General features: G+C 65.3%; 109 protein-coding genes, 1 tRNA gene, 1 other RNA gene and 4 pseudogenes (2 of these 115 only partly in view). 47 read left to right on the forward strand and 68 right to left on the reverse strand.

Translation table 11 applies throughout. From position 1 onward, the window contains the following. Both ACVIGA_RS14620 and ACVIGA_RS14625 read left to right on the forward strand, forming a co-directional pair. Positions 1–602, forward strand: partial view of a putative bifunctional diguanylate cyclase/phosphodiesterase gene (locus ACVIGA_RS14620; RefSeq protein ID WP_456666931.1) — the final stretch only. Its footprint begins 973 nt before the window's first position; the window shows 602 of its 1,575 coding nt (coding positions 974–1,575); the start codon falls outside the window, past its left edge; its stop codon occupies positions 600–602. Beyond that, on the forward strand, positions 599–1,435 hold the full coding sequence (locus ACVIGA_RS14625) for a hypothetical protein (protein ID WP_456666932.1): 837 nt from the start codon (positions 599–601) through the stop codon (positions 1,433–1,435). The genes ACVIGA_RS14620 and ACVIGA_RS14625 overlap by 4 nt, the downstream gene beginning before the upstream one ends. 161 nt (positions 1,436–1,596) lie before the next feature. On the opposite strand, the pseudogene ACVIGA_RS14630 reads toward ACVIGA_RS14625, so the two are convergent. The 3 genes and pseudogenes from ACVIGA_RS14630 to cpdR all read right to left on the reverse strand — a co-directional run. Next, positions 1,597–2,586: pseudogene (locus ACVIGA_RS14630) on the reverse strand (IS30 family transposase); the annotation flags it as partial. Between the two features lie 432 nt (positions 2,587–3,018). Next, positions 3,019–3,093, reverse strand: a tRNA-Val gene (locus ACVIGA_RS14635). A 79-nt stretch (positions 3,094–3,172) separates the two neighbouring features. Beyond that, complete coding sequence (gene cpdR / locus ACVIGA_RS14640; protein WP_092123795.1) at positions 3,173–3,532, reverse strand: cell cycle two-component system response regulator CpdR; 360 nt, start codon at positions 3,530–3,532, stop codon at positions 3,173–3,175. Positions 3,533–3,837: 305 nt separating this feature from the next. On the opposite strand from cpdR, the gene ACVIGA_RS14645 reads away from it, so the two are divergent. The 3 genes from ACVIGA_RS14645 (at position 3,838) to ACVIGA_RS14655 (ending at position 7,126) form a co-directional block, all read left to right on the forward strand. Further along, positions 3,838–4,725 carry an N-formylglutamate amidohydrolase gene (locus ACVIGA_RS14645; protein WP_223966898.1) on the forward strand — a complete coding sequence of 296 codons (888 nt, stop codon included), beginning with the start codon at positions 3,838–3,840 and terminating at the stop codon, positions 4,723–4,725. 565 nt (positions 4,726–5,290) lie between these two features. Further along, a complete protein-coding gene (hisN, locus tag ACVIGA_RS14650) occupies positions 5,291–6,070 on the forward strand; it encodes a histidinol-phosphatase (protein ID WP_097671783.1) in 780 nt (259 codons plus the stop codon). Between the two features lie 87 nt (positions 6,071–6,157). After that, positions 6,158–7,126, forward strand: coding sequence for a tripartite tricarboxylate transporter substrate binding protein (locus tag ACVIGA_RS14655; protein ID WP_456666933.1), 969 nt, complete (start codon positions 6,158–6,160; stop codon positions 7,124–7,126). Positions 7,127–7,228: 102 nt separating this feature from the next. On the opposite strand, the gene ACVIGA_RS14660 is transcribed toward ACVIGA_RS14655, so the two are convergent. After that, complete coding sequence (locus ACVIGA_RS14660; protein WP_456666934.1) at positions 7,229–7,876, reverse strand: glutathione S-transferase family protein; 648 nt, start codon at positions 7,874–7,876, stop codon at positions 7,229–7,231. 19 nt (positions 7,877–7,895) lie between these two features. Then, positions 7,896–8,789, reverse strand: coding sequence for a LysR family transcriptional regulator (locus tag ACVIGA_RS14665; RefSeq protein WP_456666935.1), 894 nt, complete (start codon positions 8,787–8,789; stop codon positions 7,896–7,898). 91 nt (positions 8,790–8,880) lie between these two features. Between ACVIGA_RS14665 and ACVIGA_RS14670 the strand changes: the two genes are divergently transcribed. Further along, positions 8,881–9,633, forward strand: coding sequence for a sulfite exporter TauE/SafE family protein (locus ACVIGA_RS14670; protein ID WP_456666936.1), 753 nt, complete (start codon positions 8,881–8,883; stop codon positions 9,631–9,633). A 69-nt stretch (positions 9,634–9,702) separates the two neighbouring features. Here ACVIGA_RS14670 and ACVIGA_RS14675 read toward each other — a convergent pair whose 3' ends face one another. Next, a complete protein-coding gene (locus ACVIGA_RS14675) occupies positions 9,703–10,338 on the reverse strand; it encodes a LysE family translocator (RefSeq protein WP_456666937.1) in 636 nt (211 codons plus the stop codon). Between the two features lie 240 nt (positions 10,339–10,578). Between ACVIGA_RS14675 and ACVIGA_RS14680 the strand changes: the two genes are divergently transcribed. Together ACVIGA_RS14680 and ACVIGA_RS14685 are read left to right on the forward strand one after the other, a co-directional pair. Continuing rightward, entirely contained in the window at positions 10,579–12,378 is a 1,800-nt protein-coding gene (locus tag ACVIGA_RS14680) for an adenylate/guanylate cyclase domain-containing protein (RefSeq protein ID WP_456666938.1), read from the forward strand. 60 nt (positions 12,379–12,438) lie between these two features. Further along, positions 12,439–13,098, forward strand: coding sequence for a hypothetical protein (locus tag ACVIGA_RS14685; RefSeq protein ID WP_456666939.1), 660 nt, complete (start codon positions 12,439–12,441; stop codon positions 13,096–13,098). Between the two features lie 27 nt (positions 13,099–13,125). Here the strand turns inward: ACVIGA_RS14685 and ACVIGA_RS14690 are convergent, their stop codons facing one another. Continuing rightward, complete coding sequence (locus ACVIGA_RS14690) at positions 13,126–14,073, reverse strand: alpha/beta fold hydrolase (RefSeq protein WP_223966886.1); 948 nt, start codon at positions 14,071–14,073, stop codon at positions 13,126–13,128. Between the two features lie 220 nt (positions 14,074–14,293). On the opposite strand from ACVIGA_RS14690, the gene ACVIGA_RS14695 reads away from it, so the two are divergent. Then, positions 14,294–14,770: an Hsp20 family protein gene (locus tag ACVIGA_RS14695; RefSeq protein WP_456666940.1), complete on the forward strand. Its 477-nt coding sequence runs from the start codon at positions 14,294–14,296 to the stop codon at positions 14,768–14,770. Positions 14,771–14,869: 99 nt separating this feature from the next. On the opposite strand, the gene ACVIGA_RS14700 is transcribed toward ACVIGA_RS14695, so the two are convergent. Further along, positions 14,870–15,631 (reverse strand): hypothetical protein, encoded by a 762-nt coding sequence (locus tag ACVIGA_RS14700; RefSeq protein ID WP_456666941.1) that lies wholly within the window; start codon positions 15,629–15,631, stop codon positions 14,870–14,872. 471 nt (positions 15,632–16,102) lie between these two features. On the opposite strand from ACVIGA_RS14700, the gene gltB reads away from it, so the two are divergent. Beyond that, entirely contained in the window at positions 16,103–20,866 is a 4,764-nt protein-coding gene (gltB, locus tag ACVIGA_RS14705) for a glutamate synthase large subunit (protein WP_456666942.1), read from the forward strand. Between the two features lie 137 nt (positions 20,867–21,003). Then, on the forward strand, positions 21,004–22,461 hold the full coding sequence (locus ACVIGA_RS14710; RefSeq protein ID WP_456666943.1) for a glutamate synthase subunit beta: 1,458 nt from the start codon (positions 21,004–21,006) through the stop codon (positions 22,459–22,461). 161 nt (positions 22,462–22,622) lie between these two features. On the opposite strand, the pseudogene ACVIGA_RS14715 reads toward ACVIGA_RS14710, so the two are convergent. Next, a pseudogene (locus ACVIGA_RS14715) lies at positions 22,623–22,943 on the reverse strand (DUF2147 domain-containing protein); the annotation flags it as partial. Between the two features lie 103 nt (positions 22,944–23,046). After that, positions 23,047–24,741, reverse strand: a complete 1,695-nt coding sequence (locus tag ACVIGA_RS14720; protein ID WP_456666944.1) for an outer membrane beta-barrel protein — start codon at positions 24,739–24,741, stop codon at positions 23,047–23,049. Between the two features lie 240 nt (positions 24,742–24,981). Here ACVIGA_RS14720 and ACVIGA_RS14725 point away from each other — a divergent pair, with 240 nt between their 5' ends. Continuing rightward, positions 24,982–25,992, forward strand: coding sequence for a KpsF/GutQ family sugar-phosphate isomerase (locus tag ACVIGA_RS14725; RefSeq protein ID WP_456666945.1), 1,011 nt, complete (start codon positions 24,982–24,984; stop codon positions 25,990–25,992). 118 nt (positions 25,993–26,110) lie between these two features. Here ACVIGA_RS14725 and ACVIGA_RS14730 read toward each other — a convergent pair whose 3' ends face one another. Continuing rightward, on the reverse strand, positions 26,111–26,650 hold the full coding sequence (locus ACVIGA_RS14730; protein WP_456666946.1) for a carboxymuconolactone decarboxylase family protein: 540 nt from the start codon (positions 26,648–26,650) through the stop codon (positions 26,111–26,113). Between the two features lie 104 nt (positions 26,651–26,754). On the opposite strand from ACVIGA_RS14730, the gene ACVIGA_RS14735 reads away from it, so the two are divergent. After that, positions 26,755–27,090 carry a winged helix-turn-helix transcriptional regulator gene (locus ACVIGA_RS14735; RefSeq protein ID WP_456666947.1) on the forward strand — a complete coding sequence of 112 codons (336 nt, stop codon included), beginning with the start codon at positions 26,755–26,757 and terminating at the stop codon, positions 27,088–27,090. Here ACVIGA_RS14735 and ACVIGA_RS14740 read toward each other — a convergent pair. The 3 genes from ACVIGA_RS14740 to hemH form a co-directional block, all read right to left on the reverse strand. Continuing rightward, positions 27,087–27,533: an NfeD family protein gene (locus ACVIGA_RS14740; protein WP_456666948.1), complete on the reverse strand. Its 447-nt coding sequence runs from the start codon at positions 27,531–27,533 to the stop codon at positions 27,087–27,089. The genes ACVIGA_RS14735 and ACVIGA_RS14740 overlap by 4 nt on opposite strands. Before the next feature lie 41 nt (positions 27,534–27,574). After that, complete coding sequence (locus ACVIGA_RS14745; RefSeq protein WP_420968769.1) at positions 27,575–28,576, reverse strand: SPFH domain-containing protein; 1,002 nt, start codon at positions 28,574–28,576, stop codon at positions 27,575–27,577. 239 nt (positions 28,577–28,815) lie between these two features. Further along, a complete protein-coding gene (gene hemH / locus ACVIGA_RS14750; RefSeq protein ID WP_456666949.1) occupies positions 28,816–29,853 on the reverse strand; it encodes a ferrochelatase in 1,038 nt (345 codons plus the stop codon). Between the two features lie 116 nt (positions 29,854–29,969). Between hemH and ACVIGA_RS14755 the strand changes: the two genes are divergently transcribed. Next, a complete protein-coding gene (locus ACVIGA_RS14755; protein WP_456666950.1) occupies positions 29,970–30,368 on the forward strand; it encodes an MAPEG family protein in 399 nt (132 codons plus the stop codon). 152 nt (positions 30,369–30,520) lie between these two features. Here the strand turns inward: ACVIGA_RS14755 and ACVIGA_RS14760 are convergent, their stop codons facing one another. From ACVIGA_RS14760 to ACVIGA_RS14770, 3 genes are read right to left on the reverse strand one after another with little or no spacing between them, the layout of a single operon-like run. Then, positions 30,521–31,642 carry a nickel/cobalt transporter gene (locus ACVIGA_RS14760; protein ID WP_456666951.1) on the reverse strand — a complete coding sequence of 374 codons (1,122 nt, stop codon included), beginning with the start codon at positions 31,640–31,642 and terminating at the stop codon, positions 30,521–30,523. Then, positions 31,639–32,286 carry a DUF1007 family protein gene (locus tag ACVIGA_RS14765; protein ID WP_375777103.1) on the reverse strand — a complete coding sequence of 216 codons (648 nt, stop codon included), beginning with the start codon at positions 32,284–32,286 and terminating at the stop codon, positions 31,639–31,641. The genes ACVIGA_RS14760 and ACVIGA_RS14765 overlap by 4 nt, the downstream gene beginning before the upstream one ends. A gap of 2 nt (positions 32,287–32,288) precedes the next feature. Beyond that, positions 32,289–34,376 carry a M3 family metallopeptidase gene (locus tag ACVIGA_RS14770; RefSeq protein WP_456666952.1) on the reverse strand — a complete coding sequence of 696 codons (2,088 nt, stop codon included), beginning with the start codon at positions 34,374–34,376 and terminating at the stop codon, positions 32,289–32,291. Positions 34,377–34,505: 129 nt separating this feature from the next. On the opposite strand from ACVIGA_RS14770, the gene ACVIGA_RS14775 reads away from it, so the two are divergent. Then, positions 34,506–34,766: a hypothetical protein gene (locus ACVIGA_RS14775; RefSeq protein ID WP_223966862.1), complete on the forward strand. Its 261-nt coding sequence runs from the start codon at positions 34,506–34,508 to the stop codon at positions 34,764–34,766. Positions 34,767–35,162: 396 nt separating this feature from the next. Here ACVIGA_RS14775 and ACVIGA_RS14780 read toward each other — a convergent pair whose 3' ends face one another. Further along, positions 35,163–35,429: a hypothetical protein gene (locus ACVIGA_RS14780; protein ID WP_456666953.1), complete on the reverse strand. Its 267-nt coding sequence runs from the start codon at positions 35,427–35,429 to the stop codon at positions 35,163–35,165. Between ACVIGA_RS14780 and ACVIGA_RS14785 the strand changes: the two genes are divergently transcribed. The 5 genes from ACVIGA_RS14785 to ACVIGA_RS14805 all read left to right on the forward strand — a co-directional run bounded on the left by ACVIGA_RS14785 (position 35,428) and on the right by ACVIGA_RS14805 (position 39,454). Beyond that, positions 35,428–36,570 carry a type III PLP-dependent enzyme gene (locus ACVIGA_RS14785; RefSeq protein WP_223966860.1) on the forward strand — a complete coding sequence of 381 codons (1,143 nt, stop codon included), beginning with the start codon at positions 35,428–35,430 and terminating at the stop codon, positions 36,568–36,570. The genes ACVIGA_RS14780 and ACVIGA_RS14785 overlap by 2 nt on opposite strands. Positions 36,571–36,699: 129 nt before the next feature. Next, positions 36,700–37,311 carry a GNAT family N-acetyltransferase gene (locus ACVIGA_RS14790; protein ID WP_456666954.1) on the forward strand — a complete coding sequence of 204 codons (612 nt, stop codon included), beginning with the start codon at positions 36,700–36,702 and terminating at the stop codon, positions 37,309–37,311. A 10-nt stretch (positions 37,312–37,321) separates the two neighbouring features. Further along, the gene (locus tag ACVIGA_RS14795) at positions 37,322–37,489 is read left to right on the forward strand and encodes a hypothetical protein (protein WP_229170912.1); all 168 of its coding nucleotides are present in this window, start codon (positions 37,322–37,324) and stop codon (positions 37,487–37,489) included. Between the two features lie 92 nt (positions 37,490–37,581). Further along, positions 37,582–37,971, forward strand: coding sequence for a RidA family protein (locus ACVIGA_RS14800; protein WP_298380148.1), 390 nt, complete (start codon positions 37,582–37,584; stop codon positions 37,969–37,971). A gap of 40 nt (positions 37,972–38,011) precedes the next feature. After that, positions 38,012–39,454, forward strand: coding sequence for a homospermidine synthase (locus ACVIGA_RS14805; RefSeq protein ID WP_212313912.1), 1,443 nt, complete (start codon positions 38,012–38,014; stop codon positions 39,452–39,454). Between the two features lie 131 nt (positions 39,455–39,585). Here ACVIGA_RS14805 and ACVIGA_RS14810 read toward each other — a convergent pair whose 3' ends face one another. The 9 genes from ACVIGA_RS14810 to ACVIGA_RS14850 all read right to left on the reverse strand — a co-directional run bounded on the left by ACVIGA_RS14810 (position 39,586) and on the right by ACVIGA_RS14850 (position 46,433). Continuing rightward, the gene (locus ACVIGA_RS14810) at positions 39,586–40,326 is read right to left on the reverse strand and encodes an acetoacetate decarboxylase (RefSeq protein ID WP_171948001.1); all 741 of its coding nucleotides are present in this window, start codon (positions 40,324–40,326) and stop codon (positions 39,586–39,588) included. A 119-nt stretch (positions 40,327–40,445) separates the two neighbouring features. Beyond that, positions 40,446–40,751 (reverse strand): hypothetical protein, encoded by a 306-nt coding sequence (locus ACVIGA_RS14815; protein ID WP_223966855.1) that lies wholly within the window; start codon positions 40,749–40,751, stop codon positions 40,446–40,448. Between the two features lie 81 nt (positions 40,752–40,832). Continuing rightward, positions 40,833–41,549: an MgtC/SapB family protein gene (locus ACVIGA_RS14820; RefSeq protein ID WP_223966853.1), complete on the reverse strand. Its 717-nt coding sequence runs from the start codon at positions 41,547–41,549 to the stop codon at positions 40,833–40,835. 44 nt (positions 41,550–41,593) lie between these two features. Then, a complete protein-coding gene (locus ACVIGA_RS14825; RefSeq protein ID WP_456666955.1) occupies positions 41,594–42,613 on the reverse strand; it encodes a WD40 repeat domain-containing protein in 1,020 nt (339 codons plus the stop codon). Beyond that, positions 42,613–43,665 (reverse strand): CobW family GTP-binding protein, encoded by a 1,053-nt coding sequence (locus tag ACVIGA_RS14830; protein WP_456666956.1) that lies wholly within the window; start codon positions 43,663–43,665, stop codon positions 42,613–42,615. The genes ACVIGA_RS14825 and ACVIGA_RS14830 overlap by 1 nt, the downstream gene beginning before the upstream one ends. 55 nt (positions 43,666–43,720) lie before the next feature. After that, complete coding sequence (locus ACVIGA_RS14835) at positions 43,721–44,593, reverse strand: metal ABC transporter solute-binding protein, Zn/Mn family (RefSeq protein ID WP_456666957.1); 873 nt, start codon at positions 44,591–44,593, stop codon at positions 43,721–43,723. Positions 44,594–44,598: 5 nt separating this feature from the next. Next, a complete protein-coding gene (locus ACVIGA_RS14840; protein WP_456670811.1) occupies positions 44,599–45,468 on the reverse strand; it encodes a metal ABC transporter permease in 870 nt (289 codons plus the stop codon). Between the two features lie 5 nt (positions 45,469–45,473). Beyond that, positions 45,474–46,232, reverse strand: a complete 759-nt coding sequence (locus tag ACVIGA_RS14845; RefSeq protein ID WP_456666958.1) for a metal ABC transporter ATP-binding protein — start codon at positions 46,230–46,232, stop codon at positions 45,474–45,476. Between the two features lie 3 nt (positions 46,233–46,235). After that, complete coding sequence (locus ACVIGA_RS14850) at positions 46,236–46,433, reverse strand: hypothetical protein (protein WP_212313921.1); 198 nt, start codon at positions 46,431–46,433, stop codon at positions 46,236–46,238. Positions 46,434–46,483: 50 nt separating this feature from the next. Here ACVIGA_RS14850 and ACVIGA_RS14855 point away from each other — a divergent pair, with 50 nt between their 5' ends. After that, on the forward strand, positions 46,484–46,786 hold the full coding sequence (locus tag ACVIGA_RS14855) for a hypothetical protein (protein WP_456666959.1): 303 nt from the start codon (positions 46,484–46,486) through the stop codon (positions 46,784–46,786). A 196-nt stretch (positions 46,787–46,982) separates the two neighbouring features. Here ACVIGA_RS14855 and ACVIGA_RS14860 read toward each other — a convergent pair whose 3' ends face one another. Then, positions 46,983–47,291 (reverse strand): hypothetical protein, encoded by a 309-nt coding sequence (locus tag ACVIGA_RS14860; protein ID WP_223966842.1) that lies wholly within the window; start codon positions 47,289–47,291, stop codon positions 46,983–46,985. Positions 47,292–47,529: 238 nt separating this feature from the next. Here ACVIGA_RS14860 and ACVIGA_RS14865 point away from each other — a divergent pair, with 238 nt between their 5' ends. Then, entirely contained in the window at positions 47,530–48,933 is a 1,404-nt protein-coding gene (locus ACVIGA_RS14865) for an MFS transporter (RefSeq protein WP_456666960.1), read from the forward strand. A 132-nt stretch (positions 48,934–49,065) separates the two neighbouring features. Here ACVIGA_RS14865 and ACVIGA_RS14870 read toward each other — a convergent pair whose 3' ends face one another. Next, entirely contained in the window at positions 49,066–49,983 is a 918-nt protein-coding gene (locus ACVIGA_RS14870; RefSeq protein WP_456666961.1) for a LysR family transcriptional regulator, read from the reverse strand. Between the two features lie 239 nt (positions 49,984–50,222). On the opposite strand from ACVIGA_RS14870, the gene ACVIGA_RS14875 reads away from it, so the two are divergent. From ACVIGA_RS14875 to ACVIGA_RS14885, 3 genes are all read left to right on the forward strand, one after another. Continuing rightward, positions 50,223–51,536 carry an MFS transporter gene (locus ACVIGA_RS14875; protein WP_456666962.1) on the forward strand — a complete coding sequence of 438 codons (1,314 nt, stop codon included), beginning with the start codon at positions 50,223–50,225 and terminating at the stop codon, positions 51,534–51,536. A 20-nt stretch (positions 51,537–51,556) separates the two neighbouring features. Then, a complete protein-coding gene (locus tag ACVIGA_RS14880) occupies positions 51,557–52,630 on the forward strand; it encodes a tartrate dehydrogenase (RefSeq protein ID WP_456666963.1) in 1,074 nt (357 codons plus the stop codon). Between the two features lie 340 nt (positions 52,631–52,970). Then, entirely contained in the window at positions 52,971–53,729 is a 759-nt protein-coding gene (locus ACVIGA_RS14885; protein WP_456666964.1) for a haloacid dehalogenase type II, read from the forward strand. Positions 53,730–53,745: 16 nt separating this feature from the next. Here ACVIGA_RS14885 and ACVIGA_RS14890 read toward each other — a convergent pair whose 3' ends face one another. From ACVIGA_RS14890 to ACVIGA_RS14935, 10 genes are all read right to left on the reverse strand, one after another. Continuing rightward, entirely contained in the window at positions 53,746–54,513 is a 768-nt protein-coding gene (locus tag ACVIGA_RS14890; RefSeq protein ID WP_456666965.1) for a serine O-acetyltransferase, read from the reverse strand. Between the two features lie 150 nt (positions 54,514–54,663). Then, positions 54,664–55,158, reverse strand: a complete 495-nt coding sequence (locus ACVIGA_RS14895) for a DUF2852 domain-containing protein (RefSeq protein ID WP_456670812.1) — start codon at positions 55,156–55,158, stop codon at positions 54,664–54,666. 131 nt (positions 55,159–55,289) lie between these two features. Further along, complete coding sequence (locus ACVIGA_RS14900) at positions 55,290–55,991, reverse strand: TetR/AcrR family transcriptional regulator (protein WP_375777119.1); 702 nt, start codon at positions 55,989–55,991, stop codon at positions 55,290–55,292. A gap of 131 nt (positions 55,992–56,122) precedes the next feature. Beyond that, positions 56,123–56,653, reverse strand: a complete 531-nt coding sequence (locus ACVIGA_RS14905; RefSeq protein ID WP_456666966.1) for a dihydrofolate reductase family protein — start codon at positions 56,651–56,653, stop codon at positions 56,123–56,125. A 184-nt stretch (positions 56,654–56,837) separates the two neighbouring features. Next, the gene (locus tag ACVIGA_RS14910; RefSeq protein ID WP_223966830.1) at positions 56,838–57,203 is read right to left on the reverse strand and encodes a YciI family protein; all 366 of its coding nucleotides are present in this window, start codon (positions 57,201–57,203) and stop codon (positions 56,838–56,840) included. Positions 57,204–57,284: 81 nt separating this feature from the next. Further along, positions 57,285–57,710, reverse strand: coding sequence for a YciI family protein (locus ACVIGA_RS14915; protein WP_456666967.1), 426 nt, complete (start codon positions 57,708–57,710; stop codon positions 57,285–57,287). 84 nt (positions 57,711–57,794) lie between these two features. Continuing rightward, complete coding sequence (locus ACVIGA_RS14920) at positions 57,795–58,211, reverse strand: YciI family protein (protein ID WP_456666968.1); 417 nt, start codon at positions 58,209–58,211, stop codon at positions 57,795–57,797. A 123-nt stretch (positions 58,212–58,334) separates the two neighbouring features. Continuing rightward, entirely contained in the window at positions 58,335–59,540 is a 1,206-nt protein-coding gene (locus ACVIGA_RS14925) for a serine hydrolase domain-containing protein (protein ID WP_456666969.1), read from the reverse strand. Positions 59,541–59,610: 70 nt separating this feature from the next. Continuing rightward, a complete protein-coding gene (locus ACVIGA_RS14930) occupies positions 59,611–59,982 on the reverse strand; it encodes a nuclear transport factor 2 family protein (protein ID WP_375777123.1) in 372 nt (123 codons plus the stop codon). Between the two features lie 154 nt (positions 59,983–60,136). Continuing rightward, on the reverse strand, positions 60,137–60,790 hold the full coding sequence (locus tag ACVIGA_RS14935) for a glutathione S-transferase family protein (RefSeq protein ID WP_456666970.1): 654 nt from the start codon (positions 60,788–60,790) through the stop codon (positions 60,137–60,139). A gap of 485 nt (positions 60,791–61,275) precedes the next feature. Here ACVIGA_RS14935 and ACVIGA_RS14940 point away from each other — a divergent pair, with 485 nt between their 5' ends. Continuing rightward, positions 61,276–62,946, forward strand: a complete 1,671-nt coding sequence (locus tag ACVIGA_RS14940; protein WP_456666971.1) for a methyl-accepting chemotaxis protein — start codon at positions 61,276–61,278, stop codon at positions 62,944–62,946. 156 nt (positions 62,947–63,102) lie between these two features. Further along, positions 63,103–63,891, forward strand: a complete 789-nt coding sequence (locus ACVIGA_RS14945; protein ID WP_456666972.1) for an SDR family NAD(P)-dependent oxidoreductase — start codon at positions 63,103–63,105, stop codon at positions 63,889–63,891. A 221-nt stretch (positions 63,892–64,112) separates the two neighbouring features. Here ACVIGA_RS14945 and ACVIGA_RS14950 read toward each other — a convergent pair whose 3' ends face one another. Both ACVIGA_RS14950 and cobS read right to left on the reverse strand, forming a co-directional pair. Then, the gene (locus tag ACVIGA_RS14950; protein WP_456666973.1) at positions 64,113–64,703 is read right to left on the reverse strand and encodes a histidine phosphatase family protein; all 591 of its coding nucleotides are present in this window, start codon (positions 64,701–64,703) and stop codon (positions 64,113–64,115) included. Between the two features lie 7 nt (positions 64,704–64,710). After that, positions 64,711–65,463 carry an adenosylcobinamide-GDP ribazoletransferase gene (cobS, locus tag ACVIGA_RS14955; protein ID WP_456666974.1) on the reverse strand — a complete coding sequence of 251 codons (753 nt, stop codon included), beginning with the start codon at positions 65,461–65,463 and terminating at the stop codon, positions 64,711–64,713. 178 nt (positions 65,464–65,641) lie between these two features. Between cobS and cobT the strand changes: the two genes are divergently transcribed. The 3 genes from cobT (at position 65,642) to ACVIGA_RS14970 (ending at position 67,658) form a co-directional block, all read left to right on the forward strand. After that, entirely contained in the window at positions 65,642–66,655 is a 1,014-nt protein-coding gene (gene cobT / locus ACVIGA_RS14960; protein WP_456666975.1) for a nicotinate-nucleotide--dimethylbenzimidazole phosphoribosyltransferase, read from the forward strand. A gap of 174 nt (positions 66,656–66,829) precedes the next feature. Continuing rightward, positions 66,830–67,120, forward strand: coding sequence for a hypothetical protein (locus ACVIGA_RS14965; protein ID WP_021080156.1), 291 nt, complete (start codon positions 66,830–66,832; stop codon positions 67,118–67,120). A gap of 115 nt (positions 67,121–67,235) precedes the next feature. Further along, on the forward strand, positions 67,236–67,658 hold the full coding sequence (locus ACVIGA_RS14970; protein WP_223966812.1) for a hypothetical protein: 423 nt from the start codon (positions 67,236–67,238) through the stop codon (positions 67,656–67,658). Between the two features lie 194 nt (positions 67,659–67,852). Here the strand turns inward: ACVIGA_RS14970 and ACVIGA_RS14975 are convergent, their stop codons facing one another. The 6 genes and pseudogenes from ACVIGA_RS14975 to ACVIGA_RS15000 all read right to left on the reverse strand — a co-directional run bounded on the left by ACVIGA_RS14975 (position 67,853) and on the right by ACVIGA_RS15000 (position 71,776). Next, complete coding sequence (locus ACVIGA_RS14975) at positions 67,853–68,263, reverse strand: VOC family protein (RefSeq protein ID WP_375777130.1); 411 nt, start codon at positions 68,261–68,263, stop codon at positions 67,853–67,855. 79 nt (positions 68,264–68,342) lie between these two features. Beyond that, positions 68,343–68,879 (reverse strand): SRPBCC family protein, encoded by a 537-nt coding sequence (locus ACVIGA_RS14980; protein ID WP_456666976.1) that lies wholly within the window; start codon positions 68,877–68,879, stop codon positions 68,343–68,345. A 34-nt stretch (positions 68,880–68,913) separates the two neighbouring features. Next, positions 68,914–69,317 (reverse strand): annotated as a pseudogene (locus ACVIGA_RS14985) (DoxX family protein). A 341-nt stretch (positions 69,318–69,658) separates the two neighbouring features. Then, positions 69,659–70,936 (reverse strand): RNA polymerase sigma factor, encoded by a 1,278-nt coding sequence (locus tag ACVIGA_RS14990; RefSeq protein WP_375777131.1) that lies wholly within the window; start codon positions 70,934–70,936, stop codon positions 69,659–69,661. Then, a complete protein-coding gene (locus ACVIGA_RS14995) occupies positions 70,933–71,301 on the reverse strand; it encodes a YciI family protein (RefSeq protein WP_157347862.1) in 369 nt (122 codons plus the stop codon). Before ACVIGA_RS14995 ends, ACVIGA_RS14990 begins: the two co-directional genes overlap by 4 nt. 166 nt (positions 71,302–71,467) lie before the next feature. Then, positions 71,468–71,776 carry a hypothetical protein gene (locus ACVIGA_RS15000; RefSeq protein ID WP_456666977.1) on the reverse strand — a complete coding sequence of 103 codons (309 nt, stop codon included), beginning with the start codon at positions 71,774–71,776 and terminating at the stop codon, positions 71,468–71,470. Between the two features lie 89 nt (positions 71,777–71,865). On the opposite strand from ACVIGA_RS15000, the gene ACVIGA_RS15005 reads away from it, so the two are divergent. After that, positions 71,866–72,831: a 2-hydroxyacid dehydrogenase gene (locus ACVIGA_RS15005; protein ID WP_456666978.1), complete on the forward strand. Its 966-nt coding sequence runs from the start codon at positions 71,866–71,868 to the stop codon at positions 72,829–72,831. A 163-nt stretch (positions 72,832–72,994) separates the two neighbouring features. Here ACVIGA_RS15005 and ACVIGA_RS15010 read toward each other — a convergent pair whose 3' ends face one another. From ACVIGA_RS15010 to ACVIGA_RS15025, 4 genes are all read right to left on the reverse strand, one after another. Then, a complete protein-coding gene (locus ACVIGA_RS15010; RefSeq protein ID WP_456666979.1) occupies positions 72,995–73,486 on the reverse strand; it encodes an SRPBCC domain-containing protein in 492 nt (163 codons plus the stop codon). Beyond that, on the reverse strand, positions 73,467–73,871 hold the full coding sequence (locus ACVIGA_RS15015; protein WP_456666980.1) for an ArsR/SmtB family transcription factor: 405 nt from the start codon (positions 73,869–73,871) through the stop codon (positions 73,467–73,469). The genes ACVIGA_RS15010 and ACVIGA_RS15015 overlap by 20 nt, the downstream gene beginning before the upstream one ends. A gap of 98 nt (positions 73,872–73,969) precedes the next feature. Continuing rightward, entirely contained in the window at positions 73,970–74,620 is a 651-nt protein-coding gene (locus ACVIGA_RS15020) for a dihydrofolate reductase family protein (protein ID WP_456666981.1), read from the reverse strand. A gap of 91 nt (positions 74,621–74,711) precedes the next feature. Beyond that, positions 74,712–75,371 (reverse strand): TetR/AcrR family transcriptional regulator, encoded by a 660-nt coding sequence (locus ACVIGA_RS15025; RefSeq protein ID WP_223966798.1) that lies wholly within the window; start codon positions 75,369–75,371, stop codon positions 74,712–74,714. A gap of 99 nt (positions 75,372–75,470) precedes the next feature. On the opposite strand from ACVIGA_RS15025, the gene ACVIGA_RS15030 reads away from it, so the two are divergent. Further along, positions 75,471–76,115, forward strand: coding sequence for a glutathione binding-like protein (locus ACVIGA_RS15030; protein ID WP_456666982.1), 645 nt, complete (start codon positions 75,471–75,473; stop codon positions 76,113–76,115). A gap of 178 nt (positions 76,116–76,293) precedes the next feature. Here ACVIGA_RS15030 and ACVIGA_RS15035 read toward each other — a convergent pair whose 3' ends face one another. The 7 genes from ACVIGA_RS15035 to ACVIGA_RS15065 form a co-directional block, all read right to left on the reverse strand. Continuing rightward, positions 76,294–76,761 (reverse strand): nuclear transport factor 2 family protein, encoded by a 468-nt coding sequence (locus ACVIGA_RS15035; protein ID WP_456666983.1) that lies wholly within the window; start codon positions 76,759–76,761, stop codon positions 76,294–76,296. Between the two features lie 86 nt (positions 76,762–76,847). Then, positions 76,848–77,297 (reverse strand): tol-pal system-associated acyl-CoA thioesterase, encoded by a 450-nt coding sequence (ybgC, locus tag ACVIGA_RS15040; protein ID WP_021076499.1) that lies wholly within the window; start codon positions 77,295–77,297, stop codon positions 76,848–76,850. A gap of 68 nt (positions 77,298–77,365) precedes the next feature. Continuing rightward, entirely contained in the window at positions 77,366–78,283 is a 918-nt protein-coding gene (locus tag ACVIGA_RS15045; RefSeq protein WP_456666984.1) for a metallophosphoesterase, read from the reverse strand. A gap of 172 nt (positions 78,284–78,455) precedes the next feature. Next, the gene (ruvB, locus tag ACVIGA_RS15050) at positions 78,456–79,505 is read right to left on the reverse strand and encodes a Holliday junction branch migration DNA helicase RuvB (RefSeq protein WP_456666985.1); all 1,050 of its coding nucleotides are present in this window, start codon (positions 79,503–79,505) and stop codon (positions 78,456–78,458) included. A 448-nt stretch (positions 79,506–79,953) separates the two neighbouring features. Continuing rightward, the gene (ruvA, locus tag ACVIGA_RS15055; protein WP_456666986.1) at positions 79,954–80,571 is read right to left on the reverse strand and encodes a Holliday junction branch migration protein RuvA; all 618 of its coding nucleotides are present in this window, start codon (positions 80,569–80,571) and stop codon (positions 79,954–79,956) included. Beyond that, complete coding sequence (ruvC, locus tag ACVIGA_RS15060; RefSeq protein ID WP_375777144.1) at positions 80,568–81,095, reverse strand: crossover junction endodeoxyribonuclease RuvC; 528 nt, start codon at positions 81,093–81,095, stop codon at positions 80,568–80,570. Before ruvC ends, ruvA begins: the two co-directional genes overlap by 4 nt. 229 nt (positions 81,096–81,324) lie before the next feature. Beyond that, on the reverse strand, positions 81,325–82,071 hold the full coding sequence (locus tag ACVIGA_RS15065) for a YebC/PmpR family DNA-binding transcriptional regulator (protein ID WP_223966791.1): 747 nt from the start codon (positions 82,069–82,071) through the stop codon (positions 81,325–81,327). A 203-nt stretch (positions 82,072–82,274) separates the two neighbouring features. On the opposite strand from ACVIGA_RS15065, the gene ACVIGA_RS15070 reads away from it, so the two are divergent. Next, positions 82,275–84,029, forward strand: a complete 1,755-nt coding sequence (locus ACVIGA_RS15070; protein ID WP_456666987.1) for a methyl-accepting chemotaxis protein — start codon at positions 82,275–82,277, stop codon at positions 84,027–84,029. A gap of 196 nt (positions 84,030–84,225) precedes the next feature. Then, positions 84,226–85,672: pseudogene (locus ACVIGA_RS15075) on the forward strand (methyl-accepting chemotaxis protein). A 296-nt stretch (positions 85,673–85,968) separates the two neighbouring features. On the opposite strand, the gene ACVIGA_RS15080 reads toward ACVIGA_RS15075, so the two are convergent. From ACVIGA_RS15080 to ACVIGA_RS15095, 4 genes are all read right to left on the reverse strand, one after another. Beyond that, a complete protein-coding gene (locus ACVIGA_RS15080; RefSeq protein ID WP_456666988.1) occupies positions 85,969–86,796 on the reverse strand; it encodes a TIGR00282 family metallophosphoesterase in 828 nt (275 codons plus the stop codon). Between the two features lie 2 nt (positions 86,797–86,798). Further along, positions 86,799–87,377 (reverse strand): 5-formyltetrahydrofolate cyclo-ligase, encoded by a 579-nt coding sequence (locus ACVIGA_RS15085; RefSeq protein WP_456666989.1) that lies wholly within the window; start codon positions 87,375–87,377, stop codon positions 86,799–86,801. Between the two features lie 201 nt (positions 87,378–87,578). After that, positions 87,579–87,739: non-coding RNA, 6S RNA (ssrS, locus tag ACVIGA_RS15090), on the reverse strand. Between the two features lie 186 nt (positions 87,740–87,925). Beyond that, positions 87,926–88,555, reverse strand: coding sequence for a TetR/AcrR family transcriptional regulator (locus ACVIGA_RS15095; RefSeq protein WP_456666990.1), 630 nt, complete (start codon positions 88,553–88,555; stop codon positions 87,926–87,928). A 135-nt stretch (positions 88,556–88,690) separates the two neighbouring features. On the opposite strand from ACVIGA_RS15095, the gene ACVIGA_RS15100 reads away from it, so the two are divergent. Further along, the gene (locus ACVIGA_RS15100) at positions 88,691–89,167 is read left to right on the forward strand and encodes a PaaI family thioesterase (RefSeq protein WP_456666991.1); all 477 of its coding nucleotides are present in this window, start codon (positions 88,691–88,693) and stop codon (positions 89,165–89,167) included. A gap of 113 nt (positions 89,168–89,280) precedes the next feature. Here ACVIGA_RS15100 and ACVIGA_RS15105 read toward each other — a convergent pair whose 3' ends face one another. Next, complete coding sequence (locus ACVIGA_RS15105; RefSeq protein ID WP_092123645.1) at positions 89,281–89,664, reverse strand: cell division protein ZapA; 384 nt, start codon at positions 89,662–89,664, stop codon at positions 89,281–89,283. Then, positions 89,661–89,981 (reverse strand): DUF4164 domain-containing protein, encoded by a 321-nt coding sequence (locus ACVIGA_RS15110; RefSeq protein ID WP_223966784.1) that lies wholly within the window; start codon positions 89,979–89,981, stop codon positions 89,661–89,663. Before ACVIGA_RS15110 ends, ACVIGA_RS15105 begins: the two co-directional genes overlap by 4 nt. Before the next feature lie 337 nt (positions 89,982–90,318). Between ACVIGA_RS15110 and tkt the strand changes: the two genes are divergently transcribed. From tkt to ACVIGA_RS15150, 8 genes are all read left to right on the forward strand, one after another. After that, positions 90,319–92,301, forward strand: coding sequence for a transketolase (gene tkt, locus ACVIGA_RS15115; protein WP_420968699.1), 1,983 nt, complete (start codon positions 90,319–90,321; stop codon positions 92,299–92,301). 163 nt (positions 92,302–92,464) lie between these two features. After that, positions 92,465–93,472, forward strand: coding sequence for a type I glyceraldehyde-3-phosphate dehydrogenase (gap, locus tag ACVIGA_RS15120; protein WP_173638784.1), 1,008 nt, complete (start codon positions 92,465–92,467; stop codon positions 93,470–93,472). A gap of 144 nt (positions 93,473–93,616) precedes the next feature. Continuing rightward, the gene (locus ACVIGA_RS15125) at positions 93,617–94,813 is read left to right on the forward strand and encodes a phosphoglycerate kinase (protein ID WP_456666992.1); all 1,197 of its coding nucleotides are present in this window, start codon (positions 93,617–93,619) and stop codon (positions 94,811–94,813) included. 42 nt (positions 94,814–94,855) lie between these two features. Further along, entirely contained in the window at positions 94,856–95,923 is a 1,068-nt protein-coding gene (fba, locus tag ACVIGA_RS15130; RefSeq protein WP_456666993.1) for a class II fructose-bisphosphate aldolase, read from the forward strand. Positions 95,924–96,112: 189 nt separating this feature from the next. Further along, on the forward strand, positions 96,113–97,138 hold the full coding sequence (locus tag ACVIGA_RS15135; RefSeq protein WP_097673656.1) for a class I fructose-bisphosphate aldolase: 1,026 nt from the start codon (positions 96,113–96,115) through the stop codon (positions 97,136–97,138). Continuing rightward, positions 97,139–97,816: a thiamine phosphate synthase gene (locus tag ACVIGA_RS15140; protein ID WP_456666994.1), complete on the forward strand. Its 678-nt coding sequence runs from the start codon at positions 97,139–97,141 to the stop codon at positions 97,814–97,816. Between the two features lie 7 nt (positions 97,817–97,823). Continuing rightward, positions 97,824–98,897: a tetratricopeptide repeat protein gene (locus ACVIGA_RS15145; RefSeq protein WP_456666995.1), complete on the forward strand. Its 1,074-nt coding sequence runs from the start codon at positions 97,824–97,826 to the stop codon at positions 98,895–98,897. Between the two features lie 219 nt (positions 98,898–99,116). Then, a complete protein-coding gene (locus ACVIGA_RS15150) occupies positions 99,117–99,911 on the forward strand; it encodes an inositol monophosphatase family protein (RefSeq protein WP_223966777.1) in 795 nt (264 codons plus the stop codon). A 14-nt stretch (positions 99,912–99,925) separates the two neighbouring features. On the opposite strand, the gene ACVIGA_RS15155 is transcribed toward ACVIGA_RS15150, so the two are convergent. From ACVIGA_RS15155 to ACVIGA_RS15165, 3 genes are all read right to left on the reverse strand, one after another. After that, positions 99,926–101,059 (reverse strand): AAA family ATPase, encoded by a 1,134-nt coding sequence (locus ACVIGA_RS15155; RefSeq protein WP_456666996.1) that lies wholly within the window; start codon positions 101,057–101,059, stop codon positions 99,926–99,928. A gap of 104 nt (positions 101,060–101,163) precedes the next feature. Beyond that, positions 101,164–104,322 (reverse strand): multidrug efflux RND transporter permease subunit, encoded by a 3,159-nt coding sequence (locus ACVIGA_RS15160; RefSeq protein WP_456666997.1) that lies wholly within the window; start codon positions 104,320–104,322, stop codon positions 101,164–101,166. A gap of 6 nt (positions 104,323–104,328) precedes the next feature. Further along, positions 104,329–105,531, reverse strand: a complete 1,203-nt coding sequence (locus ACVIGA_RS15165) for an efflux RND transporter periplasmic adaptor subunit (RefSeq protein ID WP_456666998.1) — start codon at positions 105,529–105,531, stop codon at positions 104,329–104,331. 542 nt (positions 105,532–106,073) lie between these two features. On the opposite strand from ACVIGA_RS15165, the gene ACVIGA_RS15170 reads away from it, so the two are divergent. From ACVIGA_RS15170 to ACVIGA_RS15180, 3 genes are read left to right on the forward strand one after another with little or no spacing between them, the layout of a single operon-like run. After that, positions 106,074–107,078 carry a flagellar motor protein MotA gene (locus tag ACVIGA_RS15170; protein WP_456666999.1) on the forward strand — a complete coding sequence of 335 codons (1,005 nt, stop codon included), beginning with the start codon at positions 106,074–106,076 and terminating at the stop codon, positions 107,076–107,078. Positions 107,079–107,093: 15 nt separating this feature from the next. Next, a complete protein-coding gene (locus ACVIGA_RS15175; RefSeq protein WP_456667000.1) occupies positions 107,094–107,465 on the forward strand; it encodes a VOC family protein in 372 nt (123 codons plus the stop codon). Between the two features lie 24 nt (positions 107,466–107,489). Further along, positions 107,490–108,518, forward strand: a complete 1,029-nt coding sequence (locus tag ACVIGA_RS15180) for a peptidoglycan -binding protein (protein WP_223966767.1) — start codon at positions 107,490–107,492, stop codon at positions 108,516–108,518. A 205-nt stretch (positions 108,519–108,723) separates the two neighbouring features. On the opposite strand, the gene ACVIGA_RS15185 is transcribed toward ACVIGA_RS15180, so the two are convergent. Then, complete coding sequence (locus ACVIGA_RS15185) at positions 108,724–109,716, reverse strand: aldo/keto reductase (RefSeq protein ID WP_456667001.1); 993 nt, start codon at positions 109,714–109,716, stop codon at positions 108,724–108,726. Between the two features lie 109 nt (positions 109,717–109,825). On the opposite strand from ACVIGA_RS15185, the gene ACVIGA_RS15190 reads away from it, so the two are divergent. Further along, positions 109,826–110,409, forward strand: partial view of a LysR family transcriptional regulator gene (locus ACVIGA_RS15190; RefSeq protein WP_456667002.1) — the 5' portion only. Its footprint extends 310 nt past the window's final position; the window shows 584 of its 894 coding nt (coding positions 1–584); its start codon is at positions 109,826–109,828; the stop codon falls past the right edge of the window.

Genomic DNA, 110,409 nt, shown 5'->3' on the forward strand with positions numbered 1-110,409 from the left:
CGGAGCCCAACTTCATTCAGGAGCTCCGCCAGGTTCTCGCCAGCACCAATGTCGATCCGACCGCTCTGTGTCTCGAAATCACCGAAAGCGTCATGATGAGCGCCCCGGATGAGGTCGTCCAAATCCTCGATCAGATCCGCCAGCTCGGCGTGTTCGTCGCGATCGACGATTTCGGCACCGAGCACTCATCGCTGTCGCGCCTGCGCGACATGCCGGCCGAAGTCTTGAAGATCGACCGCAGCTTCATTGACGGTCTCAGCAGCGAGCCCGGCGATACGGCGATCGTATCGTCGATCCTCAGCCTCGCCTACGCGATGGGCAAGCACACCATCGCCGAGGGCGTGGAACGGAGTGAGCAGGCCGCAATGCTGCTCCGCATGGGTTGCGACGTTGCCCAAGGCTATTTCTTTTCGCGGCCGGTTGCCGCCGAACAGATCGCGCCGATGCTGACCAGGGCGCTCTGGCATCCGAGTTCGGGACGCGCGCTGCACGCCGCGCAGCCGGTGGAGGGACCAGTGCGGCGCGGTCATCATTATTTCATCGACGAATTCCTTGATCACATCGGGGCTCCCATGGGCACCAAGGCGACGGTCTCGCGATGATCTATCTCGTCATCGGTCTCAGCAATCTGGCGATCGGACTGGCTTACGCCGGCCTTGGGGTCTTGTCGGCCTGGGAAACGGTCAGCCTGCATCGTTACCGCGGCTGGTCCCGCTTCGGCATCGGATTTTCGATGATGGCGGCAAGCTGCGGCCCGCATCATCTGGTGCACGGCTTCCAGGTGCTGCAGGGCGAAAGCGTGTCCTGGTCGATGCTCGCCGTCACCCTGCTCGGGCTGCCGGCAGGTCTGACATTTGTGTACCTGCGGTTCGAGACGATATTGGGTGGCCAGGGCGAGCGATTGATCGCTCTCTCGCCGCATCGCGCGATGTTGCTGGTCGGCGGCTTCGCCATCACGGCAGGCTGGCTGGCGGCCTGGGCGATGGCCCAGCCCGGCGCAAACATCCCGTTCCTGTGCACGTCAGCCGAACTTGCCGCCCGCGTGGCGATGCCGAGCACCTGGATCGACGTCGCCTCGGCCACGTTCTATGCCAACGTGTTCGTCACCGTGACCTACGGCCTGGTCGGTTGGTACCTGGCTGACCATCAGGTGCGCCGCTATCTGGCGACCGGTGTGTGGTCGCTGTCGGGGGCCGCATTGGCGGGCGTCTTCTTCTCCTGCGCGCTGATCCATCTCATTGACGCCACGACGCACGGCAGCGGATCGATGCTCGTCTTCGACCTGATCGGCATTCCCGCCTCGGTTTATTTCCTCTGGGTCGTCGAGCAGCTGCACAGCGACTCCGTGCTGGACTGGAATCGGCGTCCGTTGGTCGGCGCCGCGGCCGCACCGGCGCGGCCCTCACCCTGGAGCGGCAGGAACCTGCAGCACTGACCGGTCTTGTGGGTGCGATCGGCGCCCGGCTTTCGCTGCGCCCTCAACTAATGGAGAGGCGGAACGAGATCCAAAGCTCGTACAAAGAGTGTCGCGAGAGCGCGGATCTGTGACGCGCAGATCGTGCAACACTCTCGGTGTCGTCCTGGCGAAAGCCAGGAGGTGGATTCACACTCGAAGTGCAACACTTGATCGGCAAAGGACTCCGCAGGCGTGCGGTAGTCAAGGCATTTGCGTGGGGTGTTGTTGTAGGTGGCGATGAACTGGCGGAATCTGGCGGTCGAGAGGGTTACGAGATCCGTTTTGCGAGGGATGAAGCGGCGCATCCTGCCGATGGCGTTCTCGATACCACCCTTCTGCCAGGGCGCGTGGGGATCGCAGAAGAAGGTCTCGATCGAGAGGCGATGTAGCGCCAGGTGACCGGCAAACTCGGTGCCGTTGTCGAAGGTGACGGTCTGGCGCAGCTCTTGTGGAAGGGCAGCGAAGAAGCGGACGAGATGGCGTGCGACACCGCGCGCAACCTTGCTGGCAAGGCGGATGCCGAGCAGCAGGCGAGAGGTGCGCTCATGCACGGTCAGCACGGCCTGACCGTACTTCGAGAACATCATCAAATCGGCCTCCCAATGCCCGGCGACGCTACGGTCGGCAACCTCAAGGGGCCGATTTGCCAGGGAAACACGGCCTTCGATGAAGCTTGCGGGGCTGCCGCCTCGCTTGCCGCGGAGGCCGCGCTTGCTCTTGGCGCGCGGCAGGTAGCGTCGCCAGCTGAAGTCCGAGGTGCGCCTGAGTTGGCCATAGATGAAGCGGTAGATGGTCTCGTGGGAGATCACCTTGTGCCCGCACTCGCGGGCCAGCCGGCCGGCGATCTGCTCCGGCGACCAACCTCGGCGAAGGCGTTGCAACACCGCGCGGCGCAGGACGGGCTCCCGTTCGAGGCGTCCGCCCGTCCAGCGCCGCGCTCGCATCTGTTGCTGGGCATAATTTGGCTTGTAGCCAGCCTGAACGCTCCGATTACGGCTCAGTTCCCGAGAGATTGTTGATGGCGAGCGATCCAGAGCTGCCGCGATTTGCCGGACCGAGCTGCCATTGGCCGATAGACAGGCAATCTCGCATCGGTCGTCCAGAGAGAGCTGCTTGTAAGTCCGCCCCATGGCAACACCTCCTCAAGGAAGTGTTGCACTTCGTTTGTGAACTCAGGGGACCCATTACCCCAAATCTCAATTGTTGCGCGAAGCCGGGGCCACGATCTGGTTCATCACTGAATGCGGTGGTTATGGGTCCTGGCTTTCGCCAGGACGACGACGTGGGGGCCAGCGTGTTGTCGAACAAGCTGTCTGGCAGATTGAATCAGAAGCCCGCCGTCATGGCGAAGCGTGGCATGCCGAGCCGTAGCTCGCGGCCAAGGGCTCGCCTTCGCCCTTTGGGCTTCGGCGTGGCATCCTTCTCTCGCTTCGCGACGATAGGATAAGCTTGCTTGCGGAGGTAGTCCGTCTTCGCTTTCGCAAGCTCAAGCTACGCCGGACACGCTTCGACCTGATGGTCTCCGCGTGGCTGCGCCACGCGAAGCCCGTCAGGGCGAAGCGTGGTGGGTGCGACAGGGATCGAACCTGTGACCCCTACCATGTCAAGGTAGTGCTCTCCCGCTGAGCTACGCACCCAAAGCCATGTTTGGATCGGGTCCCTATAACGGACCCGGACGGGGCAGGCAAGGATACAAAGTGAAGGTTTTTTGGCGAATCAGGCCGCCAGCAACTTATTCACTTCGCTAACCAATTCCCGGAGGTGCACGGGCTTGGACAGCACCTTGGCGTTTTTCGGCGCCTCCGAATCGGAATTGAGGGCCACCGCGGCAAAGCCGGTGATGAACATGATCTTGATATCGGGATCGAGTTCCGAGGCACGGCGCGCCAGCTCGATACCGTCCATCTCGGGCATCACGATGTCGGTGAGCAGCATTTCGAACGGCTCCTCACGCAGCCGCTGATAGGCCGACATGCCGTTGTCGTGCGGCGAGACCTTGAAACCCGCATTTTCCAGTGCCTTGACCAGAAAGCGGCGCATATCGGTGTCGTCTTCGGCGAGAAGAATTTTCGGCATGGCAGGGATCGTCGAATCCGGCTTGAGGAGCAGTCCGAACAGTAAGCCCGACAGACGGTAAATTTCGGGTGAAATTTGCGTCAAGCCAGCGGCAAATGCGCGCCGATCAGTTGTGGACCGAACCACGCATCGAATCAACCTTGTGCGGCATTTCCCGCCTTTAAGACGCGTTCCAGGCGGCGCCACACTCTTTTCACTTGGCAGAATGATCGCGATTACCGACAATGCCCGCCCATAAATCTCCGCTTTTCCGGCAGAATCAGTTCTTGCGGGACGAGGCGGACGCAAGGGACGGCGCCAAGGGAATGACCGAATTTGCTGGCGAGTTGTCGCCCCCGTTCGAGATCGTTGAGCCGCAGGCCTGGCGCGCGCCGATCATCTTCAATTCCCCGCATTCGGGCTCGGTGTACCCGGCCGAGTTCCTTGAGGCGTCGCGAATCGACGTGGCCTCGCTGCGCCGCTCCGAAGATAGCTTCATGGACGAGTTGATCGCGGGCGTGAGCGATCGCGGCTTTCCGATCATCCGGGTCAACTTCCCGCGCTCCTATGTCGACGTGAACCGCGAGCCCTATGAGCTCGACCCGCGGATGTTCACCGGACGGCTGCCGAGCTTTGCCAACACGCGCTCGATGCGGGTGGCTGGCGGTCTCGGCACCATCCCGCGCGTGGTCGGCGACGGCCAGGAGATCTACCGCGAGCGGCTCGACGTCGACGAGGCGCTGCGGCGGATCGAGGTGCTCTACAAGCCCTATCACCGCGCGCTACGCCGGCTGATCAACAAGGCGCACCAGGCGTTCGGTGCCGTGATTTTGGTCGATTGCCATTCGATGCCGTCAGTCGGCGTATCGCGCGACGAGCCGCGCCGGCCCGACGTCGTGATCGGCGACCGCTACGGCACGAGCTGCGCGCCGCTGCTGCCCGACCTGGTCGAGGAGATCATGGGCTCGCTCGGCTATTCGGTCGGCCGCAACAAGCCCTATGCCGGCGGCTTCATCACCGAGCATTACGGCAACCCGGCGAGCGGCCTGCACACGGTGCAGATCGAACTCAACCGCGCGGTCTATATGGATGAGCGCCAACGCGAGCGTTCACCGCGCTTCGCCCAGGTGGCGGCCGACTTTGCGACCTTGGCGGATGCGCTCGCGAAAATTCCGTTCGGGGATCTCGGCCCGTTCCAGGCGGCAGCGGAGTAAATCCTTCGTCGGCATCGTGATGCCGATGAAGACATGAACCAAGAATTCAAACTGGCGATGCCAAAGCGCCGAACTGGATTCTCAGTTCACTCGCAGAAATGACGGCCCAAGAAAAAAGGGCCGCTTGAATGAACAAGCGGCCCAAGTCTAGGGAGGAAACGCCCAAGGAGGGCAGCGATAGCGCGAGGCGCTACCGCACCGCAACAATATGCGACCGCGCTGCACAAAACGCAAGAACTTTCGAAACATTTCTTGGGTAATGTTGGTAAGTCTGGCGAAACTGCAACACGGCCGGCGCTCCAAATTAAGATGTTGAATATCAATATCTTACGCGAGAAAATCGAGATCGGACAGCGTTCAGCGCATAGCTTGTATACCAGAACTCGCAACTTCGTGATCCGCCCCGAAGCCAAGGAGACTTTCGAATCGAAGCCAAATCGAAAGTCCGGAACCGCGTCATCAGGCTGGGATAACGCTTCGTTAATCGTGCGCGCCGTCTGCGATTGAGCTAGGCAAGAACGCATCCGGTTTCTATCGCGTCGTTTGCGCATTTCAGGGACATGCCGTGACGGTCATTGACTTTACCGCCTTCATCGGCCGCCTCGCGACCGCATCCGGCGAAACCATCCTGCCCTTCTTCCGCACCTCGCTCTCGGTCGACAACAAGAGCTCGAGCGACTTCGATCCGGTCACCGAGGCCGATCGGGCCGCGGAAGCCGTGATGCGGCGGCTGATCAAGGCGAACTTCCCCCAGCACGGCATCGTCGGCGAGGAGTTCGGCAACGAGCGGGAGGACGCCGACTATGTCTGGGTGCTCGACCCGATCGACGGCACGAAGTCGTTCATCGCCGGCTTTCCGATCTGGGGCACGCTGATCGCGCTGCTGCACAAAGGTACGCCGGTATTCGGCATGATGCACCAGCCCTATATCGGCGAGCGCTTCTCCGGTGATAACGGCTCGGCGAATTACGCCGGGCCGTCGGGCGAGCGGCGGCTCTCGGTGCGACGCTGCGCCTCGCTGAAGGAGGCGACCGTCTTCACCACGAGCCCGCTGCTGATGAATCCGGATGACCGCGCCCGCTTCGGCCGCGTCGAGCATGCGGCGCGCCTGTCGCGCTACGGCGGCGACTGCTACTCCTATTGCATGCTCGCGGCCGGCCATCTCGACCTCGTGGTCGAGACCGAGCTGAAGCCCTACGACATTGCCGGGCTGATCCCGATCGTCACCGGCGCCGGCGGCGTCGTCACCACCTGGGACGGCAAGCCGGCGCAAGGCGGCGGCCGCATCATCGCAGCCGGCGATCCGCGCGTGCACGAAGCCGCGATGAAGCTGCTCAACGCCTGATCCTTGCTCCGCCTGATTTCTTGAGTTGCCGGGCGATTGATCTGCGCCCATCCTGACGGCAACGAGAAAAGTCAGGGATCGGCGCACATGACGATTTGCGGCAGGCTGCTGGCGGCCATTCTCCTGCTTCTCGCGCCCGTCACCGCCAGCGCCCAGCAGTTCCCGACCAAGCCGATCCGGCTGATCGTGCCGTTCCCGCCCGGCGGACCGAACGACATCATCGCGCGGGTGATCGGGCAGAAGATCTCGGAACTGGTGAAGCAGCCGGTCATCGTCGACAACCGCGCCGGCCAGGGTGGTGTGCTCGGCACCGATGCGGTCGCGAAGGCCGCACCCGACGGCTACACGGTTGCGATCGCCAGCGCCGGAGCGCTGGCGATCAGCCCGAGCATGGAGAAGGTCGCCTACGACACGCTGAAGGATCTTGCGCCGGTGACGCTGGTCGCGACCGTGCCTGAGATGCTGGTTGTCGCCACCGACGTGCCGGCAAAGAACATGAGCGAACTGGTCGCGCTCGCCAAGGCGCAGCCGGGCAAGCTCAACTTCGCCTCCTCCGGCCCCGGCAGCCTGCCGCATCTGGCCTGTGAATTGTTCAAGCTGACGGCGAAGATCGATATCGTGCATGTGCCCTATCGCGGCGCGGCGCCGGCGGTGAACGATCTCCTGGGGCAGCAGGTGCAGATGACCTTCCTCGACCTGCCGGTGATCCTGCCGCAGATCAAGGCGGGCACGCTGCGACCGATCGCGCTCGGCGGCCGCGAGCGTGCGCCGACCGCGCCCGACGTGCCGACCACGGCGGAAGCCGGCATGCCCGACCTGATCATCGAGAACTGGTACGGCATGGTTGCGCCCGCCGGAACGCCGCCGGCGATCGTCACCAGGCTGAACAAGATCACGACCGACGCGATGGCCGATCCGACCGTCAAGGCAAAACTCGCCGAGCAAGGCCTGACTCTGGCCGGCGACACGCCGGAGCATTTCCGCGACTTCATCGCCGCCGACATCAAGAGATGGGCGAACGTGATCCAGGATGCCGGCGTGGTGACGGCGAAGTAAGAGCGAGAGCTTCGGTTCTGATTGAATCAGAACCAAAGCCCTCGATTCTTGTTTGACGCGTTTTCTTCACGCGGACCGGTATCCACTTCGCTCGAAAACGCTCTAGTAATCGAGCCGGCCGCGCAGCTCCACGAACGGAATCATGACGTGCTGACGAAACGGCGGGCGCTGCTGCAGCCGCTGATACCAGCGCTCGACCGCCGGCAGCGGCGGGCGCGCGATCTCGAGCCCGAAATAGCGATAGAGCGAAGTTCCCGCGGTGATGTCCGCGAGCGACAACGTCTCGCCGAGCAGGAACGGCCTGGCTTCGAGGAGCTGTTCGAGTTTCGCAAAGTGCTGCTCGCAACGCGCGAGCGCCTTGTGAATCGCCGGCCGGTCGCGCTGGTTCTCGGGCGTGCGGAAAAATCCCCAGAACACGCCACCGAGAAAATCCGGCTGCAGCGCGGTTTGCGACCAATCCATCCAGCCATCGACCCGCGCCCGGATGACGGGATCATCGGACCAGAAGCGGCCGTTGCCGTAGCGCGCGGCGAGGTAGCGCAGGATGGCGTGGGATTCCCAGACGGTGGCGTCGTCATCCCGGACGACAGGCACGCGGCCGTGCGGGTTCATCGCGAGGAATGCCGGCGCATCGAGCCCGCCGAACGCGCCGCCGGCATCGATGTGCTCGTGCGCCAGATCGAGCTCGCCGATCAGCCACATCACCTTCTGCACGTTGAACGAACTGCGCCTTCCCCAGACCTTGAGCATCGCACTCTCCTCGGCTTCGTCAGCGTTGCGCTTCGGCCCGCAGATATTCCACCAGCTGCTTGGCTGCGCGCGGCAATGCCTTGAAGCTGCGCGCGCAGATCGTCAGCCGGCGGTTGGCCCAGGCGTCGCGGATCCTGATCGTCGTGATCGGCATCGCCGCCGCGCAGCGCCGTGCCGCAGTTTCCGGGATCACCGCGATGCCGACATCGGCGGCGACCATCTGGCAGATGGCGTCGAAGCCGCGCAGGCGGGCGCGGAAGCGCAACCGCGCACCAAGTTTTGCCGCGTGCCGCGAAATATGGACCTGCAGCGCCGACGTCGCCGTGAGGCCGACGAAATCGCGGCCGACCACCTCCTGGAAGTCGATCTGGCGGCGGCCGCCGAGATCGCTGCGCCGCGACGCCGCCAGCATCAGCCGGTCCTCGCTGAACAGGAAGCGTTCGACGCTGTCGGGCAGCGCGTGTTCGGCGGCGAAGCCGAGATCGGCGGCGCCGCTGGCGATCGCGGTCGCGATATCGGTGCTCTCGCGCTCCTCGACGTCGACGCTGATATCGGGATGTTCGTGCAGGAACGCCGCCAGCGCCCGCGGCAGATGCTCCGACAGGCCCGAGGTGTTGGCGAGCAGCAGCACGTTGGCGCGGACACCGCTGGCATAGGCGGCGAGGTCGCTCTGCAAGGCCTCGACATTATGCATCACGATCCGCGCGTGACCGAGCAGGCTCTCGCCCGCCGCTGTCAATTCGACGCCGCGGCGGCCGCGCTTGAGCAGCGCGACGCCGAGCGCCTCTTCAAGGCCCTTGATCCGCTCGCTGGCCGAGGCTAGCGCAAGGTTTGCGCGCGCCGCGCCCTGGGTGATGCTGCGCGCATCCGAAACCGCGATGAACAATTGCAAGTCGATCAGGTCGAACCGCATGACGTTTCCCGCCCCGCCCTTCGGGTGATCCGAAGGCTAACTCCGTAACCTCCAGATTGTGCCGATCGGCGCGATCGGTCAATGTGCAGCCATGGTCGACCATCTCCTGATCTTCATCGCTTTCGCCTTCCTGCTCGCCGGCTTCGTCAAGGGGACACTCGGCCTCGGTCTGCCGACGGTCGCGATGGGACTGCTGGCAACCACGATGGCGCCGGGTCAGGCGATTGCGATCGTGATCGTACCGGCGATCGTCACCAATATCTGGCAGACCTTCGTCGGCCCCTATCTGCGCGACATTCTCAAGCGGCTGTGGCCGCTGATGCTCGGCACCGTGGTCGGAATCTGGATCAATGCCGGGCTGTTGACCGGGCCTTACGCAGCCTACGGCACCGTGGTGCTCGGCGCGCTGCTGGTGATCTACGCGATCGTCGGCCTGAGCAGATTCAACTTCAAGGTCGCGCGGCGCCACGAGAAATGGGTCGGCGGCATCGTCGGCGTCATCACCGGGCTGATCTCGGCGGCAACCGGCGTCCAGGTCATTCCCTCGATGCCGTTCATGCAGGCGATCGGCATGGACAAGGACGAACTGGTGCAGGCGCTCGGCGTCTTCTTCACCACCGCGACCGTGGCGCTCGCCTTCAACCTCACCGCCTCGGGGCTGCTGACCGCGGCCACCGCGCTGCCGGGCGCAGTGGCGATGGTGGCGTCGTTCATCGGCATGTTCATCGGCCAGGCGGTCCGCACCCGGATGCAGCCGGACGTGTTCCGCCGCTGGTTCCTGATCTCGATGATCCTGCTCGGCATCTATCTGGCCGGCAGCGCGCTGCTCAAGATCCACGGCTAGAGATTCTTGTTTGACGCGTTTTCTTCACGCGAACCGGTAGCCACTTCGCTCGAAAACGCTCTAGCGACGCTAGCGCACCTCCAGCATCGCGACGCGGACGCCGAGATAGATGAAGAGCGCGCCGAGCGAGCGGTTGATCCAGGCGATCACGCCGGTCGATTGCCGGATGCGGCCGGCAGCCCGCGCCGCAAAGGCGGCGAGGCCAAGGCACCACAGCGTGCCGCCGGTGATGAAGATCAGCCCGAGCACCAGGAAGGCGAGCGTCTTGTGCGCTGAGTCCGCCGCCACGAATTGCGGCAGGAATGCCAGGAAGAACAGCGCCACCTTCGGGTTGAGGATGTTGGTCAGCGCCCCCTGCCAGAACACACGCGAGATCGAGGCCTCGCCGCCCTGCCCGGCGATGTCAGCGATCGGCTTGGCGCGCGACAGCAGCATCTGCAGCCCGGTCAGCACCAGATAGGCCGCGCCGATCAGCTTGACGGCCAGGAACGCCGTCGACGACGCCATCAGCAGCGCCGACAGCCCGATCGCCGCGCCCAGTACGTGGACCAGGCAGCCGCAGCTGATACCGATCGCCGCAGCGGCTCCGCCACGCCACCCGTGCTGAATCGTGCGCCCTATGATATAAGCGGTATCCGGCCCCGGCGTAACGTTGAGCAGCAACCCGGACAGGACGAACAGCCAAAGCTCGTGAATTCCCAGCATCTCGGCCACATTAACCTATGTAAGTAACGACCCCGAAAGGACGGTCAGCCAACCTGCGCCATCGCAGCGACACACGAATTCAGTAGAGAAACGGACTGTACGATCCGTTGGTCGCATGCCAATTCCTGCTACTATGCATTATAGGTGCCCGTAAACCGCGCTTCCGCCGGACCCGGCCTGTCTTGTAAGTATCGGATTCGGTCACCTCGGCTAAGTGGCCAATTCCAGGGCACAGGAGACATGGAAAGAAGGCTCGCTGCCATTCTTTGCGCTGATATCGCCGGCTATTCCCGCATGATGGGTGTCGACGAGGCGGGGACGCATGCCTCGTTCAAGGCGCACCGCAGCGCGATCTACCCGATCATCCTCAACCATGGCGGCCGAATCGTCAAAAACACCGGCGACGGCTTCCTGCTGGAATTTCCGAGCATCATCGGCGCGATCGAGGCTGCCGTCGCGATGCAGACCCTTATGGCAGAGCGCAACGAACATCTGCCGGCCGAACGCGCCATGCACTTCCGGATGGGCGTCCACATGGGCGACGTCATGGCCGACGAGGACGAGGTGTTCGGTGACGACGTCAACATCGCCGTCCGCCTCGAGACCGTCGCCGTGCCGGGCGGCATCGCGGTGTCGGACAAGGCCCGCACCGAGTCAGGCCGGCGACTTGCCGTCAGCCTGGTCGATGCCGGCCCGCACCGCTTCAAGAACATCACCGAGCCGATCCATGTCTGGACCTGGGCGCCGGCCGGCACCGACAAGCAGGAGCAGGTTCCCGACGACGGCCCGCATCTGCCGGGGCAATACCGGACCGCGATCGTCGGCGTGCTGCCGTTCGACAATCTGAGCGGCGGCGCCGACGAATATTTCTCCGACGGCCTGACCGAGGATCTGATCCACGCGCTGTCGCTGCAATCCTTCTACCGCGTGCTGAGCCGCAACTCGACCTTCGCCTACAAGGGCAAGAACGTCTCGACCCGCCTGATCGCGCGCGAGATCGACGCGACCTATCTGATCCAGGGCTCGGTGCGCCGCGCCGGCAACAAGATCCGCGTCTCCGCCGAACTGATCGCGCCCGAGAAGGGCGAGCAGCTGTGGACCGGCCGCTACGACCGCGACATGGGCGACCTGTTCGCGATGCAGGACGAGATCACCGCCAACCTCTCCGCCGCGGTGGCCCAGGAGATCTACCGCGCCGAGGCCTCGGCGCCGGCGCGTTCGCCGAACGCCGAGCTGACCGCGTGGGACCGCTTCCTGAAGGGTCTGTCGCACTACTATCATCAGACCAAGGACGATTGCGAAACCGCGATCGCGCTGTTCAAGGAGGCGATCGAGCTCGACCCCGCGCTGTCGATCGCGCGCGCCTATCTCGCACTGATCCAGATCCAGAGCGTGCAGTTCGGCTGGATTCCGAGCACGCGCGAATTGTGGGCCTCGTCGGTCAGCCTGGCCGAGAGCAGCGTCCGGCTCGACCCGCGCTCCTCGTTTGCATTTTCGCTGCTGGCCTATCTGCATGCGATGCAGGGCCACTACGAAGCCGCGATGGACGCCATCAAGCGGGCGATCGAGCTCAACCCCTACGACATGGGCGCGCGCGGCGTGCTTGGCATCTGCCACATGGTAATCGGCGATCATCGCAAGGCGGTCGATCTGTTCTCGACCGCGGTCCAGCGCGGCAACAGCGACCCGCGCTACCAATGGGGCGCCTTGAACGCGTTCAGCCATTACCTGCTCGGACAATACGACGCATCGCTGTCATGGTCGCGCGAAACGCTCTATCTCAACCCGAATCACCTGCAGGGTCTTGCGGTGCGCGCCGCGGCACTCGCCCAGCTCGGCCGCGCCGACGAAGCCGCGCAGGCGGCCGAAGCGCTGCTCGCCAACCATCCCGACCTCACGGTCGAGCGTCATTTGCGCAATTTCCACTGGAAGAACCCGGCCGATATCGCGCTCTATCGCGATGGCCTCTTGAAAGCCGGCCTCCCCTTCGGCAAACTCGCTCTGGTTGCATCCAACTCGAAATTCGCCGCTGATTCCTGAGCGAATTCATCCACCGGTAACGGATGCTTTTTAAGCTGAAGCTTTTCAGGATGTGGTTTGATGTCCGATACGGCTGCAAGCGCGGCACCCGCCCCGCAGGTTTCCCCTGACAATCCGTGCCCGTTCCTGCGTGCGCTGGTTGCCGGCGACTATGTCGGCGGCCATATCGTGCCGCTGCCGAAGCTGACCGAAACCATCGACCGCACCACCGGGAAGACCGGTCTTCCGGCGCTCAGCGCCGGCGCCAAGATCTTCATGGTCGCGCAGATGGCCAACGGCATCGGCCCCTTCAGCCAGGTGCGCAGCCTGTTGCAGGGCGCCATCCTCGACGAATTGCGCAACGGCCCGCTCGACAAGCACGGCGCCGGCTCGCGCATCCTCGATCAGCATGCCGTCGTGCATGAGGACGAGATCGCGCGGCTCGCGACCTTCGGCACGGACCACAAGGCGCCCGACGGCAGCGTCGAGCGCGGGCTGTCGGCCTCCGAGATCAAGAATTTCATGGCGGCGAACTTCCAGCGCGCCAAGGACGAGCATCCTCCGTCCTACGCGATCCTGCACTGCTACTATCCGCTTCTGATGCTTGGCGAGTGGCCGGTGCTGCTCGACATCATGGGCAAGGGCGAAGGCCAGGACCGCTATCTCAGCGTCGCCGAGGTCAGGACCTTGTTCGTGGAAAAGCGCTTTCCCGACCGGATCGTCGCGCTGCTCAACGGCTGAGCCGCGAGCCCCACACCAATAGATGGTTCACTTGAACAGCGGCGTGCCCGGCACGAAGGCGTCGAACGCCGCCCAGAATTGCCCGCGGTAGCGATCCTGCTCCTGCAGGATCTCGTGCTTGGAGCCGGCGATCACGAGATGCGAGCCGGCGCGCAGATGGTAGGCGAATTCCTCGATCGCCGCCGTCGACACCACCTCGTCATTGCTCGCCGCCAGCATCAAGATCGGCTGGCGGATTTCGGTCGGATACGACATGCCGCGGAAGGTGCGCATCGCGGTGAACGCGGTGTCGGCCCAGGCGACCGTCGGCGCCGCGATGCCGAGCGTCGGGTCTTCTTCCAGGATCGCCGCATTGCGGGCGTGGCGCACCGGGTCGCTGGTGACGGGATTGCCGATGAAGGGCGCAAGGCCGACCAGCTCATCGTTACCGCCCGGAACGTAGTTGCCGCCCTGCCCGGTCAGCCGCATGATCCTGAGCAGCGCGCTCGGAAAGAACGAGACGCGGCGGCGCGGCAGGTCGATCATCGGCGCCGACAGCACCATGCGGTCGAACCAGCGCTTGCCGGCATGCGCGATCCGCAGCAGGACAGCGCCGCCCATCGAATGCGCCAACGCGAAATAGGGCGGTGGGCAATCCGGCAGCACCACCTGCTGCACGAAAGCCTCGACATCGACCTCATAGTCGGCGAAGTCGCGCACATAGCCCTTGCGCGGATCGCGCAGCCGCCGCGACGAGTGGCCCTGCCCGCGCCAGTCGATCATCGCCACCGCAAAGCCGCGGTCGCGCAGGTCGCGCACCGTCTCGAAGTATTTCTCGATCATCTCGCCGCGCCCGCCGAACACGCAGACCGTGCCCTTGCGGCCGGGCGGCGGCGCCCAGCGCGCGAAGCGCAGCTCGGCTCCGTCAGGTGTCTTGATGGTGCCACTGACAACGTCGTCCGGAACCGGGTTGGCGGGGATCGAGACGAGCGTCATGCAGGAGACCGAAGTGGTGGGACAGGGTGGAGATCAAGCACGCGGGCGCCGAAAAAAGCTGCGCGGTTTCCGCCTCTTGAACGCGACGTGACCCCTCCCATATCACCTCGGTGCAGGCCGCTACCAGTGTTTCGGAACCGGAACATGAGGCTGCACACATCTAAGCCCGGCCCGATGGCGGGCGGGTAACTGAAACAGTCGCTCATTGGAGGACTACCCTATGCGTAGCTACGACCTCACTCCGTTCTATCGTTCCACTGTCGGCTTCGACCGCCTCTTCAGCCTGCTCGATCAGGTGACTTCGGACGGCAGCCCCGGCTATCCCCCCTACAACATCGAGCGCACCGGCGAGAATGCTTACCGGATCAGCGTTGCGGTCTCCGGCTTCTCGCAGGCCGAGCTTTCGATCGTCGCGAAGGAGAACACGCTGACGATCAAGGGCGAGAAAACCGCCAACGAGAACTCCGGCAGCGCGGCCGAAGTGCTCTATCGCGGCATCGCCTCCCGCGCCTTCGAGCGCGTTTTCCAGCTTGCCGACTTCGTGCAGGTGAAGAACGCTTCGCTCGAGAACGGCCTGCTCCACGTCGATCTCGTTCGCGAGATTCCCGAGGCCAAGAAGCCCCGCAGCATTCCGATCGGCAGCGGCGACAAGGCCCCGCAGGTGGTTGACGGCTCGGCCAGCAAGGTCGCAGCCTAAGCGACAGATCCCGCGTCGGCAGATATTGGCTGAACGCGAAAACGCCCCGGGAAACCGGGGCGTTTTTTGTTGGCGGCTTCGTAGCCCGGATGGAGCCAATTACTCCAGCCCCTGCACCTTCGGCATTTGCTGGGTCGGCAGGATCGCGGGCGCCGGCGGCGGCGAAGCGGCCTGACCGACGGTCGGGACCTCGGCTTGCCTAACGGCCTGCGGCGCCGCCGCAGCCTGCTCGGCCGGCGCGGGTGCGGCTGCCTGGGCGGGTGCAGGCTGTGGCGCAGCGGTCGGCGGGACGGCCGCCTGGGCCGCAGATGCGGGAGCCGGAGTGGCGGGAACCTGGGCCTTGGCCGCAAGCGGGCTCCGCTTCGGCACCGGCACGCGGCTGGCGACATGCGGGATCGGGAGTGGCGGCCGCGGCACCCGGGCCTGGATCGCCCGGGGCATCGGGCCGACCGGGCCGTAGGTCGCGCTCATCTCCTCTTCGAAATTGTCGCCGAGCCGGTAGGCCGGGGTGAAGCGGACGATGTGCCCGTCGCGGGCGTCGATCGCCAGCCGGCCGTCGTCGCCGCCCTGGTCGATCACCGAGATGGTGTAGACGAAGCCGCGCTGCTGGGGCGCACCGAGCGGCAGATAGCCGTTCTCGCGCAGCACGGTATAGACCTCGACCGGCGGCAACAGGCTCGGGACGCGGCCGAAGCGCGGCGGCGGTGGAACCTCGGGCATGGCGGCGTAGGGCCCGTCCATGTCGGATACCCTGACCAGCGCCGGGCTGCCGATCCGGGCTGATGTCGCCAGCTGCGCCTGGGCCGAGGCTGCGCTGAGCGCGAGGGCGGCGGCTGTGACCGAACCTGTGAACAACTTCATCGCCGTTACTCCTGTCTGGCCCGCCTTGAGGAGCTTCCCGCTCTCTTGCCGGCTTGCCGGGCGAAATTTCGGTTTGAATTCCGGCGGTCCTTGGTCCCTCCTTGGGCCAGATCACGGCGTGTTTGCTTCGAATCAGCGGCGCCCGGGCACCCGCCGAGCTGTCCGATCCAAGCATGCGGGCGAGGACTTCCTCGCGCTTGTGTGATAGACAAAAATTTGGCAAGGTCGAGGTTAGGACAGCAAAGCTGTCTCAATTTCGAGGCCATTCCGGCATAGGGATTGCAACGAAAACTCGGCGCCCCGGGCTCCGAGAATGCTGCAGGCAGGGCCGTCCCTCAGGGGACGTTGAAACGCCCGTCGCCTGAATTTAGGAAAATGCGGCTCGCGGCGGACGAGCGGTGGCCCGGTGGGTGCCGCAACGTCCAAGGTGCGCCAAATACGGTGAGGCCCCTTACGAAAGGGAGAGGACACATGAGCGGGTCGGAATTCGAGCGCGAAACCATCGTGACAGGCATGCTGTCGGCGACCGCGGACTCGAAAGCCGCCGATGCCGCGCATGATGCGTCCTATGGACCGCACACCCCCGAGCTTCACACCTGGCGCCCGCAGGCCGAAGGCCTGTACGACCTGAGCCTGGAAAAGGACTCCTGCGGCGTCGGCTTCATCGCCAACATCAAGGGCCAGAAGTCGCATCAGATCGTCTCCGATGCGCTGAGCATCCTGTGCAACCTCGAGCATCGCGGCGCCGTCGGCGCCGACCCGCGCGCCGGTGACGGCGCCGGCATCCTGGTGCAGATCCCGCACGCCTTCTTCGCGCGCAAGACCGCCGAGCTCGGCTTCAAGCTGCCGAAGCCCGGCGAATACGCCATCGGCGCGCTGTTCATGCCGCGTGATGCGGCGTGGCGGAACGTGATCAAGAGCATCATCGCCGACGAGATCAAGAACGAGGGCTTCAAGCTGCTCGGCTGGCGCGACGTGCCCAGTGACAATTCCTCGCTCGGCGTCACGGTGAAGCCGACCGAGCCCTATCACATGCAGGTCTTCATCGGCCGCAACAATGCGGTCAAGACCGAGGACGATTTCGAGCGCCGGCTCTACATCCTGCGCAAGTCGATCTCGCAGGCGATCTATCAGCGCCGCGACCGCGGCATGGCGGGCTATTATCCGTGCTCGCTGTCGTGCCGCACCGTGATCTACAAGGGCATGTTCCTCGCCGACCAGCTCGGCAAGTACTATCCCGACCTGCATGAAGCGGATTTCGACAGCGCGCTGGCGCTGGTGCATCAACGCTTCTCGACCAACACCTTCCCGACCTGGTCGCTGGCGCATCCCTACCGGATGATCGCCCATAACGGCGAAATCAACACGCTGCGCGGCAACGTCAACTGGATGGCGGCGCGGCAGGCCTCCGTGCATTCGGAGCTCTACGGCAAGGACATCAGCCGCCTGTGGCCGATCTCCTATGAAGGCCAGAGCGACACCGCCTGCTTCGACAACGCGCTCGAATTCCTGGTGCAGGGCGGCTACTCGCTGCCACACGCCGTGATGATGATGATTCCGGAAGCGTGGGCCGGCAATCCCCTGATGGATGAGCAGCGCCGCGCCTTCTACGAATATCACGCCGCGCTGATGGAGCCGTGGGACGGCCCGGCCGCGATCGCCTTCACCGACGGCCGCAAGATCGGCGCGACGCTCGACCGCAACGGCCTGCGCCCGGCGCGCTATCTCGTCACCAAGGACGACCGCATCGTGATGGCGTCCGAAATGGGCGTGCTGAAGATTCCGGAGGACCAGATCGTCACCAAGTGGCGGCTGCAGCCCGGCAAGATGCTGCTCGTCGACCTCGAGCAGGGCCGCCTGATTCCCGACGACGAGATCAAGGCCGACCTCGCCAAGAGCCATCCCTACAATGACTGGCTGCACCGCACCCAGATCCAGCTCGAGGAGCTGCCGGATGCGTCGGCCAAGGGCGTGCGCTCCAACCTGCCGCTGCTCGATCGCCAGCAGGCGTTCGGCTACAGCCAGGAAGACATCACGATCCTGATGACGCCGATGGCGGCCACCGGCGAGGAAGCAGCCGGCTCGATGGGCAACGACACGCCGATCTCGGCGCTGTCGGACAAGCCGAAGCAGCTGTTCACCTACTTCAAGCAGAACTTCGCGCAGGTGACGAACCCGCCGATCGATCCGATCCGCGAAGAGATCGTGATGAGCCTCGTCTCGATCATCGGGCCGCGGCCGAACCTGTTCGACCTGCAGGGCGTCGCCTCGACCCAGCGCCTCGAAGTGCGGCAGCCGATCCTGACCGATGCCGACCTCGAGAAGATCCGCTCGATCTCCGACGTTCCCGAGACCCACTTCAAGTCGCGCACGCTCGACACCACCTTCCACGCCGGCTTCGGCGCGGCGGGCATGGAGCAGGTGCTCGACGAGCTCTGCGCGCGCGCCGAGGGCGCGGTGCGCGAGGGCATCAACATCATCATCCTGTCGGACCGCATGACTGGCACCGACCGGATCCCGATCCCGTCGCTGCTCGCCTGCGCCGCCGTGCATCATCATCTGATCCGCACCGGCCTGCGTACTTCAGTGGGCCTCGTCGTGGAATCCGGTGAGCCGCGCGAAGTGCATCACTTCGCCTGCCTCGCCGGCTACGGCGCCGAAGCGATCAACCCCTATCTCGCGTTCGAGACCATCCTCGCGATGAAGGACCGGCTGCCCGGAGCGCTCGACGACTATGAAATCGTCAAGCGCTACATCAAGTCGATCGGCAAGGGCCTGCTCAAGGTGATGTCCAAGATGGGCATCTCGACCTATCAGTCCTATTGCGGCGCGCAGATCTTCGACGCCGTCGGCCTCAAGGCTGACTTCGTCGCCAAGTATTTCGCCGGCACCCACACCAGGATCGAGGGCGTCGGCCTCGGCGAGATCGCCGAGGAGACGGTGCGGCGCCACACCGATGCGTTCGGTGACGGCCAGATCTACAAGAGCGCGCTCGATGTCGGCGGCGAATATGCCTACCGCACCCGAGGTGAGGACCATGCCTGGACCGCGGAATCGGTCTCGACGTTGCAGCATGCCGTGCGCGGCAACTCGCTGGAGCGCTACCGGGCGTTCGCCAAGATCCTCAACGAGCAGTCGGAGCGTCTGTTGACGCTGCGCGGCCTGTTCCGGATCAAGAGCGCCGAGGACGACAAGCGCAAGCCGGTCAAGCTCGAGGACGTCGAGCCGGCCAAGGACATCGTCAAGCGCTTCTCGACCGGCGCGATGTCATTCGGCTCGATCTCGCGCGAGGCGCACACCACGCTCGCGATCGCGATGAACCGGATCGGCGGCAAGTCGAACACCGGCGAGGGCGGCGAGGAATCCGACCGCTTCAAGCCGCTGCCCAACGGCGACTCGATGCGCTCGGCGATCAAGCAGGTCGCCTCGGGCCGGTTCGGCGTGACGACGGAATACCTCGTCAACTCCGACATGATGCAGATCAAGATGGCGCAGGGCGCCAAGCCCGGCGAAGGCGGCCAGTTGCCCGGCCACAAGGTCGACGCGACGATCGCGCGCGTCCGGCATTCGACGCCGGGCGTCGGCCTGATCTCGCCGCCGCCGCATCACGACATCTACTCGATCGAAGACCTCGCCCAACTGATCTACGACCTCAAGAACGTCAATCCGGACGGCCAGGTCTCGGTCAAGCTGGTGTCCGAGGTCGGCGTCGGCACGGTTGCCGCCGGTGTCGCCAAGGCACGCGCCGACCATGTCACCATCGCGGGCTTCGAGGGCGGCACCGGTGCCTCGCCCCTGACCTCGATCAAGCATGCCGGCTCGCCGTGGGAGATCGGTCTTGCCGAAACCCATCAGACGCTGGTGCGCCAGCGGCTGCGCAGCCGCATCGCGGTCCAGGTCGACGGCGGCTTCCGCACCGGCCGTGACGTCGTGATCGGCGCGCTGCTCGGGGCCGACGAGTTCGGCTTCGCCACCGCGCCACTGATCGCGGCGGGCTGCATCATGATGCGCAAGTGCCACCTCAACACCTGCCCGGTCGGCGTCGCGACCCAGGATCCGGTGCTGCGCAAGCGCTTCACCGGCCAGCCCGAGCACGTCATCAACTACTTCTTCTTCGTCGCCGAGGAAGTGCGCGAGATCATGGCGCAGCTCGGCTACAAGTCGTTCGACGAGATGGTCGGGCAGGTCCAGATGCTGGACCAGACCGCGCTGGTCTCGCACTGGAAGGCCAAGGGCCTCGACTTCTCCAAGCTGTTCGTGCGGCAGAAGGAGGAGAAGGGCCAGACGATCTATCACTCGGAAGGCCAGAACCATCATCTGGAGGCCGTGCTCGACCGCCGGCTGATCGAGAAGGCGCAGGCCGCGATCGATCGCGGTGCGCCGGTCAAGATCGAGGAAGAGATCAACAACACCGACCGTTCCGCCGGCGCGATGCTGTCGGGCGCGGTGGCCAAGATCTACGGCCATGCCGGCCTGCCGCTCGACACCATCCATGTCGGCCTGAAGGGCACGGCGGGACAGGCGTTCGGCGCCTGGCTCGCCAACGGCGTCACCTTCGAACTCGAGGGTGAAGGCAACGACTATGTCGGCAAGGGCCTCTCGGGCGGCTGCATCATCGTCAAGCCGCCGAAGAACTCCGGCATCGTGCCGGAGGAATCGATCATCGTCGGCAACACCGTGATGTACGGCGCGATCGCGGGCGAGTGCTACTTCCGCGGCATCGCCGGCGAGCGCTTCGCGGTGCGCAACTCCGGCGCGGTCGCGGTCGTCGAAGGCGCCGGCGATCATTGCTGCGAATACATGACCGGCGGCATCGTGGTGGTGCTCGGCAAGACCGGACGCAACTTCGCGGCCGGCATGTCGGGCGGCATCGCCTATGTGCTGGACGAGAGCGGCGACTTCAGCAAGCTCTGCAACCTTTCGATGGTCGAGCTGGAGCCGGTGCTGTCGGAGGAGATGATCAACGCCGACACCTACCACCACTCCGGCGATCTCGAGGCGCATGGCCGGGTCGACGTGTTCCAGAACCTGCTCGACTCCGACGTGGAGCGGCTGCACGTCCTGATCACGCGTCACGCCAAGCTGACCGGTTCAAAGAAGGCGGCCGAGATCCTCGCCGACTGGAAGAGCTGGCTGCCGAAATTCCGCAAGGTGATGCCGGTCGAGTACCGCCGCGCGCTGAAGGAAATGAAAGCCAACGCCGACGCCGAGCCGAAGATCGCGATCGGCGCGTAGTATCACCGGGCGTCATTCCGGGGCGCGCATCAGCGCGTGCCCGGAATCTCGTCGAACCACTTCGAGACCTCCGGGTCTGCGTCTCGCGGCGCAGCCCGGAATGACGGACAACTGAGATGCAGGGGCATCGGGTTTCAATGGGTAAGATCACAGGTTTTCTCGAGATCGAGCGGCATGACCGCAAGTACGAGCCGGTCGCCGATCGGCTCAAGAACTTCAACGAGTTCGTGATTCCGCTGAGCGAGAAGGACACGCGCGACCAGGCCGCGCGCTGCATGAATTGCGGTATCCCCTATTGCCACGGCACCGGCTCGACCGCGCCGGGCACGCCGGGCTGCCCGGTCAACAACCAGATCCCCGATTTCAACGACCTCGTCTATCAGGGCAACTGGGAAGAGGCCTCGCGCAACCTGCACTCGACCAACAATTTCCCCGAATTCACCGGCCGGATCTGCCCCGCGCCGTGCGAGGCGTCGTGCACGCTCAACATCGACGACAACCCGGTCACCATCAAGACCATCGAATGCGCGATCGTCGACCGCGCCTGGGACAATGGCTGGCTGAAGCCGGAGATCGCTGCGCAGAAGACCGGCAAGAAGGTTGCCGTGATCGGCTCCGGCCCCGCCGGCATGGCCGCCGCCCAGCAGCTCGCGCGCGCCGGCCACGAGGTGCATGTCTACGAGAAGTTCGCCAAAGCCGGCGGCCTGCTGCGCTACGGCATTCCCGACTTCAAGATGGAGAAGGACGTCATCGACCGCCGCGTGGCGCAGATGGAGGCCGAAGGCGTCACCTTCCACTACGGCAAGGCGGTGGGTGGCTCGACGCCAGGTGCGATCGACCCGCAGGAGCTCGCCAAGCAGTATGACGCGGTCGCGCTGACCGGCGGCGCGGAAGCCCCGCGCGACCTGCCGATCCCCGGCCGCGACCTCGCCGGCATCCACTTCGCGATGGATTTCCTGCCGCAGCAGAACCGCCGCGTTTCCGGCGAGCCGCTGAACGGCACAGCCGATATCCTGGCCGGCGGCAAGCATGTCGTCGTGATCGGCGGCGGCGACACCGGTTCGGACTGCATCGGCACCTCGTTCCGGCAGGGCGCGAAGTCCGTGACCCAGCTCGAGATCATGCCGGCGCCGCCCGAGCACGAGAACAAGGGCGTGACCTGGCCGAACTGGCCGCTGAAGATGCGCACCTCGTCGAGCCAGGCTGAAGGCGCGGTGCGCGAATACGCGGTGCTGACGACGAAGTTCGAAGGCGTCGACGGCAAGGTGACAAAACTGCATTGCGTCAAGGTCGACGACAAGTTCAAGCCGCTGCCCGGCACCGAGTTCACGCTCGACGCCGAGCTCGTGCTGCTGGCGATGGGCTTCGTCCATCCGGTGCACGAGGGCCTGCTCAAGACGCTCGGCGTCGAGCTCGACCAGCGCGGCAACGTCCGCGCCTCCCTGCAGGACTACCAGACCTCGCGCGCGAAGATCTTCTCCGCCGGCGACATGCGCCGCGGCCAGTCGCTCGTGGTCTGGGCAATCCGCGAAGGCCGCCAGTGCGCACGCTCGATCGACAGCTTCCTGATGGGGAAGACCGACCTGCCGGGGTAGTCGCTCGGCAGACACGTCGAACTGCATCTCAGCAATTCAGCTGTCATCGCCCGCGAAAGCGGGCGATCCAGTATTCCAGAGGCGTCAAGGCTGGAGGCGGACGAGCCGCGGCACCGGCGGCTCACGGACCCATTACGGCAATGGGAAGGCTCGTCCCATTTCTTCTTCCAGGTCTGCGTCCGGCAGAACACACTCATCGCGCAACCGGTCAGTTCCAGCGAGGAGCCGGCAAGCTTGGCCGTGCCTGAATAGGTCTTGTCGTCCTGCGGATCTGTGATCGTGCCGGCATACTTCCCGTCACCTGCGGGTTTCATCGAACCGATGGTCTTGCCGGCAAACTTGCCGGTCTTCAGCGTGATCGTGCCGCCGGAGATCACGGCCGTATCGCCGCGCGCGGTAATCCAGGCGCCGTCGATCGAATCCGCATGAGCGGCGCCTGCGGCGATGACCAGTGCTGCGGCAGCCAGGGAAAGTTTGCGCATAGTCGTCGTTCCTCCCGATGGATTGAAGGCGTCATTCTCGTCCGTCCATTCTGGACGAACTCCGCCAAAGTGCCACAGGGCGCACGTGAAGCAGCGAGGCCCTCTAGTTCTGCACCCGCACGCCCAGCATCACCACCGTCGACGACGAGCTCTGTCCCGCCAAATTCGAATCCAGCCAGTCGCGGCGCACCGTGCCCTTGATCCAGAGGCTGCGGGTCATCTTGTAGATCAGGTCGGCGGACACCGAGTAGATGGTGTCGTTGCGGTTGTCGCCCTGGTAGTCGAGCGTGCCGTAGGTGAACTTGCCGATCGCGGTCAGCCAGCGCCGGAAGTCGTGGTCGACCTCGACGGTGTAAGTGCGCGACAGCACGCCGGAGGTGCCGGGCAGCGTGGTCTCGCCGAGCTGGGTGTCGGAGTAGAATTTGGCCGTGGTCAGCGGCGTCGCATTCCAGGTCAGCGAGGCGGTGGTCAGCAGGCCCTCAAGCGGGCTAAGCCGCGGGTCGACATAGTCGCGCCTAGCATAGCCGATCGAGATTTCGCCGAACAGAATCCGCGTGAATTCGAACGACGTGCCGACCTTGGCGTAACCGCCCGACGAATTGCGCGCGTAACCGGCGCGGTCGAGATAGAGATCATGGAAGCGGCTGTCGCCCTCCACTTCCACGAACGGCTTCACGGCCGGATTGAGCTCATAGCTGACGCGGCCGACACCGCCATATTGGGTGAAGTTGCGGTCGTCGTTCGACGACGAGGTGCCGTCGGTCAGCTTCGACCATTGGTAATCGGTGCGGTCGACGGTGCCGCCAAGCGAGACCTGCATGCGGTTGAAATTCTGGTCGATGCCGAAGGTGCCGCCGACCGTGGTGTAGATCGGATATTTGGCGAGGCCGGCCTGCACGTTCGGGCTGCCGGGATTGTCGGTCGAGACCAGCATGCGGGCCTGTCCCGTCAGATGCGTGTCCCTCGACACATCGAGGCGGCCGTCGATATGCCCGGTGAAGTTCGGACGGTCGACATCGAGCGGCGCCGACAGCGGCGTGCCGTCGATCGGCGTGAGCTGGGAGCCGTAGCCGGTGAAGGAGCCGCGCAGATCGGCGACGACGGCGTGGCGCTCCCAGTCCGACATCGCGACGAATTCCGGCGCGACCATGTAGAACGCCTTGCCCTGCGGCGAATTCAACCGGCCCGGATTGGTGTCGTAGCCCGCCATCACCTCGACCGCGGTCTTGACCATGAATGAGCCGGCGTAATCGCCGACCGCGCCGAACGGATCGTCGTCGAGCTTGAGCCGCCTGCGCGGCGGCTGGCCGACGATGGTGCCGGCCATCGCCGGCGGCAGCGGCGGCTTGCTGGCGGTCTCCGACGGCGGGATCGACAGCCGCAGTTGCCCGGCCGCGGTCAACGGCTGTGGCGTCGGCGCCGGCGAGCCGGGTCCCGGCGGCGGCTTCGGCTTGGCCTGGCCCGGATAATATTTCGGCTTCAGGCGCTTCCGGTTGAGCGAGTCATAGCCCGATGTCGCGGCGCCGTTGGCGGCAGGAAGACCGTAGGTCGGGACCTGTCCGACACGGTCCGTGGTTGATGTCGACGACGAAGCACGCCGGCCGGGATCGGCGTCAGGCAGCCGCAAGCCGCTGAGCGGATCCGTGGCATCGGCCGTGGTCCGGCGCAGCGGCGAATCCTGGGTGATCACCTGGCTCTGCCGGTTCGGGCTGAACAGATCCGGCGTCACGGTCTGGGCGATGGCGAGCCCGGTCGTCGCGGTCAGCGAAAAAGTCAGCAGAAGGCATGGCAAAACCACGCGAACGAAGTGTCCACGCCGATTTGGGCCGCTTGCTGGCCGCCGCCACACGATGGAAATACTCCAACGAATTCATGCACTTGACGTACGCATTTCGCCGGGCGGCGAAAAACGTCGTTAATGGAGTTAAAACAATTATGGTTAATGAGCCGTTGAGGATCCGGCGCCGCGCGTCGCATCGCGGAATCGAACGTGCTAAGGGAGACGCCCGGGTGCAAAACCCCTCCCCTGGAATACGAAATGGCCAAACCGAAACCGCTGATGACCAAATCATCCGGCCCCGATGACGGCGCCATTCAGTCGGCGCTCCGCACCCTCGATGCCGAAGCAAGCGGCGTCGCTGCGCTCTCTGCGGCACTCAAATCCGACCTCGGCGCGGCGTTCACGGCGGCGGCCGAGCTGATCCGCAAGGCCAAGGGGCGGCTGATCGTCACCGGGCTCGGCAAGTCGGGCCATATCGGCCGCAAGATCGCCGCGACCTTCGCCTCCACCGGCACGCCGGCGTTCTTCGTGCACACTGCCGAAGCCAGCCACGGCGATCTCGGCATGATCACGGCCGACGACGCGATCCTGGCGCTGTCATGGTCCGGCGAGCAGCCGGAGATGCGCAATCTGATCGCCTATGCCGCGCGCTTCGGCATCCCGCTGATCGCGATGACCGCCGACAAGGACTCGACGCTGAGCAAGGCGGCCGACGTGCAGCTCACCATGCCCAAGGCCCGCGAGGCCTGCCCGCACAATCTGGCGCCGACCACCTCCTCGCTGATGATGCTGGCGCTCGGCGATGCGCTGGCGATCGCGCTGCTCGAAGGCCGCGGCTTCACCTCGACCGATTTCAGCGTGCTGCATCCGGGCGGCAAGCTCGGCGCGCTCTTGAAATATGCCCGCGACCTGATGCATAGCGGCGACGCGCTGCCGCTGAAGCCGCTCGGCACCAGGATGTCGGACGCGCTGGTCGAGATGACCTCGAAGGGCTTTGGCTGCGTCGGCATCGTCGACCGCTACGGCCATCTCGCCGGCATCGTCACCGACGGCGATCTGCGCCGGCAGCTGACGCGCCCCGACCTTTTGACGCTGTCGGTCGACGAGGTCATGACCAGGACCCCGAAGACGATCAGCCGCGACACGCTGGCCGGCGAGGCGCTGGAGCTGCTCAACGCCTCGAAGATCACGACGCTGATCGTGACCGATGCGAAGAAGCCGGTCGGCATCATCCATCTGCACGATCTGCTGCGCGCCGGCGTGGCGTAGGGCCACCAAAGTTCGTCATTCCGGGGCGCGCCTCTTGGCGCGAGCCCGGAATCCATACTCACGATGGTGGTTATGGATTCCGGGCTCGTCGCTTCGCGTCGCCCCGGAATGACGATGATTATGTCGGAAATCTTGCCGCGGTCGCCTCCAGCGGCAGGGCCAGCGCGTTGGCGAGGTAGGAGACCGTGCGGTAGAAGCCGCACAGCAGGATGATCTCCAGCACCTGATCGTCATCATAATGCGCCGACAGTGCCGCGTACTCCGCGTCGTCCAGCGTCGCGCGCGCATGCAGCGCATCGACGGCGGCGATCAGCGCCTGTTCGGCCGGCGACCAGCAGTCGGCATCGGCCGCACCGCGCACGGTGGCGTGGATCTGCTGCTCCGACAGCCCGGCCGCGGCGCCGAACGCGGTGACATGCACGCCCCATTCATATTCGCAGGCATTGAGCGCGCAGGTGCGGTCGATCACAATCTCGCGCTCCCGTAACGGCAACGGCCCGCGGTCGAGCAGGCTGCCACCGCGAAACTTCTCCCAGGCGCGCGGGTGCCCCGCCATCATGCGGAACAGCACCAGCGGCGGCTTGCCGCGCATGATGCGGTCGAAATGCTGTTGGACATCCGCTGCATAGGGCGGATCGAGCGGTGCGATGCGTGACATAGGCCGATCTCGTTGCTACATTTACTGTAGCGATACGCTACAATATCTGTAGCGACCGACGCAAGAAAGATTTGCGCAAGCGAGATTCAAGAGGGATTCGCGACATGGCGAAGCAGGTTCCAGCCACGAAATCCGGCGTCCGCGGCTCACGGACCGGCCGCCCGATCATGGCGCTGCTCGATCTGTTGGGCCGGCGCTGGACCTTGCGCATCGTCTGGGAGCTGCGCGAGGGTGCACTGACCTCGCGCGCGCTGCGCACCGCCTGCGACGAGGCCTCACCGACGATCCTGCAGACGCGATTGACCGAGTTGCGCGAGGCCGGGTTCGTCGAGCTGACGGATGATGGTTATGGCCTCACCGCGCTCGGAAGAGAGCTATTTGCGACCTTCACGCCGCTCCAGCGGTTCGCCGAGCGCTGGAGCAAGCACGGTGGCAGCTAGACCGCGGCCACCGTCAGGCTCGCGCCGTCGGCGCGGACCACCTTTACCCGGCTGCCGGCCGGCGCATCGGGACCCGCGACGCGCCAGACCGTGTCGTCAATCCGCACCGTGCCTGCGCCATCGATGATCGGCTTCTCCAGCGTGAACTCGCGGCCGACCAGGGCTTCGTTGCGGCGGTTGAGGAACGGATTGGTCTTGCTCGCCTCGGTCGCGCCTTTGGCAAAATGCCGCCACGCCGGCACCGCGAGCGCTGCGAACACCGCGAACATCAGCAGCTGCGTCTGCCAGGACGGCGTGAAGATGAACGACAGCAGCCCGACCAGCAGCGCCGCGAGCCCGAGCCAGAACAGGAATACGCCTGGCGCTGCAAGCTCCAGCGCCATCAGGATGAAGCCGAAGATCAGCCAGTTCCAGGTACCCAGTGTCGAAAACATCTCGGCCATGACGTGACCTCTCACATTGCAGGCGTGACGCCGTCACGCCCTTACCGCTGCGGCGGCACCGGCGGTGGCGGCGTCGGACCTGCCGGCGGCACCGAGCCGCGCCGTGCTGCGGCCGCGGCGGATGCGGCACTCTCGCCGAACGTTGCCTTGGCGATCTCGCCGATGCCGGCGAGCGAGCCGAGGATGCTGGTCGCCTCGATCGGCAGCATCAGCACTTTCTGGTTCGGCGAATCGGCCAATTGCCCGAACGCCTTGATGTACTTGTCGGCGATGAAATAGTTCAGCGCGGCGACGTCGCCCTTGGCGATGGCATCGCTGACCATCTGGGTGGCTCTCGCCTCGGCTTCGGCGGAGCGCTCGCGCGCCTCGGCGTCGCGGAATGCAGCCTCCTTGCGGCCTTCGGCCTGCAGGATCTGGCCCTGCTTGGCGCCCTCGGCGCGCAGGATCTCGGATTGCCGCTGGCCTTCCGCCTGCAGGATGTCGGCGCGCTTGACGCGCTCGGCCTTCATCTGCCGGCCCATCGCCTCGACGAGGTCGGCCGGCGGCACGATGTCCTTGATCTCGATGCGGTTGACCTTGAGGCCCCAGGGCGACACCGCCGCGTCGACCACGCGCAGCAACCGCTCGTTGATCTCGTCGCGGTGCGACAGCACCTGGTCGAGATCCATCGAGCCCATCACCGAGCGGATGTTGGTCATGGTCAGCACGATGATCGCCTGGTTGAGATTGGCGACCTCGTAGCTCGCCTTCGCGGCATCGAACACCTGGAAGAACGCGACGCCGTCCACCGTCACGGTGGCGTTGTCCTTGGTGATCACCTCCTGCTCGGGGATGTTGATCACCTGCTCCATCATGTTCATCTTGCGCCCGATGCGATCGAAATACGGCACGATCAGATTGAGGCCGGGCGACAGCGTGCGGGTGTATTTGCCGAACCGCTCGATGGTCCAGTCATAACCCTGCGGGACGGTCTTGATGCCGGCGAACAGCGTGACGATGACGAGAAGAACAAGCGCGATCGCGAAAATGTCGAAGCCAGTCATGAAGTCCTCCAAGGCACCGCGAGACCCGCGAGACCGTCGCCAGGCACGGTCGTGCATTGGTCGGCAGGACCGCTCCGCCGGTTCAGCCGGCTGTTGTTCTCTCTAGCACATAGGAAGCGGTTGTCGGACTGCCAGATGCACGCAAGCTGAACACGAGATGCAGCAAGGCTGAACGAACCGCGGTGTCCGGTGTCACGGATCGTTAACAATCAGATCCAGCCAGTTTGGATCAAGCCCTGCTAGATCCAGCCCTGAAGCTCGCGCAGCACGAGCTGGCGGATTACGTCCATGCCGCCGTCGCTGTCGTTGAGGCAGGGGATCGCGGCGAATTGCTCGCCGCCATTGTGGCGGAAGATCTCGGCATTCTCCTGCGCGATCTCCTCCAGCGTCTCCAGGCAATCGGCGGAGAAGCCGGGCGTGACCACGGCAATTCGCCGCACGCCGTCCTTGGCCAGCTTCTCGACCGTCTTGTCGGTATAGGGCTGCAGCCACTCGGCATTGCCGAAGCGCGACTGGAAGGTGAGGATCAGGCGAGAGGGTTCAAGCCCGAGCCGCTTGCGCAGCGCGTTGGTCGTGGCGATGCACTGCGCCTGATAGGGATCGCCCTTGTCGACATATGCCTTCGGCATGCCGTGGAACGAGGCGAGGATGATCTCGGGCTGGAACGGCAACGTCGCGAGATGGTCGTTGATCGAGACCGCGAGCGCCTCGATGTACTCTGGGTCGTCGTAATAGGGCGGCGTCACCCGCAGGATCGGTTGCGCGCGCATGCGGGCCAGCACGCGAAACGCCTCGTCGCAGACGGTCGCCGACGTCGCCGCCGAATATTGCGGATAGAGCGGCACCACCAGCAGCCGGCCACAGCCCTGCGCCGCCAGCGCCTCGATGCGCTCCTTGATCGACGGATTGCCGTAGCGCATCGCCCAGTCGACCACGACGTGATCGTGATCGGCGATCGTCTCGGCGAGCTTGTCGGCCTGCGAACGCGTGATGGTCTTCAGCGGCGACTCGTTCTTCTCGGTGTTCCAGATCTTCAGATAGTCGCGCGCCTTGCGGGCCGGGCGAACGCGCAGGATGATGCCGTTGAGGATCAGCTTCCAGAGCAGGCCCTGGTTCTCGATCACCCGCGGATCGGACAGGAATTCCCTCAGATAGACCCGAACGCCGGCGGCATCGGCCGTATCCGGCGTGCCGAGATTGACCAGCAGCACGCCGACGCGCTCCGGCTTCGGCACCGCGGCGGGCTTCGCGCTCTCGAATGGGATCACCGTGCTCATGATGGCGTTGCGCCTAACGTCCTTCGCTTGGGAGGCCTTGGGCTTCGCGCGTTGCTCCAACCTTGTCAAGCCGAGTGCGGGTTGGCTACGTTCCCCTCGGGGAATGGGGAGGAACCATGACGATCGCCGAATGTTGCGTCTTCGGGACGCTGCTGCTCTCGCTGCTGACGATCGTATCGGTGAAATGGGCCGGCATCCGCGGTTTTGACAATTCGAAACCTCGCGATCCCGATTTCTACGACGACCCGATCCGCTCGCGGGCGCTCGGCGCCCACCAGAACGGCATCGAGGCCTTCCCGTTCTTCGCCTTCGCCGTGCTGCTCGCCGAATTCCGCGTCGGGCCGCTGCGGCTGATCGACGAGCTCGCGGTGCTGTTCCTGATCGTGCGGATCGCCTACGTCTTCACCTATATCGGCAACCGCCCGACACTGCGCTCGATCCTCTGGAGCATCGGCTTTGCGATCAATATCGCGGTCTTCTTGCTGCCCGCGATCAGGGGGTACCTGACGAGTTGAGCGAGGCAGCCCTGTTATCCGTCATCCTGAGGAGCCCGCGCTTGCGGGCGTCTCGAAGGATGCACGGCCCCGCTGGTGGCCGTCGACCCTTCGAGACGCGCTACGCGCTCCTCAGGGTGACGGATCAAGAGACAGCGCGGGACTAAAGGACCCTACAAACACGTCGCCCGCTCGGCCGCGACATAGCCCAACAGCAGCCCGAGCCCGAACAGCAGCACGAGGCCCGCGGCGGCGAATTCCAGGCCGCGCATGATCACCGTGCCGCCGCCGTCGCGCGCGCCACTCAGCCGCTCCGCCACGCCGCGCGCCGACACCGCGACCAGCGCGATCGCGGCCACCGTGATCGCGGTGCCGAGCCCCATCACGAAGGTCGCGGCAATGCCGGCCCAGAACAGGCCCTGCGCCAGCGCGAACACCAGCACCAGGATCGCGCCCGAGCACGGCCGGATCCCGACCGTGAGGATCGCACCTAGGCCGCGCCGCCAGCCGCCGGGACCGGCGAGCTCGGCCGGCGTCGGCCCGTGCGAATGGCCGCAATGCTCGTCATGGACGTGCTGCGCGTCATGCCCCTGATCGTGGCCGTGGTCATGATGATGGCCATGATCGTCATGCGCGTGACGATGATGATGCTCATGGCCATGGTCGTGGTGATCGTGTTCATGGTGGCCGTGATCGTGCCGATGCGCGCCGGCCATCGCCAGCGCCGGCCGCGGCAGCCGGAGCGCGCGGAGGAAGCCGCCACCCTTGACCCAGACCAGCCGGGCGCCGAACGCCGCGATCAGCGCGTAGCTCGCGATCTCGATCGCCTTCTCCGCCCCGCACATGGTCTTCGCGGTCGCGTTGAGCAGCCAGGCGCAGATCCCGACGATGGCGACCGCGACCAGCGACTGCATCAGCGCCGAGGCGAACGACAGCACGATGCCGCGCCGCGCGGTCTCGCGATTGGCGACCATGTAGGACGAGATCACCGCCTTGCCATGGCCGGGGCCGGCGGCATGGAAGATGCCGTAGGCAAACGAGATCGCAAGCAGTGTCCAGACCGCCGAGCCGTCGGATTTCGCGGCACGGATGGTCTGCGACATCTCGCGATAAAACTCCGACTGCTTTGCCAATAACCAGCCGACGATCCCGCCCTGCGGCTCCGCCGTCCGCGGTGCGCCGAACGGATTTTGCGCCAGCAACGCATGAACCGCGCCATCCAGCACCGCGAATGCCGCCAGTACGGCAGCGGACACGGCCAAGCCACGCATCACGCGGGAGGCGATCGGCGTCATGGGCAATCCACCGTGATCTTGTTGGCGAACATCATCGCGAAATTGCCGGCACTGCCGTCGAGGAAGTTCTGCTCGCCGAGCTTCTGCGCGGCGGCGGTGCCGTCGTTCGGTCGTTCGAACGCCATCTTGCAGTCGGCCGCGGCGCCGACCAGCTTGACCGGCTCCTTCTCGGCGAACTGGAAGTCGATGAAGTAGGTCGGGTCGAACACTTCGAGCGAGAGCTGCCGGGCCTTGAACGGCGTCTTCACCGGCAGGGTGAAGTGCAGCGTCAGCGCCGAATCCTTGTATTCGAGGAAATAGTCGACCGGCTCGGTGAACTTCTGCTTCTTGCCGTCGCCCTTGGCGAAGGTGAAGTAGGCGTATTCCTTCAGCGACTCGACATTGGTCTGCGCCAGCGGCGCCAGCTCCTCGCGGCTGTAGGCGCCCTTCACCTTGGTCTCGATGCCCTGTAGCGCATAGGTCGAGAACATGTCGTCGAAGGTCCAGGCGTGGCGGACCCCGGTGATGGTGCCGTCGGGCGCGTAGATCAGCTCGCTCTTCGCCACGATCCAGACATGCGGATGGGCCGCGGCGGCCACCGTGCCGAGCACGACGGACGCCGTAAGCGCGAGCCCGGCAATCAGGCACTTCAGGGACTGCCGCACCTTCAGGCCGCCTCGGGCGTCTCGAGCAGGCCGCGACGGCGCAGCAGCGCGTCCGGCTCGGGCTCGCGGCCGCGGAAGGCGACATAGGCCTCCCCAGGATCGCGCGAGCCGCCCGACGAATAGATGTCGTCATGCAGCCGCTTGGCGGTCGCCGGATCGAAGATGTCGCCGGCCTCCTCGAAGGCGCCGAACGCGTCGGCGTCCATCACCTCCGACCACATGTAGCTGTAATAGCCGGAGGCATAGTGATCGCCGGAGAAGATGTGGCCGAACTGGGTCGGCCGGTGCCGCAGCGAGATTTCGGCGGGCATGCCGATCTTCTCCAGCTCCTTCTGCTCGAAGGCGCGGACGTCGCGGCTCGCCGCCGCCGGCTGGGTGTGGAATTCGAGGTCGACCAGCGCCGAGGAGACGAACTCCACGGTGGCAAAGCCCTGGTTGAACTTGCGCGCCGCAAGGAAGCGCTTGAGCAGGTCGTCCGGCAGCGCCTCCCCGGTCTGGTAGTGGCGGGCGAAGCGCTGCAGCACCTCGGGCCGCTCCTGCCAGTGCTCGTAGAGCTGCGAGGGCAGCTCGACGAAGTCGGTGAAAACCGATGTCCCCGACAGCGACGGATAGGTCACGTCGGAGAGCATGCCGTGCAGGCCGTGGCCGAACTCGTGGAACAGGGTCCGCGCGTCGTCGGGCGACAGCAGCGACGGCGCGCCGTCGGCGCCCTTGGCGAAGTTGCAGACATTGATGACCAGCGGCGCGACGGCGCCGTCGAGCTTCTGCTGGTCGCGCAGCGAGGTCATCCAGGCGCCGGAGCGCTTGGAAGGCCGCGCGAAGTAGTCGCCATAGAACAGCGCCTTGTGCTGGCCGTCGCGGCCCTTGACCTCCCAGACCCGCACATCCGGGTGCCAGGCCGGGACGTCCTTGCGCTCCGCGAAGGTGACGCCGAACAGGCGGGTGGCACAGTCGAATGCGGCCTCGATCATGTGGTCGAGCACGAGATACGGCTTGATCGCGGAATCGTCGAAATTGGCGCGGCGCTGGCGCAGCTTCTCGGCGTAGTAGCGCCAGTCCCAGGACGCCAGGGTGAAATTGCCGCCCTCTTCAGCGATCAGCGCCTGCAGCGCATCGCGGTCGGCGAGCGCCCGCGCCCGTGCCGGCTTCCAGACCCGCTCCAGCAGGCCGCGCACCGCCTCCGGCGTCTTGGCCATGGAATCCTCGAGGCGGTAGGCGGCGTAGGTCGGGAAGCCCAGGATCTTCGCCGTCTCCTCGCGGAGCGAGAGGATCTCCACGATGGTCGCGTTGTTGTCGTTGGCGTTGCCATTGTCGCCGCGGGCCGTGAACGCCTTGTAGACCTTCTCGCGCAGATCGCGCCGCGACGAGCTCTGCAGGAACGGCTCGACCGAGGAGCGCGACAGCGTCACGATCGCCTTGCCACCCATGCCGCGCTCTTCCGCCGCAGCCTTGGCGGCCGCCACAAATGTGTCGGACAGGCCGGCGCGGTCACCCTCACCGAGCTCCATGGACCACTCCTGCTCGTCACCGAGCAGATGGTGGCTGAACGAAGTGCCGAGCTGGGCGAGGCGCTCGTTGATCGCGGCCATGCGGGCCTTGGCCGCATCATCGAGCCCGGCGCCGGAGCGGTGGAAGCGGGTATAGGTGCGCTCCAGGAGCCGCATCTGCTCGCCGGTCAGGCCGAGCGAGCCGCGCTTCTCGTGCAGCATGGCGATGCGGCCAAACAGCACAGCGTTCATCATGATCGGATTCCAGTGCCGCGCCATCCGGGGCGACACTTCCTTGTCGATCTCGAGGATCGCAGGGCTCGAATGGGCCGAGACCAGGTCGTAGAACACCGCCGAAACCTTCGACAGCAGCTTGCCGGAGCGCTCCAGCGCCGTGATCGTGTTGTCGAAGTCGGGCATCGCCGGATCATGGGTAATCGCAGCCACTTCGGCCGAATGGTCGGCGAAGGCCTGCTCGAAGGCGGGGAGGAAATGCTCCGGCTTGATCTCGGCGAAGGGCGGGGTCTCGAGCGGCGTCTGCCACGCCTTCAGGAGGGGGTTGGCCAAAGTCTGGACGTCGGCCTCTGCGCTGGTTTCTGACATCGAATGTCCCGTTTTTCGCCTTGAAAATGCGGCCTAATCTATATCACGCGATACGGCATTTTTGGGCCTTTTGCGCTTGATAGATGGGCACTTTTCGGAGAGATTGCGCCCCTGAACAGGACCTATTCCATGACCATGCAGCCCTCCACCGCAGGCAAGAGCCAGATCCTCTGGCCGAGCGTCATCACCGTGATCTCGGCGGCGATCCTGATCGGCGCGGAAGTGTTCGGCGCGGCCTTCGCCGGCGGCTGGGCGCTCGCGATCCTGTTCGGGCTCGACGACGTCGGCGCGCACATCCTGCAGGCCGTGCTGTTCGGCATCGGCGTGCTGATCATGATCGCCTTCATCCGCGCCGCGCAGCGCGTCGAGCCGTTCACGCGTCGCGCGTGAGTTCGAGCGATTCAAGAAGGCGCTGCGGCACAGGGCTTAAACGCACACGCTTCGTTAGTCATTCTTAACAGCCGTTCATCTTCAACGACTGCTCGGCGTGCCATCGCAAGCACGCGTTAGGGAAATTTGTCGCTATCGCAAAAAAATTCTTGCGAAGCGAATTCAAAAGACTTATTTGCTGCCTTGCCCAATTTCGCACGTGCCTGTGGTCGTGTGTCAGTCGGTAGGTATCCGGACAAGAGGCCGGACAGCCGCCAAGGGGTGGAAGAACCGAGGGTCGCTTACGTCCATCAGGACACGAGGCGGCCAGCCTCCCTCTCCAGGGATGCCGTTGAAGGTCTCACCACTCTTTGCAACCGTGACTGGCAGCCGGAGGCGAACCGGCGCACCCCGCTCTCAACGGGGGACGCGACTTAAAGCAACGACGGATCGGGCTTTTTTGGTCTCTACCGGCAGTCCAACGCCGGCGCGGGCTACTGAAAAGGCTTGTCCTTCATTGCCAGGTGTGCGGGCGGGAAACTCTCCCAACCAATCCACGGCAGCACAGTCTGGTTTGAGTCTTTTGCCTTTCGTTGCGCCTCCATCGCGCAATGCGGCCAGAGCACTCTTATCCGACGTCACGTTGATGCGGATCCCGTCGCTGGGGCCGTTGGAGAGTGCCATGACCGAACGTATCCAGGAATTCCTGCGTCACCGCCGCAGCGAAGGTCTCGACACCGAGCCGTGCCTCGTCGTCGACCTCGATGTCGTGCGCGACAACTACCAGACCTTCGCGAAGGTGCTGCCGGACAGCCGCGTGTTCTACGCGGTGAAGGCCAACCCGGCGCCCGAAGTGCTGGCGCTGCTGGCCTCGCTCGGCTCCTGCTTCGACACCGCGACGGTTGCGGAAATCGAGATGGCGCTGGCCGCCGGTGCGACGCCGGACCGCATCTCCTATGGCAACACGATCAAGAAGGAGCGCGACATCGCGCGTGCCTTCGCGCTCGGCATTCGCCTGTTCGCAGTCGACTGCGCCGCCGAGGTCGAGAAGATCTCCCGCGCCGCTCCCGGCGCCAAGGTGTTCTGCCGCATCCTCTATGATTGCGCCGGCGCCGAGTGGCCGCTGTCGCGCAAGTTCGGCTGCGATCCGGAGATGGCGGTCGACGTGCTCGACCTCGCCAAGCGCCTTGGTCTGGAGCCGTGCGGCATCTCGTTCCATGTCGGCTCGCAGCAGCGCAAGGTGAAGGCGTGGGACCGCGCGCTCGCGATGGCCTCGACCGTGTTCCGTGACTGCGCCGAGCGCGGGATCAACCTCACCATGGTCAACATGGGCGGTGGCTTCCCGACCAAGTATCTCAAGGACGTTCCGCCGGTCCTGCAGTATGGCCGGTCGATCTTCCGCGCGCTGCGCAAGCATTTCGGCAACCAGATCCCGGAGACCATCATCGAGCCGGGCCGCGGCATGGTCGGCAATGCGGGCATCATCGAGACCGAAGTCGTTCTGATCTCGAAGAAGAGCGACGAGGACGAGGTGCGCTGGGTCTATCTCGACATCGGCAAGTTCGGCGGTCTCGCCGAGACGATGGACGAGTCGATCCGCTACGCCATCCGCACCCCGCATGACGGGGCGGACATGACGCCGTGCGTGCTCGCGGGCCCGACCTGCGATAGCGCGGACGTGCTGTACGAGAAGCTGCCGTATCCGCTCCCGGTGACGCTCGAGATCGGCGACAAGCTGCTGATCGAAGGCACCGGCGCCTATACGTCGACCTACTCGTCGGTGGCGTTCAACGGCATTCCGCCGCTGAAGACCTACCACATCTAAGCCGCCTCCTTTTCGAGGCCAGATAAACCGGGAGCCGGCCCCGCCGGCTCCTTCCCGATCATTTTTGATTTTTCTGAACGACGCTTGCGCGGCGTGCGACATGCCGTTGCAAGCGGGGACTGACGTGCCATGACTGCAAAACGGAACACCCCCGTTGCCCTCATCCGAAATGCCGCCCCGTTCGCGATCCGTGCGGAGCGGGCTTCGGACGTCGTCGCGCGCGAAGCGCTGCTTGATGCCTGCTTTGGCGAGAACCGCCATGCCCGCATTTGCCAGCGCCTGCGCGACGGACGCGCGCCCGCCCAAGGCCTGAGCCTTGCGGCCGTGCGCCAGGACGGCCGGCTGGTTGGAACCGTGCGGCTGTGGCACGTCAGCGCGGGGGGCCGCAGCGCGCTGATGCTGGGGCCGCTGGCGGTCGGTGACGACTGCCTCGGCGTCGGCGCCGCGCTGATGCAGCGCGCGCTGGCCGTGGCGAAGGCCCGCGGCCACGGCGCGGTGATCCTGCTTGGCGATGCGCCCTACTACGCCCGCTATGGCTTCACCACCGCCAGGACCGGCGAATTGTCGCTGCCCGGCGCATTCGCGCGCGAGCGGCTGCTCGGCCTCGAGCTGGTCGAGGGCGCGCTGGACGGCGCCTGGGGCATGATCACGCCGACCGGCGCACCGCTGCCCAAGACCAAGGCAACGAGCAAGGCAACCCGCAACCGGAAGGCACCGCTCGCCGTGCCGCACGCGGCGTAAGGCGGGCGCCATGGCAGAGAACCTTCCTGCAATCGATGGCGCGCGCCCGCGTTGGCGCGGCCTCGTCACCACGGTCATGCTGGTCCTGATCGCGGTCATGATCGTCAGGGACATCCTGATCCGGCGCTGGACCGGCACGCCGCCGTCGCCACCGGACACCACGCAGCAGTCCCACTAGCGCCGGCCGCAAGGCCCAGAATAGAAGGGGTTGCGCGGGCGCCAAAAATGCCCGTAAACCCCGCGCAAAGCCATTTTCAGCCGAGGTCCGAGATGTCCCGCCGCCTGATTTCCACCGGCTCGCCGTTCGAGAAAACCGCGGGCTACAGCCGTGCCGTGATCGACGGTGACTTCGCCTTTGTCGCGGGAACCACCGGCTACGACTACACCACGATGACCATGCCTGATGATGTCACGAGCCAGTCACGGAACTGCTTCAAGACCATCGAGGCTGCCCTCAAGGAGGGCGGCTTCGCGATGGCCGACATCGTCCGCGCGACCTACTACCTCACTGACGTCAGTGACGCGGATGCCCATTTCGCGGTCTGCGGCGAGGTGCTCGGCGAGATTCGACCTGCCGCGACGCTGCTGATCGTCGCGGGGCTCTACAAGCCCGAGATGAAGGTCGAGATCGAAGTCACCGCAAAGCGACGCAACCCCTGATCCACTCTACCCGCCGCTCGGCGCTCTCCTGGAGAAAATGATGAGCCCCTCCTCGCAGATCTACGCGAAAATCACCGGCCCCATTGTCATGATCGGCTTCGGCTCGATCGGCAAAGGCACGCTGCCGATGATCGAGCGGCATCTCGATTACGACAAGTCGCGCATCACCGTGATCGATCCCAAGGATGAGGGCCGCAAGGCCCATTGCGAGAAGCAGAATGTCAAATTCATCCAGCAGGCCGTGACCAAGGACAATTATCGCGACCTGCTGACCCCGCTGCTCACCGAGGGCGGCGGCCAGGGCTTCTGCGTCAATCTTTCGGTCGATACCGGCTCGACCGACATCATGGAGCTCTGCAACGAACTGGGCGCTCTCTACATCGACACCGTCAACGAGCCCTGGCTCGGCTTCTATTTCGATGCTTCGAAGGGCCCGGAAGCGCGCTCCAACTACGCGCTTCGTGAAGTGACGCTGGCCGCCAAGAAGGCGCGTCCGGCGGGCTCGACGACGGCGGTCTCCTGCTGTGGCGCCAATCCCGGCATGGTCTCGTTTTTCGTCAAGCAGGCGCTGCTCAACGTCGCCGCCGATCTGAAGCTCAATGCCCCCAAGCCGAAGACCAAGGCCGAATGGGCGGACTTGATGCGGCAGGCCGGCATCAAGGGCATCCATATCGCCGAACGCGACACCCAGCGCTCCAAGTCGCCGAAGGAGCCGGATGTCTTCGTCAACACCTGGTCGGTGGAAGGTTTCCTGTCGGAAGGCGTGCAGCCGTCCGAACTCGGTTGGGGCACCCATGAAAAATGGATGCCCGAGAATGCGCATACCCACGAAGCCGGCTGCGGCGCGGCCATCTATCTGATGCAGCCGGGCGCCAATACGCGCGTGCGCACCTGGTGCCCGACCCGCGGCGCGCAGTACGGCTTCCTCGTCACCCACAACGAGTCGATCTCGATCGCCGATTACTTCACGGTGCATGACGCATCGGGCAAGGCGATCTATCGGCCGACCTGCCACTATGCCTATCATCCGGCTGACGATGCCGTGCTGTCGCTGCACGAAATGTTCGGCCGCGCAGCCAAGATGCAGGAGAAGCACCACATCCTCGACGAGAACGAAATCGTCGACGGCATCGACGAACTCGGCGTGCTGCTGTTCGGCCACGACAACAATGCCTACTGGTACGGCTCGCAGCTCTCGATCGAAGAGACCCGCAAGCTCGCGCCCTACCAGAACGCGACCGGCCTGCAGGTGACCTCGGCCGTGCTCGGCGGCATGGTGTGGGCGCTGGAGAACCCGAACGAGGGCATCGTCGAAGCCGACGAGATGGATTTCGATCGTCTGCTGGAAATCCAGCTACCGTATCTCGGCCCGGTGAAGGGTTTCTACACCGACTGGACCCCGCTGACGGATCGTCCGGGACTGTTCCCGGAAGATATCGACACCAGCGATCCCTGGCAGTTCAAGAACGTCCTGGTGCGCTGAGGGGCCTTCCGGCCAAATCTCGAAAACAACCCCATGCACAGTAGCCGGCGCGATGGCTCTCGTCATTCCGGGCTGGCCCGAAAGGGCCAGGCCCTCAGGTGCGCAATTGCGCACCGGGGAATGACAGCGGCTCACTTCGCCATGTAGTCGAACGCCACCGAGCCCAGGCCCAGCGTCAAATCCGCCTTGTAGTGCAGCGCCGAGACCACCTCGCGCACCGGCAGGCGGGCGACGTCGCACAGCGCGTGCGGGAACAGACCGAGCGCGGAGGGCCCTGTCCAGGCCTCCTTCAAGGTGATGTCGTCGAGATGGAAACGCACCAGTTCGCAGATCCGCGGCGTGCCGTCGACATGCGGAATGATCTTCAGGATGAAGTTCGGCGCCTTCATCGCGTTCAAGACCGTGTCGTGATCGACCTTGTGGTACTTGTAGCCCATCGTGGCGGAGGCGCAGAGCACCGAGCCGTAATGCAACGAGCCGACCAGCACGTCGCTCTCGACCGCGATCTTGGGCCGCGCCAGCTTCTTCGGAAATCCCCACAGCTCGCGGCCGCCCGCGATCGGGGCCTCGTCGTCGAGATACATCGCGTGGGTATAGGCCCCGAGCTCGCCCTTGAAGCGGACCGGGATCACCTGCCCGGTCTCGGTGTAGTCGCCGAAGCCGGTCGAGTCGGGCATGCGGATGAATTCATACTTCACGACAGGCTCGGCAACCTCGAGCGGCTCCGGCACCACGGCCGCGAGTGCTTCCGGGTCGGTCTTGTAGGTGATGATGAAATATTCGCGGTCAAAGAACCGGTACGGTCCCGGCGGAAACGACGGGTTGGTGAGCGGCATCGAATAGGCGGTGCGCCGGACGTCCTCGATCTTCATGAAAGGTCCCATCTGTCGTTGCAAGACGACAGATTATGGCGGGCGCGGGCGGCGGAGGCGAGACCGTATAATCGGCAGCATCAGTCAAATGCGCGTCACAATGCGTCGGCCGAACGCGGCTATTTCTTCTCGATCGGCGGGGCGATCTTCTCGGCGGGCGCCGGCGGCAGCGCCGGCTTGGCGCCGGCCTTCTGGGCCTCAGCGTCGGGACGCGCCGGCTCCGGCGCCGGCGTGGTCGGCCGCTCGCCACCGGGTTTTGACTCGGCCGGCGGCGTTGTCTGCGGCGGCTGGGTCGCCTGCGCCATTTCCTGCGGCGGGGCAGCGTTGATCGCGTGCAGCGAAACTACCGCGATCGCGACGCCTGCCACTACCAGCGTTGAGGCGATCAGCACGTCGTTCCGCAGCCTGGTCCGATCCGCAACCATCTCGTTCACCCGCGTATTGTCAGCGAGGTCAACGATCCGGCTGCCGCATGGTTCCTGAGCAGAGCTTGCGGGAACCCGGCCTCAATCCGTGGTGCTGATTTCCCAGGTCACGTGCCGCACGCCCGGCTGATGCTGCAGGTCGACCACCACGGCATTCAGCTCGTTGGGGTCGACCGCGGTCGAGACCAGCTCCGCCACGATCTCCAGGAAGTCGTCGCCGGCCTCGACCACGTTGACATCGGCGACCGGATAATTCGCGGCCTCGAGCTTCTCCACCAGGCGGTCGCGCATGTCGGGCAGCACCTCGGGGGTGACCGCGAGCTTGAAGTAGTAGGTCGCCTCAAGCGCCTTCTCGTTCAGCGGGATGCGGTTGATGGCGTTGACCAGCGGGCGCAGCAGCGTGTTGCCGGCGATCACGAACACGGTCAGCACCGCCGCCTGCGCCACCAGGTCGGCGCCGGCGCAGGAGCCGACCGCGGCCGAGGCCCACAGCGTCGCCGCGGTGTTCAGCCCGCGCACGTCCATGCCCTGCTTCATGATGACGCCGGCGCCCAGGAAGCCGATCCCCGACACCACATAGGCGATCACCCGCACCGCGCCGTCGGCGCCGGCCAGATGCATCGCGAGGTCGACGAAAGCCGCCGCGCCGACCGCGACCAGCACATTGGTGCGCAGCCCCGCGGTGCGCTGGCGGTACTGCCGCTCGGCCCCGATCAGCGTGCCCAGCACAAAAGCTGACGTCAGGCTGACCAGGGTGTCGATGAAGTCGGCGAGCTGGAATGTGGTGAGAAATCGCATGGCGCTGCCGATTCTTCCTCGCCCGAGAACGATGCAGCGATCTCTTACATTTCCACGATGCCCGCGTCACCATCTTCCGTGCCGAAGGCGAGCAGCGTGCCCTTGGCATTCCACCCGAGCGCGGAGACCGCGGCACCGGTGTTCCGGCGCACCAGGATCTCGGCGCCGTCCTCGAGCCGGACCATCAGCACGGTACCGTCGGCATAGCCGACCGCCATGATGTCGTTCTTCGGATGGCAGGCGACCACCGCGACCCGCGCCGGCATCGGCGCCAGCATCGCCGGCTCCTTGCCCATCGGCCCGTCCTTGCTGGTGAACGGCCAGACGATCACGGTGTCGGCGCCCGAGGTCGCGAGCCCCTTGCCGCCGACGCTCCACGACATCGAGCGCACGCGGCCGGGATAGCCGCTCATCCGCATGTGCCTGTTGTCGGCGAGCCGCCAGCCATGCATCGCGGCCTCGTGCATCGCCGTGACCAGGAATTTGTTGTCCGGGCTGAAAGAGACCGCGAGATGCGAGCCGGCCCATTCCAGGAATTCCGGATTGGCCGCCATGTTGGGAAACCACAAGGTCACGCCGTTGTAATGCGCGATCGCAAGCCGCAGGCCCTTCGGCGCGAACGCCAGCCCGCCGACGGTCGAGGGCACTTCGAAGGTTTTCTCTTCGCCCTTGGGATTGCGCACGAACGCGGTCTTGCCCGCCGACCACGCCACGGTGCCGTCGCTATGCAGGGCGACATTGTCGATCCAGCGCCGCTTGGCGTCGGTCGCAATGACAGAGGTCTCGCCCTTGGCGTCGATCGCGATCAGCTTGCCGTCGTCACCGCCGGTGACGAGCCGCTTGCCGTCTGAGACCGCGCACAGGATGGCGCCGAAATGCGTCTCGGTGCGCGTGATCTCGCCGTCGGCGGCCGCGATCGCGACACTCTCCTCGGCGCCGACGAAGAACGCGCGGTCGCCGAGGAAATGCACCGAACCGACCGCCGCGCCGAGCGGAAGCGGCTTGACGCGGTCGGTGATCGAAACGATGGAAGAAGGGGCCTCGCCCGGATCGAACTCTTTCATCACGTGGTGATGCACTGCTCGAAGCCGTCGCGGATCGCCTGCTCCGGCAATTCGCGACCGATGAACACGACACGGCTTTCGCGCTTCTCGCCGTCCTTCCATTTCCGCTGATGGTCACCCTCCAGCATCATGTGGACGCCCTGGAACACGTAGCGGTCGTCATCGCCGGTGAAGGCGAGGATGCCCTTCGAGCGCAGGATCTTCTGGCCCTCGGTGGCGACAAGGTTCTGCAGCCAGGGCATGAACTTGGTCGGATCGAGCGGCTTGTCCGAGCGCAGCGACAGCGATTGCATGTCCTCGTCGTGATAGTGCTTGAGCCCGTGACCGTGATCATGATGATGGTGGTCATGACCATGGTCGTGATGGTGATGATCGTGGTCATGGTCGTGACCGTCGCCGGCCTCGAGGAAATCAGGCTCGATTTCGAGAATACGGTCGAGGTCGAACGCGCCGCGCTCCAGCACGTCTGATATCCCGACCTGGCAACGCTCGGTGCGATGCAGTTTTGCATAGGGATTGATGCCGCGGATACGGGCCTCGACTTCGGCGAGCTCAGCCTTCGAGACCAGGTCGGTCTTGTTCAGCACGATGACGTCGGCGAACGCGATCTGGTTCTTGGCTTCCGGCGCGTCCTTGAGGCGGTCGCTCAGCCATTTGGCGTCGGCGACGGTCACCACCGCATCGAGCCGGGCATTCTTCTGCACATCCTCATCGACGAAGAAGGTCTGCGCGACCGGCGCCGGATCGGCAAGGCCGGTGGTCTCGACGATGATGGCGTCGAATTTGCCCTTGCGCTTCATCAACCCGTCCATGATGCGGACGAGGTCGCCACGTACCGTGCAGCAGACGCAGCCATTGTTCATCTCGAACACTTCCTCATCGGCGCCGATGATGAGGTCGTTGTCGATGCCGATCTCGCCGAATTCGTTGACGATGACGGCGTACTTCTTGCCGTGGTTTTCCGACAGGATGCGGTTCACCAGCGTGGTCTTGCCGGCGCCGAGATAGCCCGTCAGCACGGTCACTGGAATTTTTTGCGAAGCTTCAGCCATAACAACTCCGAGGAACTTGGGGCCGCGCTCAATCCCGGCAGGGAGGCCCCTGCCCCTAGTTGGCGAGCGCGCTGGTCAGGGCCTTTATATTGTGCCTGACCATATCAATGTAAGTGGGTGCTTGGCCCTTTTCGGCCGTCAAACTGTCCGAATACAGGGTCCCGCCGACCTTGGCCCCGGTCTCGGCCGCGATCCGCTCGACCAGGCGGGGATCGCTGATATTTTCGAGAAAAACTGCCGGAATTTTCGCGACCCTGATCTGGGCGATGATGGCGGCGATATCGCGTGCGCTGGGCTCGGAATCGGTCGAGACGCTGAGCGGCGAGAAAAACGTAATTCCGTAGGCGTCGGCGAAATAGCCGAAGGCGTCGTGGGTCGAAATCACCTTGCGCCGCGCGTCCGGTATTTTCGCCACCGCCTCGTGCACCTCGCGGTCGAGCGCCTCGAGCCTCGCCAGATAGGCGTCGGCATTGGCCTTGAAGGCGGCTGCCTGGTCAGGCGCCGCGGCGATCAGCCCGCTGCGAATATTGACGACGTAGATCTTCGCATTGGCCACCGATTGCCAGGCATGCGGATCGTCATGGCCGCCCATCTTGCGCGGCATGATCCCCTTGGTCGCCACCGCGACCGGCGCCTTGCTGCCGGAAGCCTGCAGCAGCCGTGGCAGCCAGCCCTCGAAGCCGAGGCCGTTAATGACCAGCAGCTTCGCGTCGGCGACCTTCTTGGCATCCGCCGGCGTCGGCGCATAGACATGTGCGTCGCCGTCGGGCCCGACCAGCGCCACCACGTCGACGCTGTTGCCGCCGACATTGCGCACCATGTCGGCGAGGATCGAGAAGCTCGCGACGACCTTGATGCGCTCCTCGGCGTGCGCCGCGCCGCTCGCCAGCAGCAACACCAGACCGATCAATCCAACCAACCGCCGCATTGTCCTCACGCCTCGAGATGGCGGCCGGGAAACAGCTGCCGGACCAGGCCGCTGACATTGCCGAACAGCAGCGACACGATATAGAGCCCCGCCGCGACCAGGATGATCGCAGGACCGGAGGGAATCCGGGTCTGGTACGACAGCACCAGCCCGGCATAGCCCGACACAATCGCGCTCGCGACCGCGATGCAGATCATGGTGGTGATGTCGCGCGACCAGAACCGTGCGATGCCCGCGGGCAGGATCATCAGCCCGACGCCGAGCAGCGTGCCGAGCGCATGGAAGCCGTTGACGAGATTGACGACGACCAGCGCGAGGAAGGCGAGATGGGCCGGCGCGCCGGCCCGGCTCACGGTGCGCAGGAACACCGGATCGACGCATTCGATCACCAGCGGACGATAGATCACCGCGAGCACCAAGAGCGTGATGCTGGCGTTGAACGCGATCACCAGCAGGGTCTGGTCGTCCATCGCCAGGATATTTCCGAACAGCACGTGCAGCAGGTCGATATTGGTGCCTTTGATGGACACGATGGTGACGCCGAGCGCGAGCGAGACCAGATAGAAGGTCGCAAGCGAAGCGTCCTCCTTCAGCTCCGTGGTGCGGGCGACGAGGCCGGCGAGCAGCGCCACCGCAAAGCCGGCAATCAGGCCGCCGGTCGTCATCGCGAACAGGTTGAGCCCGGACAGCAGGAAGCCGATCGCAGCGCCCGGCAGGATCGCATGCGCCATGGCATCGCCGACCAGGCTCATCCGCCGCAGCATCAGGAACACGCCGATCGGCGCACCGCCGAGCGACAGCGCGATGACAGCCGCGAGCGCGCGGCGCATGAACTCGAATTCGGTGAAGGGCGTGATCAGCGCGTCGGTCAGCATCGGCGTCAGGCGGCCCGTGAGCGCGGATCGGCGGCGCAGGCCGCGGCGCTGTCGTCGAACGCCTCGCACATCCGCATCGCGACCGTCAGATTGTCCGGCGTCAGCGTCTCCGCGGTCGGGCCCCATTCCACCGGGCCGCGCGCCAACAGCAGCGTTTCCGGGAAATTGTTGCGCACCATGTCGAGGTCGTGCAGCGCCGCCAGCACCGTGCGCCCCTCGCCGTTCCAGCGCTTCACCAGCGTCAGGAGATCGGCGGTGGTCTTGGCATCGATGGCATTGAACGGCTCGTCGAGCACGATCAGGCGGGCGTCCTGCAACAGCACACGCGCGAACAGCATGCGCTGCATCTGGCCGCCGGACAGCGTGCCGATCGGGCGGTTCTCGAAGCCGTTGAGGCCGACGGCGGCGAGCGCCGCCAAAATCTTGTCGCGCGCGGCCTTGCCGATGCCACCGAAGAAGCCGGTCGAGCGCCACAGCCCGGTGCCGACGAAATCGAACACCGAGATCGGAAACGTACGGTCGATGTCGGCGGATTGCGGCAGGTAGGCGATGTCACGGTGGTCGAGGCCGTCGAGATCGATCACGCCCGACAGCGGCTTCAGCACGCCGGCGATGCCGCGCAGCAGCGTCGACTTGCCGGCGCCGTTCGGGCCGATCACGGCCAGCAGCGTGCCCGCCTCGACCGCACCGTTGAGGTGATGCACCGCCGGGTGCCGGTCATAGCCGAGCGTGACGTCGCGGAAGGTGACAAGCGGAGACCCCATCATTCACCTCATCGCCAGCCAGACGACGGCCCACAGGCAGGCCGAGACCGCGAGCGCCGCGCCCAGCCGGGCCGGCACCGGCATGCGCAGGATCGACCAGGGCGCGGCCTGGGCCGGATGCGCCGAGGGGCCATGGCTGTGCCCGTGGGGATGGCTGTGGCCGTGATGGTGGTGGTCGTCGTGGGAGTGCGTATGCGCCATGAGAAAACTGTTATATTATAACATAACGCGAGTCTACCAACGAGGAACTCATGGCCGCTCCGCAAAACCGGGAGAGATTTGAGCTGCGCCGGCAGAGTGACGACCTGGTTTACAGCTTTGTCCGGAAAGCCCGCCCCGACGGAACCGTCGGCTACCAGCGTCAGGATCAGGATCTCTGGATCGAGCACCGGCCGGGCTGGGGCTGGGTGGCCTGGGATCCGGCGAGCCAATCCTGCAGCGGCCGTCCCTGGAACGTGTTGCCGGCCGACCAGGGCGATCACCCACCGGAAGGCGACTGGGTGAGCCGGAAGGGGGCGAAGTCGTATGTCTATAGCCTGGTGTATGTGGGTTAGGCGGACGCGGGCCCGCGCGCAGTTCTCTCCAGCGTCGTCCTGGCGAAAGCCAGGACCCATAACCACCGCATTCAGTGATGAACGGGCTGGCGGCCCCAGCGTCGCGCAACAATTGACAGTTGGGGTAATGGGTCCTGGCTTTCGCCAGGACAACGATGAGGAGGGTTCTCGATTCAAGGGAGCGACGGGAGCCAGTCTACTGGCACACCGGCGCGGTCAGTTTCGGGTCGGCTGGTCTTGCTGACCAATATCCCCGCTGACCGAGCTCCGCATCGTTTGTCGCGGGAGCACATACGTAGCTCGTCTTGCCAACGCACATGGGCGAGCCAATCGAGAAGATGAGGTTTTCGTAGATGCAGTAACTGCCGATCCCGGACGGCAGATCGGTCGGCGGCGAAGTGGATCCGCCCAAATAGGGCTGTGAAGAAACGCCCGGCGCCCTGTCTTGCGCCGCGGCCGCTTGAAGGGAAATCAAAAGCGTCAGACACGTGACGATGCGGAGCATGGTCCCCTCCGGTCAAGGAATGCCGGCGAAGCGTCAAGCCACTTCCGCGCAGGAGCGCACGGGCAGGCCGCAACTGAAGCGCTAGCAGGCCAATATGACACTTGCTTTGCAAGTTGGTCCGCCCCGATCGCAAACAGGTTCAGGCAGCCGGCCCTGCTGACACCACGCTGTCAGCACGACGGGCGTAGGCAAACCTCGTGCGGGTACAACCCCGGGCGGGATTGGGAGGCAGCGTGGCATGCACGATCGCTCATCTGACGTCGCCCAAGAGCGATCGACCCTGATCACGCTCGTTCTTGGCCTTGGCGCGTTCCTGATCCTTTTCGATGTGACCGCGGTCGTGGTCGCCATGCCGGGCATAGCCGGGGATCTCGGGTTCGCCGTTGCCGGTTCCGCCTGGGTGATCGACGCCTACAGCCTTGCCCTCACCGGCGCGCTATTGGCATCAGGCGCGCTTGCGGACCGGTTCGGGCGGCGGCGCGCGATGCTGGTCGGCAACGTGGTGTTTCTGCTGGCGTCGATTGCCTGCGGCGCGGCGACGAGCGGTCCGTTGCTGCTCGCCGCACGCATGCTGCAAGGCATCGGAGCGGCCTTCCTGAGCACAGGCGCCATCGCGCTGGTCGCCGGGGCATTCCCGCATCAGCCTCAGCGGGCGCAGGCCTTCGGCACCATCGGGATGATCTCGGGCGTCGCCATGGCGCTAGGCCCAACGCTCGGTGGCCTGCTTGCCGCCTGGTTCGGCTGGCGCTGGATCTTCTATGCCAACATCCCCTTTTGCCTGACGCTGGCCCTTGCCGTGCCGCGGGTCGTTGCCGAGACGCATCAGCCGGGCGGGCGCCCGCTCGATCCGGTGGGTATCGTCCTGCTGACGCTCTCGCTGGGTCTCGCCATCGATGCGCTGTTGAGGCATGACGCCTCGCCGATCGTGAGAGCGGCCGAGCTGATCGCAAGCGTGGCGACCGCCGTCGGGTTCGTCCGGCAGCAGTGGCGCAGCCGCAACCCGGTGCTCGACCCGCGCGTGTTCGCGGCTCCGCCGATGATCGGGGTCGCGGCCTCGTTGACCGCGATCCAGTTCGGCTACTGGGCGGTGCTGGTCTATCTGCCGCTGTTCCTGAGCACCGCCCTGCATGTCAGCATGGAAGTGGCAGGCGTGGCGTTGCTTGCGACGACTTTGCCGATGCTGCTGGTCCCGCTGCTCGGTGGCCGCTTCGTCACCCAATGGGGCTGGCGGCGCTTCTTCATGATCGCCTCCGGCATCATCGCTGCTGGAGATGTGCTACTCGTGATCGCTGCGCTATCCGCCGACGCCGGGCTGCGCAGCATCGCAACGGCGACCGGCATGCTGACGATCGGCATCGGCGCGGCGCTGGCGAACCCGCAATTGGGAAGCGTCGCACTGGCGCTGGCGCCGCCCGCGCAGGCCGGCATGGCGTCCGCCATGACCATGATCGTCCGCCAGGCCGGTTTTGCCATCAGTATCGCGGCGCTGGGGGCGACGCTCGGGACAACGAAATCGACTTCGGCATTCGCGGCCCCGTTCGTCCTCGCAGCGTTCGGGGCGATTGCCGGCGTGGTTGCCGCCGCCATGCTGTTTCCTGCGGTGAAGACCGGAGCGTCGGAAAGCGCGGCGGAGCAGCGGTAGGGTGCCCCCTTCGTCATTCCGGGGCGCGCCCCTTGGCGCGAGCCCGGAATCCATTACGCCGCAGCGCGCGCAGTGAAATAGATTCCGGGTCCTCGCTTCGCGAGCCCCGGAATGACGAGGTGAAGTATGCGCTCACGCCTCCCTTGCGTAACTCTTCAACCTCGCCTCGAGCACCGCGATCACCTGGTCGCGGACCGGATCGCGGGAGCCTTTCAGCCAGGCGGCGGCGAGCGGCAGGCGGCCGGTGCTGCTACCGCGTTTTAGGCGCAGCGGCACAAAACGCACGCCCGGGATCGCCATGCGCGCGGTCCAGCGCGGCACGATGGCGACGCCGAGCCTTGCTGCGACCATATTGACGATGGTCTGCTTCTCGTCGGCGATCTCCTGGATGCGCGGCGTCAGCCCGGCCTCGTCGAACAGCTTGGTCGTGAGATCGTGGCTGTGCGGCCGCGAGCGGCGCTCCGGCACGATCAAGGGCTGATCGGCGATATCGGGCAGCACGATCTGCTTGCGCCGCGCCAGCGCATGCTTGTGCGACAGCGCCACCACGGCGGTCTCCTGCAGCAGCGGAAAGAACTCGATGCGCCGGTCGGGCCGCTCCGGCGGGCGCACGAAGGCGAGATCGAGCGCGCCCGACAACAGCTTCGGCAGCAGCCGGATGGTCTTCTCCTCGAGCAGCTGCACGGCAACGTCGGGATGCGCGGCACGGAGGTCACGCAGCAGCGGCGGCAGCAGGCCGGCCGCGGCGCTGTCGATCGCGCCGATCCGGAAGCGCCGGGCCTGCGGCTTGCGCAGCCGCCGGCGAAAGCCGTTCTCGATCGCCTCGGCGCGGCCGAGCAGCGCGCGTCCCTCGCGCAGCAGCACCGCGCCGTCCTCGGTCAGCGACACTGCACGCGTGGTGCGCGCGAACAGCCGCACCCCGAGATCCTCCTCCAGCAGCTTGATGTGGCGGCCGAGCGCCGAGGGCATCATCTGCAGGCGCTGCGCCGCGCGGCCGAAATGCAGTTCCTCGGCGGCCGCCACGAAGCAGCGAAGCTGATGCAGTTCCAAGGCGTACTCCAATGCTAGCCGGCGTCATTGCGAGCGCAAGCGAAGCAATCCATTGGGACCGCATATGCGGAACGATGGATTGCTTCGTCGCTTCGCTCCTCGCAATGACGAGAGGGCGATTATATCATTTTTTTGTATAAACCGGCGCGGATTGAATCGGAAGGGCGCAAGCCTCTAGCTTCCCGATGGCGCGGCGACATGCGCCGTCCCAACAAACAAGACGAACCCTGAGGAAGCCCATGGAAAGCGAGCTTGGCACGCGCGTGTTGCGCAAGATCTCACTGCGCATCGTGCCGTTCATCATGCTGCTGTACTTCGTGGCCTTCATCGACCGCGTCAATATCGGCTTCGCCTCGCTGACCATGAACAAGGACATCGGCCTGTCGCCGACGGTCTACGGCTTCGGCGCCGGTATCTTCTTCTGGGGCTACTTCCTGTTCGAGGTGCCCTCCAACATCATCCTGCACAAGATCGGCGCGCGGATCTGGATCGCGCGGGTGATGATCACCTGGGGTATCGTTTCGGCGGCGATGGCGCTGGTGCAGGGCGCGACCAGCTTCTATGTGCTGCGCTTCCTGCTCGGCGCCGCCGAGGCCGGCTTCTTCCCCGGCATCATCCTCTACCTCTCCTACTGGTTCCCGGCGCGGCAGCGCGCCGCCGTCACCGCGCTGTTCATGGCCGCAGCGCCGCTCTCGACCGTGCTCGGCTCGCCGGTGTCGGGCGCACTCTTGGAGATGGACGGCCTGTTCGGCTTCAAGGGCTGGCAATGGCTGTTCGTGCTGGAGGCCGTGCCGGCTGTGCTGCTCGGTTTCGTCGTGCTCGGCTTCCTGACCGACCGGCCGGAGCAGGCCAAATGGCTCGCCGAGGACGAGCGCGCCTGGCTGGTCAAGACCATGAAGGCCGAGAACGACGGCAAGGCCGCGACCGCGAGCCACAGCATCTGGCGCGGCCTGGCCGACCCGCGCGTGCTGGCGCTGGCGCTGGTCTATTTCGGCACCTCGGCCGGGCTCTACACACTTGGCGTGTGGGCGCCGCAGATCATCAAGGCGTTCGGCCTGTCGTCGCTGCAAGTCGGCTTCCTCAACGCGGTGCCGGCAACCATCGCCGTGATCGCGATGATCCTGTGGGCGCGGCATTCCGACCGCACCGGCGAACGCACCTGGCACGTCGTGATCGCCTGCCTGATCGCGGCCGCAGGACTTGCGCTTGCCGGATTGTGGACCAGCCTCGCCGCCGTGATCGCGGCATTGACGCTGGTCAATATCGGCATCTCCTCGTCGAAGCCACCGCTATGGAGCATGCCGACCATGTTCCTGTCCGGCTCGGCCGCCGCGGCCGGGATCGCCACCATCAACTCGATCGGCAATCTCGGCGGCTTCGTCGGACCTGCGATGATCGGCTGGATCAAGGAACGCACCGGCAGTTTCGAGGGCGGCCTCTATTTCGTCGCCGGCCTGCTGGTGCTGTCGGCCGTGCTCACGCTGCTGCTGTCGCGCGCGCAAGCCGCACCCGTACCAGCCGAACCGCAACCCAATCCTGTGCGAACCCGCTAACCACATATCGGAGAGAACCCATGCGTACCCATTCCATCGCCGCCATCCCCGCCGACGGTATCGGCCCCGAAGTGATCTCCGCGGGTGTTCGCGTGCTCCAGGCGCTGGCGAAGCGCTCAGGCGACATCAGCTTCAACGTCAAGACCTTCGACTGGGGCTCGGACTATTACAAGAAGCACGGCGTGATGATGCCGGCCGACGGGCTCGCCGACCTGAAGACCTTCGACGCGATCTATTTCGGCGCGGTCGGCGCGCCCGACGTGCCCGATCACATCACGCTGTGGGGCCTGCGGCTGCCGATCTGCCAGGGTTTTGACCAATACGCCAATGTGCGGCCGACAAAAATCCTGCCCGGTGTCGCCTCGCCGCTGCGCAATGTCGGCGTCGGCGATCTCGACTGGGTGATCGTGCGCGAGAACTCCGAGGGCGAATATGCCGGGATGGGCGGACGTGCACACCGCGGCCTGCCGGAAGAGGTCGGCACCGAGGTCGCGGTGTTCACGCGGGTCGGCGTGACGCGGATCATGCGCTATGCGTTCCAGCTCGCGCAGTCGCGGCCGCGCAAATTCCTCACCGTGGTGACCAAGTCGAACGCGCAGCGCCACGGCATGGTGATGTGGGACGAGATCGCCGCCGAGGTGGCGAAGGAATTTCCCGACGTCACCTGGGACAAGATGCTGGTCGACGCCATGACGGTGCGGATGACGCTGCATCCGAAGAGCCTCGACACCATCGTGGCGACCAACCTGCACGCCGACATCCTCTCGGATCTCGCAGGCGCCCTGGCCGGCAGCCTCGGCGTCGCGCCGACCGGCAATATCGACCCGCAGCGCCGCTTCCCCTCGATGTTCGAGCCGATCCACGGCTCGGCGTTCGACATCACCGGCAAGGGCATCGCCAATCCGGTCGCGACCTTCTGGACCGGTGCGCAGATGCTGGAGCATCTCGGCGAAAAGGACGCCGCCGCGCGCCTGATGGCCGCGGTCGAGAAGGTGTGCGCGGCCGGCGTGCTGACGCCCGACGTCGGCGGCACGGCAACGACCAAGGAAGTGACCGACGCCGTGATCGATGCGATCCATGGGTCGAATGTTTAGCTGGGGTCGCTCTCTCATCATGCAGTGAGGCGAGCACGCTGGTCGGGCTCCCTCCCCCCCTTGTGGGGGAGGGTTGGGGAGAGGGGTGCCGCTTGCTCCGCTGACCAAGAGGATTAGCGACGCCCGCCCCGCACGCTGACCAACGATCGCCTATCGCTCGCATCGCGCCCGGGGCCACCCCTCACCCCACCCTCTCCCACAAGGGGAGAGGGAGCCTGACCGGGGTGCTCACCTGACGAGGGATTCGGTGAGGATACTTCCAATACCAGCAACCGGGGAACAAACCGTGCTACCCGATCTGACCAGACGACACTTCATGACTGCTGGAGGACTATCGATCATGGCCGCGATGACGGGGATACAGCCGGCAGGCGCCGCGACGTGGCGCGATGAGATCCGCGCCATCGCGTTCGACGTCCAGGGGACGTGCGTCGATTTCTATCAGCCGATCCTGCGCGCGGGACAAGCCGTCAACGCCGCGAAGGGGCTCACGCTCGATTGGGCCAAGCTCTCGAGTGAGTGGCGCGATCTTTATCGTGCCGCGCTCGACGACGTGATCGCCGGCAAGCGCGCGTGGATTCGGGTCGACCGCATCTATCGCGAGGCGCTCGATGTGCTGCTCGATCGCCACGGCCTCTCGGAGGCGTTCTCAAGCGACGAGCGCGACGAACTGAACACGGTGTGGAGCAGGCTCGACGCATGGCCCGACAGCGTCGATGGCCTTGCGCGCCTGCGCAGCCGGTTCGTGACCTCGACCTTGTCGAATGCCGGCATGGCCGCGGTGGTGGCGGTGGTCAAGCACGCGAAACTGCCGTTCGACGCCGTGCTGACCGCGGAGCTTGCGCACAGCTACAAGCCGTCACCCGCGGTGTATCAGCTCGCCGTCGACTACCTCGGCTATCCCGCCGACAGGATCCTGATGGTCGCCTGCCACAAATACGACCTGAAAGCGGCCCGCGCCTTCGGCATGCGCACCGCGTTCGTCGCCCGTCCGCTGGAATTCGGGCCGGCGGCGAAGGTCGACGTCGCGCCGGAATCCTGGATCGACCTGCACGCGGACAGCTTTGCGCAACTCGCCGACATGCTCGTGCCGGCGTAACGACACTTTTCCGGGATCATGCTCCCGGCGCACCCGCCTCCGCGCAATTGGTCAGCCGCGCCGGGACGCCGACGGCGGTGCAGCCGGCCGGCACATCCGACGTCACTAGCGCACCGGCGCCGACCTTGGCGAAATCGCCGACGGTGAGATCTCCGATCAGCGTTGCGCCGGCGCTGAGCAGCACGCCGCGGCCGATCGTCGGGGCATGGCGCGGGTCATCCTGATGCCGCGCGATGGTGACGTTCTGCAGGATCGTGACCTCGTCGCCAATCGAAGCCAACGCGCCGATGATGATGCCGGTGCCGTGATCGAGGAACACCGCCGTTCCGATCCGGGCCGACGGGTGAATGCTGATCTGCAACTGGTCCGCCGCCGCACTGTGCATCAACAGCGCGAGGTCGGGGCGATCGTGGCGCCAGAGCCAGTTCGACACCCGCCAGGCTTGCAGCGCGACGTAGCCCTTGAAGTTGAGGAGCGGCTGCAGCAAGCCCGTGATCGCCGGGTCGCGGCCCACGATGGCTGTGAGATCGATGGCCGCGGCTTCGACCAGCGCGGGTTCGGCCGCGAACGCTTCGCGGGCGGTGCGCACGAACTGCGCGCGATCGGTTTCCGCGCGACTGATGCCCCGGCCGATCAGGAAGGCGAGCACGCCGCCGAGGTCGCCCTGATCGAGGATGAAGGCAGCCGACGCCTCGAGAAATGGATCGGCGACAACGGCAGCTTCCGCCTCGCGCCGGATCGCAAGCCAGAGATCGTCAGGACTCGCCGTCGCAAATGCCGCCATGATCACCTCATCGCCCGGATTCCGACGATAGAGCGGGCATGGCAGCCGCACAATGCAAACCGCCCGCTTGCTTGTCGCAAACGGGCGGCTCGGGGCCATCAGGTGTTATGGGGGCACATCGCCTGAAGGCTCAGTGCTTGCCTCGCGGGATCAGCTCTGCGGCGGCGGCTGATCGTTCGGCGGGGTCGGACGGGTCTTGTGCTGCGCCATGAAGGCGTCGAACTCTTCTTTGTCCTTGGCGTGGCGCAGGCGATCGAGGAAGTTCTTGAACTCGACCTGCTCTTCCTCGAGCCGGCGCAGCGTGTCCTGGCGGTACTCGTCGAAGGCGCGGTTGCCACTGGTGGGCGGGCCGAAGCCGCCGAACGGGAAGCCGCGGCGCTCCATGCGGCTCTTCATCCGCTCCATCTTGTCCTGCATGCGCTCCATCTTGTTCGCCCAACGATCCTGATCGTAGTGACTCCAACAGGCCATTTTTCTGCTCCCGAGTGTGAAAAAGAGAAGGGCGAGGCCGATCGGCCACCAGATCATGAAGCCGAGGATGATCCCGGCGATCTTCAGGGGATGCCACGGCGTCGCGTAGAAGTGCGGTCGGTAGGGCTCTTCGACGGGGCCGCGCCAGCGATTGACATCAGCGGTGTAGGCCATTTCCTTCTCCATGACGGCAATCACGCCGTTGTGAATGTAAATAACATTTACATAGATAGCCGAGCCCTCGGGAAAGTCAAGCAGAGCAGATGACGCACCCCTCGGATTATTTTTAGGCCAGCCGTTGAACCTTATTTCGGCTTGCCCCACGGGCCGGCAGGCTTTTCGTCGGCTGCCGCGGTTCCCGGCTTGCGATCCGTGAGGAAGCCAAGGCCGCGCAGATAGATCAGCACTTCGGCCTCGAGCAGATCCTCCGGCGACATCGGCAGCTTGCGCCGCGCGGCATCGCCGCGGCCGAACAGCGAGGCGACGCCGTGCGACATCGACCAGATATGCAGCGCCATCATCATCGCCGGCGGGCGCGGTGTGCCCGGCGGCGCCAGTGCCGCGAGCCGCTCGGCGGCGGCGCGGATGATCGCGAACGCGCGTTCGCTTGCCGCCATCAAGGTCGGATTGGAATCGACCGGCAAGCCGGATTCGAACATCGCAGAGTAGAACGCGGGCTCCTCGCGCGCGAAGGCGAGATAGGCCTTGCCGACCCGCTCGAACGCCGAGACGGTGTCAGGACGGCCGTCGTCCCAGGCCTGCGTCAGCAGCGACTCGAACTGCTCGAAGCCGCGCTGCGCGATGCTGGCGATCAGCTCGTCACGGTCGCGGAAGTGGCGGTAGGGCGCGGCGGGGCTGACGCCGGCCATCCGCGCGGCATCGGCGAAGGTGAAGCCGGCCGGCCCCTTCTTCGAGATCAGGTCGAGGGCTGCCTGTAGCAACGCCTCTTTGAGATTGCCGTGATGATAGCCGCGCTCGGCGCGGCCTTGGTCCTTGCGCCAGCTCATGTGAACGGCTTTTACATGAGCCGGCGGTAAAGGTCACTAGCGGCCAGGCCGACGGTTCATCAAGATTAACGGATCAGCGAGCTGAACGCCGCCGAGGCCTGCCTCGCCAGGCCGTCGCACGCGTTGCGGGACTAGGCGGGGACGTAGGTCAACCTGATGGTGTTCTCGCCCAGCCGATCGCTCGCTATGAGGCGGAGCGGCGCGCGGGGGCCGGCAAAGAACGGCTTGCCGCGACCGAGCACGATCGGGCGGAGGTAGATTCGATACTCGTCAATCAGGCCGAGCTCGGTCAGGTTCCCCGCCAGCTCCGGTCCGGCGACCTCGATCTCGCCGTCGAGCCGGGCCTTCAGCCCGCGTACCGCCGCCGCGAGGTCCCCCTCGACGAGCGTCGCGTTGGGTCCGACCGACTTCAGCGAGCGCGACACGACCCACTTTGGCCGGCTCCGCCACGCTGCCGCATAATCGCGCTCCTCCGCATCCCAGCCAGGGAGGTCATCGTCCCAATAGCGCATCACCTCATACATGCGGCGGCCGTACAGCATGCCGCTCACGCCGCGCACCTGCTCGATGAAATGACGAAACAGCCCGGTGTCCGGCAGCATGGCCTGATGATCGACATAGCCGTCGAGCGACTGGTTCAATCCGAACACCAGCTTCGCCATGGCGCGAGACCTCCACCCCGGGATTTCAGATTTGCTTGGGCCGGCATGAACCGAGAGCGACGTCGGGCGGATCAATGCAGCTTGTCGGTAGATCGAACAAGCAGACGTTCGATCTACCGGAACGGAGCCCTCTCCCGCGGCAAGCGGGAGAGATGAAGTGAGTTGGGGCTCTCGGCCCCGGGGACTACCGTCCCGGGATCGGCAGCACCGGCATGATCTCCACGGCCTCGCCGGGGAAGATCGCAAAGTGCGGGTGGTTCTCGAACAGCTTTGCTGCCGCCTCATGCGAGGGCGCGCGCACCACAGTGAAGCCGGTCATCAGATTGGCGATGTCGGCGGTGCCGCCGGCGCCGACCTGCTTGGTGTTGCCGAGCGGTCCGCCCATCTCGACGATCACGTCGTGGTGCTTCTCGACCCAGGCGCCCCACGCGGCCATGCCCTGCTGCTCCTTGGCACGCCGTTCGGCCTCCGGCAGCGCGTTCCAGGCTGTCATGCGCGAACCGGTTTTGCCGCCGCCGAGATAGACGGCAAGGTAAGTGTTGGTGCTCATCGTGCTTCTCCGTTGTGGTGGTTTGACGATCGGTCGGTCACACGATGCCGCTTTGCGGCGGCATCGCGTCTCGTTTGAGATTTAGCGCAGCGCCTTGCCCCAGCCGCCCTGCGGATGCTCGAAGGTCGAAGCCGCCTGCTGCACTTCCTCGGAGAAATCCGCCATCTCCTGCACCTGGCGGATCTCAATCATCTCGTTCGCACTGGCCGGGCACTTCTTGGCCCAAGCGATCGCTTCGGCGCGCGAGGCAACCTCGATCATCCAGAAGCCGCCGATCACTTCCTTGGCCTCGATGAAGGGGCCGTCGACCACCATGGGCTCGCCGGTATCGAACTTGACCCGTGCGCCTGACGCCGGCGGATGCAGGCCTTCCAGCGTGATCAGCACGCCGGCGTCCTTCAGCGCCTGATTGTATCGCATCATCGCGGCGACCCGTTCCGGGTCGAGCTCGAGTTTGGCCGGCGCGGACTCGTAGCCGAGCGGGATCATCAGCATCATGAAACGCATTGGTCGGACTTCCTTGTCTGTTGAATCGCGTGTGACTCTTTCCCTCGTCATTCCGGGATGCGCAGGCCCGGATTGACGAAATCATTACTTCTTTCCGGCCTGCGCACGCAGGCGCTCTCCCTGTTCGCGCGGCTCTGGCGTCAGCGCCTCGCCGAAATCCTCCGCGGCAAACACCTGGCGGATCTCGATCTCGGAGCCGCCGCCGAACGGCGCGCGCTTCATCCAGCCGATCGCTTCATCGAGCGAGGAGGTCTCGATCAGCCAGAAACCGCACACGAGATCGCCGGTCGGGCTGAACGGTCCGTGGCTCACGGTGCTCTGCCCGCCGGCATATTTGACGCGTGCGCCCTTGTTGGTCGGATGCAGGCCCTCGCCGGCCTGCATCACGCCGGCCTTGACCATCTCCTCGTTGAACTTGCCCATCGCGGCGAGCAGCTCGGTGCTCGGCATCACGCCGGCCTCGGTATCCTTGTTCGCCTTCACGATCACCATGAACTTCATCGTCCTGCTCCGTTGTCTCTGTGCCGATCTCAGCACCGGCGCTCGATTGAACGACGATGCAGAGTCTGCAATTCCGACACGGCGTTTGAAATTATTCTCGAGGTCATTGACGTACGCCCCGCGCTAGTCATCGATCGCCTGATAGGCGAGCGTCCAGAAATCGGCGAACACCCTGGGCGGCTCCGGCGAATCCATCATGCGCTGGGTCAGCAGGATTCCGGTCATCGTTTCGCGCGGATCGGAATACCAGGAGGTGCCATAGCCGCCGTCCCAGCCGTAGCGACCCGGCACATGACAGAGATCGTCGCGCGCGGTGAACACCGACAGCCCGAAGCCCCAGCCGCACGAACCGAGCAAGAACTCGGAGCCAAGTTTCTGCTCCGGCGTGATCTGGTTCGAAGTCATCAGCTCGACCGAGGGACGCGACAGGATGCGCTCGGTGCCGAGCCGCCCGCCATTGAGCAGCATCTGCGCGAAGGCGTTGAAATCATCCGCGGTCGACACCAGCCCGGCGCTGCCGTTCTCGAACACCGGCGGCGCCGCGTATCTGCCGGTCGCAGGTTCGTCGAACACTTTCAGCGTGCCGGTCGCAGGATCGCCGCCATAGCACGTCGCAAACCGCGACAGCTTGTGCTGCGGCACATGGAAAGCCGTATCGATCATGCCGAGCGGCCCGAAGATCCGCTCTTCCAGGAAGCCCGCGAACGAGGTTCCGGCAACACGCGCGATCAGGACGCCGAGGATCAGGCTCCCGGTGTTGTAGAGCCAGCGTTCGCCAGGCTGGTAAGCCAGCGGCAGCGTACCGTAGCGGCGCAGCAATTCATCCGGCGGAAACGACGGAAACACCGGCCCGGGCGCGAAGCCAGCATCCGCGATCGCCATCTGGATCGGATAGCGCGCCGGAAACACCGGGATCATGCCGAGCCCGAGACGGAAGGTCAGAAGGTCGCGTAGCGTGATCGCGCGCCTGGCCGGCACCGTGTCGTGGATCTCGGATTCGATGGTGCGCAACACACGGCGATCGGCGAGTTCGGGCAGCCAGCGATCGAGGGGATCATCAAGCCTGAGCCGGCATTCCTCGACCAGGATCATCGCGGCGACCGCCGTCACCGGCTTGGTCATCGAGGCGATGCGGAAGATGGTGTCGCGCTGCATCGGCGGCCCGTCCACCGCCATGCGTCCAAGCACATCGGCATGGATCTCGCCGCGACGGCTGACCAGCGCCACGAGGCCCGGAACGTCGCCGTCTTCGACATGGCGCGCCAGCACCTCGCGCATGCGTCCGAGCCGTGCCTGCGACAGGCCGCTGCTTTCACTTGCAATGGACATTTTCCGGGTTTCCTTCGCAGAATTCGTGCTCGCCTGCGACCATCGGGCGAGCGATATCACCGAGTTTGCCTTATCGATCCTGCCTGACGAGTTCGCCATCCTGATGCGACGGACCGAAATAGACGTCGATGCGCGACACCTTGTCGCCGTCGAACACGAAGAACTCGGTGTTGCGGAAGCTCTTGCCGTCGCGGGCGACGCAGCGATAGGTGACGAAAGCCTCAACGCCTTCGACCATGATGCGCTCGATCTCGTGGCGGCCGATCCAGCCAGAGTCGCGCCAGCATTCGGCGAAATAACGCGGCTTGTCGATGTTCTCGCCATGGGGCGTCGAGAAGCGGAAATTCTCGGCGAATGCGGCCTCGACGCTCGCACGGTCATTGGCGAGATAGGCGGCGAAGAGCCCGCGGATGATCTCCGCCCTGTTGCCAGCTGCAGCCATGTCGTCTCCCACAAAGTGCCGCCCGAGCCCCGGGGCGCGACTTGCGCTCCAGAACCCGGGCTTCAGGGAGAAGACGAACGGAGCGGCGCGAAAGCGACATCGCGCCGCGATTTATTTTCGGGGTCCTGACCGAGCCTCAGGTTCCCTTGTCGGTTCAGTCCCCCTTGGGGAACATGCCGAAATAGGGCTCGGCTTCCTTGAGGACGCGCGCGAAGGACGGTCGTGCCTTCAGCCGCTCGAGATAGGCCGCCAGATGTGGATGGCCCTCCCCGATCGGCTCGACCTTGTTGCCGTAGAACAGCGCCGGCGCGGCCGCACAGTCTGCCAGCGAGACCTGCTCGCCCATCATCCAGCCACCATGCGCGAGCTGCTGATCCAGGGTCGCATAGGAGGTGCGGAGCTGCGCCCGCGCCTCGGCGACGCCCCGCGGATCCTTGCTGTCCGCCGGACGCAGCCGGTCGCCGACGATCTTCTGCAACGGCAGATGGACATAGAGATCGAGGAAGCGGTCGCGTAGCCGGGTCTGCAACGCAAGCTCGGGGTCGTCAGGAATTAGCCTGACGGTGCCGGGATAGTGCCGGTCGAGATATTCGATAACGATGCTCGATTCAGGCACCGCCTCGCCGCGCGTATCGTCGTGGAGGACGGGAAAGCGGCCGATCGGCGAGAGCGCGAGCAGCGCCGCGCGCTCGGCGGGATCGCCGAGATTGACCATGTTCGGCGTGAACGGCGCGCCGTTCTCATAAAGCGCGACCAGCGCCTTCCAGCAGAACGAGGACAGCGGGTGGTAATGCAGGGTCAGTGACATCAGAACTCCATTGTGGAACCAGTATCCGGAGGACGGACCGGAAACCGCTCTGCCGACATCTCGTGCGGAAATTATTTTGCCCGTCACCCGGCGCCGAGAGCGGGCATCGACGCGACGCGCATTCGTTGAGCACGCGAATCGCGGTGCTGAATCGATCCGTGAAGCAGTCAGCAATATCAACGTTCGTAATAGGTCTATCAGCGGCGCTGAAGTAGACGCGTTGCAATCATCCGCATCAGACCAAAGTTGTCACCAATTTTCGTCCGTAAGATTACGGTGAACATCGCATCACGACTATGGATGATAGCGTGCACATCAGAAAATTACTTCGCAATCTGAGATAGATGCGCGCGCGCCGCGCTGCATTGTGCAGTCCGTGCCAGGCCGCAGGCTTTACCGATGCTAAACGGCTCGCTGCAACCTTTCCGTGAGTTGCGTCAATCCAATTTCCCATCCCGTTTCATTTGAAACTTCACGGAGCCCTGATGTTCAGTTTCAGCAACAAGGCAAACATCGACAGTGCGCTGGCGCAAGCCGCAGCGATCGGCAAATCGCAGGCGGTGATCGAGTTCAAGCTCGACGGCACCATCGTCACCGCCAACGAAAACTTCCTGAACGCGATGGGCTACTCGCTCGACGAGATCAGGGGCAAGCACCACAGCATGTTCGTCGAGCCGGCGTATCGCGACAGCCACGACTATCGCGCGTTCTGGGCGAGCCTCAACCGCGGCGAATTCCAGGCCGCGCAGTACAAGCGCGTTGCCAAGGGCGGTCGCGAGGTCTGGATCCAGGCCTCCTACAACCCGATCCAGGACAAGAACGGCAAGCCGGTCGGCGTCATCAAGTTTGCCACCGACATCACCGCGCAGAAGATCCACAGCATGGAAGATGCCGGCAAGATCGCCGCGATCGGCCGCGCGCAAGCGGTGATCGAGTTCAACATGGACGGCACCATCGTCAATGCCAACGAGAACTTCCTCGGCGCGATGGGTTACTCGCTCGCCGAGATTCAGGGCAAGCATCACAGCATGTTCATGCCGCCGGCCGACCGCGACAGCCCGGCCTATCGCGATTTCTGGGCACGGCTGAACCGCGGCGAGTTCGAGACCGGCGAGTTCAAGCGGCTCGCCAAGGGCGCCAAAGAGATCTGGATCCTCGCCAGCTACAACCCGATCCTCGACGATCGCGGCAAACCGTTCAAGGTCGTCAAGTTCGCGACCGACGTCACGCAGCAGAAGCTGCAGGCCGCCGACAATGACGGCCAGATCGACGCCATCGGCAAGTCGCAAGCCGTGATCGAGTTCAACATGGACGGTACGATCCGCACCGCGAACCCGAACTTCCTCGCCGCGATGGGCTATCTGCTCGCCGAGATTCAGGGCAAGCATCACAGCATGTTCGTCGAGCCGGTCGAGGCGAGCTCGGCGGGCTACCGCGAGTTCTGGGGAGCGCTGAACCGCGGCGAGTTTCAGGCCGCCGAATACAAGCGCATCGCCAAGGGCGGCCGCGAGATCTGGATCCAGGCTTCCTACAACCCGATCCTTGATCTCAACGGCAAGCCCTACAAGGTGGTGAAATACGCCACCGACATCACCGCGCAGGCGATCGGCCGCAAGAAGGCCGACAGCGCGCGCGGCCTGATCGAGGCGGTTGCCGCCGGCAGCGAAGAGATGAGCGCTTCAATCCGCGAGATCTCGGAGACCATGACCAAGTCGAAGCAGAACGCCGCGGTCGCCAGCGGCCGCGTCGAGGCTGCCGACGGACAGGCGCAGAAGCTCAACGCCGCAGCACAGGCGATGAGCGGCATCGTCGAGATGATCTCGAGCATCACCGGGCAGATCAACCTGCTCGCGCTCAACGCCACGATCGAATCGGCGCGTGCGGGCGAAGCCGGCCGCGGCTTCGCGGTGGTGGCCTCCGAGGTGAAGAGCCTCGCCAACCAGGCCAAGCAGGCGACCGACACGATCTCCTCGGAGATCGATGCGCTGAACTCGATCGCCGCCGAAGTGGTGACCTCGCTGTCCGAGATCAAGGCGGCGATCGCCGGCGTCAACGAATACATCACCTCCACCGCCGCCGCGGTCGAGGAGCAGAGCATCGTCACGCAGGACATGTCGACAAACATGCAGCGCGCCTCCGCCGAGCTCGCGGCGTAGGTTGCGGTGCGATCCTCGAAGGATGGACGGCCCGGGCTGGTGGCCGTGCATCCTTCGAGACGCGCGCCGAATGACGAAGAATCCCCATCGGGTTGACACGTCGGAGTAAAGGTCGCAGACGGTCGGGGCTTGCTGCCCGAACCGATGGACCATCCGATGAATTCCGCTTCCCCCAAAGTCGCACTCGTGACCGGCGCCGCGCGCGGTATCGGGCTCGCCGCCGCGAAACGCTTTCTCGCCGACGGCTGGCGCGTCGCGCTGCTCGACATCGAGGGCGAACTGCTGCGCGCCGCGGTGGCGGCATTGAAGCAGCCTGACGCGACGCTGGCGCTGACCTGCGACGTATCGGACGCCGCTGGTGTGGCAGCCGCAATCGCTGCGATCACGAGCCGCTTCGGCCGGCTCGACGCGCTGGTCAACAACGCCGGCATCGCCGTGTTCACGCCGGTGCTGGAGACCTCGGACGCCGACTGGAACCGGATCATGGCGGTCAACCTCACCGGCCCGTTCCTGTGTACCAAGGCGGCTGCGCCTGTGATGCGCGAGCACGGCGGCGGTGCGATCGTCAACATCACCTCGATCTCGGCGGTCCGCGCCTCGACGCTGCGCTCGGCCTACGGCACCAGCAAGGCCGGCCTTGCGCACCTCACCAAGCAGCTCGCGGTGGAGCTCGCCTCGCTCGGCATCCGCGTCAACGGCGTCGCGCCCGGGCCGGTCGAGACCGCGATGGCCAAGGCCGTGCACACGCCCGAGATCCGCGCCGACTATCACGACGCCATCCCGCTTAACCGTTACGGGCTGGAGGAGGAGCTGGCGGAAGCGATCTTCTTCCTGTGCTCGGATCGCGCCAGCTACATCACCGGCCAGATCCTCGCCGTCGACGGCGGCTTCGACGCCGCCGGCATCGGCCTGCCGACCCTGCGCGGCCAGCGGCGGAATGGGTAGCAACGCGGATCCTCTCTCCGTCATTGCGAGCGAAGCGAAGCAATCCATCGCGCCGCAAGCGGAGAAATGGATTGCTTCGTCGCTGACGCTCCTCGCAATGACGGGATGGAGCTGCGCGCTTGATCTATCACCGTCACCCTGAGGAACGCGTAGCGCGTCTCGAAGGGTCGACGGCCCGGCTGGTGGCCGTGCATCCTTCGAGGCTCGCAAGAGCTCGCACCTCAGGATGACGGGGTTGGTAGCGGCGGCAGGTTCACCGCAACGACGCGCCAGGCGTCCGCCAGCCGATCGATCCGCGTCAGCGACAGCGGATCGATGACGAAGCGAAGCGCCAGCTCCGGCGTCAGCTCGAGCGCGATTGCGAGGATCGCGCGGATGGTGCCGGAGTGCACGACCAGCACGACGTCGCCGGCCGGCAGGCGCGCCAGCCCTGCCCGCGCCCGCGCGATCTGATCGGCAAAGCTTTCACCGCCGGGCGGCCGGTTGGTGCCCGGCGATTGCCAGAATGCGCGATACGCCGCCGTGCCGAGCTCAGCCTCGATCTCGCTGTGGCGCCGGCCGGTCCAGTCGCCAAAATCCTGCTCGCGAAAGGCATCATCCGCGGTTGCCGTGAGGCCAAGCCGCACAGCGGTCTCGCTTGTGCGCCGCGCCGGACTGCACACCGCGAAAGCGTCAGCCGGCAGCCGCGCCTTTAGCGCTGCAAAGGCTGCGGCATCGCCGAGGTCCGCGGGCGCATCGGGCGCGTGGATCACGCCGCGCGGACCGTCGACCGGCGCGTGGCGGATCAGCCAGAGATGCGTTTCGTGATCCATGTTTCGTTCACCCGAATCGCGCCGCGAGCAGCACCAGGATCGCGGTCTCCGCAACCTGCTCTGCCCCGCCAAGCACGTCGCCGGTCTGGCCGCCGATCTGCCGCTTTGCCAGCAGCGCCATGATCAATGCGCCCGCGCCGGCCGCGATCGCCGCCAGCAGCGCGCTGCCGAACGGCAAGACGAGGATTGCGATCACCAGCGCAATACCGGCCGCGACCGCCGCAATCGTGCCGTCGGGCCGACCGGCATTGGCCGCGAGCCCATCCTTGCGCGCGAAAGGCAGGCTGATCGCGATCCACGGCAGCACGCCGCGGCCGAGCGCATGTGCCGCGATCAGGCTCTGAACCACCATATCGTTGGGAAGCGCCGCCAGCGCCGCAAGCCTGGTGGCAAAGCTCACCAGCAGCGCCAGCGCGCCATAGGTGCCGAGCCGGCTGTCGCGCATGATCTCGAGCTTGGCCGCGACATTGCGGCCGCCGCCGAACCCGTCGGCAACATCGGCGAGCCCGTCCTCATGCAGCGCGCCGGTCAACAGCGCGCCGCCACCGAGCGCCAGCGCCGCCGCGGCGAGGTCCGGCACACCGATCGTTCGCAGCAGCAGGCAGAACAGGCCGATCGCCGCCCCGATGCCGGCGCCGACCAGCGGGAACAGCCGCTGTGCCCGGGCAAAGCCCTCCGGCCGCGCGCCGTCCGGATGCGGCATCGGCAGGCGGGTCAGAAAGGCGGTGGCGGTCCTGAGATCGTCGAGCCATTGATTCATGGTGAAGGCCTGAAAATTGAACTAAAGCGCGATGAGATCGGGCTGAATCTCATCGCGCTTTAGCTTCTTGTTTGGGCATGATCTCGGCGCAAATGCTACGCATTTGTCGCGAGGAAAAACCGCTTCACACTTTTCCGGATCATGCTTTAGTTTGCGGCCCGCTCGACGAGGGAATCGCATGCAGTTCAGTACTCTAGACGACATCCGCAGCTTTTGTCGCGAGCTGCCCGAAGGCGACGCGGCAAGCGCTGCGGCGGCCACGCTGCGCCAGCAGAACCTGACCAAGCCGCCGGGCAGCCTCGGCCGGCTGGAAGAGGTTGCGATCTGGCTGGCGCGCTGGCAGCGGCGCGAGATCCCCCAGCTCGACCAGGTCACGATCGCCGTGTTCGCCGGCAATCACGGCATCGCCGAGCGCGGCGTCTCCGCCTTTCCCTCCGAGGTCACTGCGCAGATGGTGGCGAATTTCGCCGCGGGGGGTGCCGCGATCAACCAGATCGCCAGGCTTGCCGGGGCCGAGTTGCGCGTCGAGCCGCTCGAGCTCGCACGTCCGACCCGCGATTTCACGATGGCGCCGGCGATGGATGGCGCCGATTTCCTGGTCGCCTTCGACACCGGCTGGCGCACGGTGCCCGAGCAATGCGATCTGCTCGTGGTCGGCGAGATGGGCATCGCCAACACCACGGTCGCCGCGACGCTGTGCGCGGCGTTGATGGGCGGCCGCGGCGCGCGCTGGGCCGGCCGTGGCACCGGCGTCGACGATGCCGGCCTGCTGCGCAAGCGCACCGTGATCGATACCGCGCTGAAGCTGCATCGCAGCCTGCTCGACGATCCGCTCGCCGTCGCGGTCGCGCTCGGCGGCCGCGAGCTCGCGGCCATCGCGGGCGCCGTGCTGGCAGCGCGGGCGAGATCGATCCCGGTGCTGCTCGACGGCTTCGTCGCGACCTCGGCGGTGCTGCCGCTGGCGCGGCTTGCGCCCAACGGCCTCGCGCATTGCCGCGCCGGGCATGTCTCGGCCGAGCTTGGCCATCGCCAGCTGCTGCGCGAATTGCAGCTCGCGCCCCTGCTCGATCTCGAGATGCGGCTCGGCGAAGCCTCCGGCGCAGGGGTTGCGATCCTGCTGCTGCGCGCAGCGCTCGCCTGCCATGGCGGCATGGCGACCTTTGCCGAGGCCGGCGTCTCCGGTGCAGGCTAAAGCTGCAGGTTAGCCGAACCGCTCCCCAAAAAGCCGGTGCATACCGCCCGCATGGGCCGCAATCTTCGCGTGCGCAGCATGACCTCTGCGCGCCGGAGGCCTAACCTCTGCACCGGTGGGACGCCATTCGGCGCCTCAGCCATGCTGAACCAGATACCGGGGAGAAATCGCGTCATGTCGGGAGTCCTCATTAATCTGATCATTCAAATCATCAGCGGAGCCGTCGGCGGCAATGTCGCCGCCGGAGCGGCCAAGAACATCGATCTCGGCACGCTCGGAAACACCATCGCGGGCGCCATCGGCGGCGGCGCGGGCGGACAGCTTCTGGGCATGCTGATCCCACTGCTCGCCAATTCAGGTGCTGCGCCTGACATCGGCAGCATCATCGGACAGGTCGCCGGCGGCGGCGTTGCCGGCGCGGTGCTCACCGCGATCGTGGGCGCGCTCAAGAACCGGGCAGCCTGAGCCAGCCTGTCATCGTGAAAGGGGCATCGGTCTTGACGATGCCCCATTCCGGCGCGAGCCTCGCGACTTCAGATGCGGCGGGACCTCGACCGCATCGCGGGCCTGGATTGCGCGGATGAAAATGTTTGTCGCGGCGGCAGCCCTCTGCGCAACGATCGGCTGCGCACAAGCCGACGTCCGAATCCTTGCCAGCCCCGGCGGGCAGGTCGGCCCGTTCATCGACCTGTTCGAAAAGGTGCGGGAGTCCGGAGAGCGCGTGGTGATTGACGGGCCGTGCCTGTCGGCCTGCACGCTGGTGCTCTCGATGGTGCCGGGCGATCGCATCTGCGTGACGCGGCGCGCCGTGCTCGGCTTCCACGCCGCGCGCTCGATCGACCGGCGCGGCCGGACCTATGCCGAGCCGGAAGCATCCGAGGCGGTGCTGGAGGCCTATCCGGCGCCGGTGCGCGGCTGGATCGTGCGCCGTGGCGGCCTGACCTCACGCCTGCTGCTGCTGCGCGGCCGCGAGCTTGCGGCGATCTATCCGCGGTGCCGGTAGCGGCGCGGATTGCGTCTTTCTTCGCGCGGCAAAGCTACCGGACCGTCATCCTGAGGTGCGAGCGGAGCGAGCCTCGAAGGATGAACGGCCACCAGTCGGGCGTCGATCCTTCGAGGGCCGCTGAAGAAGCGGCCACCTCAGGATGACGGTGATGGAGCGCGGATCGCGGCGCCAGAGCAGACGTTGATCTTGACTTACATCTGCTGCGGGCAGTTCACCATCCAGGGGATGCCGAACTGATCAACGCACATGCCGAAACCGTTGGAGAAGAAGGTCTTGCCGAACGGCATGGTGACAGTGCCGCCTTCGGACAGCGCCTTGAAGCGGCGTTCGGCCTCCGCGGGATCCTCGACCTGCAGCGAGACGTGAAACCCTTGCGGCTTCTGGAAGTGGCCGGGCGGGGCGTCGGAGGCCATGATGATCTCGCCGTCGATCGAGACCCGGGCGTGCATGATCTTGTCCTTCCATCCGGGCGGCGTCTGCATCTCCGGATTGCCCTCGCCGTAGGGATAGGTTTCCTCGATCCGCGCACCGAGAACCTTCTGGTAGAAGTTCAGCGCGGCGCCGCAATTGCCGTCATAGGAGAGATAGGGGTTGACCTGCATCACATGCTCCCTGGGGTAGATTTTCGTTTGAGGCGTTTTCTTCGCGCGAACCGGTAACCACTTCGCTCGAAAACGCTCGCTATTTTTCAGTCAGCTTCTTCAGATTGGCGAGACCGACCTCGAAATCCTTGCCGATCATGTGATCCAGGTTCATGAACACCTGCATCACCTTCGACATGAAGACGGCCGGACCATACATGGTCCATGTGACGCTGGTCGCATCTCCCTGCGGCAGCATTGTGAACTCGGCAGTGTTGTGGCCCTCGAACGGCTTGAGGAAGTCGAGCTTGATGACGACCTTCGACGGCGCGGACGATTGCAGAATCTCCATGCGACCGGTGCCGACATTCTTGTTGCCGTCCCAGGCATAGACCGCCCCCTGCCCGCGCCCGGCGCCGTCATAGCTGCGCTTCATGGCCGGATCCCGGTTCTCGTAGGGCGACCAGACCGTCCACTGCCGGAAATCGTCGATCAACGGAAAGATCCGTTCCGCCGGCGCATTGATGCTGGTCGCACGCGTGACGCGGAACGTGCTCGGCTTGGTCGCCGCGAGGGCGAGGATGACGGCAATCGCGACCGCGAGGATGACAGCGATGATGGCAATGGTCTCGAACATGATGGTCTCCAGGTAGATCAATTAAGATGATAGCTCAGCGGCGGAACGGAAGCAGCGCGCGCAGATTGCCATCGCGCAGATAGAGCCCGCCCCACACCATCAGGCCGAGATAGAGCCCGAACAGGGTGTGGCTGAACAGCGGGCTGCCGATCCGCACATGGGACGCGATCGCACCGCCGAGATAGCCGGTGAGCAGGATGGCGCCGAGGATCGAGGTCGGCGGCACCGAGTACAGCAGCGTGCAGACGATGGTGATGATGCCGAGGCTGCGCGCCAGCGTATCGCTCGCACCAAAGCCCATCTTGTCCATGGTCTCGGTGACGACGGGCAATGGCAACAGCTTGATGGCGCCATCGAAAAAAGGACGACCACGCCGCTGACGACGCGGCCGGTGATGCGGGCGGGCTTCGAGATTTCGGTGTCGACGATCGTCGGCATGGCAGGCTCCGTAACGCTTGGTGATGCTCTCTGCCTTCATGACGAACGGAGGAGCGCGGGGCCGACAAGGGCGGTGAAGATTTTTCGCAGCCGCGACCAGAGTTGCGAGAGCGACGCACACATTGGTCAGCTCGCCCGGGGCTTACCCCTCTCCCCAACCCTCCCCCACAAGGGGGGAGGGAGCCTGTCGAGCGCGCTCACCTCACTTGCGCTCGTCCACAAAATTTCAGCGCTTGATAATCCGACGTGAGGGAAGCACCGGCGGAGGGGTTCCCTCCCCCTTGTGGGGGAGGGGTTCACGCGGGAAGTCTCTTAGCTTAGAGCGACCCAAGCACTGGCCGCTACTTCGCCTTCACATTGCGCGGCTGGCTGTCGCGCATCAGGCGGTCGATATGCATGCGGATATGGGCGGCTTCGGCGGTGGTGTTGGCGAGCGCGATGGCACGGTCGAAGGTGACGCGGGCCTCCTCGTTGCGGCCGAGCTGCATCAGGAAGGCGCCGCGCACGCCGAAATAATGAAAGTAATTCGATAGCCGCGGCGCCAAGGGCTCGATCATCTCGAGCGCGGCTTGCGGTCCCTTCACCTTGGAGACCGCAACGGCGCGATTCAGCGTGATCACCGGCGACGGCTGCATGATCTCGAGCGCGCCATAGAGCAGGTCGATCTGGGTCCAGTCGGTATCTTCGGGCTTCTCCGCGCGGGCGTGGAGTGCGGCGATCGCGGCCTGCACCTGATAGGGCCCGCTGCGGCGATGGCGCATCGCCTTGTCGATCAGCGCGAGACCTTCGGCGATCAGCTTCTGGTTCCACAGGCTGCGGTCCTGGTCGTCGAGCAGGATCACCGCGCCATCGGCGTCGAACCGCGCGGCGGCGCGGGCATGCTGCAACAGCAACAGCGCCGTCAGCCCCATGATCTCCGGCTCGCTCTGGAACAGCCGCAGCAGCAGGCGGGCGAGGCGAATCGCCTCCTCGCACAGCGGCGAGCGGATTTGAGCGGTGTCGCCGCTCGCCGAATAGCCCTCGTTGAAGATCAGATAGATCATCGCGGCGACCGAGACGAGCCGCTCGCTGCGCTCGACCGCGCCCGGCGTCTCGAACGGCACATCGGCGTCGGCGACGCGCGTCTTGGCCCGCGTGATGCGCTGCTCCATCGCGGCTTCCGAGACCAGGAAGGCGCGCGCGATCTGCTTCACCGACAGGCCGGAGACGATGCGCAGCGCGAGCGCGATCTGCTGCGTCGCCGGCAGGTCCTTGTGGCAGCAGATGAACAGCAGCCGCAGGATATCGTCGCGGTAATGCGAACCGTCGAGGCGCTCGGCGAGCTCCTCCTCGGCATCGCCGAGGTCGGAGATCGCTTGGTCGTCGTCGGGCAACGCCTCCTGTTTCTTGCCGCGCCTGATGTCGTCGATCGCGACATTGCGGCCAACCATGATCAGCCACGCCGCGGGATCGCGCGGCGGGCCGTTCTGCGGCCAGCTCTTCAGCGCCCGCAGGCAGGCGTTCTGGAAGGCCTCCTCGGCGGTGTCGAGATTGCGGAAGTAGCGCAGCAGCGCGCCAACCGCCTGGGGACGCGCCGACGTGAGCGCGGCATCGATCCAGGCGGTGTCGGTCATGCTCACGCCTTCGTGCCCCCCTGATTGAAGTAGCCGACCGGGCGGATCTCATAGGTGCCGCCGGGATTGGCCTCGCCGAGGTCGCGCGCGATGTCGAGCACCTCGTCGAGGTTCTTGCCCTCGACCAGATAGAAGCCGAGCAGCTGCTCCTTGGTTTCGGCGAACGGGCCGTCGAGCACCAGCGGCGGGTTTTCCTTACGCAGCGTAGTCGCCGCGGTGGTCGGCAGCAGCCGCGCCACCGGACCGAGCCGGCCCTGCTTGGCGAGCTTGTCCTGCACGACCGACAATTTCTGCATGACCGAGGCGTCGTGCTCCTTACTCCAGGAACCGACCATGTCTTCGTCATGATAGCAGAGGATGGCGTACAGCATCGAAAAGGCATCTCCGTTCATTGCAAGAACGAACGATTATGCCTGCTGCCGACAGGCGGCGCGAAAGAAATTTAGGTTCCGGATGCCGGCGATGGATTGGGCCGACGCTTCATGGCGCGTCGCGACAGACTGAAGGCTGAGGCCACAGCGATGGCGCGTCAGGTCATCACCGTGGCGACGATGCTGCGATCACCAATAGACGCCGTAACGAGCGGCGATCCGGCGCCTTGGCCTCGTCGCTCTCCCGGCGGCTGGCCTGGCTCCGCTTCACCGGACGCGACGCCTGCGGCCGCGGGGCCTCGGCCGGCTGCGCCTGCGACGGGGCCGGCTGGGCTTCGGCCGGAGCGGGCGCAACGGCCGGTTGCGCCTGAGCGGGCGTGTCGGCATTTGCGAGCACCAGGCCGCGGCTCTGGCCGGCGTGCGCGGTGGTGGCGGTGGCTGCGATGAAAGCCGCGATCAGGATCAGCTTGCGCATGGAAGTTCTCCCCGGTTGATGGCAGGAGACTAGGGAGCGAGCCAGGCTGGCTATGTGATCTACATCACATTTAAATTGGAGGTATCCGGATGGGTAAGGGCGCACTGGCGCTGCTGATCAATGGCGGCTCGGAAAACTGGTCGTCGGCCCGCTGGAAGGCGCGATTCGACACGGTCTGCCCGGACCGCCCCGTGGTGCTGCTGCCGGACGGCGCGCTCGATCCCGCCGAGGTGCACTATGCCGCGGTGTGGAAGCCGAAGCCGGGAGAGCTCGCGGCGTTCAAGAACCTCCGCGTCATCTTCAATCTCGGCGCCGGCGTCGACGCGCTGATGGCCGACCGTTCGCTGCCCGACGTGCCGCTGGTGCGGGTCGCGGTCGGCGATCTCACCGATCGCATGACCGAATATGTCGTGCTGCATGTGCTGATGCATCACCGCCAGGAGCTTTACCTGCGGGAGTCGCAGCGAGCGAAGCGCTGGGCCCCGGACTATCAATGGGCGGCAAGCGCGATCACCGTCGGCGTGATGGGGCTCGGCACGCTCGGCGCGGCGTCGGCGCATGCGCTGCGCGCGCTCGGCTTCCGGGTCGTCGGCTGGAGCCGCAGCGAGAAGCGGATCGACGGCGTCGCCTGCTATCACGGCACCGAGGGGCTGGACGCGTTCCTGCGCGAGACCAACATCCTGGTGTGCCTGCTGCCGCTGACGCCGGATACCCGCCACGTGCTGAACCGCGACGCGTTCGCGAAACTCAATCGTAGCAGCCCGCTCGGCGCGCCCGTCATCATCAATGCCGGCCGCGGCGGCTTGCAGAACGAATCGGACATTTTGCGCGCACTCGACGACGGCACGCTGGGCGCCGCCTCGCTCGACGTCTTCGAGACCGAGCCGCTGCCGCAAGACAGCCCGTTCTGGAGCCACCCGAAGGTGGTGCTGACCCCACACAACGCCGCCGACACCGACGCCGACGAGATCTCGAAATACGTCGCGCAGCAGATCGCGCGCTTCGAGCAAGGCGGCGCGCTCGAAAATCTCGTCGATCGCAAGCGGGGGTACTAAATTCGGTGTCGTCCCGGCGAAGGCCGGGACCCATACTCCGCGGCCCCTCATCAGGGCACGCGCGGGGAACCATCCTGCACAACAACGATGTCATGTGGTTATGGGTCCCGGCTCCGTGCGCAAGCGCGCGCTCGGCCGGGACGACAAGTGGAGAGGCCGCGCCTCAGCCCATCTCGGCAACGATCTCCGCGAGCCGGTCGTAGGCGGGCTCCACGCCCTTGTCGATGCCGGAATTGAGATGACCGTCACGGGCCTCCTTGGTGGGATGGCGAATGGTGGTGGTCAGCGTGGTCGTTCCGCCTTCCTCGACGAAGGTCGAGATGACGAGATATTCGTCGCTGGTGAAGCCCAGCATCGCAAAGATCTCGCCGAATGCCAGCCGCTCCGGGCGCACCACTTCGCGATAGGTGCCGGTGAGGATGTGCTCGACGCCGTCGGACGACCGGAACACGAACCGATAGGCGCCACCGACGCGCAGGTCGATCTCGCACACCGGCATTGTGAGCTGCTCGCAGCCGAGCCAACGCACGACGTATTCGGGCTTCGTCATGGCGTCGAACACGAACCGTCGCGGCGCGTCGAACTGGCGCGTCATGGCGAACTCGAAATCCGACGGGGTGGTGATCCTCAGCGTCTTATCCACGCGTGCGTCCACGTTGCTTCTCCTTCTTTACTCTGACTTTACGGGTGGTGTGCGGCGGGGCCTTCGCGGCCTCCTCCGCCTTCATCTCCTCGAGCAGGCCGTCGAGGCGGTTGAAGCTCTCGTCCCAGAAGCGGCGGAAATTCCCGAGCCAGCCATCGACCTGCTTGAACGAAGAGGGCGCGATGCGGCACGGCCGCCACTGCGCCTCGCGCCCGCGCGAGATCAACCCGGCATGCTCCAGCACCTTCAGGTGCTTGGAGATCGCCGGCAGGCTTATGTCGAACGGCTTTGCCAGCTCCATCACCGAGGTCTCGCCGAGCGCGAGCCGCGCCAGGATCGCGCGCCGGGTCGGATCGGCCAGCGCCGCGAAGGTCGAAGTGAGGGGATCAAGCGACATGTACTTAGCTCATCGGTTAAATAACCTATGGGTTAAATACGTCCGAACAGCGGTCGCGTCAACGGCCAATTTTGGCCGCTGACGCGGGTGTGAACCGTTCAGGATGTCTTGCGCGCGAAAGTAACGTGCGTGGCGTTCGGGCTCGCGACATGCGAGACGACGGCATAGCCGAGCGCGGGCAGATCAATGCCAGCGAACAGATTCTCGCCGGCGCCGAGCAGCACCGGCGACAGCGCCAGTTGCACCTCGTCGAGCAGGCGTGCCTGAAGGAATTGGCGCACCAGCGACACGCCGCCGCCGACCCGGATGTCCTTGTCCCCCGCAACGGCGCGCGCCCGCTCGAGCGCGGCGTGAATGCCGTCGGTCACGAAATGAAACGTGGTGCCGCCTTCCATTTCGATGTCAGGCCGCGCGTGATGGGTCAGCACGAACACCGGCGTGTGATACGGCGGATTGGCACCCCACCAGCCCTTCCAGGCATGATCCGGCCACGGCCCGCGGATCGGGCCGAACATGTTCCGCCCGAGGATCCAGGCACCGATATTCTCCATCGCTTTGCGCGCGACCTCGTCGTCGAGGCCGGTGCTGCCGCCATCCTGGCCGAAGGTCTGGCGAAACGTCCGCGTTCCGAGGAACCAGGCAGGCAGCGCCATGCCACCTTCGCCGAATGGATTTTCGAGGCTCTGACGCGGTGCCGCGCCAAATCCGTCGATCGAGACCGAGAATGCCGAAGTCCTGACTTTTCCCATGATATTCCACTTCCGTAGGTTGAGAGACCTTACGGAAGACGGGCGGGAAAAACAGCACCCGACATTTGCTGCCGAAGAAACTTCGCCGCCTCTATTTGGCCGCGCACAGCACGTCGAGGGCGCCCTTCACGATCGCCTCGAGTTCCCCGCGCGGCACGCGGGCGCGGGCACGGATCGCGATGGTGTGGATGGTGGCGGAGGCAAGATGCGCCAGTGCCGCCGGATCGGCACCCTCAGGCAGTTCGCCGCGCTCCTTGGCATGGCGGAAGCAGATGCCGAACGCCTTGTCGAGCTCGGTCAGTCCCTCCACCACCATGGTGCGGATACCAGGATCCGACACCGCCTCGGATGCTGCGGTCATCACCGTGAAGCAGCCGCGCGGGCCGGACTCGCCGGAGAGATAGATGTCGAGCGCGATGCGATAGATGCGCTCCAGCCGCTCGCGCAACGGCGCATCGGCGCGGAAGATGTCGACCATCGCCGCGCGCGCGTCGTCGCGGTAGCGCTGGTAGCTCTTGATGTAGAGCTCGCGCTTGTCGCCGAACGCGCCATAGAGGCTCGGCCGGTTCATGCCGGTCGCAGCACTCAGATCATCGAGCGAGGTCGCGGCGAAGCCGTCGCGCCGGAACAGATCGAGCGCCTTGCCGAGCGCGACCTCGGGCTCGTAGGCGCGCGGCCGCCCACGGCGCTTCGGCGCGACCGGAGCCTCAATTTTGGCAGCAGATGGCGGCCTTTTACTTTTTTGTACCATTTCGCATTTAATTCCTTGACGCCTTCAATATTATCCAAGACAGTACAAAAATCAACAACGGCCGGGACATCCGCGCCAGACCGCCCCAAGGAGGCACCTATGGACCTTTATTTCTCGCCGCTCGCCTGCTCGATGGCGACCCGCGTCGCGCTCTACGAAGCGGGCCAGCCGGCGAACTATCTCGAGGTCGATCCGAAGACCAAGCAGGTGCGCAACGACGGCTCCGACTTCAACAAGGTCAACCCGCTTGGCCTCGTGCCGACGCTGCGCACCGACGACGGCATCGTACTGACCGAGAACGCGGCGATCCTGCAGTATGTCGCCGACCAGTTCCCGCGCGCCGGCCTCGGCACCGCGTCGAACGCCGAGCGTTCGAAGCTGCATCAATGGCTGTGCTTCATCGGCACCGAGTTGCACAAGGGCCTGTTCCTGCCGCTGCTCGACAAGAAGGCGCCACCGGACGCCAAGACCTACGCGCTGGAGAAATACGTGTCGCGGCTCGACTATGTCGAGGACCACCTGAAGGGCCGCGACTATTTGCTCGATCATTTCAGCGTCGCCGACGCCTATCTCGTCACGGTCATCAACTGGACCATGGCAACGCCGCCGATCGAACTCGCGAAGTGGCCGGCGCTGAAGGCCTACTACGAGCGCCTGCGCACGAGGCCGTCGGTTGCCAAGGCGGTCGCGGAAGAGTTCGAGCTCTACAAGGCCGAGATCGCCCGGCACAAGGCGGCGGCGTAAGGATTAGCGCGCAAGGTGGCGGCTCCCGAACGGGGGCCGTTCATCCTTCGAGGCTCGCTACGCTCGCACCTCAGGATGACGGAGGTAACTCGAGCCAGGCGCGAGAGTCTGTCACCGTCATGCTGAGGTGCGAGCGCAGCGAGCCTCGAAGCACGACGGCCCAACTGTTGCCGCCAGACTAGAACGGCTCCTGCCCCAACCCGGGCACATCGACCGGACGCGGGCCCGGCGCGGGCCAGTGGAAGCGGCGGTCCTTCTCCGCAATAGCGATGTCGTTGATCGAGGCCTCACGGCGGCGCATCAGACCGTGCTCGTCGAACTCCCACTGCTCGTTGCCGTAGGAGCGAAACCAGTTGCCGCCGGCATCGTGCCATTCGTACTGGAAGCGCACCGCGACGCGGTTGTCGTCGAACGCCCAGAGATCCTTGATCAGGCGATACTCCCGCTCCTTTTCCCATTTACGGGTCAGGAAGGCCACGATCGCTTCGCGTCCTTGAAACACCTCGGCGCGATTGCGCCAGCGGCTGTCCTCGGTATAGGCGCCGGCAACCCGAACCGGGTCGCGCGAATTCCAGGCATCCTCCGCCATGCGAGCCTTCTGCGCGGCGGTCTCGCGGGTAAAGGGCGGCAGTGGCGGGCGTGACATCGGCAATCCCTCGCGGTTGTTTTGTCACGCGCAAATCTATCGTCGCTGGATGAAGAGTCGATGGGGCGTTTCCTATCGCCCGATAGTTAGGCCAGATCGGCCTTCATCAGCGCGCGGATGGACTTCGGAATCGGCTGCGCCCTGCCCTGACTGACGAATGCGACGCGCACCTGCGCCTTCACAAGCACGTCATCGCCGCGCCGGACCTCCTGCGCGAGCATGATGGAGGCGCCCTTCACCGCGATCGGCCAGGTCACGACGTCGAGCATGTCGTCCATCCGCGCGGGCTTCAGGAAGTCCAGCGTCATCGAGCGCACCACGAAGGCGAAACCGCCAGTCTCCTCCTGCGCCTCCTCGAACAGCGCGTTTTGTTCGGCGCCCATCAATCGGAGATGATTGGTGCGCCCGCGCTCCATGAAGCGCAAATAATTGGCGTGGTAGACGATGCCGGAAAAATCGGTGTCCTCGTAATAGACACGGACCTGCATATGATGTCGGCCATCGCGGATCGCGCCGTCGATATGGGGTAAGGTCAATTGCGGCCCCTCGATTGCCCTCGTCAGAACAATCGTTTTGCGCAAATTGCGCGATCACGCAAGCGCGATCAGGACACCACGGGCCCCTTTGCGCCGAGCGCGACCTGCACGATCTCGGGCGGCACACCGAGGCGGAACGGCATGATGCTGCAGCCGAGGCCGCCGGAGACGACGACGTCGCATTTCAGCTTGATGTGGCCATAGGCGAGCCGCATGCCGTGCTTCACCGGCACCGCGGGCGACCATCCGAGCAGCCGGATCTGGCCGCCATGGGTGTGACCGGACAGCTGCAGCGCGACGCGCGAGGGCACGCGGAGCGCGACGTCCGGCTCGTGCGCGAGCAGGATCACCGGCGCGTCGTCGGTGACTTTTGCGAGCGTCGCGTTGAGATCGTCGACGCCGATACGCCGGACCTCGCGATAGCGCCGCGCCGGCATAAAGGCGAGTTGGTCGCCGAGGCCGGCGAGCCAGAACGGACGGTTATCCTTGGTGAGCCGCACCGCGTCGTTCTCGTAGACCGGAATGCCGGCGCGCTCCAGCGCGCGGCGCGCGACGGGTATGCCCTGCCCCAGGCGCTGCACCGTCTTGTCCTCCCAGTAATCGTGATTGCCGAGCACGGCGTGGACGCCGAGCGGCGCCTTCAGATCCTTGAGCACCGCGGCCCATTCGGAGGCCGGAATGAAGCGGGTGACGTGGCGCAGCCCGGCGACATAATCGCCGAGCAGCACGATGATGTCGGGGTTGAGCGCGTTGGTTCGCTCGACGATCTCTGCGACGCGATCGAGCGACATCCAGGGATCGCAGGCGTGAATGTCGGCGAGCGCGGCGATCTTGAGCGGAAAGTCCGAAGGCCATTGCCGCGGCGACAGATCGTAACGCGTCAGCGTGAGACGGACGACCGGCTCGCTCAGGCCATAGGCCGCGGTCGAGGCGGTGGCGGCGGTCAATCCGCCGGCGGTGCGCAGAAAATGTCGACGTGAAATCATGGACACTTGATCGGTGATGCCTGGTCCATGATAGGCCCCTTGATTGGAGCGAAATTGGGCCGCGTTTGTGCAGACGGCCTGCAGAGACGTCGCAATGGTTAGCGGGCAAGGTTACCGCGCCGCGCGATGCGCTGCGTCAACACGTCTTTTCACGTCTTCGAGAGCGCGTGCCTCAATCCTCGTCGCCATTGCCGCCGAACAGGCCGAACTGCGAGGGATCGCGGTTCGGCTCGGCCAGGCCGAGATGGCGGAAGGCATGCGAGGTCAGCAGCCGGCCGCGCGGGGTGCGCTGCAAATAGCCGCACTGGATCAGATAGGGCTCGATGATGTCCTCGATCGCATCGCGCGGCTCCGACAGCGCCGCCGCCATGGTCTCCACGCCGACCGGCCCGCCGCCATAGTTCAAGGCGATGGTGCTGAGATAGCGCCGGTCCATCGCATCGAGCCCGGCGCTGTCGACCTCGAGCGCGCTCAGCGCACGATCGGCGATGCCGCGGTCGATGGAGTCGGCATCCGCGGCGGAGGCAAAGTCGCGCACGCGGCGCAGCAGGCGGCCGGCGATGCGCGGCGTGCCGCGGGCGCGGCGCGCGATCTCGTTGGCGCCGTCGGGGCTCATGCCGATGTTGAGCACGCGGGCGCCGCGGGTGACGATCTTCTCGAGCTCTTCCACGGTGTAGAAATTGAGCCGGATCGGAATGCCGAAGCGGTCGCGCAACGGATTGGTGAGCAGGCCCGCGCGCGTCGTCGCGCCGACCAGGGTGAATTTCGACAGCTCGATCTTCACCGAGCGCGCTGCTGGACCTTCGCCAATGATCAAATCGAGCTGAAAATCTTCCATCGCGGGATAGAGCACTTCCTCGACCGCCGGGCTCAGGCGATGGATCTCGTCGATGAACAGCACGTCGCGCTCTTCCAGATTGGTGAGCAGCGCCGCAAGGTCGCCGGCCTTGGCAATGACCGGGCCTGAAGTCGCACGGAAGCCGACGCCGAGCTCGCGCGCGACGATCTGCGCCAGCGTGGTCTTGCCGAGGCCGGGGGGACCTACGAACAGCACGTGATCGAGCGCCTCGCCGCGCTTCTTGGCGGCTTCGATGAAGATCGAGAGATTCTTGCGCGCCTGGGCCTGGCCGACGAATTCCGTCAGCGACTGCGGACGTAGCGCGGTGTCGCCGACATCGTCGGAGCGGCGTTCGGGCGTGACGATGCGCGAGGGCGTGTTCATATGGCTAGTCTGCCAGACAATCTACCCACGAATAGGGAAGATTGGAGATTAAAGAACATTATCGCGCATAGGAGCCAAAACTCGGGCTCGCTGAAGAATTCAAGCGATTTCACGGTTGACCCAGCATGCACGAAATAGAGCGCCGGCGCGGCAATAAGGACATTCCACCAGACCACACTGCCGCGGGCTCGTCCGATCGCAACGACCACCAACGCAGCGATGGCAGCCGGCAAAACCCAAATCTTGAGGCCAAGCAGAGTAACTCCAATTGCATCGCGCGAGATCGAGAAGCAGCGAGTTACTCGACTAACGAAACATGCGGAGGCTGAAAATGCGATTGTTTCCAGAACGCCCATGGTCAGTGTTATCAAGAAGACGATGATGAAGGCGCATCCCAGGTCAAATATCTGCGACCTGCCTAGCCTTTCAATGAAGTCGAGAGCGGGGCTCACTTCGACAATTCCTTAAGCCCCAGCCGGATCAGCTGCGCGGTCTCGGCGCTCTCGCCGGCGCTGCGCGAGGCGGCGGCGATGGCGGCGGCGGCCTGCGGCTGGCCGTAGCCGAGATTGACCAGCGCGGAGATCGCATCCGTCACCGGACGCGGCGCGCGGTTGTTGTCGATCGCGCCTGAGAGCTGCACCACCGCCGGATCGACATCGGCAAAGCCCGGCGCCTTGTCCTTCAATTCGCTGACGATGCGCTCGGCGACCTTCGGCCCGACCCCCGGTGTCCGCGCCACCGCCGCCTTGTCGCGCAGCGCGATGGCATTGGCGAGATCGGTCGGCGGCAACGTGCTGAGCACCGCGAGCGCGACCTTGGCGCCGACGCCCTGCACGGTCTGCAACAGACGAAACCATTCGCGCTCGAGATCCGAGCGGAAGCCGAACAGTTTTATTTGATCCTCGCGGACATAGGTCTCGATCGAAAGCACGGCCGCGCCGCCCGGCTGTGGCAGCGCCTGCAACGTGCGGCTCGCGCAATGCACCTGATAACCGACGCCGCCGACATCGAGGATCACGTAATCCTCGCCATAGGAATCGATCAGGCCCTTGAGCTTGCCGATCATAGGTTCGCCACCCTGAGGCGCAACGCGATGCTCTGGCGGTGATGCGCGTGGGTGATCGCAATCGCGAGCGCGTCGGCGGCGTCGGCGGACGGCGGCTCGGCTTTCGGCAGCAGAATCTTCAGCATCACCTGGATCTGGTTCTTCTCGGCATGACCGGCGCCGACCACGGTCTTCTTGACCTGGTTCGGCGCGTATTCGGCGACCGAGATACCGAACATTGCGGGCGCCAGCATGGCGACGCCGCGGGCCTGACCGAGCTTCAGCGTGGCAACGCCGTCCTTGTTGACGAAGGTCTGCTCGACCGCGGCCTCCGCCGGCCGGTAGTCGCCGAGCACGGCGGCAAGCCCCTCATGGATTGCGAGCAGCCGGCTCGCCAGCGGCAGATCTTCCGGCGGCTCGACCGAACCGCAGCCGATATAGACCAGGCGGTTGCCCTCGGTCTCGATCACGCCCCAGCCGGTGCGGCGGAGACCCGGATCGATACCGATGATGCGGACGGGAGAGCGAATCGGCTGCGATGTCATGGGGTAGTGATACCGCCTAGCCTGCGAGAACGAAACACAAACGGAAGTTCGTCCCCTGCCGCAGTCGCCGTCGGCCCCGCTCGTCATCCCGCCCTTGCTCGTCATCCCCCGCGAAAGCCGGGGATCCAGTACCCCGCGGCCTCTCGGATCAGATGACGGTCTCTGGAATACTGGATCGCCCGATCGAGTCGGGCGATGACAGCGGAGTTTGAGACCATGAACGAGGCTCTTAGCCGCCCATCTTCGCGAGCAGCGCGTCGGACACCTCGAAATTGGCGTATACGTTCTGCACGTCGTCGTGCTCATTGAGCAGGTCCATCAGCTTCAAGAGCTTTTCGCCGGTCTCGTCGTCGACCGCGACGGTGTTCTGCGGCTTCCAGGTCAGCGCCGCCTTGCGCGGCTCGCCGAACTTCGTTTCCAGCGCCTTTGCGACCTCGCGGAAGGTGTCCTGCGAGGCATAGACCTCGTGACCTGCCTCGCTGGAAACCACGTCATCGGCGCCGGCCTCGATCGCGGCATCCAGCATCGCGTCGTCGGAGGCGACCTTGGCGTCGTATTCGATGATCCCGGTGTGGTCGAACATGAAGGCGACCGAGCCGGTTTCGCCGAGATTGCCGCCCGACTTGGTGAAGAAGGAGCGGATGTCGGAGGCGGCGCGGTTGCGGTTGTCGGTCAGCGCCTCGACGATGACGGCGACGCCGCCGGGGCCATAGCCCTCGTAGCGGATCTCGTCATAGTTCTCGCCCTCACCGCCGATCGCCTTCTTGATGGCGCGGTCGATATTGTCCTTGGGCATGTTCTCGGCGCGGGCCGCGACCACAGCGGCGCGCAGCCGCGGGTTCATCGCCGGGTCCGGGGTGCCGAGCTTGGCCGCCACGGTGATTTCGCGGGCCAGCTTGCCGAAAAGCTTCGACTTCTGGGCATCCTGCCGGCCCTTGCGGTGCATGATGTTCTTGAATTGGGAATGGCCGGCCATGCGACGTCTCTTCGAGCGTAGGGTCTGAACAGGGGTGGAAAACGCGGCCTTATAGGCCCCTGGCGGTCAAAATCAAAGGTCGGCAGGGGCCGTCCAGCCCGAGAATACTACCGCAAGCCGGAATATGAGGCACTTGTTAACCATGACTTCATGCCCGGATGCGAGGATCGCCCCGTCCCGCCGCAACTTTCCAAGAGCCCCCCATGGCGTTCGGTTTGTTTCGAAAGCAAGAGCCGGCGCCGGCTGCGTCGGCCGCCGCGCAGGTTCCGACCGCGGCTGAAGCCTCGACCGAGACTGATTCGGCCAAGGATTCGTCAAAGGAAATCCTGGAGCTGCTGGAACTCGAGCTCGGCGCGATGATCCGCCAGCTCGAGCGCGCCGCAGGCTCGGTGGCCGACGGCGCCGAGGCGACGGCAGCCAAGCTCGCGACCATCCGCGCCCGCACCGACGCGCTGACCGGCCGCAGCAGCGATGCGCAGAGCACCGCGACGACGTTCTCCGAAGCCGCCGACCGCTTCACCCATTCCGCCGAAGGCATCGGCGCGCAGGTGCGCAGCGCCAGCCAGCTCGCCGACGATGCCGCGGCGGCGGCGCGCGAGGCCACCGCCAATGTCGATCGGCTGCGCGAATCCTCGGCCGCGATTGGCAACGTCGTCAACCTGATCGCGCAGATCGCGCGGCAGACCACGCTGCTGGCGCTCAACTCAACAATCGAGGCGGCGCGCGCCGGCGCGGCCGGCAAGGGCTTTGCGGTGGTCGCCACCGAGGTCAAGGCGCTGGCAGTACAGACCCAGAGCGCAACCGAAGAGATCACGCGCAAGATCGAGGCGTTGCAAAAGGACGCCACCGGATCGGCAGACGCCGTCCACCGCATCTCGCTGGCGATCGAAAAGATCCGTCCGGTGTTCGAGAACGTCAACGGCGCCGTCGCCGAGCAGAACCAGATCACCGGCGAGATGGGCCAGAACGCGGCCTCCGCCTCCCACTTCATCGTCTCGGTCGGCACCAGCGCCGGCGAGATCGATTCGGCGACCCAGGAAGCCGCCGCGCATGGCGACAATGTCGCGAAGGCCGGCAAGGCGGTGACCGCGTTCGCCCAGAAGCTGAAGGCGCGCTGCGCAGTGCTGCTGCGCCAGGACGAGCGCGGCGATCCGCGCAAGAACGAGCGCCTGCCCTGCAGCCTCATGGTCGAGATCACGACCGCGCGCGGCATGATCACCGCGCCGGTCTACGAGATCGCGATGGACGGCATCCTGATTGGCGGCCCCGAGGCCGAGAAGCTGCCGGCTCATGAGACCCTGAGCGCGACCTTGCAGGATATCGGCGCCTGCCGGATCAGGATCGGCGACCGCACCAAGGCAGGCAGCCACGCGCGCTTCGAGGCCGCGACCGCCGAATTGCGCGAAAAGATCGAAGACCGGATGTGGGCGATCCACGAGGAGAACGCCGAACTCGTCACCCGGGCGATGGAAGCCGGCAGCGCGCTGAGCAGGCTGTTCGAGGACGGACTGGCAAGCGGCGCGATCACGATCGCTGACATGTTCGACACCGACTATGTCGAGATATCAGGCACCAACCCGGTGCAGTATCGCACCAAAATGCTGGATTGGGCGGATCGCGCGCTGCCAGCTCTGCTCGAGGCGTTCCTCGCCAAGGACAAGCGCCTGGCGTTCTGCGCGACGGTCGACCGCAACGGCTATCTGCCGGTCCACAACAAGATCTACTCGCAGCCGCAGCGGCCGGGCGACGTGGCCTACAACAGCGCCAATTGCCGCAATCGCCGTATCTTTAACGATCCCGCGGGCCTCGCCGCCGCGCACAATGAGCGCGCCTATCTGGTTCAGAGCTACGCGCGCGACATGGGCAACGGCACTACTGTGATGATGCGCGAGATCGACGTGCCGATCCGCGTGCGCGGCCGGCACTGGGGCGCCTTCCGCACCGCCTACAAGCTTTGATGGTTTCGTAGCCCGGATGGAGCGAAGCGCAATCCGGGATTCTGATCCACTGGCACATTGGCCCCGGATTTCGCTGCGCTCCATCCGGGCCACGCAGTGCACGCTCAGGCAAGACCGCCTGCGCGAATCACGCTTTAGATCGGAATGGGGAATGCTGCAGCGGCGCGACGGACTGCTGTAACGGAGGAAACGCGACATGTCGGCGGCGCAGCTTGCAGTGCTGGATACGTCATCGAACCGGACGCTGGCCGAACGGCTGGTCGACCAGCTTGCCGACCGCATCGGCGGCCTCGGGGTCGAGCTTGCCGACATCGCCGGCAACGTCCAGGAGGTCGCGAACCGTGTCTCCAGCCAGTCGGAGCGGTTCCATCATTTGCAGGAGACCGCCGAGATCATGGTCTCGGCCAATCACGACATCGCCAATGCATGCATCGCAGGCGGTGCATGCATCGCAGGCGGTGCAGACGACTGCATCCGCCGCGGTCGGCCAGATCGCGGAGTCGCGTCATGCGGTCGAGACGGCGGTCAGCCATATCGCGGAGCTCGTCGCAGCGGTCGGACGGATCGAGGCGCGGCTCGCCGCGGTCGGCTCCGCGCTGAACCAGGTCGCCAAAGTCTCCGGCTCGATCGAGGCGATCGCCAAGCAGACCAACCTGCTCGCGCTCAACGCCACGATCGAGGCCGCGCGCGCCGGCAATGCCGGTCGCGGCTTTGCCGTGGTCGCAAGCGAGGTGAAGAACCTTGCCGAGGCGACCCGCCAGGCGACCCATCAGATTTCCGACACCGTGCGCGACCTCGACGGCCAGATCGGCAGCCTGATCGGCGAGAGCAGCGACGCCTCGCTGCGCGCCAAGAGCGCCGGCGAAGGCGCCCAGCAGATATCGGGTATCATCATGCGGGTGCAGGAGGGCTTTTCATCCGTCGGCGCCGAGATCGGCAGCGTGGCGCGTGCCGCGACCTCCAATCTCGGTCATTGCGACACCGTGATCGCGGAGCTGAACGAGCTCGCCAAGGGCGTCGACCTCTCCTCGCGCGATCTCAAGCACGCCGACGGCCGCGTCGCGAAACTGCTCGAGCTGTCCGAGAGCCTGATCGTAACCATCGCCGACAGCGGCGTCGAGACTAGCGATGCGCCGCTGATCCGCGCCGTGATCGACACCGCGAAACAAATCTCGGAGCTGTTCGAGAAAGCCATCGCAAGCGGCGAGATCACGCTCGCGCAATTGATGGATGAGAATTATCGCGAGATCGCCGGCACCAATCCGAAGCAATATCTGACCGACTATGTCAGCTTCACCGACCGCGTGCTGCCCGCGATCCAGGATCCGATCCAGAAGACCGATCCGCGCATCGTGTTCTGCGTAGCCTGGGCGCGCAGCGGCTATCTGCCGACCCACAATCCGAATTACCGGCTGCCGCAGGGACCGGACCCGGTGTGGAATAACGCCAATTGCCGCAACCGCCGGCTGTTCAACGACCGCGCGGTGAGCAAGGTCGCGGCCAACACCAAGCCGTTCCTGCTGCAGACCTATCGCCGCGACATGGGCGGCGGCAATTTCGTGCTGATGAAGGACGTCTCGTCGCCGATTGTCGTGAACGGCCGCCACTGGGGCGCGTTCCGGATGGGTTTTCGGCAGGGCTAGGCCAACCCTCGCCGGGATGGCGGGGTGCGCTGCCAAAATATGGAAAACAACCCCATGCAAAGTAGCCGGCGGCTGCCGGCGCTTGGCACTGCCCTTGACACGTCGGGCAACTCAGACGTATTTTTCCATTATTCCGAAATGGCGCGAACACTCCTGGTCGCGGAATCCGCGGCCCCGTCCCCTGTCATTGCGAGGAGCGACAGCGACGAAGCAATCCATGCCGCCGCTTGTAGTAAGATGGATTGCTTCGCTTCGCTCGCAATGACGAAAAATCTGCAGCGAGCGAGCGCTGAAACTCACTTCACCCAAAACCCCGGCACCGCCGGCTCGAGCCGGCCGCCGGCACGCACCGGCGCGACCTTGACCGCAAGGCCGGTCGCATCGTCGGTCTCGACCGCGACGCCGCTCAGCGTCGCAACGCCGCCGGCCGGCTCGAAACGGCCGGAGGGAATGCCGGTGAGGAAACGTTGCAGCGGCTCTTCCTTCTGCATGCCGATCACCGAATCATAGTCGCCGGTCATGCCGGCATCGCTCATATAGGCGGTGCCGCCGGGCAGGACCTGGTGGTCGGCGGTCGGCACATGGGTGTGGGTCCCGACCACGAGGCTGACGCGGCCGTCGCAGAAGAAGCCGACGCCCTGCTTCTCGGAGGTCGCCTCGGCATGGAAATCGAGCACGATGGCGTCACAGCCCTCGCGCAACGGGCAAGCCTCGAGCTCGCGCTCGATCGCGCTGAACGGATCGTTCGAGGAGGGCTCCATGAAGACGCGGCCAATCGCGTTGATGATCAGCGCGCGCTTGCCGCTCTTGGTGTCGACCAGAGTGGCGCCGCGGCCCGGCGAATGGCGCGGGAAATTCAGCGGCCGGATCAGGCGCGGCGCACGCTCAATGAAGACCAGCGCCTCCTTCTGATTCCAGGCGTGATTGCCGAGCGTGATCGCATCGGCACCGGCGTCGAGCAGCTCCTGGTAGATCGCCTCGGTGATGCCGAAGCCGCCGGCGGCGTTCTCGCCATTGACGACGACGAGATCGAGCGACCAGTCCTTGATCATGCCGGGAAGATGGTCGGATATGGCGGTGCGGCCGGTCCTGCCGACGACGTCACCAACGAACAGAATACGCAAGGCTAGCTACTCCGGAAATCGAACGTCTTGCGCTCCGTTAGCACATAATCGAGCGGGACGTCGTGCGACAGCGCCGGAATCGCCTTGGTTTCCTGTGCAGCAAAGGCGACCCCCACCCCGATCACATGTTTGGCCTTGCGCAGATGTGCAAAGGTATAGTCGTAATAGCCGGCGCCGTAGCCGATGCGGTGGCCGAGCTTGTCGAATGCCGCGAGCGGCACCAGCATCACATCGGGATGCACCTCGGCCGCGGCCGGCGACGGCTCGGGAATGCCGAGCGGCCCGAGCATCAGCCGGTCCTGCGGCGACCAGCTGCGGAAGGTCAGCGACTGGCCGCGCGCATTGATGCATGGCAGCGCAAGCCGCGCACCCCTTTCGGCAAGCTTCTTCATCAGCGGCGCCGGATCGAGTTCGCTGCGGATCGGTGCATAGCCCGAGATGATCATGCCTTGCGTGATCTCGAACGGCGCGCCGCGCTTGGCGAGCGCCTCGGCAGCCGTCGCACGCTGCTCATCGCTCAGCGCGTCGCGCTTGGCGAGAGCAAGTGCCCGAAGCTCGGCCTTCGATGGAGCTGCGTGCATGATCCATCTTCCGCTGTCATCGTCCGCAAAACGCGAACGAGCCGGCACTCCAGAAACGCTAGCATTCGTTTGACCAGGCCGCGGCGCACTGGACACCCCGGCAAGGACCCTGCCAGCGGACGAGCCGATGACGAGACCCATTGCGGGGAAACTGCTAATCAAACCGCCGCAGCGCGACGACAAGGCAACAACAAAAATCAGTGCGAAGCCGCAGAGGCCGTTGGAGCGCTCGATCCCGGAGTTCCCTACGAAAGTAGGTGGGCACCATATGTCCGGGTCCACGGACCCGGCCAGGGACAGTTCCCTAAAGGATCGATAAGGCCCCGGGGATATATGGCTCCTGACGCACGACGCAGCTTCGCAGGGCCAATGTAGCGACGAAGTGCCGGTTCCGCCAGCGGCAAGGGGCGGACTTCCGCAAATCAGGGCGCCGGCGCTGTGCTCGGCTTCCACAGCAGTGGAAAATGTGCGCTCCGTCGCGGCGCCGGACGAAGCGGGCGACCCAAGCCGGCCCCGCCGGCTGATCGCCGACCGAACTGGCGCTTCAATCAGCCTCCGCCGCTCAGCCGCGCAACCATGTTCCTGGTGTAGTGCGCCAGCAGAACCGGCGCGTTGTTGCCGAGCACGTCGATCCTTCCCCCGTGCTTGAGCACGAGCAACCCGACCAGATGGGTGACAAGCGCGGTGGCCTCGATGCGGACCATCGGCAGAAACGGCTTCACCGTGGCCTTGCGGACCTGCTCCGCGAGCAGAGCGAGCAGAGCGTCCAGTTGCCGCTTGAGGGCCTCATCCAATCCGGACCCGAGCTTCTTCTTGCGGTCCCCATTGAACAGCACGAGCGACAGCGTCAGCTCCGACGGATGCGCGTCGTAATATTTGTATATTGCAAGGGTCCCCCGTCGAAGCGATTTCGCGGGAACAGCGATGCCGTCCATCGCGGCCCTGACTTCTTCAGTGACTGCCGACAGCGATTCACCCAGCACCGCCGCGAACACTTCCTCCTTCGACCGAAACAGCGGGTAGATCGCGCCGGTCGTGCACCCGGCCATTTGCGCGATCGCCCTGATCGATGCGCCCTCGAGGCCGGTGGTCTCAAATACACGACGCGCGGCGTCAACGATCACACGACGACGATGAAGGTCGAGGGTCTGCTGATAGGTTTGCGCCGCGGCAGACATTGACTCCTTGCCAGCTATGTAACACTGTTTCCAAATAATAACACCGTTATTTGGCTTGGGCAAGCGCATGTCGGCGCCGCGGCCCCGAGGACTTCCGACGCCAGGCGTAGTCCAGAGTTTCTCCCGGAGAGCACCATGCGTGAACACGAGACGGCACGCTCCATTGAACCTCTGCTGGATGCCGAACAGGTGCGGCGGGCGATCATCCGAAACCTGCCGAGCATCGACCACCACGGCGAGATCGTCGAGAATGTCGGACCGAACGCGATCCGTGTCCGGCTTCCGTATCAGCAGGCGTTCATGGGAGCCGAGCTGTGGCAAGACGGCAGCGGCGGCGTGTTTTCGGGACCGATGGTGATGGGCCTTGCCGACACCACGATGTACGGCTGCGTTCTGGCGGCCCTCGGAGCCAACGTCATCCCGGTGATGGCAGCCTTCAACATCACCTTCCTGCGGCCAGCCAGGGCTTCGGATTTGATCGCGGAGGCGCGCATCGTGCGTCGCGGCCGCCGCCTGCATTATCTCGAATGCTGGCTGACTTCCGACGGCGAACCTGAGCCTTGCGCTCATATCACGTCGACATACCGGGTCGCGGTGCGGCCGGAGCGCTGACTCGTTCGGTCCGGCGGACGATCGTTGGCAGATGCAGGCCAATAGATCGCATCCAGCGGCGTCCGGTCATATCAGTCCGGCCTGTCTCCCCGCAGGTGAAGCTGCCGCGAACTTCAGCCGATCGCGATGCCGCCGCCGATGGTGCGGTTGAGCACCTGCGTGGTGCGCTCGATCCGCTCGGCGGCGGCGTTGAGCGCATTGGAGACCGCGGTCTGGGTCGCGCGGGCGCGGTCGGTGGCGGCCGTGCGGGCATTGCGCAGTTGCTCGACCTCTTCCTCAAGGCTGCGGATGCGTGCGCCGGCATCGACCAGCTCGTCGCAGGCGGTGAGCGCCGCCATCACGGTGAGCCGCGCATCGCCGATCTCGCCGAACTTGCCGCGCAGCGATTCGACGCGCTGCTGGAGATTTTCCGCGAGCTTCAGGAGCCGCACCTCCTGGCCCTCCTCGCAGGCCATCCGGTATTGCCGGCCATTGATGGTGACGTTGATGTGGCTCATCTGCCTTCTCCGCCATCGAGCACGGCGCGAATGGTGCCGATCGCCGCGTCGAGCTTTTCCGCGATGTCGCGATTGACGCGCTCGAGCTTACGCGTCTTGACCAGCGATCCGTCGAGCTCATCGGCAAGCCTGGAGCGATCGGCGCCGAGCGCCTGGATCCGGCTCGCCAATTCGTTTTCGTCGCGGTCGGCCTCACGGCGCCGCTCCACGGAGCTCTCCAGCGCATCGAGCGCTGCCATCAGCCGCTTTGTCGCAGCATCGATATCGGCGAGCGGTGCCTCGGTATTGCCAGACCCGTTGGCGAGACGATCACTCATGACACGCGGTGTGGACCCTTCAAATTGGTCGGCTGGGGTAGCCTGCCGGAAACAAGCCTGCCGCACGGCAAAACTGGCGGTTCGGCAAGCGGTTAGCGGATGAAATTTACGTGGCAAGCGAGCCGAGCGCAACGGCGGCGCCGAACTATGCACCGTTCAATGAAATTGGGCCGTTTTGAGCAACTTTTCCCCGTTTTGGGGCGTTTCATCGCCTTGGACTTGCGGAATTGAGGTGCTAATCCACCCTCCAACCCGTAAGGCCATCCACGCGCGTATCGCGGCTGCCCGCCCCGATGCGTCCAGCATTCAGCTCCTCATTCCAGGCGGACTTTTCATCATGACGCAGGTCGATCACACCCGTATGGCCAATGCGATCCGTGGCCTTGCCATGGACGCCGTCGAGAAGGCGAATTCCGGCCATCCGGGCCTGCCGATGGGCGCCGCCGACATCGCGACCGTCCTGTTCACCAAATTCCTGAAATTCGATGCCGCCGACACGGCGTGGCCCGATCGCGACCGCTTCGTGCTCTCGGCCGGCCACGGCTCGATGCTGCTCTATGCGTTGCTGTACCTCACCGGCAACAAGGACATGACGCTCGACCAGCTCAAGCACTTCCGTCAGCTCGGATCGCTGACGCCGGGACACCCGGAGAACTTCCATACCAAGGGCATCGAGACCACCACCGGCCCGCTCGGCCAGGGCATTGCCACCGCGGTCGGCATGGCGCTCGCCGAGAAGATGCTCGCCGCGGAGTTCGGCAAGAAGATCGTCAGCCACCACACCTATGTGCTCGCCTCCGACGGCGACCTGATGGAAGGCATCTCGCAGGAAGCGATCGCGCTCGCCGGCCACTGGCGTCTCAACAAGATGATCGTGCTGTACGACGACAACGGCATCTCGATCGACGGCCCGACCTCGATCTCCGATTCCGTCGACCAGGTGAAGCGCTTCAAGTCGGCCGGCTGGGCCGCCGAATTGATCGACGGCCATGATCCGCAGGCGATTGCCGCTGCGATCACCCGCGCGCAGAAATCCAGCAAGCCTTCGATGATCGCGTGCAAGACCACGATCGGCTTCGGCGCACCGACCAGGGCCGGCACCGCCAAGGCGCATGGCGAGGCGCTCGGCGCCGCCGAGCTCAAGGGTGCCAAGGAGAAGCTCGGCATCTCGCTCGAGCCGTTCTCGGTGCCCGACGACGTGCTGAAGGCCTGGCGCGAGGCGGGTGCCCGCGGGGCCGCCGAGCACAAGGCATGGGACGAGCAGTTCGCGCAGCTCGGCAACCGCAAGCGCGCCGAGTTCGAGCGCCGCCTGCGTCACGAGCGGCCGCAGTCGCTCGCCAAGGGGCTGCGCGCCTTCAAGAAGGGCCTCTTGGAAAATCCGCTCAACGTCGCGACCCGCAAATCGTCGGAAGCCGCGATCGAAGTGATCGCCGCCGCGATGCCGATGGAATTCGTGGCCGGCTCTGCCGACCTCACCGGCTCCAACAACAACAAGGCGAAGTCGGCGGTCGGGTTCGCCGCCAAGACCCCGAAGGGCCGCTTCATCCATTACGGCATCCGCGAGCACGGCATGGCGGCGTGCCTCAACGGCATCTTCCTGCATGGCGGCTTCGCGCCGAACGGCGCCACCTTCCTGGTGTTCACCGACTATGCGCGCGGCGCGATGCGGCTGTCGGCGCTGATGGGCACCGGCGTCGTCTATGTGATGACCCACGATTCGATCGGCCTCGGCGAGGACGGCCCGACGCACCAACCGGTCGAGCATCTCTCCGCGCTGCGCGCGATGCCCAACATGCGCGTGTTCCGTCCCTGCGACGCAGTCGAGACCGCCGAGTGCTGGGAACTCGCGCTCAACCGGATCGACGGGCCGACCGTGTTGGCGCTGACCCGCCAGAACTTGCCGCAGCTCCGCACCACGGCGCCGAACGACAATCCGTGCAGCCACGGCGCCTACGAGCTGGTCGCGGCGCAAGGCGACGCAAAAGTGTCATTGTTCGCCTCCGGTTCCGAGGTCCAGATCGCGGTCGAGGCGCAGAAGCAGCTCGCCGGGCGCGGCATCGCGACGCGGGTCGTCTCGGTCCCGTCGCTGGAATTGCTGCTGGCGCAGCCCGCCGAGCGGCAAAATGCCGTCATCGGCAACGCCCCGGTCAAGATCGCGATCGAGGCCGCGGTGCGCTGGGGCTGGGATGCCGTGATCGGCCGCGACGGTGAATTCGTCGGCATGCACGGTTTCGGCGCCAGCGCCCCAGCGAAGGACCTTTTCCCGCATTTCGGCATTACTGCGGAGGCCGTCGTTAACGCTGCCCTGAAGCGCGTCTGACGCCGGCCTGACACCCGCCGGTCGAAGGTTGAGCTTGCCGCGAAAAAGGATTACCAAAGCTCCATCTTTTCCGCTCGCGTCCGGCTGAACCGGGCGTTCCGCCGTAAAACCCTCGTGGGACACCTCCCACGGGGCCGGCAGCAGCTTTTAGAGGAGACACAGCATGGCAATCCGCGTCGCGATCAACGGGTTTGGGCGTATCGGCCGCAATGTGTTGCGCGCCATCGCCGAGTCCGGCCGCAAGGACATCGAGGTGGTCGGTATCAACGACCTCGGCCCGGTCGAGACCAACGCACACCTGCTGCGCTTCGATTCCGTGCATGGCCGCTTTCCGGGCACCGTGACTGTCGACGGCGATTCGATCAGCGTCGGCGACAACAAGATCAAGGTCTCGGCCGAGCGCGATCCCTCCAAGCTGCCGTGGAAGGCCCTCGGCGTCGACATCGCGCTGGAATGTACCGGCATCTTCACTGCCAAGGACAAGGCCTCTGCGCACCTCACCGCCGGCGCCAAGCGCGTGCTGGTCTCGGCCCCGGCCGATGGCGCTGACGCCACCATCGTCTACGGCGTCAACCACGACACGCTGAACAAGGATCAGCTCGTCGTCTCCAACGGTTCCTGCACCACCAACTGCCTCGCGCCGGTTGCCAAGGTGTTGAACGAGACGGTCGGCATCGAAACCGGCTTCATGACCACGATCCACGCCTATACCGGCGACCAGCCGACGCTCGACACCCTGCACAAGGATCTCTATCGCGGCCGCGCCGCGGCGATGTCGATGATCCCGACCTCGACCGGTGCAGCAAAGGCCATCGGCCTGGTGCTGCCGGAACTGAAGGGCAAGCTCGACGGCGTCTCGATCCGCGTGCCGACCCCGAACGTCTCGGTGATCGACCTGAAGATCGTCGCCAAGCGCGCCACCGACGCCAAGGAAATCAACGAGGCGATGAAGCGCGCCTCCGAGCAGCAGCTCAAGGGCATCCTCGGCTTCACCACCGCGCCGAACGTCTCGATCGACTTCAACCACGATCCGCACTCGGCCACCTTCCACATGGATCAGACCAAGGTGCAGAACGGCACGCTAGTGCGCGTGATGGCCTGGTACGACAATGAGTGGGGCTTCTCGAACCGCATGGCCGACACCGCCGTTGCGATCGGCAAGCTGATCTAACACCGACCACCCGAGATGCCCGGCCCAGCGCCGGGCATCTGCGTGTTTGCCCCGCATTCGCGACGTGAATGGCTGCGACATAAGCAAGCGAAAGCAATGCCATCCCTTGGACGGCGATGTCCGGCCGCGGCACAGGAAACGCCCATGACCAAATCGTTCCGCACCCTCGACGACGTCAACGTGAAGGGCAAGCGCGTGCTGCTGCGCGTCGACCTCAACGTTCCCATGGAAGGCGGCCGCGTCACCGACGCGACACGGCTCGAGCGCGTTGCGCCCACCATCACCGAGATTTCCGACAAGGGCGGCAAGGTAATTTTGCTCGCCCATTTCGGCCGGCCCAAGGGCCGCGATCCCAAGGAGTCGCTGAAGCCGGTCGCGGAAGCGCTGTCGAAGGTGATCAAGCGCCCGGTCGCCTTCGCCGAGGACTGCATCGGCGAGCCGGCCGCCAACGCGGTTGCGGCCCTCAAGGACGGCGACATCCTCTGTCTCGAGAACACCCGCTTCCACAAGGAAGAGGAAAAGAACGACGCCGGCTTCGTCGCTGAACTCGCCAAGCTCGGCGACATCTGGGTCAACGACGCCTTCTCCGCCGCGCACCGCGCCCACGCCTCGACCGAAGGCCTCGGCCACAAGCTGCCGGCCTATGCCGGCCGCACCATGCAGGCCGAGCTCGACGCGCTCGGCAAGGCGCTGGAAGCCCCGACCAAGCCCGTGATCGCGATCATCGGCGGCGCCAAGGTCTCGACCAAGATCGATCTCTTGGAAAACCTCGTGAACAAGGTCGACGCGCTGGTGATCGGCGGCGGCATGGCCAACACCTTCCTGCACGCGCAAGGTATCGGCGTCGGCAAGTCGCTCGCCGAGAAGGACCTCGCCGCGACCGCGCTGCGGATCATGGAGAAGGCCAATGCGGCGAATTGCGCGATCATCCTCCCCGTTGATGCTGTCGTCGCCAACCAGTTCGCCGCCAATGCGCCGTCGCACGCCTATGGCCTCGACGCGATCCCGGCCGACGGCATGATCCTCGACGTCGGCCCGCAATCGATCGCGCGGATCCATGCTGCGATCGACGATGCCGCGACGCTGGTCTGGAACGGACCGCTCGGCGCCTTCGAATTGACGCCGTTCGACCGCGGCACTGTGGTGTCGGCCAAGCATGCCGCCGAACGCACCAAAGCCAGGAAGCTGGTCTCGGTCGCCGGCGGCGGCGATACCGTCGCGGCGCTCAACCAGGCGGGCGTGGCCGGCGATTTTTCCTACGTATCGACCGCGGGCGGCGCGTTTCTTGAATGGATGGAAGGCAAGCCGCTGCCGGGCGTCGAAGTTTTGAAAAACCGTTGATTTAGGTCACATCCGCGAACGCGCACACCAGGGAGAAATGGAATGGCTCGCATAACATTGCGGCAACTGCTCGATCACGCGGCCGAGCATGATTACGGCGTACCTGCCTTCAACATCAACAACATGGAGCAGGCCCTGGCGATCATGGCCGCGGCCTCCGAGGTCGACGCGCCCGTCATCATCCAGGCCTCGCGCGGTGCGCGGTCCTACGCCAATGACGTCATGCTCAAGCACATGATGGATGCCGTCACCGAGATCTACCCGCAGATCCCGGTTTGCGTGCATCTCGACCACGGCAACGAGCCCGCCACCTGCATGACCGCGATCCAGGCCGGCTTCACCTCCGTCATGATGGACGGCTCGCTGAAGGCCGACGGCAAGACCCCCGGCGATTGGGACTACAATGTCGGCGTCACCAAGACCGTGACCGGCATGGCCCATCTCGGCGGCATCTCGGTGGAAGGCGAGCTCGGCGTGCTCGGCTCGCTCGAGACCGGCATGGGCGACAAGGAAGACGGCCACGGGGCCGAGGGCAAGCTGTCGCATGACCAGCTGCTGACCAATCCCGACGAGGCCGTGAAGTTCGTCAAGGAAACCAAGGTCGACGCGCTGGCGATTGCGATGGGCACCTCGCACGGCGCCTACAAGTTCACCCGCAAGCCAGACGGCGACATCCTCGCCATGAATGTGATCGAGGAAATCCATCGCAAGCTGCCGAACACGCATCTCGTGATGCACGGCTCCTCGTCGGTGCCGCAGGAACTGCAGGAGATCATCAACGCCAATGGCGGCAAGATGAAACCGACCTGGGGCGTGCCGGTCGCCGAGATCCAGCGCGGCATCAAGAACGGCGTACGCAAGATCAACATCGACACCGACAACCGGATGGCGATGACCGGCCAGATCCGCAAGGTGCTGAAGGACAATCCGGAAGAGTTCGATCCGCGCAAATACCTGAAGCCCGCGATGGAGGCGATGACCAAGCTGTGCAAGCAGCGCCTGCAGGAGTTCAACACCGCGGGCCAGGCCAGCAAGATCAAGAAGGTGCTGACCACGGCGGAAATGGCCAAGCGCTACGCCGCGGGCGCGCTCGATCCCAAGGTTGCTTGAGAAACCGCCTGACAACTTCTCGCCTGAATCATTAAGGCGGGACACCGGTTCTGACGCAGTCGGAAACGGTGTCCCGGGGCTTGATCGCCGGCTACGACAAACATCGGCCGCGACGAACGTTTTCTAGGCATTTGCCCGAGAACCGCCTATTTTGGTTTGCAAAGGCAATGGCTCCGGAGAACGCCCCCGATGAACCTCGCTGACCTCAACAAAATTGCGCTCGCCATGGTCACCCCGGGCAAGGGCATCCTCGCCGCCGACGAATCCTCCGGCACCATCAAGAAGCGTTTCGACGCCATCAAGGTCGATTCGACCGAAGACAGTCGCCGCGACTATCGCGAGATGCTGTTCCGCTCGCAGGAGGCGATGAGCAAGTACATCTCCGGCGTCATCCTCTACGACGAGACGATCTGGCAGAATGCCAAGGACGGCACGCCGCTGGTCAAGCTGATCGAGCAGGCCGGCAGCATTCCCGGCATCAAGGTCGACGAAGGCACCCAGGCGCTGCCGAACTGCCCCGGCGAACTCGTCACCGTCGGCCTCGACAAGCTCGCCGAGCGCTTGAAGAAATATTACGAGCGCGGTGCGCGCTTTGCGAAGTGGCGTGCTGTGATCGATATCGGGCCGCGAATCCCGACCCAGACCGCAGTCCGCGTCAATGCGCATGCGCTGGCGCGCTATGCCGCGCTGTGCCAGGCCGCGCAGATCGTGCCTATCGTCGAGCCGGAGGTGTTGATGGACGGCGATCACGACATCGACCGCTGCTATGAGGTGACGCAGCGCGTGCTGAACCGCACCTTCCAGGAATTGCGGGTGCAGCGCGTCGCGCTCGAGGGCATGATCCTGAAGCCCAACATGGTTATCTCGGGCAAGAAGTGCCCGAAGCAGGCGTCGGTGCAGGAAGTCGCCGAGAAGACCATCCGCCTGCTCAAGAGCTGCGTGCCGGCCGCGGTGCCCGGCATCGCCTTCCTCTCCGGCGGACAAAGCGACGAGGAAGCGACCGCGCATCTCGACGCCATGAACAAGATCGGCCATTTGCCCTGGCGGCTGACCTTCTCCTATGGCCGTGCGCTGCAGGCCGCGCCGCAGAAGGCGTGGTCCGGCAAGCCCGACAACGTCCCGGCGGGCCAGCGCGCCTTCTCGCATCGCGCCCGGATGAACGGGCTGGCGAGCACCGGCAATTGGGAAGCCGGCCTCGAGAAACAGGCGGCATAGTTGGCGACCAAGCCCGTTCCGCCGCGGCCGGCGCCGCGCCTCTATCTGGCAATTCCGCCGATCGACGAGCCGTCGCGGCTTGCGGTCGAGCTTGCCGACCTGCTCGCTGCGGCCGATGTCGCGGCCGTATTGGTGCGGCTGCGCGAGACCGATCCGCGCAGCATGATCTCCACCATCAAGGCGCTGGCGCCCGCGATCCAGAACGCGGGTGCGGCGCTGCTGATCGACGGCCATCCCGAAATCGTGGCCCGCGCCGGCGCCGATGGCGCGCACCTGACCGGCCTCGCCGCGATGGAAGAGGCGATGCCTTCGCTGAAGCCCGACCGCATCGCAGGCGTCGGCGGGCTCGCGACGCGCCACGATTCCATGGCCGCGGGCGAAGCCGGCGCCGATTATGTGCTGTTCGGCGAGCCCGACGCCAACGGACAGCGCCCCTCGCTTGAGGCGATCGCCGAGCGTCTGGAATGGTGGGACGAATTGTTCGAGCCGCCCTGCGTCGGCTTTGCGACCTCGCGCGAGGAGGCCGAGGCGTTCGCCGCGGCCGGCGCGGATTTCGTGCTGGTCGGAGATTTCATCTGGTCCGATCCGCGCGGCGCCAAGACCGCGCTCGCCGAGATCGGCGCAGCGATTGCAGAGGCGCATGCCGGCACGTTGGGCACGGCCAAGGCCGAGGGATGACGCCGGAATGAATCGCCTGCGTCCGATAGGTGTTGCGCTCGGCTGCATGATGCTGGCGAGCGGTGCGATGGCGCAGCTCTCGATCACGCCGCCGGCACAGACACCGCCGCCCGCGAAGAAGGAGGCGCCGAAAGAGAAGCCGAAGGTGCATGCGCCCGTCGCGAAGAAGCCCGCGCCGAAGCCTGCCGCCACACCAACGGCCACCCCGACGCCCTCGCCGACCCCGACGCCTGATGATCCCAATGTCGACCTCGTCTACGGCGCCTATCAGCGCGGCATGTACAAGACCGCATTCGACCTGGCGCTGGTGCGCGCCCAGAACAACAACGATGCCAAGGCCATGACGATGCTGGGCGAGCTCTATGCCAACGGGCTCGGCGTCAAGCGCGACTACGTCAAGGCCGACGACTGGTACAAGCGCGCGTCCGATGCCGGCGACCGCGAGGCGATGTTTGCGCTCGCGATGATGCGGATCGCGGGCCGTGGCGGCGCGGTGGACAAGGATTCCGCGGTCAAGCTGCTGGCCTCGTCGGCCAAGCTCGGCGAACCGAAGGCGGCCTATAACCTCGCGCTGCTCTATCTCGACGGCCAAACCCTGCCGCAGGACCTCAAGCGTTCCGCCGAGCTGCTGCGGATGGCTGCGGACGCCGGCAGCCCCGAGGCGCAATACGCGCTCGCGACCTTCTACAAGGAAGGCACCGGCGTGCCGAAGGACCTCGAAAAGGCGGCCCGGCTGCTGCAGGCCGCCTCGCTGGCCGACAATGTCGACGCCGAGGTCGAGTATGCTATCGCGCTCTACAACGGCAGCGGCACACCGCGGAACGTGCCGGCGGCGGTGGCGATGCTGCGCAAGGCGGCCCGGCAGAACAGCGCGATCGCGCAGAACCGCCTCGCCCACGTGCTGGCGACCGGCGCCGGCGCCCCGGTGGACAAGGTCGAGGCGCTGAAATGGCACACGGTCGCCAAGACGGCCGGCAAGGGCGACCCCGACCTCGACGACATTCTCGCCGATATGAGCCCGGAAGACCGCGCCAAGGGCGAGGCAGCCGCGCGAAAATGGATCGGAAACAACGTCAAATGACGCCTTGACGGGGCGGCCTCCAGAGGGCACCCAGTCCGGCAATCCAAGGCGCCGCAGGCCGTTTCCCGTCATCCTGAGGTGCGAGCGGAGCGAGCCTCGAAGGATAAACGGCCCGGCTGGTGGCCGTTCATCCTTCGAGACGCGCGTTCCGCGCTCCTCAGGATGACGGGACCACGCTTGGGCCGGCCCCCCAGCACAATCGCAAAGAAAACCTTCATCATGCTCTACTCCGCCCTCATCAATGTCATGGTCAAGGCCGCGCGCCGCGCCGGCCGCAGCCTCAAGCGCGACCTCGGCGAGATCGAACACCTCCAGGTGTCGCTGAAGGGCCCGGCGAATTTCGTCTCGCTCGCCGACAAGCGCGCCGAGGAGATGCTCTACACCGACCTCGAAAAGGCCCGGCCCGGTTACGGCTTCCTCGGAGAGGAAGGCGGCAAGCGCGAGGGCAGCGACAAGAGCCACACCTGGATCGTCGATCCGCTGGACGGCACCACCAACTTCCTGCACGGCATCCCGCAATTCGCGATCTCGATCGGGCTTCAGCGCGAAGACACGATCATCGCGGGCGTGATCTACAATCCCGCCAATGATGAGCTCTACATTGCCGAGCGCGGCAAGGGCGCATTCCTCAACGACCAGCGGCTGCGCGTCGCCGGCCGCCGCCAGCTCAACGAATGCGTGGTCGCCTGCGGCCTGCCGCATATCGGCCGCGGCAACCATCAGCTGGCGCTGCAGGAGATGGCCGCGCTGCAGAGCAAGGTCGCAGGCTTCCGCCGCTTCGGCGCCGCCTCGCTCGACCTCGCCTTCGTCGCCGCCGGCCGCCTCGACGGCTATTGGGAACGCAATCTGCAGTCCTGGGATGTCGCAGCCGGTCTGCTGATGGTCCGGGAAGCCGGCGGCACCGTCTCCGGCATCCAGGGCAGTGACGACCCGCTGCAGACCGGCCACGTCGTCTGCGGCAACGAGTTCGTGCATGGCGAGCTGATCAAGATCCTGAAGCCGCTCGGGCAGTAACGCGACGGCGCGATCTAATCGTCGTCATCATCTTCGTCGTCGTCGCCGTCACGAAATTCACCACCGAGCGTCAGCCCCTCGATCGTGGTGGCGCCCTTCGCCTTGATCACCCGGCGAAGCGGGACCGAGCTCTCGGTTCGCAACGCCTCCATCAGATGTTCCGAATGGGTGACGATCCAGATGTCTGCACGGCGCGAGGCCCTGGCGATCAGCCTCGCCAACGGCGCCAGCAGCGATGGATGCAGGCTGGTCTCGGGTTCGTTCAGCGCGATGAACGGCGGCAGCCGATAGCCCATGAACACGGCGAGCAGGCAGATATATTTCAGCGTGCCGTCGGATAGTTCGTGCGCCTTGAACGGACGCGGCACGTCCGCCTGCTGCAGCTCGAATTCACACCGCCCGTTGTCCGCCCATGCCCGCAACTCGGCGCCCGGGAACGCGTCGTCGATCGCATCCTGCAGGTCGGCCGCATCCTGCCTGATCGCGCTGAGCGTTGCCAAGGCGGCAGCCAGATCGCTGCCATCGGCGCTCAGCGACGGCGTGGTGATCGCTAGACAGGGTTTGCGGATCGGCGATGCCGGATCGGTACGAAAATCGTGATAGAAGCGCCAGCTCTGCAGCGCGTTTCGGATCAGGTCGATTTCCGGGCACGCTTTGCCGTCGAGGAAATCCGCGAGCGCGGTTTCCGACGGCAGCACCGCATTCTTGTGCTCGCTCCAGGCGCCGCTCTCGCCGCGGACGCTGACGTGCGAATTGGTCCGCTCCATCATCAGGACTTTCCGCTTGCCGTGGATCGCCTCGATGCGTTCGGACTTGATCATCGGCTCGCCGGGAAACGCCGCCCCGACCGGGCCGGGATGTCCGAGCTCGATCGCGTAATTGACATGTTCGAATCTGGCCGCCAGCCGCAGCCGTCCATCCTCGCCCCGCCTGCGAATGCCGGACCAGCAGACCGAGTTCAATCCACCTTCATCGGCGATGGTGCGCGTGATCCGGCCGGTCGCCGCGTCGCGCAGCAGCGACAGGGACTTGTAGAGATTGGATTTGCCGACGCCGTTCTCGCCGACGAAGACCGACAGCGGCTGAATGGGCATGGTGAGCCGCCGAATGGAGCGATAGTTCGAGATCGCAATATCGGTCGGCCGCATCACATGCCCTCAATTCCCGGGTTGCCTCCACGCTCCCCGTTCAATCCAGAGATGCAATCTGGATTGGCCGGCTTGCGAAAGCAAGGCGTCCCCGATCTTGGACATCAGTGACCCATCCTGGCCGGCGCGGGCGGGCCATAGACCTCGGCATTCGCCGGGGCTTTCTCGCGATCTCCCGCCAGCACGCGCTGCACGCTGACGAAGAACACCGGTACCAAGAGCAGCGCGAGGATCACGACGGCGATCATGCCGCCCATCACCGAGGTGCCGAGCGCCTGCTGGCTGGCGCCGCCGGCGCCGGTGGCGATCGCCATCGGCAGCACGCCGCAGACGAAGGCGAGACCGGTCATCAGGATCGGACGGAATCGGAGGCTACACGCCTCGATGGTCGCCTCGACCAGCGGCTTGCCCTGCGCGCGCAGGTCCTTGGCGAACTCGATGATCAGGATCGCGTCCTTGGCGGCGAGACCGATGATGGTGATCAGGCCGACGGTGAAATAGACGTCGTTGGACAGGCCGCGCATCGTTGCCGCCACCACCGCGCCGAGAATGCCGAGCGGAATCGTGAGCAGCACCGCGAGCGGAATGGTCCAGCTCTCATAGAGCGCGGCGAGCAGCAGGAACACCACCAGCACCGAGAGTGCGAGCAGGAACGGTGCCTGCGAGCCCGACAGCTTCTCCTGCAGCGACTGGCCGGTCCACTCATAGCCGAAGCCGCGCGGCAGCTTGTCGGCGAGCCGCTCCATCTCCGCGATCGCGTCACCCGAAGTGAAGCCCGGCTTCGCCTCACCGGAGATACGCACCGCCGGATAGTAGTTGAAGCCCGCAATTTGCGTAGGGCCCTTCGACCATTCGATGGTGGCGAAGGCCGAGAACGGCACCAGCTGGCCGCGGCTGTTCTTCACATTGTAATTGAGGATGTCGTCCGCGTTCATGCGGCTGGTCTTGTCGGCCTGCACGATGACACGCTGCATCCGCCCGCGGTTCGGGAAGTCGTTGATGTAGTTCGAGCCAAGGTTGGTCGAGATCGTGTTGTTGATGTCCTCGAAGGTGAGGCCGAACGCGCCCGCCTTCTCGCGATCGATCATCAGATTGACCTGCGGCGCCGGCGGCAGGCCTTCGACATAGACCTTCTGCAACACGGGACTGGCATTGGCCTCCGCGATCAGGCGGTCGGACGCCGCGATCAGCGCCGCATAGCCCTTCTGACCGCGGTCCTGCAGGCGGAACGAGAAGCCAGAGGAGTTGCCTAGGTTGTCGATCGGCGGCGGCTGCAGCGCCGAGATCCTGGCGTCGCGGATCGTCGACGACAGGTCGCGGTTGATGTCGGCAACGATGGCGGCGGCGGAATCCTTCGCGCCGCGCTCCGACCAGTCCTTCAGCGTAATGAACGCCTGTGCGGTGTTCATGCCCTGGCCAAGGAAGCTGAAGCCGGTGAGGAACGTGACGTTCTCGATGCCGGCACGATTCTTCAGGTACTTCTCGACCTGCTCGACCGCAGCTTCGGTCCGCGCATAGGACGACTCCGACGGCGTCTGCACGTCGGTCGTGATGAAGCCCTGGTCGTCGACCGGCAGGAAGCCGCCGGGCAGCCGCACGAAGCCGTAGGCGACGCCTGCGAACAGCACCAGATAGATCAGCATCAGGCGGCCGGTGCGCTTCAGCCCGGCCTGCACCGTGGTGACATAGCCGGCTCGGCTGCGGTCGAGCACGCGGTTGAAGGCGCCGAACACGCCCTTGCGGGCATGGCCGTGGCCCTTCTCGACCGGCTTGAGCAAGGTCGCGCACAGCGCCGGCGTCAGCGACAGCGCGAGCAGCGCCGAGAACGCGATCGCCGCCACCATGGTGACCGAGAACTGGCGGTAGATGATGCCAACCGAGCCGGGGAAGAACGCCATCGGCACGAACACCGCCATCAGCACCAGCGTGATGCCGATGATGGCGCCGGTGATCTGCGACATCGCCTTCTTGGTGGCTTCCTTCGGCGGCAGGCCCTCTTCGGCCATGATGCGCTCGACGTTCTCAACCACGACGATGGCGTCGTCGACCAGGATGCCGACCGCCAGCACCATGCCGAACATGGTCAGCATGTTGATCGAGAAGCCCGCGATCATCAGCGTGGCGCAGGCGCCCAGCAGCGCCACCGGAACCACGATGGTGGGAATGATGGTGTAGCGGATGTTCTGCAGGAAAAGGAACATCACGATGAACACCAGCACCACCGCTTCGACCAGCGTCATCAGGACCTTCTCGATCGAGGCCTTCACGACGGGCGTGATGTTGTAGGGGATCTCGTAGGAGATATTGGCCGGGAAGAAGCGCGACAGCTCCTTCATCTTGGCTTCGACCGCGCTCGCAGTCGCCAACGCATTGCCCTTCGGGGACAGCAGCACCGAAAGGCCGGCGGTCGGCTTGCCGTCGAGACGGGTGTTGAACTGGTAGCTGAGGCCGCCGATCTCGATCCGCGCGACGTCGCGCAGGCGAACCGTCGAGCCGTCGGGGTTGGCGCGCAGGATGATCGCGCCGAACTCGTCGGGCGATGACAGCTGGCCCTTCACCAGGACCTGCGCGGAAATTGTCTGGGTGTCGGTGCTCGGCTGGGCGCCGATGCTGCCCGAGGCGACCTGGGCGTTCTGCGCCGTGATCGCCTTATTGACGTCGTCGGCGGAAAGGCCGTAGCCGACCAGCTTGGCCGGATCGATCCAGATGCGCAGGGACCGCTCGGTCGAATAGAGCGTGGCGCGGCCGACGCCGGGGATGCGGCGCACCTCGCCCAGCACGTTGCGGATCATGAAGTCGCCGAGGCCCACTTCATCCAGCGAGCCGTCGGTCGAGTTCAGCGTGATGATCTGCAGCACGGCGGACGAGGCTTCCTCGACCAGGATACCCTGCTGGATCACGGCGCGCGGAAGCCGCGCCTCGACGCGCTTGAGGCGGTTCTGCACCTCGACCGAGGCCTGGCTGGTGTCGGTGCCCGGCTTGAAGTTGGCGATGATCTCGACCTGGCCGAGCGAGTCGGAGGTCGATTCGAAGTTCAGGATGTTGGCGGCGCCGTTGAGCTCCTCCTCGATCAGCCGTGTGACGCTGTTGTAGAGGTTTTCAGGCGACGCGCCGGGATAGCTCGTCGAGATCGAGATCGAGGGCGGCGCGATGATCGGATACTGCGCGACCGCGAGCAGCGGAATCGAGATCGCGCCGACCAGACAGATGAACAGCGCGACGACCCAGGCGAAGATCGGCCTGTCGATGAAGAAGTTGGGCATATTGGATCACTTCACCGCGTGCGCGGTCTGCTGCGAATCCGGCGCCGCAGCAGCGTCGATGTCACGCCAGGCCAGCGGCCGTACCTTGTCGCCGGCGGCGAATTTCTGGAAACCCTCGACGACGACCTTGTCGCCGGCCTTGAGGCCTTCGGTCACGAACCAGGAGCCGCCCTGCAGCGAGCCGGTGCGCACCGGCTGTACCGCGACGTGATTGTCGTCCTTGACGACGAACACCTCGCTGCCGCCGCCGCCATTGCGCTGGATCGCCTGCTGCGGCACGGCGATCGCATCGGTGTCGATGCCCTGCTCGATCTGCACGCGGACATACATGCCCGGCAGCAGGACTCGATTCGGATTCGGGAACTCGCCGCGCAGGGTGACCTGCCCGGTATGGGCGTCGACCTTGGCGTCGGAGAACAGCAGCTTGCCCGGCAGCGGATAGATCGAGCCGTCGTCGAGCACGAGACGCACCTTCATCGCGTCGGACTCGATGCGATCGAGATCGCCGTTCTCGAAGGCGCGGCGGAGCTGGTTCATCTCGGTGACCGACTGCTGAAAGTCGGCGTAGATCGGATCGAGCTGCTGGATGGTCGCAAGGCTCGCGGCGTCGTTCTGCACGACCAGCGCGCCCTCGCTGATGACCGCAGCACCGATGATGCCGTCGATCGGCGCGCGGATCGTCGCATAGTCCAGATTGAGCTTGGCACGCGCGACGTCGGCCTGGCGGCCCTGCACGTCGGCTTCGGCCTGCTTCAGGTTGGCGATCGCCTTCTCGTTCTCGGCCTCCGAGGTCGCACGCTGGTTGGTGAGAGTGGCGATACGGCGCGCCTGCAGCGAGTTCTGCTCGAGCACGGCCTTGGCACGTGCGAGCGCCGCCTCGGTCGACTGCAATTCGACTTCGAACGGACGCGGATCGATCTGATACAGGGGATCGCCGACCTTCACCTCGCTGCCCTGGTGGAACATGCGGTTGACGACGATGCCCGAGACGCGCGGGCGCACCTCGGAGACACGGGTCGGCGCGATGCGGCCCGGCAGCTCGCGCACCATCGCGCGCGTCTGCTGCTTCACAGTGACGACACTGACGTCCGGCTCGGGTGCTTGTACGGCGGCTGTTGCCGAATTCGGTTCGTTGCAGCCAGCAAGCAGTGGCGCCGTCACGGCCAGCATCAGAGCAATGCATGCCGATTGCGCGCGAAGTCCAGACATTGAGATGATCGCCCCTGAGAGGTTTGAACAAACGAACGGCGGTGTCACGGCGACAGCGCTCGCGTTGCTGGGGTGAAAATAAAATCTCGTTGCTGCGACGCAATGCGTATTTCGGCGGCTCATTGTCACAGAACGCTATCGTCCTGATTTCGCAACATGTTTTATCGGGTCACTGCATTGTGAGCGGGTTCCATCGCAGGCTGTGGGAATGCGTTAAGGACTGCGTGAGCGGGAACACGCCTTTTGCCTGTGCGGGAATGCCGCAGATTGCAAAGTCGTAATGCGCGGCGCGCGAATCGCCGATCGCGGCACGCCTCGCCCAGCGATGCGTGCAACCCGAGTTCGTCTCGCGACCCGCGCGTGGAATTGGCACTTTCTGAACAGGCTGATGCACCGAAGCGCCGGATTACTGCGCAAAGCGGCAACACTCCGCCCGCTCTCAACCCAAGGTTCTGCTGACAGCCTTTGGATTCGGCTTTCCTCACTCCGCCGCTGTGCCATATTGCTGGCAGATGCGGCCTTCGCGAACGGATGACCCGGCAATGCCCCCTTCCCGCTCCGACATGGAGATCGAACTGAGCAAACTGTCCTCGCCCAGGATCTTCCTGGTGCGGATGCTGGTGTTCCTGGTGCTCTGCGGCCTGGTCGGGGTCGTGCTGTACAAGCAGATCGTCACGGCCTTCTTCGCCAATCCCGGGCTGAACGCCCTGATCGGCGCCGTGTTGCTGATCGGCGTCATCCTGGCGTTCCGGCAGGTGATCCGGCTGTATCCCGAGGTCGCCTGGGTCAATAATTTCCGCATCGCCGATCCCGGCCTTGCGATCGAGCGCCGCCCGACGCTCCTTGCTCCCATGGCAGCCATTCTCGGCGGCGAGCGCACCGGGCGGATGTCGATCTCGCAGCAGACCATGCGGCATCTGCTCGATTCGATCGCAACCCGCCTCGATGAAGCCCGCGACACCTCGCGCTACATGACCGGCCTGCTGGTGTTCCTCGGCCTGCTCGGCACCTTCTGGGGCCTGATCGAGACGGTGGGCTCGGTCGGCAAGGTGATCGACGGCCTCAAGGTCGGCGGCGACGCCGGCGCGCTGTTCGATACGCTGAAGGAGGGCCTCGCCGCGCCGCTCGGCGGCATGGGCATTTCGTTCTCGTCCTCGCTGTTCGGCCTCGCCGGCTCGCTGATCCTCGGCTTCCTGGATCTGCAATCGAGCCAGGCCCAGAACCGCTTCTACACCGACCTCGAAGACTGGCTCGCCACCACCGTGCGCGGCATTTCCGGCGACGGTGTCGGCGCAGGCGCCGGCGGCGCCGACCTGCAGGGCGCGATCGACCGGCTGCGTGCCACCTTCGAGGAAGGTGGCGCCGGCGGCGGCGGTCGCAGCACCACGGCGGCGATGGCCAATCTTGCCGAGGCGATCCAGGGACTGGTTGCGCATATGCGCACCGAGCAGCAGATGATCCGCGAATGGGCCGACGGCCAGGGCGAGCAGAACCGCGAGATCAAGCGGCTGCTCGAGCGCCTCGCCCGCCAACCCGAGAAGAGCTGAGCGACGGAGGCCAACGTGCTGGACCACGTGACCATCGGCGTCAGCGATATCGAGCGGTCCAAGGCCTTCTACGATGCGGCCTTGCGTCCTCTCGGCATCACGCGCCTGTATGCCGAGGGTACCGAGTTTGCAGGCTATGGCGTACGTCCAAAAGCCTTCTTCTGGATCGGGCGGCGCGCTGCGCCGCAGACCGGCACCCACATTGCCTTCACGGCAAACGATCGTGCCACCGTCGATCGCTTCTATGACGAGGCGATCAAGGCCGGCGGCCGGGACAATGGGCGCCCCGGAATTCGGCCGCACTATCATGCAAACTACTACGGCGCTTTCGTCCTCGATCCCGACGATCACAATATCGAAGCCGTCTGCCACGCGCCGCAGGACTGACGGTAACAGATAAAGGGAAACCGAATGGCCCTCGCCCGCTCGCGCCGCAGCGAATCCGGCTTCAACTACTGGCCCGGCTTTGTCGACGCGCTGTCGACGCTGGTGCTGTCGATCGTGTTCCTGCTGTCGGTATTCCTCGTCGTGCAGTTCTTCCTGTCGCAGGAGGTCACCGGCAAGGACAAGGCGCTGGAGCAGCTCAACGCCAAGATCGCCCAGCTCAACGACCTGTTGTCGCTGGAGAAGCTCTCCAAGCTGACGCTCGACGACCAGGTGTCGCAACTGCGCGCCGGCCTCGCCTCGGCCGAGGGTGAGCGCGACCGCATGAAGGGGCTCTATGAGGGGCTCGCCAATTCCGGCAATGACGCGCAGGGCCGCGCCAACGAGCTCAACAAGGCGCTGGAGTCCGAAAAGAGCGTGTCGTCGCGCGCGCTGGCGCAGATCGAGGTGCTGAACCAGCAGATCAGCGCGCTGCGCCGCCAGCTCGCCGCGCTCGAGGAGGCGCTCGACGCCTCCGAGAAGCGTGACAAGGAATCGCAGAACCGCATCGCCGATCTCGGCTCGCGCCTCAACGTCGCGCTGGCACAGCGGGTGCAGGAATTGTCGAAGTACCGCTCGGAATTCTTCGGCCGGCTGCGCGCCATCCTCGGCAACCGCCCCGATATCCGCATCGTCGGCGACCGCTTCGTGTTCCAGTCCGAAGTATTCTTCGATACCGGCCAGGCGACGCTGCTGCCGGAAGGCAAGACCGAGCTCGATACGGTCGCGAGCGCGCTGATCGATCTCGACAAGCAGATCCCGGCCGAAATCGCCTGGGTGCTGCGGGTCGACGGCCACACCGACGTGCGGCCGATCAACAGCCCGCTGTTCAAGTCAAACTGGGAGCTGTCCTCCGCGCGCGCGATCTCGGTGGTGCAATATCTGGTCTCGCTCGGCGTGCCCGCGCAGCGCCTGGTCGCCGCCGGCTTTGCCGAATTCCAGCCGCTCGACACCGCGCAGACCGAAGACGCCTACAAGCGCAACCGCCGCATCGAGCTGAAACTGACGGAACGCTAGGCGGCACGGCCGCTTCGCTTTCGTTGGGACGACACCCAGCGTGCGTCACGGCCTGTGCCCACATCGTCGTCCCGGCGAAGGCCAGGACCCAAAACCACCGGGCTGTGTTGTTGAAGAGGGCTGTGGCCTCAGTGTCGCGCAACAGCGCGCATTTGGGGTAATGGGTCCCGGCCTGCGCCGGGACGACACTGCTGTGTGGCTCGCCTCAGCGTCCGACCATCTGTTGCAATTGCTCCGGATAGCGCGCGCCCTTCACCTCGACTGAGGCGACGGCCTTGCCGATGTCGGCGAGATCGGCGGAGCTCAATTCAATCCGCGCGGCGCCGATATTTTCCTCGAGCCGATTGAGCTTCGTGGTGCCGGGGATCGGCACGATCCACGGCTTCTGCGCCAGCAGCCAGGCCAGTGCGATCTGGGCCGGCGTTGCGCCCTTGCCGGCGGCGATCCGGCTGAGCTGATCGACCAGCGCCTGATTGGCGCGGCGGGCTTCCGGCGTGAAGCGCGGCACGAGGTTGCGGAAGTCGTCGCTGGCGAACGTCGTCGACGCGCTGATCGCGCCGGTGAGAAAACCGCGGCCGAGCGGGCTGTACGGCACGAAGCCGATGCCGAGCTCTTGCAGCACCGGCAGGATCTCCGCTTCCGGCCCGCGTTCCCACAGCGAATATTCGCTCTGCAATGCCGTGACCTTCTGCACCGCATGCGCCCAGCGGATGGTCTGCACGCCGGCCTCCGACAGGCCGAAATGGCGGACCTTGCCGGCGGCAATCAGGTCCTTCACGGCGCCGGCGACATCCTCGATCGGCACGTTGGGATCGACCCGATGCTGATAGAACAGATCGATCACATCGATGTTCAGCCGCTTCAGCGAAGCGTCCGCGACCGCCTTGATGTGCTCGGGCCGGCTGTTCAGCGAGCGGTGGCGCTCGGCCATGGAGCCGATATCGAAGCCGAACTTGGTGGCGATCACCACGTCGTTGCGGACCGGCGCCAGCGCCTCGCCGACCAGCTCCTCGTTGACGAAGGGACCGTAGACCTCCGCGGTATCGAAGAAGGTGACGCCGCGCTCGACGGCGCCGCGCAGCAGCGCGATGCCTGCGGCCTTCTCGACCGCTGGACCATAGGCGAAGCTCAGGCCCATGCAGCCCAGGCCGATCGCCGATACCTCCAGATTGCTGTTACCGAGTTTACGCTTCTGCATGACATCTCTCCGCATCAAGGACTGGAACCTGCCGCTGCGGGATTTAGGACGTGCACAGGCGTCCCATTAGACGTAAAAATCGGGATGGACTTATGAGCTGGATTCATCAATGCCGCGGCATGACGTCAATGACCTGATCGCCTTCCTCGCGGTGGCGCGCGAGCGCAGCTTCACCCGCGCGGCGGCGCAGCTCGGTGTGTCGCAATCGGCGCTCAGCCACACCATGCGCGCGCTGGAGGAACGGCTGGGCGTGCGGCTCCTGACCCGCACTACCCGCAGCGTCGCGCCGACCGAGGCCGGCGAGCGGCTGCTGCAAGGTGTCGGGCCGCGCTTCGAGGAGATCGAGGCCGAACTCACCGCGCTCAACGCGCTGCGTGAGAAGCCGGCCGGCAGCATCCGCATCAACGCCGGCGAGCACGCGGCCGAGACCATCCTGTGGCCGGCGCTGGAAAAGTTCCTGCCGGCCTATCCCGACATCAAGGTGGAACTGACCGTCGACAACGGTCTCGCGAACATCGTCGCGGAACGTTTTGACGCCGGCGTTCGCCTCGGCGAGCAACTGGCGAAGGACATGATCGCGGTGCGGATCGCGCCTGACTTCCGCATGGTGGTGGTCGGCGCGCCGTCCTACTTCAAGCGGCGCGACCGTCCGAAGCGGCCGCAGGACCTGACCCAGCACGCCTGCATCAACAT

Source organism: Bradyrhizobium sp. USDA 3240, from assembly GCF_054063295.1.

What these genes read in the sequence shown, in the direction of transcription:
- ACVIGA_RS14625 (WP_456666932.1), top strand. Translation starts at nt 599, where the DNA reads ATGATCTATCTCGTCATCGGTCTCAGCAATCTGGCGATCGGACTGGCT.
- cpdR (WP_092123795.1), bottom strand. Translation starts at nt 3,532, where the DNA reads ATGCCGAAAATTCTTCTCGCCGAAGACGACACCGATATGCGCCGCTTT.
- ACVIGA_RS14645 (WP_223966898.1), top strand. Translation starts at nt 3,838, where the DNA reads ATGACCGAATTTGCTGGCGAGTTGTCGCCCCCGTTCGAGATCGTTGAG.
- ACVIGA_RS14655 (WP_456666933.1), top strand. Translation starts at nt 6,158, where the DNA reads ATGACGATTTGCGGCAGGCTGCTGGCGGCCATTCTCCTGCTTCTCGCG.
- ACVIGA_RS14660 (WP_456666934.1), bottom strand. Translation starts at nt 7,876, where the DNA reads ATGCTCAAGGTCTGGGGAAGGCGCAGTTCGTTCAACGTGCAGAAGGTG.
- ACVIGA_RS14665 (WP_456666935.1), bottom strand. Translation starts at nt 8,789, where the DNA reads ATGCGGTTCGACCTGATCGACTTGCAATTGTTCATCGCGGTTTCGGAT.
- ACVIGA_RS14670 (WP_456666936.1), top strand. Translation starts at nt 8,881, where the DNA reads ATGGTCGACCATCTCCTGATCTTCATCGCTTTCGCCTTCCTGCTCGCC.
- ACVIGA_RS14675 (WP_456666937.1), bottom strand. Translation starts at nt 10,338, where the DNA reads ATGCTGGGAATTCACGAGCTTTGGCTGTTCGTCCTGTCCGGGTTGCTG.
- ACVIGA_RS14680 (WP_456666938.1), top strand. Translation starts at nt 10,579, where the DNA reads ATGGAAAGAAGGCTCGCTGCCATTCTTTGCGCTGATATCGCCGGCTAT.
- ACVIGA_RS14685 (WP_456666939.1), top strand. Translation starts at nt 12,439, where the DNA reads ATGTCCGATACGGCTGCAAGCGCGGCACCCGCCCCGCAGGTTTCCCCT.
- ACVIGA_RS14690 (WP_223966886.1), bottom strand. Translation starts at nt 14,073, where the DNA reads ATGACGCTCGTCTCGATCCCCGCCAACCCGGTTCCGGACGACGTTGTC.
- ACVIGA_RS14695 (WP_456666940.1), top strand. Translation starts at nt 14,294, where the DNA reads ATGCGTAGCTACGACCTCACTCCGTTCTATCGTTCCACTGTCGGCTTC.
- ACVIGA_RS14700 (WP_456666941.1), bottom strand. Translation starts at nt 15,631, where the DNA reads ATGAAGTTGTTCACAGGTTCGGTCACAGCCGCCGCCCTCGCGCTCAGC.
- gltB (WP_456666942.1), top strand. Translation starts at nt 16,103, where the DNA reads ATGAGCGGGTCGGAATTCGAGCGCGAAACCATCGTGACAGGCATGCTG.
- ACVIGA_RS14710 (WP_456666943.1), top strand. Translation starts at nt 21,004, where the DNA reads ATGGGTAAGATCACAGGTTTTCTCGAGATCGAGCGGCATGACCGCAAG.
- ACVIGA_RS14725 (WP_456666945.1), top strand. Translation starts at nt 24,982, where the DNA reads ATGGCCAAACCGAAACCGCTGATGACCAAATCATCCGGCCCCGATGAC.
- ACVIGA_RS14730 (WP_456666946.1), bottom strand. Translation starts at nt 26,650, where the DNA reads ATGTCACGCATCGCACCGCTCGATCCGCCCTATGCAGCGGATGTCCAA.
- ACVIGA_RS14735 (WP_456666947.1), top strand. Translation starts at nt 26,755, where the DNA reads ATGGCGAAGCAGGTTCCAGCCACGAAATCCGGCGTCCGCGGCTCACGG.
- ACVIGA_RS14740 (WP_456666948.1), bottom strand. Translation starts at nt 27,533, where the DNA reads ATGGCCGAGATGTTTTCGACACTGGGTACCTGGAACTGGCTGATCTTC.
- ACVIGA_RS14745 (WP_420968769.1), bottom strand. Translation starts at nt 28,576, where the DNA reads ATGACTGGCTTCGACATTTTCGCGATCGCGCTTGTTCTTCTCGTCATC.
- hemH (WP_456666949.1), bottom strand. Translation starts at nt 29,853, where the DNA reads ATGAGCACGGTGATCCCATTCGAGAGCGCGAAGCCCGCCGCGGTGCCG.
- ACVIGA_RS14755 (WP_456666950.1), top strand. Translation starts at nt 29,970, where the DNA reads ATGACGATCGCCGAATGTTGCGTCTTCGGGACGCTGCTGCTCTCGCTG.
- ACVIGA_RS14760 (WP_456666951.1), bottom strand. Translation starts at nt 31,642, where the DNA reads ATGACGCCGATCGCCTCCCGCGTGATGCGTGGCTTGGCCGTGTCCGCT.
- ACVIGA_RS14770 (WP_456666952.1), bottom strand. Translation starts at nt 34,376, where the DNA reads ATGTCAGAAACCAGCGCAGAGGCCGACGTCCAGACTTTGGCCAACCCC.
- ACVIGA_RS14775 (WP_223966862.1), top strand. Translation starts at nt 34,506, where the DNA reads ATGACCATGCAGCCCTCCACCGCAGGCAAGAGCCAGATCCTCTGGCCG.
- ACVIGA_RS14785 (WP_223966860.1), top strand. Translation starts at nt 35,428, where the DNA reads ATGACCGAACGTATCCAGGAATTCCTGCGTCACCGCCGCAGCGAAGGT.
- ACVIGA_RS14780 (WP_456666953.1), bottom strand. Translation starts at nt 35,429, where the DNA reads ATGGCACTCTCCAACGGCCCCAGCGACGGGATCCGCATCAACGTGACG.
- ACVIGA_RS14790 (WP_456666954.1), top strand. Translation starts at nt 36,700, where the DNA reads ATGACTGCAAAACGGAACACCCCCGTTGCCCTCATCCGAAATGCCGCC.
- ACVIGA_RS14795 (WP_229170912.1), top strand. Translation starts at nt 37,322, where the DNA reads ATGGCAGAGAACCTTCCTGCAATCGATGGCGCGCGCCCGCGTTGGCGC.
- ACVIGA_RS14800 (WP_298380148.1), top strand. Translation starts at nt 37,582, where the DNA reads ATGTCCCGCCGCCTGATTTCCACCGGCTCGCCGTTCGAGAAAACCGCG.
- ACVIGA_RS14805 (WP_212313912.1), top strand. Translation starts at nt 38,012, where the DNA reads ATGAGCCCCTCCTCGCAGATCTACGCGAAAATCACCGGCCCCATTGTC.
- ACVIGA_RS14810 (WP_171948001.1), bottom strand. Translation starts at nt 40,326, where the DNA reads ATGAAGATCGAGGACGTCCGGCGCACCGCCTATTCGATGCCGCTCACC.
- ACVIGA_RS14815 (WP_223966855.1), bottom strand. Translation starts at nt 40,751, where the DNA reads ATGGTTGCGGATCGGACCAGGCTGCGGAACGACGTGCTGATCGCCTCA.
- ACVIGA_RS14820 (WP_223966853.1), bottom strand. Translation starts at nt 41,549, where the DNA reads ATGCGATTTCTCACCACATTCCAGCTCGCCGACTTCATCGACACCCTG.
- ACVIGA_RS14825 (WP_456666955.1), bottom strand. Translation starts at nt 42,613, where the DNA reads ATGAAAGAGTTCGATCCGGGCGAGGCCCCTTCTTCCATCGTTTCGATC.
- ACVIGA_RS14830 (WP_456666956.1), bottom strand. Translation starts at nt 43,665, where the DNA reads ATGGCTGAAGCTTCGCAAAAAATTCCAGTGACCGTGCTGACGGGCTAT.
- ACVIGA_RS14835 (WP_456666957.1), bottom strand. Translation starts at nt 44,593, where the DNA reads ATGCGGCGGTTGGTTGGATTGATCGGTCTGGTGTTGCTGCTGGCGAGC.
- ACVIGA_RS14840 (WP_456670811.1), bottom strand. Translation starts at nt 45,468, where the DNA reads ATGCTGACCGACGCGCTGATCACGCCCTTCACCGAATTCGAGTTCATG.
- ACVIGA_RS14845 (WP_456666958.1), bottom strand. Translation starts at nt 46,232, where the DNA reads ATGGGGTCTCCGCTTGTCACCTTCCGCGACGTCACGCTCGGCTATGAC.
- ACVIGA_RS14850 (WP_212313921.1), bottom strand. Translation starts at nt 46,433, where the DNA reads ATGGCGCATACGCACTCCCACGACGACCACCACCATCACGGCCACAGC.
- ACVIGA_RS14855 (WP_456666959.1), top strand. Translation starts at nt 46,484, where the DNA reads ATGGCCGCTCCGCAAAACCGGGAGAGATTTGAGCTGCGCCGGCAGAGT.
- ACVIGA_RS14860 (WP_223966842.1), bottom strand. Translation starts at nt 47,291, where the DNA reads ATGCTCCGCATCGTCACGTGTCTGACGCTTTTGATTTCCCTTCAAGCG.
- ACVIGA_RS14865 (WP_456666960.1), top strand. Translation starts at nt 47,530, where the DNA reads ATGCACGATCGCTCATCTGACGTCGCCCAAGAGCGATCGACCCTGATC.
- ACVIGA_RS14875 (WP_456666962.1), top strand. Translation starts at nt 50,223, where the DNA reads ATGGAAAGCGAGCTTGGCACGCGCGTGTTGCGCAAGATCTCACTGCGC.
- ACVIGA_RS14880 (WP_456666963.1), top strand. Translation starts at nt 51,557, where the DNA reads ATGCGTACCCATTCCATCGCCGCCATCCCCGCCGACGGTATCGGCCCC.
- ACVIGA_RS14885 (WP_456666964.1), top strand. Translation starts at nt 52,971, where the DNA reads ATGGCCGCGATGACGGGGATACAGCCGGCAGGCGCCGCGACGTGGCGC.
- ACVIGA_RS14890 (WP_456666965.1), bottom strand. Translation starts at nt 54,513, where the DNA reads ATGGCGGCATTTGCGACGGCGAGTCCTGACGATCTCTGGCTTGCGATC.
- ACVIGA_RS14895 (WP_456670812.1), bottom strand. Translation starts at nt 55,158, where the DNA reads ATGGCCTACACCGCTGATGTCAATCGCTGGCGCGGCCCCGTCGAAGAG.
- ACVIGA_RS14900 (WP_375777119.1), bottom strand. Translation starts at nt 55,991, where the DNA reads ATGAGCTGGCGCAAGGACCAAGGCCGCGCCGAGCGCGGCTATCATCAC.
- ACVIGA_RS14905 (WP_456666966.1), bottom strand. Translation starts at nt 56,653, where the DNA reads ATGGCGAAGCTGGTGTTCGGATTGAACCAGTCGCTCGACGGCTATGTC.
- ACVIGA_RS14910 (WP_223966830.1), bottom strand. Translation starts at nt 57,203, where the DNA reads ATGAGCACCAACACTTACCTTGCCGTCTATCTCGGCGGCGGCAAAACC.
- ACVIGA_RS14915 (WP_456666967.1), bottom strand. Translation starts at nt 57,710, where the DNA reads ATGCGTTTCATGATGCTGATGATCCCGCTCGGCTACGAGTCCGCGCCG.
- ACVIGA_RS14920 (WP_456666968.1), bottom strand. Translation starts at nt 58,211, where the DNA reads ATGAAGTTCATGGTGATCGTGAAGGCGAACAAGGATACCGAGGCCGGC.
- ACVIGA_RS14925 (WP_456666969.1), bottom strand. Translation starts at nt 59,540, where the DNA reads ATGTCCATTGCAAGTGAAAGCAGCGGCCTGTCGCAGGCACGGCTCGGA.
- ACVIGA_RS14930 (WP_375777123.1), bottom strand. Translation starts at nt 59,982, where the DNA reads ATGGCTGCAGCTGGCAACAGGGCGGAGATCATCCGCGGGCTCTTCGCC.
- ACVIGA_RS14935 (WP_456666970.1), bottom strand. Translation starts at nt 60,790, where the DNA reads ATGTCACTGACCCTGCATTACCACCCGCTGTCCTCGTTCTGCTGGAAG.
- ACVIGA_RS14940 (WP_456666971.1), top strand. Translation starts at nt 61,276, where the DNA reads ATGTTCAGTTTCAGCAACAAGGCAAACATCGACAGTGCGCTGGCGCAA.
- ACVIGA_RS14945 (WP_456666972.1), top strand. Translation starts at nt 63,103, where the DNA reads ATGAATTCCGCTTCCCCCAAAGTCGCACTCGTGACCGGCGCCGCGCGC.
- ACVIGA_RS14950 (WP_456666973.1), bottom strand. Translation starts at nt 64,703, where the DNA reads ATGGATCACGAAACGCATCTCTGGCTGATCCGCCACGCGCCGGTCGAC.
- cobS (WP_456666974.1), bottom strand. Translation starts at nt 65,463, where the DNA reads ATGAATCAATGGCTCGACGATCTCAGGACCGCCACCGCCTTTCTGACC.
- cobT (WP_456666975.1), top strand. Translation starts at nt 65,642, where the DNA reads ATGCAGTTCAGTACTCTAGACGACATCCGCAGCTTTTGTCGCGAGCTG.
- ACVIGA_RS14965 (WP_021080156.1), top strand. Translation starts at nt 66,830, where the DNA reads ATGTCGGGAGTCCTCATTAATCTGATCATTCAAATCATCAGCGGAGCC.
- ACVIGA_RS14970 (WP_223966812.1), top strand. Translation starts at nt 67,236, where the DNA reads ATGAAAATGTTTGTCGCGGCGGCAGCCCTCTGCGCAACGATCGGCTGC.
- ACVIGA_RS14975 (WP_375777130.1), bottom strand. Translation starts at nt 68,263, where the DNA reads ATGCAGGTCAACCCCTATCTCTCCTATGACGGCAATTGCGGCGCCGCG.
- ACVIGA_RS14980 (WP_456666976.1), bottom strand. Translation starts at nt 68,879, where the DNA reads ATGTTCGAGACCATTGCCATCATCGCTGTCATCCTCGCGGTCGCGATT.
- ACVIGA_RS14995 (WP_157347862.1), bottom strand. Translation starts at nt 71,301, where the DNA reads ATGCTGTACGCCATCCTCTGCTATCATGACGAAGACATGGTCGGTTCC.
- ACVIGA_RS15000 (WP_456666977.1), bottom strand. Translation starts at nt 71,776, where the DNA reads ATGCGCAAGCTGATCCTGATCGCGGCTTTCATCGCAGCCACCGCCACC.
- ACVIGA_RS15005 (WP_456666978.1), top strand. Translation starts at nt 71,866, where the DNA reads ATGGGTAAGGGCGCACTGGCGCTGCTGATCAATGGCGGCTCGGAAAAC.
- ACVIGA_RS15015 (WP_456666980.1), bottom strand. Translation starts at nt 73,871, where the DNA reads ATGTCGCTTGATCCCCTCACTTCGACCTTCGCGGCGCTGGCCGATCCG.
- ACVIGA_RS15020 (WP_456666981.1), bottom strand. Translation starts at nt 74,620, where the DNA reads ATGGGAAAAGTCAGGACTTCGGCATTCTCGGTCTCGATCGACGGATTT.
- ACVIGA_RS15025 (WP_223966798.1), bottom strand. Translation starts at nt 75,371, where the DNA reads ATGGTACAAAAAAGTAAAAGGCCGCCATCTGCTGCCAAAATTGAGGCT.
- ACVIGA_RS15030 (WP_456666982.1), top strand. Translation starts at nt 75,471, where the DNA reads ATGGACCTTTATTTCTCGCCGCTCGCCTGCTCGATGGCGACCCGCGTC.
- ACVIGA_RS15035 (WP_456666983.1), bottom strand. Translation starts at nt 76,761, where the DNA reads ATGTCACGCCCGCCACTGCCGCCCTTTACCCGCGAGACCGCCGCGCAG.
- ACVIGA_RS15045 (WP_456666984.1), bottom strand. Translation starts at nt 78,283, where the DNA reads ATGATTTCACGTCGACATTTTCTGCGCACCGCCGGCGGATTGACCGCC.
- ruvB (WP_456666985.1), bottom strand. Translation starts at nt 79,505, where the DNA reads ATGAACACGCCCTCGCGCATCGTCACGCCCGAACGCCGCTCCGACGAT.
- ruvA (WP_456666986.1), bottom strand. Translation starts at nt 80,571, where the DNA reads ATGATCGGCAAGCTCAAGGGCCTGATCGATTCCTATGGCGAGGATTAC.
- ruvC (WP_375777144.1), bottom strand. Translation starts at nt 81,095, where the DNA reads ATGACATCGCAGCCGATTCGCTCTCCCGTCCGCATCATCGGTATCGAT.
- ACVIGA_RS15065 (WP_223966791.1), bottom strand. Translation starts at nt 82,071, where the DNA reads ATGGCCGGCCATTCCCAATTCAAGAACATCATGCACCGCAAGGGCCGG.
- ACVIGA_RS15070 (WP_456666987.1), top strand. Translation starts at nt 82,275, where the DNA reads ATGGCGTTCGGTTTGTTTCGAAAGCAAGAGCCGGCGCCGGCTGCGTCG.
- ACVIGA_RS15085 (WP_456666989.1), bottom strand. Translation starts at nt 87,377, where the DNA reads ATGCACGCAGCTCCATCGAAGGCCGAGCTTCGGGCACTTGCTCTCGCC.
- ACVIGA_RS15095 (WP_456666990.1), bottom strand. Translation starts at nt 88,555, where the DNA reads ATGTCTGCCGCGGCGCAAACCTATCAGCAGACCCTCGACCTTCATCGT.
- ACVIGA_RS15100 (WP_456666991.1), top strand. Translation starts at nt 88,691, where the DNA reads ATGCGTGAACACGAGACGGCACGCTCCATTGAACCTCTGCTGGATGCC.
- ACVIGA_RS15105 (WP_092123645.1), bottom strand. Translation starts at nt 89,664, where the DNA reads ATGAGCCACATCAACGTCACCATCAATGGCCGGCAATACCGGATGGCC.
- ACVIGA_RS15110 (WP_223966784.1), bottom strand. Translation starts at nt 89,981, where the DNA reads ATGAGTGATCGTCTCGCCAACGGGTCTGGCAATACCGAGGCACCGCTC.
- tkt (WP_420968699.1), top strand. Translation starts at nt 90,319, where the DNA reads ATGACGCAGGTCGATCACACCCGTATGGCCAATGCGATCCGTGGCCTT.
- gap (WP_173638784.1), top strand. Translation starts at nt 92,465, where the DNA reads ATGGCAATCCGCGTCGCGATCAACGGGTTTGGGCGTATCGGCCGCAAT.
- ACVIGA_RS15125 (WP_456666992.1), top strand. Translation starts at nt 93,617, where the DNA reads ATGACCAAATCGTTCCGCACCCTCGACGACGTCAACGTGAAGGGCAAG.
- fba (WP_456666993.1), top strand. Translation starts at nt 94,856, where the DNA reads ATGGCTCGCATAACATTGCGGCAACTGCTCGATCACGCGGCCGAGCAT.
- ACVIGA_RS15135 (WP_097673656.1), top strand. Translation starts at nt 96,113, where the DNA reads ATGAACCTCGCTGACCTCAACAAAATTGCGCTCGCCATGGTCACCCCG.
- ACVIGA_RS15145 (WP_456666995.1), top strand. Translation starts at nt 97,824, where the DNA reads ATGAATCGCCTGCGTCCGATAGGTGTTGCGCTCGGCTGCATGATGCTG.
- ACVIGA_RS15150 (WP_223966777.1), top strand. Translation starts at nt 99,117, where the DNA reads ATGCTCTACTCCGCCCTCATCAATGTCATGGTCAAGGCCGCGCGCCGC.
- ACVIGA_RS15155 (WP_456666996.1), bottom strand. Translation starts at nt 101,059, where the DNA reads ATGCGGCCGACCGATATTGCGATCTCGAACTATCGCTCCATTCGGCGG.
- ACVIGA_RS15160 (WP_456666997.1), bottom strand. Translation starts at nt 104,322, where the DNA reads ATGCCCAACTTCTTCATCGACAGGCCGATCTTCGCCTGGGTCGTCGCG.
- ACVIGA_RS15165 (WP_456666998.1), bottom strand. Translation starts at nt 105,531, where the DNA reads ATGTCTGGACTTCGCGCGCAATCGGCATGCATTGCTCTGATGCTGGCC.
- ACVIGA_RS15170 (WP_456666999.1), top strand. Translation starts at nt 106,074, where the DNA reads ATGCCCCCTTCCCGCTCCGACATGGAGATCGAACTGAGCAAACTGTCC.
- ACVIGA_RS15180 (WP_223966767.1), top strand. Translation starts at nt 107,490, where the DNA reads ATGGCCCTCGCCCGCTCGCGCCGCAGCGAATCCGGCTTCAACTACTGG.
- ACVIGA_RS15185 (WP_456667001.1), bottom strand. Translation starts at nt 109,716, where the DNA reads ATGCAGAAGCGTAAACTCGGTAACAGCAATCTGGAGGTATCGGCGATC.